Origin of the sequence: Pelagivirga sediminicola (genome assembly GCF_003072125.1) — a bacterium.
Taxonomy (GTDB): Bacteria; Pseudomonadota; Alphaproteobacteria; order Rhodobacterales; family Rhodobacteraceae; genus Roseovarius; species Roseovarius sediminicola.
This window is the reverse complement of the sequence record NZ_QCYH01000004.1, coordinates 1-111268: the sequence shown is the minus strand read 5'-3', so window position 1 is coordinate 111268 and position 111268 is coordinate 1. Positions and strand designations below refer to the sequence as shown.

The following is a 111268-nucleotide window of genomic DNA, read 5'->3' as shown; positions in this document are numbered from 1 at the left end:
GCTGGAGCAGGCCCATGACGTGCTGCTGTTTCACCGCGAACGCAAGCGCGTGCGCCTGACCGAAACCGGAGAGCATCTGTTCCTGCTGACCAAGCAATTGTTCGAGATCGAACAGCGGATCAAGGACTACATGAGCGAGACCCGCGCCGCCGTCGAGGGTGAGTTGCGCATCATTGCCGATAGCGCGCATCACGTCGTTGACATGCTGACCCAGTTTCGCGCGCGTCATCCCGGCGTGACCGTATCACTGCGCAGTGGAAACACCGAAGAGATCCTGCACGAATTGCGCAGCTACAACGCCGAAATCGGCGTGATCGGCGAGGCCCCCGCGGGGCCTGACATGGCCGTGCTGGATCTGGGCGAGACCGCGATCATCGCCTTTGCCGCGCGCGGTCTGCTGGCAGATCCGGGCGCCGGACTGACGCTTGCCGAGGCGGCGGAGTTTCCGCTGATCCTGCGCGAAACCGGCTCGAAAACCCGCGCCAGCCTGGACGAGGAAGCCGCCCGCCAAGGCCTGACCCTGACGCCCGCAATCGTCGCCGAAGGGCGCGAGGCCGTGCGCGAAATGGTGGCGTCAGGCGCCGGGATCGGCTTTGTCTCGCTGGCCGAGTTCGGGCACGACCCGCGGCTGGTTCAGATCCCCTTGAACGGGATCGACATCCGCATGCGCGAGACGATCGTGCATCTGGGTCAGCGGCGCGATGTGAAAGTTATCCGCGCCTTCATGGAATTCGCGGGCGCCGCGGTTCCGGCGCACGCTTAACGCGTGCGCCAGGCCTGCGTGCGCCCAAGTATCCCGCGAGAGGCGATCAGGTGGATGATCCGCGCGCCCGCGTTGGTGTAGAAAATCATCATGCCCATCGCCGCCGCCGGTGCGATATCGCCCGCGTCGTCCATGTTCAGAACCGCAATCGACGCCAGCGCCGTATCGGTCGAATAAAGGAACACCACCGCCGACACTGTCGTCATCGCATTGACGAACAGATAGATCGAGATGTCGAGGATTGCAGGCAGGCAGACCGGCACCGTCACGCGCGCGAACAGCTTCATCGTGGGCTGTTTGAGTGAGGCCGACACGGCCTCGAATTCGCCGTCCATCTGTTTCAGCGCCGTCACGGCGGTCAGGTGCGACACGGTGTAAAAGTGGGTGACCGTCGACACGACAAGGATCGCCATCGTGCCGTAGATCACGTTCAGCGGGTTATCCGGATTGTTGAAGAAGAAGATGTAGGCAAGCCCCAACACCATCCCCGGAATCGCCATCGGCAGCATGGCGAACCCTTGGAAGATCGCGCGGCCGGTGCGGAAACCCTTGGATTTCTCCACCAGATAGGCACCGAAGAAGACGACTGCCGTGCCGATGACAGCCGTCAGAAGCCCCAACTTGATCGAGTTGTAATAGGCTGCCCATCCGCCGCCATCCATGCGATTGAACTGGTAGTTTTTGAGACTGAGGCTCAGATCATAGGGCCAGAACTTGACCAATGCGGCAAACTGGCAGACCGCGAGGATGCCGACGATGAACAGACCGATGAGCGTGCAGTAAATCAGGAAGATCCGATCCATCTTGCGGTCGGGTTTCGGCTGGAACGGGACCGAGCGGGCCGACAGCGACGAGACCTGCCGCGCCTGCACCAGCCGGTCGATGGCAAAGGCAAAGATCGCGGGAATGACAAGGATCACCGACACGACCGCGCCCATCTCGAAATTCTGCTGGCCGATGACCTGTTTGTAGATGTCGACCGCCAGCACATTGAACTGCCCACCGATCACCTTGGGCAGGCCGAAATCGGTGATGACGAGATTGAACACGACGAACGCCGCCGAGATCAGGCCATAGCGCGCGCCGGGGATCGTGACGGTCCAGAACGTGCGCCAGGGCGAGGCGCGCAAGCTGGTGGCGGCCTCATAAAGCCGCGCATCCGATATCGCCAGCGCGGTCGAGATGATGATGAACGCATGCGGAAATGTGAAGAAAACTGAGCCGATCACGATCCCCAGCGGGCCGTATATGGATGCGCCGAACAGCAACTCTTTCAGCATGCCCTGATTGCCGAACAGATAGACCAGCGCGATGCCCGGCAACAGCGATGGCACAAGGATCGGCATCATCGCGATCAGCCGGAACACCCCCTTGAACCGCATGCAGGAGCGGTTCAGCGCATAGGCGAACCAAAAGGACAGGCCGACAGTGATGACGGTGCTGATCGCCGCGATAATCAACGAATTCTTGATCGAGTTGGTCAGCGCGGGGGTCGAAAAGTACTCGGTAAAATTCGAAAGACCGCGCGATTGCGTCGGCCTCAGCGCAACACGGCGGAACGTGTTGCTGTCCAATTGCTGCCACTCGGTGCCCGTATAGAGCGTCGAGCCGACCAGATAGCGGCCATCCTCGGCAATGCTGCGGATCTGGTACTGCACCGGACTACGAAAGCTGAACTCGGGGAAAAACTCGGTCACGCCCAGCCGGCCATCGGCATTGGTGTTCAGATCGGCCTTGTCGAAGGCGCCCGTCTGTTCATTCAATGCGGCGCCGTTCAAGATCGTGCCGTCGAAGTTTCCAGCTTCGTCCGAGACCTGAAATTCGAAAGCCGACAGATCGAACCGATATGTCGAAAGCGATTTCGAGAACATGACGTAGAGCGGCATCGCCAAGGTCACGACAAGATAGAGCGCGATCACGATCATGCCGCCACGCATGATCAAGTCATCACGGCTCAGCTTGCCCTTGATCGCCGGGCCTGCGGGCATTTTCGATTGGGCCTGCGTGCGCACTGATTCCACCATCGCTCAGCTCCCCGCCGCATCAAATACCATCACGCGGCTTTTCGGCAGTTCGATCATCATGTTCTTGCCCTCGCTCAGCCCCAACCGGCGCACGGCATTCATTGAGAAATTCGCGATCAGCGCGCCCTGACCAAAGTTTTCGCCCGCCAGATGGCAGCGCCAGTAGGAGCCCAAGAACTCCATGCTGGTCACCTGGACATCAAGGGTGTTGGCCTGGGTTTCCACCTCGCCCGAGGCGTCAGCGTCGGCGCCATGCGGGATCACGTCCTCGGGCCGGATCGCCATGATGGCGCGGGCGCCCTGCCCCACGGAATGTGGCGCGCATTCCAGCTCCACATTGCCGCACGTGATACGCTCCGGTGCGGTTACGACCGCGTCGAAATGGTTCATGTCGCCGATGAACCCGGCGACGAACAAGGTACTGGGATCGCGATAAATTTCGGTCGGCGTGCCGACCTGTTCGATGCGGCCATGATTGATGACCACGATCCGGTCGGCCATCGACAGCGCCTCTTCCTGATCGTGGGTCACCATGACCGTGGTCACGCCCAGCTTGCGCTGGAGTTCCTTGATCTCATGGCGCAGATGGATACGCACCTTGGCGTCCAGCGCTGAGAGCGGCTCGTCCAGCAGCAGAAGGCCGGGATTGGTGGCGATGGCGCGCGCCAGCGCGATGCGCTGCTGCTGGCCGCCCGACAGTTGCGCCGGGTATTTCTTGCGCTGTTCTTCGAGGCCGACAAGGATTAGCAACTCGGTCACGCGGGCGTCAATCTCGGGCTTCTTGCGGCCGGTGTTTTCCAGCCCGAAGGCGATGTTCTTTTCAATCGTGAGGTTCGGAAACAGCGCGTAGGATTGGAAAACGATGCCGAAATCGCGCTGCGACGGCGGCAGGTTCGACACATCCTTGCCGCCCTGATGCACAGTCCCTTTGGTTTGCAGATCAAGCCCCGCAATCGCCCTCAGCAGCGTGGTCTTGCCACAGCCTGACGGGCCAAGAAAGCAGATGAATTCGCCTTCGGAAATGTCCAGCGACACGTCGCTGAGCGCCAGGAAGTCGCCGAATGCCTTCCACATGTTTTCTATTTTCAGATAGGCATGGCCTGCATTCGCCTCGATCACGGGGAACGTCCTTTCGTCGATGAATTGGTTTCAGGGGCAAGGCCGCCGGACCCGGGGGCGATCCAAATCGCCCCCGGCAAGATCACGTCACTTGGGTTCGCTTTTGCCGTCGTAGCGCTTCTGCCACTCTTCGAGGATGCGGGCGCGATTGTTGGCCGCAAATTCGAAATCGTTTTCGATCATCGCCTCTTCCAGACCTTCGGGGAAATGCTCGACCGGTTTGGCCACGTCGGGCATTGCGACGACCGCGAAGCTTTGATTGTACATCTCGTTGGCTTCTTTGGTGACGGCAAAATCCATCAGCTTCTGAGCCGCTTCCAGATCATCCGTTCCCGCGACGATGGCCGCGGATTCCATGTCCCAGCCGACACCTTCGGACGGCACGATGATCTCGATCGGGGCACCTTCGGATTTCGACTGCGCGCCGCGGAACGCGAATGAGATACCGATCGGCACCTCACCGGAGGCGGCGAGCTTGCAGGGTTTTGAGCCTGAGTGCGTATAGCGCGCGATATTATTGTGCAGCGCATCCATATAGGCCCAGCCTTCTTCCTCTCCGAAGATCTGCAGCCAGCCCGACACGTCCAGAAATCCCGTCCCCGAGGAATTGGGATTGGGCATGATGACCATGTCCTTGTACATCGGGTCGGTCAGATCCTTCCACGAGGTCGGCATCGCAAGCCCATGCTTTTCAGCCTCGATCGTGTTGACACAGACCGCGCCGACATAGGCGTCCTGCCCGATCCACGAGGGCGGGTCTTCGCTGTCGTAAAAGCTGGGCTTCAACGCCTCGACACCTTCGGGTTTATAGGGCTCCAGCATCCCTTCCGATTTCATCAGCAGCAGCGATGTCGCCGACACCCCCCAGATGACGTCGGCCTGAGGGTTGTTCTTCTCGGCCAGAAGCTTGGCAGTGATCACGCCGGTCGAGTCGCGCACCCAGTTGATCGTGATGTCCGGATGCAGCGTCTCGAACGCTTCCTTATAGCGCGGCAGATCGACCGCCTCGACGGCGGTATAGACGGTCAGTTCGGTCTGGGCGATGGCGGTGGTCGCCATCAGCACACCGGTCAAGGCGCCAAGCGCGCCCTTCAGCTTGAAATTCATCGTTTTCTCCTCTGTTGAACTCGGGACTGGCGCCCGATGGATCGGCTACACGGCCTTCTGAGGACCGTTTGCAAAACGACTGTGACAGCTTTCGGCGATAAGGAAAATTATTTTAACCTATCGGTGTATAGGCCCGACCTATAAAGAAGATCAGACGCAACAGCGGTTTTCGCGCCTGATTTGAACGGCCGGACCGCAGCGCGTGTCACCCATCCGTCTTGGGCCGCGCGCCTGCCGGGTCATAAGGGCTGCGCAGATGAAGCTTGGCCGACAGTTTTTTACCAGCAAGATCAATCTCAAACCGCCCGGCTTTCAACACATCCCTGGTCAGCGGCACGTCGCCCGTCAGCAGGCACAGCGCCGCGCAGGCGCCCAGCGTATGGCCATAAGCGCCCGAACGGACCTCGCCGATCTCGGCACCGTCCATCAGCACCGCCTCGCCGCCCCAAAGCTGCGCGTCGCCGTCATCCAGCACAAGCTGCACGATCCGTTTGCACAGATGATTCGGATCCGCCTCGGCTGCGAGCAGCGCATCGCGCCCGATGAAACCGCCGGGCTTGTGCATATCAACGGCAAAGCTCAGACCGGCCTGAAGCGGCGTGACATCCGGGGTCAGCTCGCGGCTCCACGCGCGGAAGCCCTTTTCGAGGCGCAGCCCCTCCAGTGCATAATATCCCGCATCGCGGATGCCATGCGGGACGCCGGCGCGCATCAGATCCTCATAAACACCGACGGTAAATTCGCTGGGCACCAGCAGCTCCCAGCCCAACTCGCCGACATAGGTCATGCGGTTGGCGCGAACCGTCGCATAGCCCAGATCAATCTCGCGATGCGTGCCAAAAGGAAAAGCCTCGTTTCCCAGATCGGCTTTGGAAAGCGCGCCCAGAACGTCACGCGACTTTGGCCCCATCAGCGCCAGCACCGACCATGCCGAGGTGACATCGGTCAGGGTGACATGCGCGCCCTCGTCCAGATTGCGTGTGATCCAGTCGGTATCATGCACTGCCTGGGCGGAACCTGTGATAAGCAGGAATTTGTACCGCCCAAGGCGCAGGACGGTCAGATCGCTCTCATATCCGCCGCGCGCGTTCAGCAGGCCGGTATAGACTGTGCGCCCCGGCGCGACGTCGATATTGGCGGCGCAGATCCGGTTCAACTGCGCGCAGGCATCGCGGCCCTGCACCATCAGCTTGGCAAAGGAGGTCTGATCGAACAGCGCCACCCCCTCGCGCACGGCCTTATGCTCGGCGCCCACGGCATCATGCCAGTTCTGGCGGCCAAAGCTGTAATCGATCCGTGCGCTGACCGCGTCCTCGGCAAAGAAATTCGCACGCTCCCAGCCCATCTTGGACCCGAAGACCGCGTGTTTGGCCGCAAGGCGATCATAGAGAGGCGAGCGGCGGAAGGGGCGCGCGGTATCAAGCTCGCGGTTCGGCCAGGGCATCGCATAATGCAGGCCCAGCGTTTCCTTGATGCGGTCATGCAGCCATGTCGGGTTGTTGTTGAACCCGGCAAAACGGCGGATATCCACGGAGAAAAGATCAGAGGTCGGCGCGCCTTCGACGATCCATTCGGCCAGCGCGCGCCCGGCGCCGCCGGCACTGGCAATCCCCATGGAATTGAACCCCGCCCCGACAAAGAAATTGCGCAGGTTCGGCGCCTCGCCAAGGATGTAGTTGTTATCGGGGGTAAAGCTCTCGGGGCCATTGTAGAATTCGCGCACGCCCGCGTCTGCCAGTTGCGGCACGCGGATCAGGGCGTTGTCCATCAGGATCTCGAACTGGTCCCAATCGTCCGGCAGCAGTTGAAAGAAGAACTTGTCGGGGATGCCATTCATCCCCCACGGCTTTGCCTCCGGTTCAAACCCGCCCATCACGAGGCCGCCGGTCTCCTCCTTGAAGTAGATATAGCCGTCGGGATCGCGCATGACGGGCAGATCTGAATGCACGCCCTCCATCTTCTCGGTCACGATATAGAGATGCTCGGCCGAATGCAGGGGCACGTCAACGCCGCACATCAGGCCCAGTTTGCGCGCCCATTGGCCGGCGCAGTTCACGACCACTTCGGCGCGGATCGTTCCATGATCGGTGACCACGCCCGTGACCGCGCCGTTTTCGGTCAGGATATCGGTCACCTGAACGCCCTCGATCACGCGGGCGCCGCGCCCCCGCGCGCCCTTGGCCAGCGATTGGGTCAGGTCGGTCGGGTTCGCCTTGCCGTCACCGGGCATCCAGATCGCCCCCTCGAGATCGTCCACCTGCATCACCGGCCATTTTTCCTGCGCCTCGGCCGGGCTGATCACCTCGACCTCGACCCCTTGGGCGCGGGCAGATGCGGCGGTGCGTTTCAGCATCGTCATGCGATCCTCGCTGTGCGCCACGGTGACAGAGCCGCAGCGATTCCAGCCGGTGCCAAGTCCGGTTTCCGCCTCCAGCCCGGCGTAAAGCTCGGTCGAATAGCGGATGAGATCTGTCATCGCAGGATGACTGCGCAACTGGCCAACAAGGCCGGCCGCGTGCCAGGTCGTGCCGCAGCTGAGCTGCCCCTGCTCCAGCAAGACCACATCGCTATGGCCCATTTTTGTCAGGTGATACGCGACCGAGCAGCCGACAATACCGCCGCCAATGATGACATATTGCGCGCTGTCGGGAAGGGTCTGGTCAGACATGAGGTCAGCTCCGGCTAGGTGATGCACTGTATGGCATCACCTAAGGGTAGTTTGCATAATTTGGCAATATCTTTCTTATCTGGCTATTCCGAGACGGAATCTGCCAAGTCGACACGAACGGATGCCGCCGTCAGCGCTGCACTGATCTCGTCCGGCGGCGCAAGCTCGCTGACCATCCGCACCCCCTTGGGAAGCGGGCCGAGCACCACCTGCCCCACCTCACCGAACTTGCTGCTATCGACAAGGATCAGCGCCTCTTCGGCCTGTTGCATCATACGCAAACGCATCTCCGCCGCCTCTCGCGAAAAATCGGTAAAGAGCGCCCGCGCGCTGACGCCTCCGCCGCCGATCAACGCATATTCGGCGCGATAATGGCTGAGATGTTCCAATGTCACGAGGCCAAAAGTGGCGCCCACGTCCAGATCCAATCGTCCGCCCAGCACCGTAACTTCGCGCGCGGCAGGACCAATAACTTCGGCTATTTTCAGATCGTTCGTGTAAACAATCAGATCCTGCCGCAGTCGCGCAAGCGCCACGGCAACCGCCAGCGTGGTCGAGCCGTTGTCGATGAAAATGCTGGCCCCGTCATCAATCTGTGCAGCGACATGCGCCGCGATACGCGCCTTGCCCTCGCGGTTTGTCGTCGCGCGCGTCTGCATTGGCCGCTCGGCGGTCAGGATGCGTGTCGCGCCGCCCCGCACCTGAAGGAGCCGGTTCTCACCGGCCAGGTGCTCGATGTCCTTGCGCACGGTTTCACGGCTGACCCCGAGGGATTCGGTCAACTCGCGTATCGAGACGGCCGGCTGGTCCGATACGAGGCTCAGAATGATCTGATGTCGCTGGGATGGTAACATCACCTTGCCCTTTGTCTGGCTGCTTCTGGCACTTTGCCAAGTTTCGCAATGCACGTGAGGCGCGTCAATCGTCTCGGCCGTCGTCCATGTTCTGGATCAGACGCGTCTCCAGCAACTGGCCGCTGCGATAGAGGATAGGATACGCAACAGCCGAAATATGTCCGTTGAGATCGCGCAATGCACGCAGTGTTTCAAGATGCACGTCGCTGGACTTGAAACTGTCGGCGCGCCCTTCTGACAGGCGCTGGAGGTGGCGCTTGCGACTGCTGCGCTCGGTTTGCTTCATCTCGGTCTTTTCCATGACCAACAGCCGCGCGCTTTCCAGATCATCCGAAATCAGGACGTTGCTGGCCAGCTTGAAATTGGCGCGCACCCGCTCGAACATATGCACCAGTTCCGCCCAGCCATCGCTGGACAGGCTAATGTTCTCGTCGCGCTTTTCCGCCGCAGTGCGCAGGAATTGTCCCGAAACCAGATCGCCGGCCGACTCAAGCCGAATGGCGTATTCCATGAGGCTCCGCACGATCTTGGCTTCGTCCTTGGTGTATTTGTCCAGCGGAATATCGGCAACGTAGCGACGTATGGCCAGCAAAGCGGCGTTGACCGAGCGATCCTGAAACTTGATCGTGCGCATCCGCGCCTTGTCCCCACTTTCATACACCGACTGGATGGGCAGGAACATCCGCTCGACCAGCCCCATCATGCGCAGGATCTCGCGCCTGAGGCTGGCAATGGCCAATTGCGGGGATCCAATGACATCCTGGTCCAGAACACTGACCTCGTCACGCTGTTCAGGCTCTTCCTGCACTCGGCCTGGCATCATCGCACAAAGCACGGCCTCCAATGGACGGCAGAGCGGCAGGGCGACGACAAACAGGGTCAGGTTGAACAAGATATGAGCGTAAATCAGCGACTGACCGGGCCCGACCACCAGAAGGTGATCGGGGTCCAACGCCAAGTTGATCACCAGCAGCGTCGCCAACGCCCATGCCCCCCGCAGCATGAGGTTTGCAATCGGAATGCGCCGCCCGACGATGTCCATCCCGCGCGTAAGATAGACGGGAATTCCCGCGCTTCCCATATTGGCGCCCAGCACCAGCGAAAGCCCGGCCGCAAAGGGGATCGCGCCGATATGCACCAATGCGACACACATCAGGATCGCCGCCACGCTGGAGTGCATCACGAAGGCGAGCGCCGCCCCCACCAGAAACGCAGTGATGAAATCGCGCTCAAGATATTGGGCGATGGCGGGCAAGAACGCGCTATCCTTTATCGGCTCCATCGTTTCGCGCAGCAATTGAAGCGAAATCAGGATGAAGGCGACACCCATCAGGATGCGGCCGGCTTGCCTCCAGCGGCGCCCCTCGGTCTTTACAAAGAGAAAACCGCCGATGGTCAACAGAAGCGGAATTAGCCAATCCAATCGGAATGACAGGACCTGAATGATCAACGCCGAGCCCAGATCCCCACCCAGCACAACGGCAAGTCCCGCAGGAAACGCCAGGTAACCCGCAGCGGCAAAGCCTCCCGCCAGCAACGCGACAGCAGCCGAGCTTTGCAAAATTATCGCAAGCACGGTTCCCGTGACACCTGAGCCGATCAAACTGGTGCTTTCGGTCAGCCAGCGTTGGAATTGCGCCCCGAAACTGCGCTCGATTCCAGTTCGCACCATGCGTACCGCGAAGAGCAGCAACATCACGGAACCTGAAAGATTTAACGAAAACAAAAGTATGGCCATGATCTAGCCCCTCACGGCCCGTGCGCTTCGCGCCGGTCGAAAATTGGCAAGCCGTTCTAGGATATTCGAACCTTCAAGAGTTTATTGCGCACAGAACCTGCTACAGACAACAGTCACAAACCATAAAATATTGCCAATGCATAGCAAAATTTTGCAATCAGTCGCGTTAGGATCGCAGACTGGCTTCGAGCCATGATCGTAAAATTGAACGGCCTCGGCGGCGTCGCAAAGAACGTCGCCGCCGCCCTGCTTTGCCCGAAACTCAGAAATGTCTCTGAACTGCCCCGGCTGCTGCCGGACAAATGCGGACCGGTTTTTGCGACGAAAGTGAAGTCATCCGGTGTTCAAAATCGCCGGGCAGATAGTAGTTTTTCAGCAGAACCCGGTTCTTCATCGTCTGGTGACAGCACTCGATCTTGCCCCGGATTTGGGGATGGAATGGTGCCCCGCGAACGTGGTCCATCTTCTCATCCTGCAGCCACGCCGCCAGAAATGTAGCAGAACCCGTTGTCCATTGCCCGGCAGTTGAGACGAAGCTTCAATGAGAGGGGCTGAGCAGACGCGGTTTCCTCCTGCAGCTCGAGCACCACAAAGATGGGGATCAACCACGAGGCGCTCTATATCCAAGGTCATGGGCCCTGAAGCTGGAACTGACAGCGTGCCTTTGCACGGCGCCCTTGCATGAATGGTTAGCTGCGAAAACACGATGTGCAAGGGTTTTGACCAGATTGCGCAGGATCGTTTCGGAAGTTGTTCGTTTTGGCCGATTGATTTGTGACCGGGAAAACCGGTTGCTCGTGGCTGGTGTTCTTCGCGTTGTCATCCAACTTCGCCGTTGACCATGACGCCCTTGCGCTGCGACACTTCGCGGATGGACCGGAGAGCCAGCCCGCTATGTCCGGCGTGATCCGGGGCGATCCCAACCCGAGGAGATACGGTATGATTTTCTTTCGCCACGCCGCGCTGTCGCTGACATTCGGCGCGCTCTTGGCCGGACCTCTATCGGCCCAGCAAGAGGACGCAGCGACGACGATCTTTCAGAACGTGCGCATCTTTGATGGGACCGGCGCGGCGCTCTCGCCGCCCTCGAACGTGATGGTGCGCGGCAATGTCATCGACACCATCTCGACCGATGCCATCGATGCCGATGACGACGCCCGCATCATCGACGGCGCGGGCAAGACACTGATGCCGGGGATGATCGACGCACATTCGCATATCACCTTGTCGACTATTCCGATCCCGACCATGATGACGGGCGATCCCAACTATATCGCCCTGATCAGCGGACAGGCCGCCGAGGGGATCCTGATGCGCGGTTTCACCTCGGTGTGCGATCTGGCCGGGCCGACCTTCGGCCTGAAACGTGCCATCGACGAGGGCATCACCCCCGGTCCTCGCATCTGGCCGTCGGGCGCGATGATCTCGCAAACCTCGGGGCATGGTGATTACCGCACGGTGCATGACATTCCGCGCGGCTCGAACGTGTCCCTGCACCATACCGAATTGCAGGGCTTTGCCGCCGTCGCCGATGGCCGCGCCGAGGTGCTGCGCCGGGTGCGCGAGCAACTGATGCGCGGCGCCAGCCAGATCAAGCTGGCGGCGGGCGGGGGTGTCGCCTCGGATTACGATCCGCTGGATGTCAGCCAGTTCACCGAGGACGAATTGCGCGCCGCCGTCGAGGCCGCCGAGGATTGGGGCACCTATGTCACCGTCCATGCCTATACGCCCGACGCGGTGCAGACGGCCATCAATGCTGGTGTGAAGTGCATCGACCACGGCCAGCTTCTGGACGAGGAAACGGTGCAGATCATGGCCGACAAGGGGATCTGGTGGAGCATGCAGCCCTTTCTGGATGACGAGGATTCCATTCCCTTCCCCGAAGGCTCGGCCAACCGTGCCAAGCAGCTGGAGATGACAAACGGCACCGATACCGCGTATGAGCTGGCCAAGAAACACGGCGTGAACCTGGCTTGGGGCACCGATACGCTGTTCGATCCAAATCTGGCGCCGCGCCAGGGCGCGCAGCTGGCCAAGATGGTGCGCTGGTTCGAACCTGCCGAGGTGCTGAAGATGGCAACCCATGACAACGCGCAGCTTCTGGCGCTCTCGGGCAAGCGCAGCCCCTACAACGGCGAACTGGGCGTGGTCAAGGAAGGCGCGCTGGCCGATCTGCTGCTGATCGACGGTGATCCGCTGGCGGATATCGACCTGATCGCGGATCCGGCCAATCTGGTCGTCATCATGAAGGATGGGCAGATCTACAAGAACGCGCAGGCCGAGTGATCGCACCGCCAATCGTTGCAAGGGCGCGGATCAGGTCCGCGCCCGTCGCATTTCTATCGCAAATAGACCGCCGTCAACAGCGCGACCACCTCTCCGGCGTCGTCCTTCAGCGCCAGCGTCTCGCCGCTGATCGCATAGCTTTTCACCGCCCTCAGCGTCTCGTTCAGCTTGCGTTCCGTCGCATCCAGCGGCGGCGGACAGGCCATCAGCGTCGCGGGTCCGACGGCCAGCGTCAGGCTGTCATCGCTCGCCTCGTATCCCCCGACCATCTGGTTGCAGCCCACCGTCGCGGCATAGCGCGGCTCCTCGCCCGCGGTCAGCAAAAGATGCGGCTCCCGCGCGCCTTCCGCGATCTCGACCGCCTCGCCTAGCAGACTGTCTATGCGCCAATAGGTGCCGGTCAGTGACGCATCTGCGCGCTGGCGCTCGCAGGTGATGCCGGGGCGGGCGCGGATGAAGCGGTCCACCACCAGACTGCGCCGGTCCGCCCCCTCCATCGCCGGGCGCATCAGCAGCGATCCCTCGACATGCACGTAAAGCGGCACACCGGGGCCTGCGGTCTGGTTCAGATAGGCGCGCTCCAGCGCGAGGTAGTCGCCCTCCTGCGCGATGGGATAGCTGCGGTTCGTCGCGCATTCGGTGAAGGTCGCGGCGTCGGCCATGTAGGTCATCATCCCGCCGAGGAACATGCCCTCCAGATCGGTTTCGCTCAGGCTGCCGTCTCCGGTCAGTGTGTCGGCAGCCACGTCGCCCTCCGCGTCGATGGCGCGCAGGGTTTGCGGGTCCACGACGCGCCATGTTTCGGGCGCGTCACCCAGACCCCAGAGCTTCAGCGCATTGTCTTCCGGCAGCGCAGACCACAGGCCCAGATCGCTCTGCACAGTGCCATCCTTGCTGCCGCCGATCCATGTGCGCCGCAGGTGGAACGCCTGATCCGGCCACAGGTCCAGATGATGCTCGACCGCCTCGCAATCGGCGCAGGGCAGCCGGCCCGTAAAGCTCGCCGGCAGGGACAGGCCATAGGTCAGCGCGCCCCTATCCTCCAATTCGCTCCGCTCCTGCGCGACGCGGACCATTGTGATCTCGGCGCGGTCGGAGGCGCCTTGGGTCAACACCGGAACATGGGTGTCCGTCGTGAACATCATCCGCTCTCCGGCAAACAGCGTGCTGCGCACCGCATAGCGATGGGCGGGGTCGATCGCGGCGGGGTCATATGCGATCTCGAACTGATAGGGCGGCATTCCCGCGTCCGCGATCTCGGTCCGGCCCAGCTCGGCGGCGGGGGCGTCGGCGCGCGACACATCCAAAAGCACGCTGACCAGCCGCGCGTCCGGCGGCGGCGCGATCCGCTCGCGATAAGTGGCGGTCACCTCGATCACCTGCGCGGCTGCCGTTTGCGACATGGTAGCCAGCGCCAGAGCCGCCGCGATCCAAACCAGTATTTTCTGCATTCCGGATACTCCTGTTTTATCGCATGATATACGCGCAGATCGGAACAGCATACCCACACGCGGCGATGGGCGGCATCGGCGCGTTATTCGGCCGGCGCAAATGTCTCGGTGGATTTTGAATCGCCCTTGATGCGCATCTCGGTCTGCGGAAAGGGGATGGTCAGGCCACGCTCGTCAAAGACTTCCTTCACCTGCCGGGTCAGATCCCAGTAGACGTCCCAGTAATCCTCGGCCCGCACCCAGGGGCGCACGATGAAGTTGACCGAGCTTGCGCCCAACTCGTTGACACGGATCACCGGCGCGGGGTCTTTCATGATCTTTGGATGCTGCGCGAGCACATTCTCCAGCGTCTCCTGCGCCTCTTCGATCGAATCCTCGTAACCGATGCCAAAGACCAGATCGACACGGCGCGTGTCCGATGCGGTGGTGTTGATGATCACGTCGCCCCAGACCTTGGAGTTGGGGATCACGATGAACTGATTGTCCGGCGTCGTCACCGTGGTCGACACGACAGACACCTTGCGCACAGTGCCCGCGACGCCCGCGGCGGTGACGTAATCGCCCTCGTCAAAGGGCCGGTTGATCATGATCATCAGCCCCGCAGCCAGGTTGCCCAACGTGTCCTGCATGGCGAAAGCGACGATGAAGGACGCACCGCCCAGCAGCGCGAAAAGCGGCGTGACGTTGACGCCCAACGCCGCAAGCACGATCATCAGGCCGACGGCGATCACCAGCCAATAGACGACCATGGCAAGGAACCCTTGCAGCAGCTTCGACAGGTTCGGCACGCGCCCGAACATGCGCCGCGACCACGCGCGCACGATCCTCGCCACGATGAGCAACCCAAGAAGCGCGGCCAGCACCACCGCAATCCGTATCGCCAGGTCGATCCCGCCCTCGGGCGAGACGAGCCAGGCAAGCACATTGACCGCAATCTCCCGCGGCTCAAGCGTTGCCGCTTCCTCGACCGAGATGGCGGTTCGGTAGATCCTGAGCGACTTGATGACCTCCGCATCGCCGCCCTTCGCCTCAAGGCTGGTGACGACGGCGCTGTACCTTTCGAAGATGTCCTCGCGCGTGTCGAGCAGATCTTCGCGCGCGGCCAGCTGTGCATCGGTTGCGGCCCCGCCCGCCTCGCGCAGTTCCAGATTTCGCTGAACCACGGCAAGGGTCGCGTCGCGCGCGTTGGCCTGCCATGCCTCGGCGAGCGTCGCAAGCTCCGCAGCCGTCAGCGGCACGAGACGCAGGCGCAGTTCGTCCAGCGGAATGGAAGGGTTGTCGAGACCGGCAAGGTAGGCCGGGGTTTCCGGGGCGGCGTCATCCTCGTCGGCCGGTGCCGCGCCGGACGTGTCGGTGGGTGTGCCGCCGGTTTTGCCGGACTGCGCGACCGCGATCCTGTTGGCGATGCCCGTAAACCATGTCGGCGCGCAGGAGGTGGCGACGCAGGAGGGCCCCGGCGGGAAGCGTGTTTCGTCCGAGTTGATGGCGCGGGTCACGGACGCAATCGATCCGGACGGATCGCGCCTGACCGAAATCTTCAAGGACATTCACCAGAATCCCGAACTTGGATTCATGGAGACCCGCACTGCCGGGATTATCGCGCGCAAATTCGAGACGCTCGGATATGAGGTGAGAACCGGGATCGGCGAGACCGGCGTCGTCGGCATCCTGCGCAACGGCGACGGTCCGACGGTGATGTACCGTGCGGACATGGACGCCAACGCGGTGGAGGAGGCGACCGGCCTCGACTATGCCAGCACGGTGCGCGTCACCCGTCCCGATGGCGTCGAAGTTCCGGTTGCGCATATGTGCGGGCATGACGCGCATGTGACCTGGATGCTGGGCGTGGCCAAGGTCATGGCCGAGAACAAGGACATCTGGTCCGGCACGCTGATCTTCGTCGGCCAGCCTGCCGAGGAGCCGATCACCGGCGCCGCAGCGATGGTGGATGACGGGCTTTACACCACCCATGATGTGCCGATCCCGGATTATCTTCTGGCGCTGCATACTGCGCCTGTGGCGACCGGGCTGGTCGCCGCGCGGTCCGGAACGATCATGGCGGGAACCGAGAAGTGAAAGTGGCCTACATGGCTGTAGGAATTGCCGAACCGGCGGAATTTCAGGCCGCCGTGGCGGACGGGCGCATGGTTCCGTTCTCGGCCCATAACCCGAACTTCGTTGTGGACCTCGATGCGATCCCCCTGGGCGCTAAGATCGGCGCGGTGTCCCTGCTGGGGCTACTTGCGAATTAGGACAACGCCCACGGGCGCCCGTTGATTGCGAAAGATCACGGGACGACGTCATGACGGATTTTCACCTGTCGCGCGGCACGGTGCTGGCTCTTTGCCAGATCACCGCACCCGCAGTCGTCATACGCCTTTGCCATGGGATGAGTGCCCGCATCCGGCGACTTCAACGGCTATTGCGCTGGGAGATGCCGCGCACTTTATAGCTTGCGGCGTCAGGCGCGGGACAGCACCGCGCGCGGCCGGGCGCGATAGAGGGCGGAGGTGACCAGTCCGGCGATCACGGCCTTGATCGCGTCGCCGGGAATGAACGCGGTGACCAAGAGCGCCGATTGCAGCGGTGTCTTGTCCAGCACCAGCGACATCCCGATGATGCCGAACGCATAGAGCACCGCGCCCCCTGCCGCTGCCGCAACGCCCGCCGACAGCGCGACCGGGCCGCGGCGCCAGCGTTCGGTGATCAGACCCGCGACAAAGGCCGCGGCCGGAAAGCCGATGACGAAGCCGCCCGTCGGCCCGACGATCACGCCCAGCCCGCCCTTGCCGCCAGACAGCAGCGGCAGACCCAGAAAGACCAGCAGGAGGAACAGGAGCACCGCCAGCGTGCCGCGCCTTGCGCCCAGAACCGTGCCGCACAGCATTACGCCCAGCGATTGCGCGGTGATCGGCACGCCGAAAGGCAGCATCACCGCCGGAACAAGTCCCAGCGCCGCGATCAGCGCGGCAAAAAGGGCGATTAGGGCGATGTTGCGTTCCATGGTTTGCCTCCCGTTGGCGATATCGTGACAGTTGCGCCGGAATGACCGCGGCTGGCAACCGAAAATGTCGGGGCAGCGCAGTCAGATCCCGCCGCGCGCCTTCAACGCGTCGGCCACATGCTCGGCGTCGTCCAGCGCGATCAGCGTGAAGGGCAGAACGATGCGCCAGCCCGGTCTGCGCGATGAGCGCGCGCGCCACGCCTGCCCGAGCGCCGCGCCCTTGGCCGCGAGCTTGGGGGTGAAGCGGATGACCAGCGCGATCCCCAGCTCCAGAGCGCGCGTGTTCAGACCCACGCGGCGCAGCGGCGCGGCCAGCCAGCGCACCACATCGACCATGTCCGACAGCCGCGTTGTCATGGTCACGAGATTCGCCAGCCCCACTGCCGTTACCAGCCGCAGCGCGATCACCGCGCCCTGCGCTGGTGTCGCCGTCGCCAGATGCCAGATCACGATCACCGCCAGAAACGGCCAGAGCATCCGCAGCCGCGCCACACCGCTGCGCAAGAAAACCGCCCCCGGCGCCGCGTAAAGCGCGAGCATCACGGCAAAGGCCGCGCCCTGCCCCGCGACGCTGTCCAGCGCGAACAGCGCCATCGTGGCGATGCAGAGCGCCGCCAGCTTGGCCCCCGCGGGCCAGCGATGCGCGCGCGTTTCAACCGGCGAGGTCAGAGATATCATCCATCCCTCCCAGCCGCTCCATATCGGCGATATAGGCGCCCAGCACGTCGCGCGCGGGCCCGTCCTGCGCGATGCGCCCGTCTGCGATCCAGATCACGCGATCATAACCCGCCAGCGTGGCCGGATCGTGAGAAATATGCAGCAGATGCGCCTCCACCCGCTCCAGATAGCGGGTCAGCTGCATCCGGGTGGGAATGTCGAGGCCAGACAGCGGCTCGTCCAGCACGATCAGGCGGGGACGCATGGCGAGGATCGCCATGAGGCAGAGCAGTTGTTTCTGCCCCTGGCTGAGCGGATGCACCGCGGCGCCCTGCCAATGCGCCTTGCCAAAGTCTTGCAGGATGGCGCGCACGCCTTCCGCGGCCTCGGCCTTCGACTGGCCAAGCTGCGTGAGGCCGAAGGCGATTTCCTCGTCCACGGTGGGAAAGATGATCTGGTGGTCGGGGTTCTGGAAAAGGATCCCGACCGTGCGGATCGCGGCCTTGCGATCCCGCGCCACATCGACGCCAAAGAGCCGCACCTGCCCCGCGTCCGGCGCGTGAAGCCCTGCGATCACCCGCGCCAGCGTGCTTTTGCCGGACCCGTTGCGCCCGACGATGCCGATGCGCCGCTCCTGCGCGGTCAGGGTCAGCCCATGCAAAATCGCCCGCCCCTCAAGGGCGAGCGATACGTTGTCCAGTGTCAGTGGCTGCGCCAATCTTCGTCCGCCCTCTCAAAACCGCCCGCAACGTCTAGCCGCGCGGGCGGCATCAAGACAAGGCTCAGATGTCGAACTTGACGCCCTGCGCCAGCGGCAATTCGTCGGAGTAGTTGACAGTGTTCGTCTGGCGCCGCATGTAGCCCTTCCAGGCATCGGATCCGCTCTCGCGGCCGCCGCCGGTCTCCTTCTCGCCGCCGAATGCGCCGCCGATCTCGGCACCCGAGGGGCCGATATTGACGTTGGCGATGCCGCAATCGCTGCCCATGTCGGACACGAACCGCTCGGCCTCGCGCACGTTGAGGGTGAAGATGCAGCTGCTGAGGCCCTGCGGCACGTCGTTCTGCATCTCGATCGCCTCGTCCAGCGTGTCATATTCCATGACATAAAGGATCGGCGCGAAGGTTTCCTCCTTCACGATGTCGGTCTGGCTGGGCATCACGGCGATGGCGGGATTGACGTAGACGCCGCCGTCCACGCCTTCGGCCTTGCCGCCGCCGATAATGGTGCCGCCCTGCGATTTGGCCGCGCTCAGCGCCTTTTCCATGCCGTCGCCTGCCGCCTTGTCGATCAGCGGGCCAACCAGCGTGCCGTCCTCCAGCGGGCTGCCGATGGGCAGGCCGGAATACGCCTTTTCAAGCTTCTGCACCAGATCGTCCTTGATCGACTTGTGCACGATCAGGCGGCGCAGCGACGTGCAGCGCTGGCCTGCGGTGCCCACCGCCGAGAAGGTGATCGCGCGAACGGCCATATCCAGATCCGCCGAAGGCGCCACGATCATCGCGTTGTTGCCGCCCAGCTCCAGAATGCAGCGGCCAAAGCGTTCGGCCACCTTGGGACCGACGGCGCGGCCCATGCGGGTGGAGCCGGTGGCCGAGATGATCGGCACGTCCCTGGATGCCGACAGCGCCTCGCCCAGATCGGCGCGGCCGATGACGACCTGCAAGAGATTGTCAGGCGCATCGCCGAATTTCTTCAGCGCCCGCTCGAAGATGTTGAGCGTTGCAAGCGCGGTCAGCGGGGTTTTTTCGGACGGCTTCCAGATCACCGGGTTGCCGCACACGAGCGCCAGCGCCGAGTTCCAGGCCCATGGCGCGACCGGGAAGTTGAAGGCGGTGATGACGCCTGCGGGGCCCATCGGGTGCCACGTCTCCATCATGCGGTGGCCGGGACGCTCCGACGCGATGGTCAGACCGAACAGCTGGCGCGACTGGCCGACGGCCAGATCGCAGATGTCGATCATCTCCTGCACCTCGCCAAGGCCCTCGGAGACGATCTTGCCCGCCTCCCAGCTGACCAGCGCGCCCAGATCGTCCTTGGCCGCGCGCAACTCGTCGCCCAAAAGGCGCACCAGCTCGCCGCGGCGGGGCGCGGGCACCTGTCGCCATGCTTTGAACGCGGTATTGGCATCCTTGATGATGCGGTCCATCTCGGCGCCCTTGGTCTCGGCCAGTTCCGCCATCAGGCTGCCGTCAACGGGCGAGTGGACGGCCAGCGTGCCGCCTTTGAGATCGCCGTCCTTCAGGCCCAGATTGCCAAGAACGGTTTTCAGCGATGTATCTTTTGAAGTGCTCACGAGCATGCTCCTATCCAGTAACTCTACCGGGTGCGTAAAGCCCCCCGAACTCGGTGGCAAGGAAGTCCGTCATTTTCACCTGCTCCTGCCCCACAAAACCGCTTGCGGGCAGCTTGCCGGTGCGCATCAGATCGACAACCGCAAGGATGCCGGCGGCGGTGGTGATCTGGATCGCGGTCCAGTGCCTGCCGTCGATCTGGCGCGCGACGGTCTTGTTGATGAAACTGCGCTCGCGCAGGATGCCGTCCTTCGTGCCGGTGGCGGTGCAATAGACCACCACGACATCCTGATCGGTGCGCGGCAGCGCCGTCTCGAAGATGTCTTTCAGCAGATCGCGCCGCCGCTCCAGCCCCAGATCATGCAGCAGCATCCTGAGAATCGCGCAATGGCCGGGATAGCGCATCGTGCGGTAGGACACCCGCCGCGCGCGGCCCTTCAGCGTCTCGGCCAGCGTGCCAAGGCCGCCGGAGGTGTTGAAACACTCGTAATCGGTGCCGTCGAGCGCCAGTTCCTCCAGATCCTCCAGCGGAGCCAGCTGGCGCAGCTCGCCATCCACCAGAGCGGTGCAGGGGTTGCAATATTCGTTGATCAGCCCGTCGGTGGACCAGGTCAGATTGTATTTCAGCGCATTCGTCGGATAGAGCGGCAGCGCCCCCACCCGCAGCGACAGCGTGTCCAGCTCGTCGAACTGCGCGGCCAGATCGGCGCCCGCGATGCCGACGAAACCGGGCGCGAGGCCGCATTGCGGCATGAACGCGGTCTGCGCCCCCTCGGCCAGCTTTTGCACGGCGGCAGTGGCGGCGACATCCTCGGTCAGGTCGAAATAATGCGCGCCCGCCGTCTTGGCCGCCGCGGCAATCTGCGGCGTCAGGAAAAAGGGTGCGGCGCTGATGACGGCATCATGACCTTTCAGGGCATCGGCCAGCACTCCATCATCGCCAACATCGGCCTGCGCCACCTTGATGCCGGAATCGGCCAGTTTCTTCAGGCCAGCGGCGTCCCGGTCGATTACCGTCACCTCATAATGCGGCGAGCCCTGCAAGAGCGTGCCGATCATCTGCCCGATCTTGCCCGCGCCGACGATTGCTATTTTCCAGACATCCATGTGCAAACCTCTTTTTGTGTCAGCTCCAAGGATGCGCACCCGTCCACTCGCCGAACAGGTGGCAAAATGCCGATCGAGACACCCCTTTCCGGCGATCTGTCGGGATCATCCGCCGAAATCGCGATCCTTGCTCAGCAGATGGCGCGATACGGCCTGCGCCGCCTCGTCATAGCTGCGGTCCAGCTTGCGCCCGAACACCACCGACGTGTTGGTGCGCAGGATGCCGGGGATTTCGGCCACCTCATCGACGAACACATCCAGATCCTCGATCCGGGGCGCCTGCGCGCTGACGAAAAGGTCATATTCGCCGTTGATCGACAGGATCAGGCGCACCTCGGTATAGCTTTCCAGCTTTTTCAGGATCTTGCGGGTCTCCTGCTGGCGGATCTCCAGCAGCATCAGCACCTCGATACGCTCTTCGGCGGGGTTGTGCGTCAGCACCACGGAATAGCCTGCGATGGTGCCGTCACGCTCCATCCGGGACACGCGCTCGTGCACGGTCGAGCGGGCGACGCCCAGCCGCGCGGCGATGGTCGACGTCGCCGCACGCGCATTTCTTTGCAACTCGCGCACGATGCGCCGGTCCAGATCATCTCTCATGCAAAATGCCGCTCTTTCCGGTGATTTGCCGGATTATCACGCCCTGCCGCGCCCTTCGTCAAGGGCGGGCGCCATTGCCTGCTTGCACCGCGCGCGGGCGGCGGGCAATGTGCGCGGCAAATCGCACAAGACCGGAGACACGCGATGGACCGCGCAGAAATCGTGCATGAAAACTTCCTCGCCCGCGTGCCTGCCGGTGATCTGCCGCAAGGCGCCGCACCGAATGACGCGCTGAGCGATGCGGAGGCGGTGGCGCTCTACCGTGCGCAATGCCTGTCCCGCGCGCTGGACCGTACCAGCCGCGCGATGCAAAAGGCGGGGCAAGGGTTCTATACCATCGGGTCCAGCGGGCATGAGGGGATGGCGGCCGTCGCCCACGCCCTGCGCCCCGATGACATCGCGTTTCTGCACTACCGCGACGCGGCGTTCCAGATCGCGCGCGCAGGCCAGGTGCCGGGCCAGTCGATCACCTGGGACATGCTGCTGAGCTTTGCCTGCTCGTCCGAAGATCCCATTTCCGGCGGGCGGCACAAGGTGCTGGGCTCGCGCGCGCTGATGATCCCGCCGCAGACCTCGACCATCGCCAGCCATCTGCCCAAGGCGGTCGGCGCGGCCTACGGGCTGGGATTGGCGCGCCGCCGCCCGCCCGAGCATCGCGCGCTGCCCCATGACGGCATCGCCATGGCGTCCTTTGGCGATGCGTCCGCCAACCACTCCACCGCGCAGGGCGCGATCAACACGGCGGGCTGGACCAGTGTCCAATCGGTGCCGATGCCCATGCTTTTCGTCTGCGAGGATAACGGCATCGGCATTTCCACCCAGACACCCAAAGGCTGGATCGCCGCGTCGATGCAGCACCGCCCCGGCATCCGGTATTTCCACGCCGACGGTCTGGATATCTACGACACCGCCAAGGTGGCGGCAGAGGCCGCGCATTACGTCCGCACGCAGCGCAAGCCGGCCTTCCTGCATCTGACGATGGTGCGCCTTTACGGCCATGCGGGCGCCGATCTGCCCACCACCTACCTGCCGAAATCGCTGGTCGAGGCGGAGGAGGCCAGCGATCCCTTGCTGCACACCGTCCGCCTGCTGGACGCGGCGGGCGCGCTGGACCGCAAGGACGCGCTGAGCATCTATGAGGAAACGAACGCCCGCGTTGCCCGCGTCGCCGAAGAGGCCGTGACACGCCCGCGCCTGAGAACCGCCGCCGATGTCATGGCCAGCATCATCCCCCCGAAACGCGACTGCGCCCCCACCAACGGCCCCAGCGCGGAGGAGCGCGAGGCCGCCTTCGGCAGCGACATGCGCCAGCTCGATCAGCCGCAGCCGATGAGCCGCCTCATCAACTGGGCGCTGACCGACCTCATGCTGGAGCATGGCGAGATCGTGGTGATGGGCGAGGATGTGGGCCGCAAGGGCGGCGTTTACGGCGTGACGCAGCGCCTGCACCAGCGCTTCGGCACCGACCGCGTGATCGACACCCTGCTGGACGAGCAGAGCATTCTGGGCCTCGCCATCGGCATGGCGCATAACGGCTTCATCCCGATGCCCGAAATCCAGTTTCTGGCCTATCTGCACAATGCCGAGGACCAGATGCGCGGCGAGGCGGCGACGCTGCCGTTTTTCAGCCAAGGGCAATTTACCAACCCGATGGTGCTGCGCATTGCCGGGCTGGGATATCAGAAGGGCTTTGGCGGGCATTTCCACAACGACAACAGCCTTGCCGTGCTGCGCGACATCCCCGGCATCATCATCGCCTGCCCCTCAAATGGCCCGGACGCCGCGATGATGCTGCGCGAATCCGTGCGGCTGGCGCGCGAGGAACAGCGCGTGGTGGTCTTCGTGGAGCCGATCGCGCTCTACCCGATGCGCGATCTGCATGAGACGGGCGATAACGGCTGGATGGGCACCTATCCCAGTCCAGACGAACGCATCCCGCTGGAAAGCGTCGGCGTGCATGGGCAGGGCAAGGATCTGGCCATCGTCAGCTATGGCAACGGCTATTACCTGTCGCGGCAGGCGCAGGAGGTGCTGCGCGCCGAAGGGATCGACGCGCGCGTGATCGACATGCGCTGGATCGCGCCGGTGCCGGAACAGGCGCTGCTGGACGCAACGCGCGGGTGCAAATCGGTGCTGATCGTGGATGAGTGCCGCCGCACCGGCGGGCAGGCCGAGGGGCTGATGGCGCTGTTCGTCGAGCGGGCGGAACTGCCGGTCAGCCGCATCGCTGCCGAGGATAGCTTCATCGCCACCGGCCCGGCCTATGCGGCCACCATGCCATCGCGCGACAGCATCGTTGCCGCTGCAAGGGAGGCCTGCGAATGACGTGCCGCGCCGTTCTGATCTGCCCCGGACGGGGCACCTATAACAAGCCCGAGCTGGGCTATCTGCAGCGCCATCACGCGGGCCATCCGCTGCTGGACACGTTCGACGACCTGCGCCGCGCCGAAGGCCAGACGCCAGTGACCGAACTGGACGGCGCCGAGCGGTTTTCCAATGCGGTTCACACCGTGGGCGATGCCGCCTCGCCGCTGATCTACGCCGCCTCCTATCTGGACCGCCGCGCGCTGGCCGAGGATATCGAGCTGGTCGCCGTCACCGGCAATTCGATGGGCTGGTATATCGCGCTGGCCGCCGCGGGCGCGCTGGACGCGGAAGGCGGGTTTCAGGTGGTCAACACCATGGGCCGCCTCATGCAGGAGGCCTCCATCGGCGGGCAGCTGGTCTATCCCTGCATCGGCCCCGACTGGCGCGCTGATCCTGCGCGCAAGGCCGACCTGCTGGCGACAGTGGCGCAGATCGACGCAGGCGACGCCGTGCTGCGCCTGTCCATCGATCTCGGCGGAATGCTGGTGCTGGCGGGCGACGAGGCGGGGCTGAAGGCGTTCGAGGCCGCCGTGCCGCGCCTTGATGAGCGGTTCCCGATGCGCCTGCCGCATCACGCGGCGTTCCATACTCACCTGCAAGGGCCCGTGGCGCAGCAAGGGCGAGACGCCCTGCCCGCGTCCCTGTTTCATCAGCCAGAGCTGCCCATGATCGACGGGCGCGGCGCGATCTGGTGGCCGGGCGCCACCGACACAAGCGCGCTTTACGACTACACGCTGGGCCATCAGGTGACGGAGCCTTACGACTTCACCCGCGCGATCCAGATCGCGGCGCGCGAATTCGCGCCCGACATGTTCATCGTCACCGGGCCGGGCAACACGCTGGGAGGGGCGGTGGCGCAATCGCTGGTCGCGGCGGGCTGGGGCGGTATGGACAGCAAGGAGGCGTTTCAGGCGCGGCAGGCCGACACGCCGCTGCTGGTGTCCATGGGGCTGGAGGAACAGCGCGCGGTCGTCACCGATTGATCGGCTAAAGCGTTTCGCGAAAAACCTGAATCACCGATTTTCGCGAAACGCGCGCGACATATCAGCGTCGTGTGCATTTCACCTTTATCTGATGTCTCAGGTTAAAGGCGAAACGCTTTAGCGGGCGGTCAAAGCCGCTTCATGCTGAAGGTGAAGACCGTGCGTTCGTCATCCGATTCGACCGTCAACTCGCCGCCATGGCCGCGCGCGATTTCGCGCGCGATGAACAGGCCCAGCCCCAGACCTTGCTGTGATTGGCGCAGATCGGCGCGGGTATAGGGCTCGAATAGCATCTCGCGGGCTTCGGGCGGAATCGGTTCGCCGCGATTGGCGACCCACAGGTAGAACCATCCGTCGTGGTCCTTGGCGCCCATCGTGACGGGCGCGCCCGGCTCGCCATGGGTGACCGCATTGGCAAGCAGGTTCGAGACAAGCTGCGCCATGCGGTCCGCGTCGCAATGGATCGGATCGCAGAAATCGTATTCGGTAATGATCTCGATATCGGGATGCGCAAGGCTGATTTCCTGCGCCGTATGCTCAAGGATCGGCTTCACATCATATTCGCCATCCCGGTCGATATTCATGCCCCCGCCCAGCCGCGCACGGGCGAAATCCATCACATCGTCGATCAGCCGCGCGATCCGACCGCTCGACCCCTCGATCGAGCCCAGCATTTCATGGACCTGCGCATCCTCGGTCGCGCGCCCGATCACACGCGCGGCGGCGTTGATCGCGGCCAGCGGGTTGCGCACGTCATGGCCCAGCACGGCGATGAACTGCTCGCGCAGCTTCGCCTCGTCATCGCGGGTCTTGAGCGCGGCCTCGTTCGCCTTTTCGTCCGTGACGCAGCGGCCCGAGCAGAAGAAAAGCTTGTCCTCCGGCACGGAGTGCCACGAGATCCATTCGTAATCGCCATCCTTGCGCCGGTACCGGTTGACGAAGTTCAGCACGGGCAGCCCGGCACTGACCCGGTCAAAGTTCAGTTGCGTGCGCATCATGTCGTCCGGATGGATCAGATCGATAAAATGACAGTTTTCGAGCTCGGCCTCGGTATATCCCAGAACACGCAGCCACGCGGGGTTGGTTTCGACAAACCGTCCCTCACGATCCATAAATCCCAGCAGATCCGGCGTCACATGCCAGGTCAGACCACTCACGTCTTTTTGTTTCACTTAAACCGTCACCCCCACGCAATTTTCGACAGATACCACTTTTCCGGCGGGCTGTCATCGCCAATACAAGGGTTTGGTGAGCATTGGGCCGCGCAGGCGTGCGGCGCGGCCCAATTGTGCGCTTAGCGGCCTTTCCAGACCGGATCACGCTTTTCGGCGAAGGCGCGGGCGCCTTCCAGCTGATCCTCGGAATTATACAGCCGCTCGACAGTCTCGTACTGGCTGCGCGCGATCTTGTTCATCACGGTCTGGAAATCCTTGCCTTCGGCGTCGCGCACGATCTCCTTCAACGCCGCATAGACAAGCGGCGGGCCGCCCGCCAGTTCATCTGCCATCTTGCGCGCCTCGTCCATCAGGTCGGCGGCGGGCAGAACCCGGTTGACGAGGCCCCAGCGCGCCGCCTCTTCCGCGTCGATCCAGCGACCGGTCAGCAGCATTTCCATCGCGATATGATAGGGAATGCGCTTGGGCAGCTTGACGCTGGCCGCGTCGGCCACCGTGCCGGAATTGATCTCGGGCAGCGCGAATTGCGCGTGGTCGGCGGCCAGGATGATATCCGCACCCAGCGCCAGTTCAAGCCCGCCGCCACAGCAGATGCCGTTGACGGCGGCAATCACCGGCTTGTTCAGACCGCGCAGCTCCTGCAGGCCGCCGAAGCCGCCGACGCCGTAATCGCCGTCAACCGCATCGCCATCTGCGGCGGCCTTCAGATCCCAGCCGGGGCAAAAGAATTTCTCGCCGCCGCCGGTCAGAACCGCGACGCGCAGGTTGTCGTCATCGCGAAAATCGCGGAACACCTCGCCCATGAGGCGGCTGGTTTTCAGATCAATGGCGTTGGCCTTGGGCCGGTCCAGCGTCACTTCCAGCACATGGCCGCGCGTTTCGGTCTTGATGGGGCTGTCTGTCATGGTTTCTCTCCAGTTCTAATCAGCGCGTCAGCGGCGACGGCGCGGGTTTGCGTGCAAATGAGCGGGTTGATCTCGACCTCTTGCAGTTGGGCGGCGTTCTCGGTCACGTAATCCTGCACCGCCATGACGGCGCGCACAATCGCCGCGCGGTCTGCGCCCGGCTGGCCGCGATACCCCGCCAGCATCGGCGCGATGCGCAAGGATTGAAGCGCCTCCGTGATGTCATCCTCGGTGACGGGCAGGATCAGCGAGGCGCTGTCCTGCAGGATCTCTGTCAGAACGCCGCCCGCCGCGAGCGTCAGGATGAGGCCATGCGCCGGGTCGCGCACGACGCCAATCAACAGCTCGGCGACAGCGCCGGTGATCATCTCCTCCAGCAGGTAGGCCGGCGCGCCCATGCGGCCCGCCGCCGCCATCACCGCGTCCGACGTGGCAAGGTTCAGCGCCACCGCGCCCGCCTCGGTCTTGTGCGCGAAGCCCTCGCCTTTCAAGACCAGCGGCAGAGGTATGGCGCCCGCCGCCGCCTGCAATCCTGACGCCTCCACGCGCCGGGCCTGCGGCACGTCCACGCCATGCGCGGCCAGCGCGGCCTTGCTGGCGGCTTCGCTCAACACCTTGGCCAGGCCATCATCGCCGGGCAAAAGCACGGGCGCGGTGGCGGCGCGTTGGCCGCCCAGCGCGGCAGCAGCCTCGATCGCGATCATCGCCTCCTCGATGCCCAGAAGCGGGATCAGCCCGGCCTCCGTCACGCGGCGCGCGACCGCCTCGCTCAGGTTCTCCGGCAGGGTGGCAACGAAGGCCAGCGGCCTGCCCGTGGCGCGGCTGGCGGCGGCGCCGGCGGCAAGGGTGCAATCCCAGGCGGCATCGCTGCACCTGTCGGTGCGCGGGAAATCCACCACAAGACAGCCCAGCGCCACGTCACCGGACAGGGCGGCGGTAAACGCCTCGGTCATCGCGGGCACGTCATCCCAGATGAACGTGTGATAATCCAAGGGGTTGGCCAGCGCCACCATCGGCCCCAGCGCCGCGCGAAGGGCGGCGTGCTGCACGCCGTCCAGCGGCGGGAACGTCACGTCGCGCCCGACCGCGGCGTCGGCCATCAGGCTGGCCTCTCCGCCCGAGCAGGACATCGAGATGATGCGATTCGACGGCAGCGGCCCGGCCAGATGCAGCAGCTTCAGCGTCTCCAGCATCTTGGGCAGGCTATCGACCTGCGCGATCCCCAGTCGCCGCAACAGCGCCCGCGCGCCCGCGTCGCTGCCGGCCAGCGAGGCGGTATGCGACACCGTCGCCGTGCGCGCCTGCGCCGATTTGCCGACCTTGAGCGCGACGATCGGCTTGCCGAGGGCGCGGGCGCGATCCGCCAGCGCCTCGAACGCGGCCAGATCGCCGACGCCCTCGACATGCAGGCCCAGCGCCGTCACGCGGCTATCCTCCAGCAGCGCGCGGCCGATCTCGGCTAGGCCGGTCTGCGCCTGATTGCCCGCCGTCGCAACATAGGCCAGCGGCAGGCCGCGCGCCTGCATCGTCAGATTGATCGCAATGTTGGAGCTTTGCGTGACCAGCGCGACGCCCCGATCGCAGCGGGTGCCGCCATGCTGATCCGGCCACAGAAGCGCGCCGTCCAGATAGTTGATGAAGCCATAGCAATTGGGCCCGATGATTGGCATATCACCCGCCGCCTCCAGCAGACGGTCCTGCAGGGCATCGCCGTCCCCCATCTCGGCCTGCGCCTCGCGAAAGCCGCTGGCGAAACAGACCGCGCCGCCCGCGCCCATCGCGCCGAGGCCCTGCACCGTGTCGATGGTCGCGCTGCGGTTCACACCGATAAAGGCGGCATCGGGCACGCCCGGCAGATCGTCCAGCGAGGGATAGGCCTTCAGCCCGCCCATTTCGGCGCGCTTGGGATGCACCGGCCATACGGGGCCGTCAAAGCCCATGCGGCGGCATTGTTCGATCACCGAGGCGCACCACACGCCGCCGCCGATGACTGCGATGGATTTGGGCCGGATCAGGCGCGAGAGGTCACGCGTCATGTCGGATGCTCCTCATCAAGAGTTTTCATGCCTTCGGCGAGGATATTTTTTTGCAAGAAGAAGCGGGCGGTAACGCATGATTAACCACTCTTGTCCAGTATGGATGCACGGTACAGGCGGGGACGCCGATGACCGTGCAAGGAGAAAAGGTTTCGCCTTTCGAGAGGGGGCGCCGGAATGGCCCCCCTCTTTATTTTCGCTCCGGTCTCCCTCGCCGAAGGCCGGGGTTTCTTGGAGCGGCCACTGTCAGGCCCCCAGGGGGCGCAGCAACTCGCGGCTGATGATGTGGCGCTGGATTTCGGATGTGCCGTCCCAGATCCGCTCGACCCGCGCATCGCGCCAGAAGCGCTCGATCGGGAAATCGTCCATCAGGCCCATGCCGCCATAGATCTGCAGCGTGGTGTCGGTGACACGCGCCAGCATTTCGGTCGCATAAAGCTTGGCCGAGGCGATCTCGCGGTTGGCGGGCAACCCCTGATCGAGGCGCCAGGCCGACGACAGGGTCAGCCAGTCGGCCGCGTCGATTTCGGTGATCATGTCGGCAATCTGAAAGCTGATGCCCTGGTTCTTGCCGATCGGCTGGCCAAACTGTTCGCGCTCGGCGGCATAATTCAGCGCCAGATCGAAACACCGACGCGCGCGCCCGACAGAGTTGGTGGCAACCGTGATGCGCGTGGCATAAAGCCACTCGTTCATCACCGCAAAACCGCCATCAACCTCGCCCAGCACCTGCGCATCCGGCAGGCGGCAATTGTCGAAATCAAGGATCATGTTCTTGTAGCCACGATGGCTGACCGAGCGGTATCCGTCGCGGATGGTAAAGCCCGGCGTGCCGCGATCGACGAGGAAGGTCGTGATCCGTTTCTTGGGTCCGCGCGGCGTCTGATCCTCGCCGGTGGCGACGAAAACGATGACGAAATCGGCATGATCGGCGCCCGAGATGAAGTGCTTGGTACCGTTCAGCACCCAGTCGCCGCCGTCGCGTTTGGCGCTGCACTTCATGCCGCGTACGTCCGATCCGGCGCCCGGCTCGGTCATGGCCAGCGCGTCCATCCGCTCGCCGCGCACGGCGGGCAGGAGATACTTCTCGCGCTGCTCGCCTTCGCAGGCCATCAGGATATTCTGCGGGCGGCCAAAGAAATGCGTCAGCGCCATGGAGCCGCGGCCAAGCTCGCGCTCGACCAATGCGAATTCGAGGTGCGACAGCCCCGCGCCGCCGACCTCCTCGGGGAAGTTGCAGGCGTAGAAGCCCAGATCCAGCGTCTTTTGCTTGATCTTTTCGGCCAGTTCGGGCGGCACCTCGCCGGTGCGCTCGACCTCGGCCTCGTGGGGATAAATCTCGTTCTCGACAAAGCTGCGCACGGTCGAGACGATCATTTCCTGTTCGTCGGTCAATCCGAAATTCATTGGGGTCACTCCTGGTGTGCGGCGGCCAGCGCTTCGACGCGGGCGGCGACTTCGGGGGCGGGATCGCAGGTGCGGCGGGTCTCGAGGCTGACATGCAGCATGAACTGGTCGCAGGTGGCGAGGATTTCGCCATCCTTGGCGCGGCGCATCTCATGCATGCAGCGCAGCTTCTTGCCCTTGCCTTCGGTCACGCGCGTATGCACCTCGACCGCCTCGCCCGCGTGGGTTTCGGCCAGATATTTCGTGGTCGTCTCGACGGTGAAATAGCTCAGGCCGTTTGCGACGTAGTCGTCATCGGCGCCGACGAAGGCCATCACCTCCTCGGCTGCGTCCGAGAAGATCTGGCCATAGCGCCCCTCGTTCATGTGGCCATTCGCGTCCGTCCAGTCGACGGGGATCGTGCGGCGCAGGCTGAGCATCGGGTTGCCTTCCTGCAATTCGGGCCGCAGCGTTTTCTCATGCTCGTTCAGCAGCCGTCCGGACGCGTTGCCCTGCTGTTTGAGGCTGCGCATCATGGCGATCAGGTTGCCGTCGCGCTTGCGCTCCAGCTGGCGGATGGTCAGGTGGCCGGACTGGTCGTCGGACTGATCGGCGATCATCTGCGCCAGCTCGTCCGTCAGTTCGGGCACGTCCATCAGCTTGGTCCAGGGCCACTGCAGGCAGGGGCCAAACTGGTCGATGAAGTGTTTCATCCCGGCCTCGCCGCCAGCGACGCGGTAGGTCTCGAACAGGCCCATCTGCGCCCAGCGGATGCCGAAGCCATAGCGGATCGCATTGTCGATCTCCTCGGTCGTGGCGATGCCGTCCTTGATGAGCCAAAGCGCCTCGCGCCAAACGGCCTCAAGGAAGCGGTCGGCGATATGCGCGTCGATCTCCTTGCGCACGCGCAGCGGATAGAGGCCGACGGAGGTCAGCAGTTCCGACGCGCGGTCCAGAAGCGCGGGGTCGCTCATCTCGGTCCCGACCATCTCGATCAGGGGCAGGATGTAGACGGGGTTGAACGGGTGGCACACCATGATCTGGCCGGGGCGCGCGGCGCCCTGCTGCAACTCGCTCGGCTTGTAGCCGCTGGTGGACGAGCCGATGATCGCATCCTCGGCGCAGACAGATTGGATCTCGGCATAGACCTTGTGCTTGATGTCGAGCCGCTCGGGCACGCTTTCCTGGATCCAGTCGGCGCCCTCGACCGTCTCGGCCACCGTGTCGTGGAAGCTGAGCGCGCCCTCTTCGGGCATGGCGTAGTCATACAGCATCGGCAGCGCATGGCGCGCGTTGCCCAGCACCTCGCCGATCTTGCGCTGCGCCTGCAGGTCGGGGTCGAAGATGCGCACGTCCCAGCCGTTCAGCAGGAAACGCGCGGCCCATCCGCCGCCGATCACGCCGCCGCCGATGATGGCGGCCGTCATTTTCTTGGTCATATCGTGGTCCGATCTATTGGCTTGCGGCTCACTTCGGGGCGCGTTTGGTCAGGCGCAGCTTGTCGCGCACATCGGCGGGGCCCATCACCTTGGCGCCCATCCGCTCGATGATCTCGCGGGCGCGGGTGACAAGCTGGTGGTTCTCGGCCAGAACGCCCTTGTCCAGCATCAGGTTATCCTCAAGCCCCACGCGCACGTTGCCGCCGGCCAGCACCGACGCCGCCACATAAGGCATCTGGTCGCGGCCAAGGCTGAAGGCGGACCAGTTCCAGTCGTCCGGCACGTTGTTCACCATCGCCATGAAGGTATTCATGTCGTTCGGCGCGCCCCACGGCACACCCATGCACAGCTGCACCAGCGCGTCCTTCTCCAGCACGCCGTCCTTGACCAGCTGCTTGGCATACCACAGATGGCCGGTGTCGAAAGCCTCGATCTCGGGCTTCACGCCCAGTTCGGTCATCATGCCACCCATCGCGGTCAGCATGCCGGGCGTGTTGGTCATGACGTAATCGGCCTCGGCGAAGTTCATCGTGCCGCAATCCAGCGTGCAGATCTCCGGCAGGCAGTCGGCCACATGAGCCACGCGCTCGGTCGCGCCGACCATGTCGGACGCCTTCTCGTTCAGCGGCAGGGGCGATTCGGGATCGCCAAAGACCATGTCGCCGCCCATGCCCGCCGTCAGGTTCAGCACGACGTCTGTGTCGCTGGCGCGGATGCGCTCCGTCAACTCGCGGTAGAGCTTCAGATCGCGGCTGGGCGCGCCGGTGTCCGGGTCGCGCACGTGGCAATGCACGATGGCGGCGCCCGCCTTGGCGGCGGCGATGGCGGCATCGGCGATCTGCTCGGGCGAGCGGGGCACATGGGGGCTGCGGTCCTGGGTGCCGCCGCCGCCGGTGACGGCGCAGGTGATGAAGACGTCGCGATTCATGGTCAGGGGCATGGGGCGTCCTTTCGGGAATGTCCGGATTGAGTTGCCCGCATGGTAACGCTGGCCTGCGGACGGATTGTGCAGTATCAGACAGGAATGATGCAGAAATGGACAAAACCCGGCGCGCCGCCGACGCGCATCGCCTTTCTTCTCTTTGACAGGTTTTCCAACCTGTGCCTTGCCAACTGTCTGGAGCCATTGCGCGCGGCCAACGCCGTCAGCCGGGCCAGCGTTTTCGACTGGCAAATCCTCACCATGACAGGCGATGCCGCCGACAGCTCCAGCGGGATGCAGGTGCTGCCGCACGGCCCGGCGGCAGCGATGGAGCGCTGTGATTATCTTTTCGTTCTGGCCAGTTACGGCCATGTCGCCCATGACACATCCCGCACGCGCCAGACCTTGCGAAGCGCGGCGAAAAAGGCGCGCGTTCTGGTCGGGATGGACACCGGGCCGTGGCTGCTGGCCTCTGCGGGCCTCTTGGGGGGGCGACGCGCGACGCTGCATTGGGATCTGCAGGATGCCTTTGCCGAAAGGTTCCTGGACGTCGATGTCGAGCGGTCGCGCGTGACGCGCGATGGGCCCGTCATCACCTGCGCCGGCGCGATGAGCGCGATCGATCTGATGATGGACCTGATCGCGCAGCACGCGGGCATGGCCGCGCGGCTGGATGTCGAGGATCAGTTCATGCATGGCAGCGACACCCCGGCGACGGCGCCGCAATCGGACCTGCTGGTGCGCCGCGCGCTGGAGCAGATGCGCGCGCATGTCGAACGGCCCCTGCCGCTGGGCGCAATCGCGCGGCGGCTGGGTTGCCAGCCCCGGACGCTGGACCGGCATTTCCGCCGCGACCTGGGCGCGCCGCCCGGCACGGTCTATCGCCATCTGCGCCTGTCGGAGGCACGCAAGCTGCTGGACAGCACAAGCCTCGGCATAGCCGAGATTGCCGTGCGCTGCGGCTATGAATCGCCCGCCGCGCTGGCCCGCGCGATGCGCCTGCGCTACGGCGCGGCGCCGACCCGCCTGCGCAGCGAGGGGGCGGTGGCCAGCCGCGTTGGCGCGAACGGAACCGGCGCACCCCCTGCGCGTTGACGTTTCGACATTGTGCATCGCGAAAGGACATTTCATGAACCGCCTGTCCATTTACATGATCGTGCTCAGCGCCAGCGGCATCGCGGGCGCACTCGTCGTCGCGGCGTTTTCCTTGGGTTATTATTCGGTGTGGGCAATCGCACTTTGCGTGGTCGTCGGCCTTGCCATCGCCATTCCCAGCGGCAAGCTGATCGCGAAGCGGATCAAGAAGGAAGACCCTGCATGGGATGCCCGCCGCGACGCGCCTCAGCCGGACCTTGACCGTTCACGCTCCAGCAGGACAGATCCCACCGAATAACCCGCTCCGAAGGAGCATATCAGCCCCCTGTCGCCCGGCGCCATATCGGCGCTGTGATGCGCGAAGGCGATGATCGACCCGGCCGAGGACGTGTTGGCATAGTCGCTCAGCACGTTGGGCTGCTCGTCCGGGGACGGCACGCGCCCCATCACCTTGCGCCCGATGAAATCGTTCATGGACTTGTTGGCCTGATGCAGCCAGAGGCGTTTCAGATCGCCCGGCGCGATGCCGCCCGCGGCGAGATGATCCGCGATATGCTGCGACACCATCGGCAGCACTTCCTTGAACACGCGCCGCCCCTCCTGCATGAACTGCATGTCGCGCCGGTCCTCCATCCGGCCGTGCGCGCGGCGCAGATAGCCGTTCTCGTTCCGGATATTGTTGGAAAACTGCGTATTGCAGCGGGTCGACAGGATGCGGAATGCGCCCCCCTTGGCCGCCTGAACCGGCTCGATCACCGTGGCGGTGCAGACATCGCCGAAAATGAAATGACAGTCCCGGTCGCGCCATTCGGTATGGGCGCTGCAAATCTCGGGATTGACCAGAACGGCGCAGCGGGCCGTGCCTGCGCGGATCATGTCCGCCGCCGCCTGTATCGCGAAGGTGGCCGAGGAACAGGCCACGTTCATGTCGAAGGCAAAGCCGCCCGCGCCGATAAGCTGCTGGATTTCCACGGCAATCGCCGGATAGGCGCGCTCGTGATTCGAGGCCGCACAAATCACCAGATCCACCTCGTGCCCCTCGCGCCCGGCCTGCGCCAGCGCCTCGGCGCACGCCTTGAGCGCCATTTCCGCCATCAGGCTGGGCTGCGCGGGATCGCGCGGCGGCAGGACGGGATGCATGATCTCGGGGTCCAGTATGCCGTCCCGCGTGACCACGTGGCGCTGATGGATGCCCGATGCGGTGACGATGAAATCGCTGCTGGAATGGCCCTTGCGCCGCAGCGTGCCCGCCTCGATGGCTTCGGCATTGCGGGCGTTGAACAGGTCCGCATAGGCGTTGAAGGCGCGCACCAGCTCGTCATTGGTGATGAGATCGGGCGGCGTATGCACACCGCTGCCGGTGATCGCGGCGGCGCCCATCTAGCCCACCACGTTGGGCGGCACGTCGCCCGCGAAGAACGCCCTGAGATTGTCCACGGCCAGCATCCCCATCGCCTCGCGCACATCCTGCGCGGCGGTGCCCAGATGCGGCAGCAGGACGGCATTTTCCAGCGCCATCAGCGCGGCGGGAACCTGTGGCTCGTGCTCGTAGACGTCAAGGCCCGCGCCCGCGATCTGCCCCGATTGCAACGCGGCGATCAGGGCCGTCTCGTCCACCACATCCCCGCGCGAGATGTTGATGAAATGCGCATGGGGCTGCATCGCTGCGAGGACATCGGCGCAGATCAGGTGACGCGTCTCGGCCCCGCCCGGCACGGCCGCGACGATGACATCGGCGCGCGCGGCCAGCGCGGCAAGGGTGCCGGTCCGTGTGGCGGCAAAGTCCAGATCCTTGGGCGTGCGGCTGTGGTAGATCACCTTCATGCCCAGCCCGTGCAGGCAGCGCCGCGCGATCGCCTGCCCGATCCGGCCCATGCCGACGATCCCCACCGTCCGGCCGCCCAGATGCAGGCCCAGCATCTGTGTCGGATGCCAGCCCTGCCACTGCCCCGAGCGCACCAGGCGCTCGCCCGCGCCCGCGCGGCGCGCGCTCATCAGGATGAGCGTCAGGGCGATATCGGCGGTGGCGTCCGTCACCGCGCCGGGCGTGTTGGTGACGGTGATGCCGCAGGCCGCGGCGGCAGCGGTATCGATATGGTCATACCCGACGCCGAAATTGGCCAGAATCTTGCAACGATGCGTCCCGCCGCCAAGGATGTCGGCGTCGAACCTGTCGCCCAACGTCGCCAGCACGCCGTCATAAAGCGCCAGTGCCGCGCGCATCTCTGCCGGTTTCATCGGCTGCGTGCTGTCTCGCTGCTCCACGTCGAAGGCGGCCGCGGCGGCGGCGGTCACGCAATCGGGCAACGGGCGGGTCAGAAGGACGCGGCTCAATGCATCCGCCCGCCGATAGGCACGTCGCTGTCGGGGGCCAGCAGCACGATCTCGCCGTCCGCGTCCGCGACGCCCAGCACCAGAACCTCGGACATGAAGGGGCCGATCTGGCGGGGCGGAAAGTTGACGACACCCATCACCATGCGCCCCGTCAGTGTTTCGGGCGTGTAATGCGCCGTGATCTGCGCGGATGTCTTGCGCTCGCCGATATCCGGGCCGAAATCGATCCACATCTTGATCGCGGGTTTGCGCGCCTCGGGGAATGGCTCGGCCCGCGTGACGCGGCCGACGCGGATATCGACGGCCATGAAATCATCAAAGGCGATCTCAGCCATTGCGCAGCTCCCGCGAGCGATTAGCGGCGGCGCCGACGGTGCGGCGGATCAGGTCCGGCAGGCCGTTTTCTTCGTCCATCAGCACCTCAAGCCCTGCCTGCGTGGTGCCATTGGGGCTGGTCACGTTGACGCGCAATTCCGACGGCGTCTCCTCCGCCGCCTCGGCCAGCGCGCCGGCGCCCGCGACGGTGGCCTGCGCCAGCTGCATCGCCAGCTCCGGGCTCAGCCCCTCGGCCTCGCCCGCCTTTGCCATGCATTCGATCATGTGGAAAACATAGGCCGGGCCAGAGCCGGAAACGCCGGTGACGGCATCCATCTGGTCCTCGCTTTCCAGCCGAACGACCTGGCCTACCGCGCGCAAAAGCGCCTCCGCCAGGTCCAGCTGGGCGCTGCTGGCATGCACGTTGCCGATGATCGAGGTGATCCCGCGCCCCACGGCGGCGGGGGTGTTGGGCATGGCGCGGATGATCGGGCTCTCGCTGCCGAGCGCGGCCTCGAACGCGGAAATCGGGGTGCCGGCAGCGACCGAGATGAAGAGCGTCACACCATTGCCCATCTTCTTGAGGGAGGGCAGCGCCTCGCCCATCATCTGCGGCTTCACCGCGATCAGCACGATCCCCGGCGCGGCGGGCAGGTTGTCCGCGTTGATCTGCACGCCGGTATTCTTCAGCCAGTCCGAGGGGTTGGGATCGATCACCCAGACCGACGAGGGCGGCAGCCCGTCCGACAGCCAGCCTTGCAACATTGCACTGCCCATCTTGCCGCAGCCCAGCAGCACAAGGCCCTTTTCGGCGACGAAATCCATATCCATGACGCAGTCCCTCTTGCCTGTTTTCAGGTTCCAAGGGCAAGGTTACGCGCGGCCATAAGCCTCTGCAATGGCGACCTGCATCGCGTCGCGCGGGGTGCGGTCGCCCCACAGAACCAGCTGGAAGGCGGGATAATAGCGCTCGGCGTTCAGAACGGCGGCGGTGATGATCGCGTCGATCTGCTCGGGCGAGGCGCCCTGCCCGCCGGACATCAGCAGACCATAGCGATAGACCATCAGCTTCTGCTCGCCCCAATAGGTGAAGGCGCCGGTCCAGCACTGGTCGTTCACCTCGTTCAGGGCCTCGAAAAGAACCGGCAGTTTTTCGCCGGGCGGGTCCATTTCGAAGGTGCAGACCATGCGCAGCGTCTCGTCATGGGCCGACCATGCCAGCGTGATCGCATAGGTTCGCCATTGCCCTTCAACGGCCATGGCGATCTGGTCATCGCCGACGCGGTCGAATTGCCATTCGTTGTGCTCGGCCAGGTTTTCCACGATATCAATGGGATGGAGATCGTCTGTCAGGAACTGCTCGGACAATGCCATGGCTCTACCTCTGGGTTGGATCCGGTTTTGAGGATTCTTCGCGCCCCAAGCACTGGATGCCTGCTCTATAGGCTGGGGGTGCTCCCCATGCCCTTACCAGATATGGTGCGGGACAGTCGCTCACCTGTAAAGCTATTTGTTGTGGATAACCGCAATAAGTTGTGGACGATATCGCGCGGCACCCCATATCCTGCTTGGAGAGGGATGGTCAGCCCTGCGGACGGTCTGGCGCATTGGCTGCGGCACGCATCCGTGCCACGCAGCCCGCCAACACCCCCATATCCTCAAGCGCGTTAAGGTTTTCGACCAGCACATCCAGCGTGCGGCTATAGGCGATGATTGCCGCGTCGCGGCGGACCTTGTCCGGCGCATCGCGAATGATACCCTTGAGCGCTTTCAGCTTTGCCAGACCGTCGCGGGCCGCCTGCACCAGTTGCGCGGCGTCAGACATCACGCCCCGCAAGGGGGCATCGGGGCGCGGTTCGGGCCGCGCGGCAGGACGCCGACCGGAGAACACATCTCATGGGGTATCCCCACATTTCAGATACAATCTAAACTGGTAACTAACAGAAATCGTGGTATTTTTCGCACAACGTGTAAAACTTTAACCGTCTAGTCAATCATTTTTTTCCATGTCACACCCCTCGCATGGCCCTGTTCAGTCTCGAAAAACTCCGCGAAATTGCCGATGAGGGGATCGCCCGTCACGGGCTGCGCGGATATGCGCGCAAGCTGGGGCTGGATGTCAGCACGATGCGCAGCCTGCGCGACGGGCGCGACATGCAGATCTCGAAGGTGACGGAGATCATTGACGCGCTTGGCCTGACGCTGGTCCTGCGCGGCGGCGATGCAGGCGCGCCGGTGGCCGCCCGCCAGTTCGGCCCGCACGCGCCCGCAGGCCAAGGCGATCATCCCGCGCCGATCTTCATCGCCCCGCATGAAAAGGCGCCGCACCCGGCGCAGGCGGAGGTCGCATTTCAGGCCGATTGGCTGGCCGCGCAAGGCTGGAGCATGCCGCATCTGCGCTGCATCACGGCCCCGGCGCGGTGCGGGCCGCACAACCTGTGGCCCGGCGCGCTGTGCCTGCTGGAGTGCTCGCGCGATTGGCCGGACACGCATGAGACATGGGCCTATCTGGACGGCGCGGATGTCCAGGTCAGCTATCTGGATCGTCCCGGCCCGGGCGCCCTGCTGATTTCGGGAAACGATCCTGCCCAGCCGACGCGGCTTGTCACCGGCCCGGCGCTGGACACGATCACGCCGCTGGGCCGGGTGGTCTGGGCCGGCGTCTTGCTGCGCAAATAGCGCGCCGCGCGGTCATCGGCGGTCCGGCGTGCCCGCCTCCAGCGCATCGAGCCGCGCCTTCAGCGCCTCGTTCTCCTCGCGGGCCTTCTGCGCCATGGCGCGCACGGCATCGAATTCCTCGCGCGTGACGAAATCGCGGTCGGCCAGCCAGCGGTCGATCATCGACGACATCGCCGTTTCAGCCTCCTGCCGCGCGCCCTGGGCCACGCCCATTGCGTTGGTCATAAGTTGCGAGATATCGTCCATTACCTTGTTGCGGGTCTGCATAGTCGGGCCTCCGGCGCTGGGGTTTCATCATTTGAGCGGTTTTGCACTATATGGGGCCGCCGCGGCCCCGCTGCAAGCGGCGCGCGGTTGACTTCCCCCCCGTTGCGCGGCCATGTCAGCGCCATGAACGCGGTCCTTCCATATCCCGACATCTCGCCCGAGATCTTCTCGATCTCGATCTTGGGCATGGAATTTGCCCTGCGCTGGTATGCGCTGGCCTATATCGCGGGGATCCTGCTGGGCTGGCGCATCGTGCTGCATGCCGTGCGGCGCCCCGATCTGTGGCAGGCCAAGACGCCCGTCATGACGCCCAAGCAGGTCGAGGATCTGATGTTCTGGGCGATCCTGGGCATCATCCTAGGCGGGCGGCTGGGCTTCGTGCTGTTTTATCAGCCGGGCTATTACAAATCGAATCCGCTGGAAATCCTGCAGGTCTGGCAGGGCGGCATGTCCTTTCATGGCGGGATGCTGGGCGTGCTGGTGGCGTGTATCGCGTTTTCGCAGCGCCACAAGCTGCGCATCCTGTCGGTCGGCGATCTGCTTTGCATGGCTGCGCCTGCCGGGCTGATGCTGGGCCGGATCGCCAATTTCATCAATGCCGAGCTGTGGGGCAGGCCCACCGATCTGCCGTGGGGCGTGATCTTTCCCGGCGCGGCGGCGCAGGATTGCCCCGGCGTGGTCGGGCTGTGCGCGCGCCATCCCTCGCAGCTATACGAGGCGCTGCTGGAAGGGCTGGTTCTGGGCGCGGTGCTGCTGTGGCTGGCGTATCGGCGCGGCGCGCTGAAGCGGCCGGGCCGGATCACCGGCTGGTTCTTCATCGGCTACGGCGCGGCGCGCTTCATCGTCGAGCTGGCCCGCGAGGCGGACGCGCAATTCATTTCCGAAGGCAACCCGCTGGGTCACGCGGTGCAGTTCGGCGCGGGCCTTGGCCTGTCGATGGGGCAGATCCTGTCGCTGCCGATGATCGCGTTCGGCATCGCGCTGCTGCTGACACGCCCAAGGGCGCCGTGACGCCGCTGGAGCAACTCTTGCTGGCCCAGATCGAAGAGGCCGGGCCGATGACGCTGGCCGAGTATATGGCGCTGTGCCTGATGCACCCCAAGCACGGCTATTACGTCACGCGCGATCCGCTGGGCGCGGCGGGCGATTTCACCACCGCGCCGGAAATCAGCCAGATGTTCGGAGAGCTTCTTGGCCTGTCCCTTGCGCAGGCATGGCTGGATCAGGGCGCCCCCCGCCCCTTTGCACTGGCCGAGCTGGGCCCGGGTCGCGGCACGCTGATGGCCGATATCCTGCGCGCCACCCGCGCCGTGCCCGGTTTTCACGCCGCAGCAAGGCTGCATCTGGTCGAGACATCGCCGGTCTTGCGCGCGGCGCAGGCCACGGCGCTGCAGGACGCCGCGCCCGTCTGGTGCGACACGGTGCAGGCGCTGCCCGATCTGCCGCTCTTTCTGGTGGCCAACGAATTCTTCGACGCGCTGCCGATCCGGCAAGCCCAGCGCAGCGGCCCGCACTGGCGCGAACGCATGATCGGGCGCGACGAAGGCCGGCTGTCCCCCGGCCTCAGCGCGCCTGTCGCGCTGCCGCAACTGGCGCACCGGCTGGACGATACGCGCGATGGCGATATCGTCGAGTTCAGCCCCCTGTCCGCCCAGATCGCGCAGCATGTCGGCGCGCAGATCGCGGCGCGCGGCGGCGCCGCGATCATCGTGGATTACGGCGACTGGCGCGCCTTGGGCGACACGTTTCAGGCCCTGCGCGCCCATGCGCCAGCCGATCCGTATGAGGCCCCCGGCACTGCCGATCTGACCGCTCATGTCGATTTCGAGGCGCTGGCGCTGGCCGCCGCCCCCGCACGCCGCAGCCGCGTGACACCCCAGGGCGTGTTTCTGGAGCGGCTGGGGATCACGCCGCGCGCGCAAAAGCTGGCCCGCACCCTGACCGGCGCCGCGCGCGATGCCCATGTCGCGGCACATCGGCGCTTGACCCACCCGGCGGAAATGGGAACGCTGTTCAAGGTGATGGCGCTCTACCCGCAGGGCGCCGCACCGCCACCGGGATTGTCCGAATGAGGCTGGCAGAATGACGCTTGAGATCCTGACCGCCGACAGCCTTGCGCCCTTGCGCCACGGCTTTTTCACGCGGCGCGGCGGGGCGTCTTCGGGGATCTTTGCCGGTCTGAATTGCGGCCTTGGCTCCAGCGACCAGCAAGAGATCGTCTGCATCAACCGCGCGCGCGTGGCAGGCGCGATGCAGGTTGCGCCCGAGCATCTTCTGACGGTGCATCAGGTCCACTCGGCCACCGCCCTGCCGGTTGACGCACCGCTTGAGAACCGCCCGCAGGCCGATGCGCTGGTCACCGCCACGCCCGGCCTTGCGCTGGCGATCCTGACCGCCGATTGCCAGCCGGTCCTCTTTGCGGATGCCAAGGCGGGCGTCGTGGGCGCGGCGCATGCCGGATGGCGCGGCGCGCTGGACGGCGTGCTGGAGGCGACCGTCGCCGCGATGGAGACGCTGGGCGCGCGCCGCGCGAACATCGCCGCCGTGATCGGGCCATCCATCAGCCAGGCCGCCTATGAGGTCAGCGCCGAATTCATGGACGCCTTTCTGGCCGATGACGCGGGCAATGCGCGCTTTTTCACCCAAGGCGCGCCCGGCAAGATGCTGTTCGACCTGCCCGCCTTCGGCATCGAGCGGCTGCAGCGCGCGGGCGTTGGGCGGGCCGAGTGGACGCGCCATTGCACCTACGCGGACGAGGACAGGTTCTATTCCTATCGCCGCACCACCCATCGCGGCGAGGCAGATTACGGCAGGCAGATCGCGGCCATCCGGCTCTGAGCCGTCCTGCGGTGCGCGGCTGCCGGTTAGGTCCAATCCAGCCACACAAGCGCCCGATTTGATCGGCAAGGCGAGCGATGGGCCCGGCACCATTTCCCTTTATTCATGTAAAATCGGCCCGATTTGGCCCTTTTTTCCCTTCCCGCCGCACGGTTTGGAAATTGCGGAAAATGCCCCTCCCGCGTCAGATCAAAGCCGCAATGCGCTGCGATCTTTGCCTCATCGAAGATAAGCCAGACCCGCAAGGCGGGCAGATCGAGGAAATTGACATGAGCACCCTTCCCAAGCCGCAGAAACGCTGGATGGCATCGGCCCTCAAGACCAGCGCGCAGCCCCTGCCCGCCCTGCCGTTCAAGCGCGGCAACCGGCGCGCGACAACAGCCGTCCAGCCGCCCCGCCTTCTGCGCAGCGCCTGAACCACGCCGCCGCAGCGCCCCATAACGCATGTTCCGCGGCTAGCCCCGGAACTCCATCATTCCGGCGGTCTGCCGGCGCCCTCTTGCCCCGACGACGGGAAAGGCAAAATCCCATGGTCCACACCCCGTCCGGCCCGTATCCGCCGCGCGCCCGGCCGGGCGATGCGCAGCGCGTGCAGACGCGGGCGGCGGCGCCCGGCCCGATCCGGACAGTCACGACGCTGGTCCAGCACAGCGACGGCAGCGTCATCGAATCCCGCCATGCGGTGCCTGCTAGCCCGTTTTTTGACGGGGCGTTTTGCGCCTTCGCACGCGGCACGCTGATCACCACGACGCGCGGCCCTGTCGCGATCGAGGATCTGCGCCCCGGCATGAGGATCGTCACGAACGAGCGCGGGCCCTCGCCCTTGCTATGGATCGGCGCAATGTCGCTGCGCCCCGGCGAGGCGATTGGCGCGCCCATGCGCCTGACGCGGATCATGACCGGCGCATTTGGCCTTGGGCGCCCCATGGCCGACCTGATGACAGGCCCCGGCGCACGCATGGCGCAGCGCGCGGCAGGCCAGCCAAACCAGATGCTGCGCCCGGTTCAGGACATGATCGACGGCAACCACGTCATCGCGATCACCCCGCGCAGCACGGTTCAACTCTATCACCTCGGCCTCCAGCGCCATGCGACGATCACCGCTGCCGGGCTGACGCTGGAGACGTACCATCCCGGCCCGGGTTTCGAAGCGGCCCTGACCCCTGCCCAACTGGCCGCGTTCATCGCGCTTTTCCCCCATATCCGGCGTCCGGCCGATTTCGGCAGCCTGTCGCATCCGCGCGCGCGCCCCAGCGGCGGCACGCGCTGCGTCGCCTGAGGCTGCGCCGTCAGGCGTCGCGCGCCAGCCGCTCTTCCAGAACGTCGAACGGCACGCCCGGCTGATCCTTGGCGCCGCGGATGACCAGCGCGGTCTTGACGCTGGCCACGTTGGCGGCGGCGGTCAGTTCCTCGGTCAGGAAGCGCTGGAACGTGCTCAGGTCCGGCGCCACGCATTTCAGGATGAAATCCACCTCGCCGTTCAGCATGTGACACTCGCGCACCAAAGGCCACGCGCGGCAACGCGCCTCGAACGCGCTCAGATCCGCCTCAGCCTGGCTTTGCAGGCCGACATTGGCAAAGACCTGCACCTCGAAGCCCAACTCGCGCGGGTCGACATCGGCGTGATAGCCGCGGATATACCCCGCCTCCTCCAGCGTGCGCACCCGGCGCAGGCAGGGCGGCGCGGAGATCCCCACGCGCTTGGCCAGCTCGACATTGGTCATGCGGCCATCCGCCTGCAACTCGGCCAGTATCTTGCGGTCGATCGGGTCCAGACGGGTCGACGCCATTACTTACCTATCCCTGTTGAATTTCGCGATTGTTATATCAGCCGCGCCCGGCGGCGCAACAATCTTTCGCCGGAGCGCAAGATCGTTGCGCGGAGTAAGCCCGCGCCGCGGTAATTGCAAGCCCGCATTGCAGGGGGTTTCAACACAGCAGGCCCGCGTCTATATCAGGCGCAACATCGCAGACCATCGAAAGGGCAAGGCACATGGCCAGCACGAAAAAGACCAAGGTTCTGATCATCGGCTCCGGCCCGGCGGGCTATACCGCCGCCGTCTATGCCAGCCGCGCCATGCTGAACCCCGTTCTGGTGCAGGGGATCGAACCCGGCGGACAACTGACCACCACGACCGAGGTCGAGAACTGGCCCGGCGATACCGAGGTGCAGGGCCCCGACCTGATGCTGCGCATGGAGGCGCATGCACGCGCGATGGGCACCGAGATCATCGGCGACATCATCTCCAGCATCGATTTTTCCAAGCGTCCCTATGTCTGCCAGTCCGACAGCGGCACCGAATACGTGGCCGAGGCGATTATCCTGTGCACCGGCGCGCGCGCCAAATGGCTGGGCCTGCCCAGCGAGGAAAAGTTCAAGGGCTTCGGCGTCAGCGCCTGCGCCACCTGCGACGGCTTCTTCTATCGCGGTCAGGAGATCGTCGTGGTCGGCGGCGGCAACACCGCCGTTGAGGAGGCGCTGTTCCTGACCAATTTCGCCTCCAAGGTGACGCTGATCCACCGCCGGGACGAGCTGCGCGCCGAACGCATCCTGATCGACCGGCTGGAGAAGAACCCCAAGATCCACCCCCTCTGGTTCCACGAGATTGACGAGGTCTATGGCAGCGAAAACCCCCTTGGCGTCGAAGGCGTCAAGGTGCGGCACACCAAGACCGGCGCGATCACGGACATTCCGGCCAAGGGCGTCTTCATCGCCATCGGCCACGCCCCGGCGAACGAGCTGGTCAAGGACGTGCTCGACACGCACATGGGCGGCTATGTCGTGACCAAACCCGACAGCACCGAGACCTCGCTGCCCGGCGTCTTTGCCGCGGGCGACCTGACCGATTACAAGTACCGCCAGGCCGTCACAAGCGCCGGCATGGGCTGCATGGCCGCGCTTGAGGTCGAGCGCTGGCTGGCCGAGCATGGCATGGCCGAGAACGAGGATGCGGTAAACGCCGCCCCCGCCGTCGAGGCAGCCCATGGCGCATGACTATGCGGCCCAGCGCTCCGAAACCTACGCCGTCTTCGCCGAGATCGCCGAGGGCGCGGACCTGCCGGATATCGCCGATATCGACTATGCCTTCGTGCCCGGCGACGCGCCCGACTGGGACGCGCTCGAGGACGCGCTGAGCGAGGCAGGGTTCGAGTGCGCGCGCGTCGCGGATGACGAAGCCGCGCCCTACCTCGCCGCCCGCCTGCCCGATCAGCCGGTCACGGCCATGGCGATCTGGCTGGGCGAGGAGACGGCGACCGCGCTGGCGCTGGCGCATGGGTTTCAGCCCGACGGGTGGGGGTTCATGGGGTGACGCCTCAGCCTTGCAAAACCGCCTCGGCCGCGCGGCGATAGAAATCGCCGTATTCCGCCGCCTGCGGCTGCGCGCCCATCAGCGCCGGAAGGCGTGCCTCGTAATCCTGAGGCGTTGCGGCCAGAATCGCGGCCTTCAGATCGGCCTCGTCCTCGCACAGGATCATGCCGGACGTGTCGAAAAACTCGCCGATATTGGGACAGCCCCAGTATATCGGCACCGTCCGGCACAACAGCGCGTCGATCAGCTTTTCGGTAAAGTAATTCGGCTCGCGCACATTCTCGATCACCACAGAATAGCGGTAGGGCGCAAGCCCCTCGGCCTTGGCCGCGAAGGGCGTATAGCCGCGCCCCATCACGTCCAGATCAACGCCGCCCGCCACCGCCCAGTCCACGATGTCATGGCGCAGCACATGCCCCCGCTGCGAGCGCTTGCTTGACGCGATCAGCGACGTCATGCGCGTCTTTTCGATCGTCAGATCGCGCCATTCGGGCACCCAGGTGCTGCCGAAAGGAAAGAACACGCCGTTCGGAATGGCATCCAGCAGCGCGCGGTTGTGGCTGAGGACGCGGTGAAACCGCGCATGCGACCGGCGCAGCGCGGCCAGATGCGCGCCGTGGATTGCGTCCGGCTCCAGCACCATGACCGACACGCGCGCCGCGATACCGAAACCGGGCCGCAAATACAGCGTCTTGCGCGGAAAGACGATCAGATGATCCTCGGGCCCCAGATCGCGCAGACAGCGTCCGGCGATACCTTCGGGCGCACCCAGCGGCCAGAGCAGCCGCTCCAGCGGGATCGCCCCGGGCCGCAGCCCCAGCTTCATCTCGTGCGGCAGGATTGCCACCTTGGGCGCGTGTCGGGCCATTGCAGGATCCTTTGTCAGACCACGCGCCTCTTACGCATAAAGGCGCGCACCGGCAACAGACCGGTACGCGCCCTTCGCATTCATCCTGGCAAAAATACTCACATCAGCCGACCCGCCGCGCAGGCGGACTCGCGCCTCTAGTGTACCGTCACCGGGTCCAGGTCATGCTGGCGCGCCAGCACAAAGGCCATCTTGCGATCGCTGACCAGCGCCAGACGTTCGCCCTCTTCGCTGTGCACGGCGTAAAGCGTTGTCAGCTCGCCCACCTGGCTTTGCACGTCCTTGGGCAGGTCCTTGACCGCGACAGAGCGGACATAGGCGATGCGCTGGCCCATCTCGTGCGGGAATTCGAATTCGGTATCCATGATCGTATCCTCCTTAAGGTTACTGGCCACGCTTGTTGATCTTGATCGTCTGCACCACGGTTTCGGGCGGGGCGCGGGTAAGGTCCACGTGCAACAGCCCGTTTTCCATGATCGCGGCGCCCACTTCGACACCGTCGGCCAGCACGAAACTGCGCTGGAACTGACGCGCGGCGATGCCGCGATGCAGGAACACTCGCTCGTTCATGTCGGCGCCCTGGCGGCCCCGGATGACCAGCTGGCGGTCCTCGACCGTCACGGACAGATCCTCTTCGCCGAAGCCTGCGACGGCCAGCGTGATGCGATAGGAATTGTCGGAGGTCTGCTCGATATTGAAGGGCGGATAGCCCTCGTTCCCGGATTTCGCGCTGCGTTCCAGCAGGCGTTCCAGCTGGTCAAAGCCCAGCATGTAGGGGTGTGCCCCCAAGGTCAGTTTCGTCATGCGCCACGTCCTTGTGTCAAGCGACTGGTCTGGTCTTGCGCCGTCCCATGCTTGGCAACGGCGCCTTGATGGGAATATGGGTCCTGGCCCCGGACTGTGCAAGGGCTATGCGGATCGGTAATTTGGGTTTATCATCATCGCGGTATTGGCCGGGTCAGGGAATGGCACCAAGATGAACGCCTATAGCGAACTTGCGATGAAATCCGATGACGTGCTGCGCGTGGAGCTGGAACAGTTCCGCCGCGAGCATCGCGACCTGGATCTTGCGATCGAGGCGCTGGACCAGCAGCCGCTGCGCGATCCCCTGACGGTCAAGCGGCTCAAGCAGAAAAAACTGCGCCTCAAGGACCGCATCGCCTATATCGAGGACCGTCTTCTGCCCGACATCATCGCCTGAGATCACCGCCCGGATGCATTTTGCCGCCGCCGGGTGGTGGACGCCCCCGCGTCGCGCGCTTATGGTTCGCGCCTGAATCATGAGAGGGCACGCCATGCCGCAAGTCGAGGTCGGGATCATCATGGGCAGTCAATCGGACTGGCCGACGATGAAGGAGGCGGCCGATATCCTGGACGCGCTGGATGTGCCTTACGAGACGCGCATCGTCTCGGCCCACCGCACGCCTGACCGGCTCTGGACCTATGGCAAGGAGGCGGCAGGTCGCGGCCTCAAGGCAATCATCGCGGGCGCCGGGGGCGCGGCGCATCTGCCCGGCATGATGGCCTCGAAAACGCGCGTGCCGGTGATCGGCGTGCCGGTGCAGACGCGCGCGCTGTCTGGCGTCGACAGCCTTTATTCCATCGTGCAGATGCCGCGCGGCTATCCGGTCGCCACCATGGCCATCGGCGCGGCCGGTGCGGCCAATGCGGGCCTCATGGCCGCCGCGATCCTTGCCACCAATGATGCCGCGCTGGCCCAGCGGCTGGACGATTGGCGCGCCGCCTTGTCTGCCTCCATCCCCGAGGAGCCTTGCGATGACTGAACCGCTCAAAACCGGCGCCACCATCGGCATCCTGGGCGGCGGGCAGCTTGGCCGCATGCTGTCGGTCGCGGCCTCGCGGCTGGGGTTCAAGACCTGCATTTTCGAGCCGGGCGAGGATTGCCCCGCCTCCCATGTCGCGAACCGTCACATCTGCGCGCCCTACGAGGACGCAGACGCGCTGCGCAGCTTCGCGGATGCCTGCGACGTCATCACGTTCGAATTCGAGAATATCCCGACCTCGGCGCTCGACATCCTCGAGAAGCTGCGTCCGGTCCACCCCGATCGCAAGGCGCTGCGCGTCAGCCAGGACCGGCTGGTGGAAAAGGCGTTCCTGAACGATCTGGGCCTGACCACGGCGCCCTATGCCGCGGTGGACGAGCTTGAAGACATCACGCAGGCGATGGAGGAAATCGGCCTGCCCGCGATCCTCAAAACCCGCCGTTTCGGGTATGACGGCAAGGGGCAGGTGCGCATCACGGACCCGAAGGATGCCCAATCCGCGCTGGCGGAGCTGAACGGCGCGCCCGGCATCTACGAGGGGTTTGTCGATTTCAGCCACGAGGTGTCGGTGATCGCCGCGCGCAATGCAGCGGGCGACGTGTCGGCCTTCGATCCCGGCCAGAACGTGCATGAGGACGGCATCCTGCGGACCACCACGACCCCCGCGCGCCTGAGCGCCTCGCAGCGCAGCGACGCGGTGCTGCTGGCGGCCAAGATCCTGAACAAGCTGGATTATGTCGGCGTCATGGGGGTCGAGCTGTTCGTGACGGCAGGGGGCCTTATCGTCAACGAGATCGCGCCGCGCGTGCATAATTCCGGCCACTGGACGCAAAACGGCTGCACCGTCGATCAGTTCGAGCAGCATATCCGTGCCGTCGCGGGATGGCCGCTGGGCGATGGCAAGCGGCACTCCAACGTGGTGATGGAAAACCTGATCGGCGACGATATGGACCGCGTGCCCGAGCTGGCCCGCGACGGGGCCTGCGCGCTGCATCTTTATGGCAAGGCGGACGTCAAGCCGGGCCGCAAGATGGGCCATGTCAACCGCGTGACTGGTCCGGCCTGAAGGGCAACGCCTTTAACCGCGGCGCGTCCGCTCGACCTTTTTCTTGACCTTCGCGGCCTTCTTTTTCGCCGCGCCCAGCTTGCGCTTGGGCGGCTTGCCGCGGGCGCGCCCGCGCCCTTGCGGCATGGCCTTGCCCTCGACGCTGACCAGTTCCAGCGAGATGCCGCCCGTCACCGGCGCGGCCTCGGCCAGTTTGACGGTCACGCGCTGGCCCAGCGTGATGACGCGGCCCGAGTCCGCGCCCATCAGCGTTGCCGCGTCACGGTCGAAATGGAAATATTCGTGGCCCAGACTGCGCATCGGGATCAGGCCGTCGGCGCCCGTCTCGTCCAGCCGCACGAAGGCGCCGAACTTGGCGATGCCGCTGATGCGCCCGCTGAACTCCTCACCAACACGCTCGGACAGGAAGGCGGCCAGATAGCGGTCATTCGTATCCCGCTCGGCCATCATCGAGCGCCGCTCGGTCTGCGATATGTGCTGTGCGACGGCCTCCAGCTGGGCCTCGTCGCCCGGCGCCAGCCCGTCCTTGCCCCAGCCATGGGCCGAGATCAGCGCGCGGTGCACAACCAGATCCGCATAGCGCCGGATGGGCGATGTGAAATGCGCATAAGCCATCAGCGCAAGGCCGAAATGGCTGAAATTGGTGGGCGAATAATAGGCCTGCGTCATCGCGCGCAGGGTGCTCATGTTGATCTGCTCGGCGTAGTCGGTATTCGCCGCGCCATGCAGCAGCGCGTTGATATGCGACGTCTTCAGCAGCTGCCCCTTGGCCAGCGTCAGACCGGCCGATTCGGCCACCTCGCGCAGGGTATCCAGCTTTTCCTCCGGCGGCTCCTCGTGGACGCGGTAGAGCAGCGGCGATTTCTTCGCGGCCAGCGTCTCGGCGGCGGCGACATTGGCCAGCACCATGAATTCCTCGATCAGCTTGTGCGCATCCAGCCGGTCCGAGAAGGCGACGCTCATCACCTTGCCCTCGTCGCTCAGCACGACCTTGCGTTCGGGCAGGTCCAGATCCAGCGGCTGGCGGTTCTTGCGCGCGATCTTCAGCGCGTCATGGGCGGCGTAAAGCGGCGCGATCACATCCTCCATCAGGGGCGCGCATTTTTCATTCGGCGCGCCATCCTGCGCGGCCTGCACCTCCTGATAATTCAGCGACGCGGCCGAGCGCATGATCGCGCGGTGAAAGCTCTGCCCGATCTTTTCGCCAAACTCGTTGATGCGCATGCGCACCGCGATGCAGGCGCGCGGCACCCCCTCGTGCAGCGAGCACAGATCGCCCGACAGCCGGTCGGGCAGCATCGGCACCACGCGGTCGGGAAAATAGCTGGAATTGCCGCGATTGCGCGCCTCCGCGTCCAGCGCGCTGCCGGGCGTGACGTAATGCGCGACATCCGCGATAGCGACCCAGATCACATGGCCGCCCTCGTTTTTCGGATCCTCGTCGGCATGGGCATAGCACGCGTCGTCGTGATCGCGCGCGTCCGAGGGGTCGATCGTCACCAGCGGCAGATCGCGCAGATCCTCGCGGCCCTTGAGGCCCGCGGGCGTCATCGCGTCCGCCTCGGCGATCACGGCGTCGGGGAATTCATCGGGGATGCCGTGCTGGTGAATGGCGATCAGCGACACGGCGCGCGGCGCCGAGGGATCGCCCAGACGGTTCAGCACGCGGGCGCGCGGCAGGCCCATGCGGTCACGGCGGCCGACCTGCTCGGCCTCGACCAGCTCGCCCTCCTGCGCGCCGCCGGTGGATTTGGAATCCACCATCCATTCCAGCGCCTGTCCCTTGTCGATGGGCACGATGCGCCCGCCCTCGGTGCCCTTGCGGAAGATGCCCAGCACTTTCAGCGGGTTCGTCCCGATGCGCCGGATCAGCCGTGCCTCGTATCCATGCGCCTCGCCGCGCACCTGTTGCAGCTTGGCAAGGATGCGGTCCCCCTCGCCCAGCGCCGGGTCCGACTCGCGCGGGATCAGCAGCACCATCGGCTCGGCGCCCTCGCCCTGCCATTCCAGCGGGCGGGCCAGCAGATCGCCGTCCGGCGTGGGGCCCGTTACCTGCAGCACGCTGACGGGGGGCAGGCGGTCGGGATCGCGGTAGGTCTTCTTGCGCTTTTCAAGATGGCCCTCGTCCTCAAGCTCCTTGAGGATGCGCTTGAGGTCGATCCGCGCGGCGCCCTTGATGCCGAACGCCTTGGCGATGTCGCGCTTGGCGGCAAGGGTGGGGTTTTGTGAGATCCAGTCAAGGATCTCGGCTTTGGTGGGCATCTGGTTCATGCGGCTTTGCGTATCACGGCCAAGGCGCCGCGGAAACCGCTATCAGCGCGCCAGATCGGTGACGGTGTCGACATCGCGCAGCGTGTCCAGCAGCGCGATGCGCGCGCCGGGCAGCGTGGCCATGCTATCCGCCAGCGCATCGGCGCCGGACCAGCGGACGCCGCGCAGGAACCCGGCGGGGACCGCGCCGCTGCGCCTGAGCCCGATCAGCCAATAGCCGCCGTCGGGCGCCGGGCCGAAGGCCGCGTCATGCGCGCCGAGCGCGGCAAAGGCGCGCGCGACATGGGCGCGGCGAAGGCCCGGAATATCGGCGCCGATGATGCAGATCGGGCCAGGTGCGGCGCGGCGCACGATCCGCGCCATGCGCGCGCCCAGATCGCCCTGCCCTTGCGGGATGCGCGGCAAATGCGCGGGCCAGATGCGGCTGGCCAATCCTTCGGCATCGGGCGACACGGCCAGCACCAGCCGCCAGCGTGGATCTTCAACCTCGCGCAGCAGGCGCGCGACCTGATGACGAAACCACCACGCGGCCGGCACCATGCCGATACCCTGCCCCAGCCGCGTCTTGACCCGGCCGGGGCGCGGCTCTTTCAGCATGACGACGAGGGTGGCGCGCGGCCTCAAGCGAAATAGTCGCGCAGGATGCGCCCATAGATCGCCTTGAGCTGGTGGATCTGGTCGACGCTCACCCGCTCGTCGACCTGGTGCATCGTCCGGCCGACAAGGCCGCATTCCACCACCGGGCAGTGATCCTTGATGAAACGCGCATCAGACGTGCCGCCCGAAGTGCTCAAGGTCGGCGTGCGCCCGGTCTCGGCCTCGACCGCGCGCACTACCATGTCCGAGAATTCGCCGGGCGGCGTGACAAAGCTTTCGCCGGAATTGCTGACCTTCAGCGTGCCGGTCACGCCCATCTCGGCGCAGATGGCGTCAAGCTGTCCTTGCAGCCAGTCGGTCAGGCTGCTGCCGGAATGCGCGTCGTTATAGCGGATATTCACCGTCGCGCGGACCGTGGCCGGGATCACGTTGGTCGCCGGATTGCCGGTGTCGATGGTCACGACCGCAAGCGTCGAGGGGTCGAAATGATCGGTGCCCTCGTCCAGAACATGCGCGCTCAGCCGGTCCACCAGCCGCGCCATCGCGGGCAGCGGATTGACCGCGCGGTGCGGATAGGCCGCATGGCCCTGCACGCCCGTGACCGTGAGATAGGCATTGAGCGAGCCGCGGCGGCCGATCTTGATCATCTCGCCCATCTCGTTCGGGCTGGTCGGCTCGCCGACAAGGCACACGCTCATCGCCTCGCCTTGCTGCGCCATCCAGTCCAGCAGCGCGACGGTTCCGTCCTGCGCATCGCCTTCCTCATCGCCGGTGATGGCCAGGATCACGGCGCCGTCGGGCGGGGTCTGTTGCACGAAATCCACGGCAGCCGCGACAAAGGCGGCGACCCCGGATTTCATGTCGGTCGCGCCCCTGCCCCACATCATGCCGTCCTTTATCTCGGCCCCGAAGGGCGGCATCGTCCACGCCGCCTCGTCCCCCAGAGGCACCACATCGGTATGCCCGTTGAAGCCAAAGCTGCGCGCCGCGCCCTTGGCACCCCAGCGGGCGTAAAGGTTTGATATTCCTGTGCGATCCACCCGCGTGCAGTCAAACCCGGCGCCCTCCAGAAGCCCCTCCAGAAGGCGCAGCGCGCCGCCCTCTTCGGGGGTCACGGACGGGCAGCGGATCAGCGCGGCGGTCAGATCGGCGGGATCGACGGGAGAATGCGTCATGGGCCCTCACATGGTGATGTTTGTCGGCGCCCAAAGGGCTAGCGCGGATGGCGCGCGGTTGCAAATCGCACGGCGGCGATTCGATATCTGTTAACAGGCGCGAAAATCCTTGGTATTCAGCACGTCATAAAAATGACGGACCCGAGGCAGGGCACAGGCGCAAGGGGCATCAGCACCCTTCACCACATCGGATCGCCGCAATGCGATCCATCCTGAACGCAGCACGGCTGGCGCCCCCGCGCCGGGTGCCGTGCGCTTGCCCAAGGCCCGGAAGGGATTGGGGCAGGACATGGTTGCAGGCAGAGAAATACCCATCAACACCAACGCATCCGCGATGCAGATGGCGCAGGAAATTTTCGGACCCGGCGTCACGATCGAGGGCGCGTCATATACCGGCGACAATGACAGCTCGGGCATCTACAGCAATGGCGACACCATCTCGCCCGGCGTCATGCCCGGCAATACGGGCGTCATGTTCTCCACCGGCGATCTGTCGGGATTTACCGGCAGCCGGCCCTCGTGGTGGGGCGGCTCGAACACCAGCACGTCCCAGACCACGTCATCGGACGGCCCCAACGGCGTTGCGGATTTCAATGCCGCCGCAGGCGCGCCGACCTATGATGCCTCCTTCATAGACGTCGATTTCACGCCTGCGGGCGACATGCTGACCATGCGGTTCGTCTTTGCCTCCGAAGAGTATCCTGAATACGCGGTCGGCGCGTTTCAGGATTTCGTCGGCGTCTGGATCAACGGCCAGCAGGTGCAGCTGAGCGTCGGGGACGGCGATGTCGATCCGAACAACCTGAATGCCGGGGCCAACGGCAACCTTTTCATCGACAACTCGAACGATCAATACAACACCGAGATGGACGGCTTTACCGTCAGCCTGACGCTCAAGATTCCGGTGAATGCGGGCACGACCAACTCCATCCGCATCGGTATCGCCGATGTGCGGGACGCCAATTACGACAGCACGCTGATCATCGCGGGCGGCAGCGTGCAGGGCACGGTTCTGGCGACCGACGACGCGACCAGGCTGGACCCGCAGGGCAGCAAGACCCTGGACGTACTGGCCAACGACGTCAACAACGGCGCGGGCAGCCTGACGATCACCCATATCAACGGGCAGGCCGTCAGCCCCGGCAACACGGTGACGCTGAACAGCGGCCAGACGGTGCAGCTGAATGCGGACGGCACGCTGGGCCTTGTCGGTGATGGCGACACCGAAGAGTTCAACTTTACCTACACCGTCGAAAACGGCAGCGGCGTCTCCGATATCGGTTTCGTGCTGGTGGACAGCGTGCCCTGCTTTGTCGCGGGCACGATGATCCGCACGCCGGAGGGTCAGCGCCCGGTCGAGACGCTGAAGCCCGGCGATCTGGTGATGACCCGCGACGATGGCGCGCAGCCGGTGCGCTGGACCGGGCGCAGGACAATCGCCGCGGCCGGTGATTTCGCGCCGATCCATATCGCGGCGAACACGTTTGGCAGGCACCGCAGCCTGGCGCTGTCGCCGCTGCACCGGGTGCTGATCCGCGATGCGCTGGCCGAGCTCTTGTTCGGCGAGCGCGAGGTGCTGGTGGCCGCGCGCGATCTGGTCAACGACAGCTCGGTCCGGCGCATCGAGGGCGGCGAGGTGGAGTATGTGCATATCCTCTTTGACCGGCATCAACTGGTGTTCTCCGAGGGGCTGGAGACCGAAAGCTTCCTGCCGGGGCCGCAAACCGCCAACAGTTTCGAGGCCGAGATCGTCGAGGAGATCTGCGCCATCTTTCCCGAACTGTGCCCGAAGACCGGGCGCGGCTATAGCCCGGCGGCGCGGCGGACATTGAAACGCTTCGAGGCGCATCTGCTGATGTCCGCCGGACAGGCGGCCTGAGATGGGCTGGATCGGCATGGCGGATCACGCGGGCGGCCGGTTTGATCCCGCCGGGCTGGGACGCCGCGGCGATGCGCCGGATGCGTGCGGGGTCGGCACCGCCCCCCAGGGCACCCTGATGATCGAAACCTACCTGTCGCCCGAAGGACGGCCCCAGACGCTGCTCGGCTTCTCGCGGTCGCATCCCGGCGGCGGCCTTGTGTCGCTGCAGGTGCTGCCCTCGGGCGGCATCGTCCTGATCGACGCGCTGGGCGGCGACGTGCGCCATGCCGCGCTGACGGACGACCTGAACGGGCGCAGCGAACGGGTGCGCGTCAGCTATTCATGGGACATCGGCGGCGCTGGGCGGCTGGCGCTGGAGCATCTGGCGACGGGGCGCATCGCGACAGCCGCCGCGCCGCCTGCGCATCCCATGACGATGGAGGATCTGCGCATGATCACCCGCTTTCCGGCGCATCGCGTGATGGACAGGGAGGTGCGCTTGATCGCCGTGTCAGACCGCGTCGAGCCGGTCGGCCCGATGCCCGCCCTGACGGCCGACGTGCCCATCGCCACACCGCACGGCGACGTGCCCGCGGGCCTTCTGCGCCGGGGCGATACGGTGCTGACCGCGAATGGCGATATCGTGCCCATCCTGCGCACCGTGCAACAGACCTTTCCGGCGCGCGGCAGCCTGCGCCCGCTGCGCCTGCGCGCGCCCTATTTCGGCCTGACGCGTGACATCCTGATCGCGCCGCATCAGCGGCTGGTCCTGTCCGGCAGCGAGGTGGAATACATGTTCGGCACCGAGGCGGTGCTGGCCCCGGCGGGCCACCTGATCAGCGGCGCCACCGCACAAGCGGTCACGGGCCCCGACGTCGTGACCTATCACGGAATCCTTCTGCCCGACAATCAGGCACTCATGGCGGCGGGATGCGCGGTGGAGAGCCTTTATATCGGGCGGCTGCGCCGGAACAAGGCGGCACTGGCCGCTTCGGTTCTGGGCCCCGAAGGCTCCGCCCGCCTGCCGGAACACGCAAGGCCGATCTGGCCGGTGCTGAAGCCGTTCGAGGCACGCACATTGGCGATGCGGCGCGCCGCGTGACGGCGCCCTATCCGGACGCTGCGTCCGCGTCCGGCCCGTCGCCGAAAAACGGCGTCATCTGCGCAACGATCACGGCATTCTCGTCCAGCGCGCGCTGCATCAGGGCGCGGTCCTCCTCGCCGATCTCGTGGCCTTCTTCCTCGCGCTCGGCCAGGGTGCCGTATCCGCTGACATCCAGCGGCGCGGTGTCGGCCTGCTTGAGGATCGCGACCGTCTCGCGCACGGCCTCGGCCTCGTCCACGCCGCTGGCGTAGATCACCAGCGCCGCGCCGGTGGCGCCCTTGGGCAGGCCGTCACCGGCCTTGCGGCCGATTTCGACCAGAAGGGTGTAGACCTCCTGCCGCTTTGGGGCCTTGGCGGGTTTGGTCGCGTCCGCCATCAGGTGCGCAGCAACTCGTTGATCGAGGTCTTGGAACGGGTCCGCTCGTCCACGCGCTTGACGATCACGACGCAGTAAAGGTTGATCCCGTTCTTGGACGGCATCGAGCCTGCGACCACGACCGACCCTGCGGGAACCTCGCCATACATGACCTCGCCGGTTTCGCGGTCCACGATCTTGGTGGACTGGCCGATATAGACGCCCATGCCCAGAACGCTGCCCTCGCGGATGATGCACCCCTCGACCACCTCCGAGCGCGCCCCGATAAAGCAGTTGTCCTCGATGATCGTCGGGCCGGCCTGCATCGGCTCCAGCACGCCGCCGATGCCGACGCCGCCCGACAGATGCACGTTCTTGCCGATCTGCGCGCAGCTGCCGACGCTGGCCCATGTATCCACCATGGTGCCGCTGTCCACATAGGCGCCCAGATTGACGAAGGACGGCATCAAGACCACGTCCGGCGCGATATAGGCCGAGCGGCGCACGATGCAGTTCGGCACGGCGCGAAAGCCGGCCGTCTTCCACTCGTCATCGCCCCAGTCCTTGAACTTGCTGTCGACCTTGTCCCACCAGGCGCCGCCCTGAACACTGCCCTCCTGGCGCTCCATGTTCTTCAGGCGAAAGCCCAGAAGAACGGCCTTCTTGGCCCATTGGCGCACGTTCCACGTGCCGCTTGCGTCCCGCTCGGCCACGCGCAGGGTGCCGCTGTCCAGCGCATCAAGCGTCGCCTCGATGGCGTCGCGCGTCTCGCCCTTGGTTTCGGGGGTGATCTGGTCGCGCGCCTCCCAGGCGGCTTCGATGGCGGTTTCAAGCTGAGCGTCGGACATGGCGGCGGCCCTTTCGTGAAAATGTCTGTTGGCAAGCGGTATAGGCACCCCCGTCGCCGCACGCAATGCGCGGCTTGCGGCGGCGCACGGCGGCTGCGGCCTATCGCTGGTCAAGGCGCGATCAGTCGGGTAGTGCTGAAGGCCACACACCAGCCAGGGAAGAATATGCATGGATGACGAACGCTTGAGCCAGTTTCGCGATGCCGGATCCGACCGCAGCTCGGCCGAGATGGTTCCGGACACGCCGCAGACCCGCGCCCCGGCGTATCGGCTGGCCTTCAACGATCCCGATTTCATGCTGCGCAAGGATCTGCGCCCGGTGAGGTTGCAGCTGGAGCTCCTCAAGCCCGAGTTGATCCTGAATGAGCGCGGGATCAAAAGCACGGTCGTGCTGTTCGGTGGCGCCCGCATCCCCGAGCCGTCGCAAAAGGCGGGCGCGCGGACGAAAACCTTGGCCGATCTGTCCCGGTATTACGACGAAGCACGCGAATTCGCGCGCCTGATGACCGAGCGGTCCATGGCCGCCTATGGGCGCGAATTCGTCGTGGCCACCGGCGGCGGCCCCGGCGTGATGGAGGCGGGCAATCGCGGCGCGGCCGATGCGGGGGGCGCGTCGATCGGGCTGAACATCGTGCTGCCACACGAGCAGGCGCCGAACGAATATGTCACGCCGGGCCTTTGCTTCAACTTCCACTATTTCGCGATCCGCAAGATGCATTTCCTGATGCGCGCGCGTGCCATCTGCGTCTTTCCCGGCGGCTTCGGCACGCTGGACGAGACCTTCGAGGCGCTGACGCTGATCCAGACCGACCGGATGAAGCGCATGCCCTTTCTGCTGTTCGGCGAGGAATTCTGGCGCCGTATCATCAATTGGGAGGCGCTGGCCGAGTCCGGCACCATCAGCGACGAGGATCTGGACCTGTTCCGTTTCGTCGAAAGCGCGGCCGAAGCGATCGAGATCATCGACGCCTGGGATTACGATTCGCAAGGCTACTGACGCAAGCAGCCGCCCTGTCAGGCCACGAAATGCGCGGGCAGGCAGAACAGTGCGGCGCCGCGCACCAGCGATGTGACCATCCGCCCCTCGGCGGTATCGCGGATCGCATAGCCGTAGCCGCGCAGGCGATGCTGCCATTCACGCTCGGACACCGCAAGGCGGCGCTCGCGCGCGATCAAGGTCAGAGTATCCTGTGTCTCGATGCTCATTGTTTCATACCTTGTTACAATTACTTGGCAGGCTGTGAATAGCCCGCCAATGCGGCAACAATCGGAACGAAGTTGGGTCTTTTTCGGCGAAACATGGGCCGGACGCAGTCCGCAGTTCACCTGCAGAACGCGCTACATGAGACTTTCCGCGAACGGTTGTCCTTAGCTCAGCCCGGCATCGGCGGCGATTTCGCGGCGCGATTTGCGCGCGCGTTCGGTGGCCGATTTGAGCTGTCCGCAGGCGGCCATGATATCCTCGCCGCGGGGCGTGCGGATCGGGCTGGCATAGCCGGCCTTGTAGATGATGTCGGCAAAGGCGCGGATGCGGTTGTTCGAGCTGCGCTTGTAGGGCGCGCCGGGCCATTCGTTGAACGGGATCAGGTTGATCTTGGCCGGGATCCCCTCGATCAGGCGGACCAGCCGGCGCGCGTCCTCGTCGCTGTCATTGACGCCGTCGAGCATGACATATTCGAACGTGATCCGCTCGGAATTGCTGGCCTTTGGATAGGCCTTGAGCGCGTCCAGCAGCGCCTCGATGTTCCATTTCTTGTTGATCGGCACCAGCTTGTCGCGGACCTCGTCGGTCGTGGCGTGAAAGCTGACGGCCAGCATGCAGCCGATTTCGGCCGCGGTGCGATGAATCTCCGGCACGATGCCCGACGTCGACAGCGTGATCCGGCGACGGCTGAGCTGGATTCCCTCGGGGTCCATCGCGATTTTCATCGCGTCGCGCACATTCTCGAAATTATAGAGCGGCTCGCCCATGCCCATCAGCACGATGTTGCTGAGCAGGCGCGTCTCGTCCTTCGGCGCGCCCTGCTCGGGCCACTCGTTCAAATCGTCGCGCGCGACCATGATCTGGCCGACGATCTCGCCCGCGGTCAGGTTGCGCACCAGCTTTTGCGTGCCGGTATGGCAGAACGAGCAGGTCAGCGTGCAGCCCACCTGGGAGGAGATGCACAGCGTGCCGCGCCCCTCCTCGGGGATATAGACCACCTCGACCTCATGGCCCCCGGCGATGCGCACAAGATATTTGCGCGTGCCATCGGTGCTGACCTGGCGGCTGACGACCTCGGGGGTGCCCAGCGTGAATTGCTCGGCCAGATCGGCGCGGTATTGTTTGGCGAGGTTCGTCATCTGCGCAAAATCGCGCACGCCCCATTGATAGATCCACTGCCAGATCTGCCCGGCGCGCATCCTGGCCTGCTTTTCGGGCGTGCCATGGTCGATCAACGTCTGGCGCAACGCATCGCGCGTCAGGCCGATCAGGTTCGGCCTGCCCTCCGGCGCCTTGCGCGGGATGGTCACGAGATCCTGGATGATCGGGGCGGAATGGGTCATCTGGGCGGGCCTTTCAGCGTCGGATACGCCCCTATATAGGATTCGGTGGCCAAAGCCAAAGGGGCAGGCAATCTTGCGGATCACATGAAAGGGAGCGGCCAAGCAAGGCCAAGCCCCACCAGATCTGATGTAGACCCGAATGAAGGTCCGCTTCGAGCCCTGTCTGCGAATGGCGAGAGTCGGTTGCAAATGGGGCGAAATACGCCAATAAAGAAACTGCGGACTTTTGCACCAACTAGACTTGCAGGATAACTTGCTCGGTAACTCTTTGATCTTTCAGATGACATTTCTGACCAAGACGGACAGCAACATAGCTGGGACGACTTGATGATCCGCTCCGCTGTTTTTTTTATGCTATTCGGATTTTTGGCGGTCAGTGCGCAAGCTGATGATGCCCAAAGCGAACTTGCTCGCCAGATTGAGGCGGCGTCCGTCACATCCAACCAAGCATACTTTGACACAGGTAAAAGTGTAGGATGGACGCTATATCCTCCTACGATTTACTGCCGTGAAATGCAGGTTGATGATTGTGATGTGACAGCACTAACTCTGAAAATCAGCGCCGAGACCTCCACGCAAAAGCCACTTGGTGAGATCACATTCGACCTTGCTCGCACGAAGATCCCCGATCCGTCTTCGCCGAATGGTGACGTCTATGCTTTCATGACTGGTAGCGAAGATAAGGCAAACGGCTCGGCTATGTTCGATCTGCATTTTTTGCCCCCCTATGAACCCACGATCTGGTCAACAACATCTGAGTCAGAGGTTGAGCGGCCAGTCCCGTTTGCTCGGTTCTTGATGGAACCTGTCGCAGACGAGACACAGCCCCGCCGCTTGCTGTCACTTTTGAACCAGTACCAAGCAGCATATTGCAGATTCTCGGGCTAGTTTTTTCGCTTGGAGGGATGCCGCGGAATTTCGCCCTAACCGCAACTGAATCCACTGGTGGCAAGGCCCGCATAGCCGACATTCGACGCATTCGCAGACATCTGCGAATGCGTCGAGCCGCTTTTGTCCACTATTCTCGGTATGGGTGCCCGGCGCGGCAAAATACGCCGCGAGAGCCTTCTACACGGACCGCCGCGCGATTTGAAACCGAAACGCCGCCTTACTTGCAGCGCTTCTGCGCTTCTTCCATCGCCGCCGTATAGCCGATCAGCGAGAACGTGTCCTTGGTCTGTGTGCCGCGCTCGGAGCGCGCGGTCAGCACCGCATCGGCGCCGCGTTTCATCGCCGCGATGATCTTGGCATCGTCATCGCTGCTGGCGGGCCAGGCCCAGTCCTTCTCGGTGTAGAGCTGGAATTTCTCGCCGCTGATGTCCACATCCACGGTCGACCCTTCGGCGAAGGGATAGCCACCGGTAAAGGCCACCTGCCCGCGCACGCCCGCGTCGGGCCGGAAAAAGGTCATGAACAGGATCTCGCCCCGGCGCACGGCCACGACCTTGCCGCCCTTGGTGTTGACGGTTTCGGTGGGGGCGGAAACGGTCCAGCATTCGCGCGGCGAATCTTCGGTGAAAACGCTCCATGCGGTCTTGGCCGCGACCTGATTTGTGCTTTCGGACTGGGCCGATGCGGGCTGCGCGGCCCCGATCCCCAACAATGCCAATGCGGAAATTGCGGCGCACAATGCGCCCCGCGTCACAGGTGATACCATATCTTGTGCAGCCTCCAAGCTGTCTTATGCCTCATTCAGCCGCACTCGCCATCTGCCCCTGTCAGACGGGGTTTTCCGCTTGGCAAGCGCGTGGTTCTTCTCGACACTGCAACATTAGCCCAAAACGCGCCAGAAACGAAAGAATGAATTGGCGGAAACCCGCACAAGCCATTCACCAAGGAGACCGCGATGCAAAATGCCGCCCAACCCCCCGTTCCGATGACCGAAATCTGGCGCGGCCCGATGGCCGAAAGCCTGCATCTGGGCCATGCGCTGATCTGCGGTCCCGGCGGCGAGATCATCGAGGCGTGGGGCGATCCGCAGGTGCAGGTCTATCCGCGCTCCTCGTGCAAGATGCTGCAGGCGCTGCCCCTGATCGAGAGCGGCGCGGCCGATGCCGCCGGGCTGGGGCCCGAGCATCTGGCACTGGCCTGCGCGTCCCATAACGGCGCGGCCATCCACACGGCGCGCGTGGCGGACTGGATCGAGGGGCTGGGCCTGGCCGAGCCCGATTTTCGCTGCGGCAGCCATATGCCCAAGGACGAGGATGCCGCCCACGCGCTGATCCGCGCCCATGCCGCGCCCTGCCAACTTCACAACAATTGTTCGGGCAAACATGCCGGTTTCCTGACGCTGAACCGGCATATCGGGGGCGGGCCGGATTATGAGCTGTTCGACCATCCCGTCCAGCAAGCCTGCCTGCGCGCGTTCGAGGAGGTCACGGGCCAGGACAGCCCCGGCCATGGCATCGACGGATGCTCGGCCCCGAATTTCCTGACCACCCTGCACGGGATGGGCCGCGCGATGGCGTGGTTTGCCAATGCGCGCGAGGGCGCGGACACGCGCCAGAGCGCCGCCGCGCGGCTGCGCGACGCGATGATCGCGCATCCCGATCTGGTCGCAGGCGAAGGGCGCGCCTGCACCGAGTTGATGCGCGCCTGCAACGAGCCTGTGGCGCTGAAAACGGGCGCCGAGGCGTTCTTTGTCGCGATCATTCCGGGGCGCGGGTTGGGCATCGCCCTGAAAATCGCCGATGGCGCCGACCGCGCGGCGGAATGCACCATAGCCGCGCTGCTGGTGCGGCTGGGCGTGCTGGATGCAAACCATCCATCGGCGCGCAAGTTCATGAACAAGGTGATGACCAACTGGCGCGGGATCGAGACGGGGATGATCAAACCGGCAGCAGGGCTGCCGGGCTAAGCGTATCGCCGCGCGATCATTCTCCGGCAAACTCGGTCCGCGCGTAACCTTGCAGATACAGCAGCGCGGTCAGATCGCCGTGATTGATCCGCAGATCGCACTCCGCCGCCACGCTGGGTTTCGCATGCAGCGCAACACCCGCGCCCGCGCGCCCCAGCATCCCCAGATCATTCGCGCCGTCGCCCACGGCCATCACCTCCGCCGCATTGAGGCCAAGCCGCGCGGTGATCTCCTCCAGCGCGTCGATCTTGGCCTGCCGGCCCAGAATGGGCCGCGCGACGTCGCCCGTCAGCACGCCCTGCTCGATCTCCAGCACATTCGCGCGATGCTCGTCAAAGCCCAGCGCCGCGGCGACCGGCCCGGTAAAGGCGGTGAACCCGCCCGACACCAAGGCAGTGTGCGCTCCGTGGCGGCGCATCGTCGCGATCAGCGTTCGCCCGCCGGGCGCGTGGGTGATGCGGGCTTGCAGAACGTCCGCGATCACCGCCTCCGGCAAGCCCTTCAGCAACGCCATACGCTCCAGCAGCGCGCCCTCGAAATCCAGCTCGCCGTTCATCGCGCGGGCCGTGATGGCGCGCACATGATCGCCCACGCCCGCGACCTCGGCCAACTCGTCGATGCATTCCTGCCCGATCATCGTGCTGTCCATATCGGCCAGCAGCATCCGCTTGCGCCGCCCCGCGCTGACCTGCACGGCCAGATCGACGCCCAGGGTCTGCACGTCCTGCCACACCTCCCACAGGTTTGCGGGCCGCTGCGCTATCTCGAACTCCGCCGCTTCGTCCGGCGACAGCCATTGCACATCGCCGCCGCCCCACGCATTGCGCAGGCTCTGGATCAGGCTCGGCTCCAACCCGCCGGGGCGGGCAATCAAGGTGGCGGTGAACATCAGGCAAGGCTCCGGCTATGACTAAAATGCGTCGCAAATTATTCCCGAGCTGCCGCATAGCGTGAATTACCCTCTTGCGAAAGACCCCGGCCCCGCATAGCTTCGCCCGTGGGACACCCTTCCCCAACGAAGGGCGCTTATCTGGAAGGATAGCTAAATGGCTATTGACGACCCCGCGCGCGATGGCGTGCGCGCACCTGAATTGCGGCCTGCAAACCCGCGCTTCTCCTCCGGCCCCTGTGCCAAATCCCCTGCATTCACACTCGAAAAGCTGTCTGGCGCGCCCTTGGGTCGCAGTCACCGTGCCGCCGTGGGCAAGGAGCGGCTGAAGGCCGCGATTGACGGCACCCGCACCGTTCTGGGCATCCCCGAGGATTACCGCATCGGCATCGTTCCCGCCTCCGACACCGGCGCGGTGGAAATGGCGATGTGGTCGCTGCTGGGCCCGCGCAAGGTGGAAATGCTGGCATGGGAGAGCTTTGGCGCGGGCTGGGTCACCGACGCGGTGAAGCAGCTGAAACTGGATGCCGAGGTCAAGACGGCCGAGTATGGCGAGATTGTCGATCTTGGCAGTGTCGATACCGACAATGACGTGGTTTTCACCTGGAACGGCACCACTTCGGGCGTGCGCGTTGTAAATGGCGACTGGATCGACGCCAAACGCGCCGGGCTGACCATTTGCGACGCCACCTCTGCCGCGTTTGCGCAGGATCTGCCGTGGGACAAGCTGGATGTGACCACCTTCAGTTGGCAAAAGGTGCTGGGCGGCGAGGCGGCGCATGGCATGATCGTGCTTAGCCCTCGCGCCGTGGAGCGGCTGGAATCCTACACCCCGCCATGGCCCATGCCCAAGATTTTCCGCCTCACCAAGAGCGGCAAGCTGATCGAGGGCATCTTCAAGGGCGAGACGATCAACACCCCCTCCATGCTGGCGGTCGAGGATTACCTGCTGGCGCTGGACTGGGCGCAGTCTGTCGGCGGCCTGCCCGGCCTGATCGAGCGCGCGGATGCCAATGCGGGCGTCATCGCCGATTTCGTGGCCGATCACGGCTGGATCGCGAACCTTGCCAAGGATCCCGCGACACGCTCGAACACCTCCGTCTGTCTGCGCTTCACCGACCCGTCCATTGCGGATGGCGCGGCCTTCGCCAAGGCGGTCGCTAAACGGCTGGAGGCCGAAGGCGTGGCTTATGACATCGGCGCTTACCGCGATGCACCCCCCGGCCTGCGCATCTGGTGCGGTGGCACGGTAGAGACGTCCGACATTCAGGCGCTGATGCCCTGGATCGAATGGGCCTACCACGCCGAGCGCGCCGCGCTGGCCTGAGTGTTTCCCGGCGGGCCAGCGCGGCCCGCCCCCTCCCCCTTATTCCATAAGGACGCTGAAAATGGCTCCCAAAGTACTCGTCTCCGACAAGCTGTCTGAAACCGCCGTGCAGATCTTCCGCGATCGCGGCATCGACGTGGATTTCCAGCCCGATCTGGGCAAGGACAAGGACCGTCTTGCCGAAGTGATCGGCGATTATGACGGCCTTGCCATCCGCTCGGCCACCAAGGTCACCGAAAAGATCCTTGAAAACGCCCACAAGCTGAAGGTCATCGCGCGCGCCGGCATCGGCACCGACAATATCGACAAGGTCGCGGCCTCCAAAAAGGGCGTGATCGTGATGAACACGCCTTTCGGCAACATGATCACCACCGCCGAGCACGCCATCGCGCTGATGTTCGCCGTGGCACGGCAAATCCCCGAGGCATCGGCCTCCACCCATGCTGGCAAATGGGAAAAATCCCGCTTTATGGGGACCGAGCTGACGAACAAGGTGCTGGGTGTCATTGGCGCGGGCAATATCGGCGGCATCGTCTGCGACCGCGCACGCGGGCTGAAGATGAAGGTGATCGCCTATGACCCCTTCCTCAGCGAGGCCAAGGCCGACAAGATGGGCGTCGAAAAGGTCGAGCTGGACGATCTGCTGGCCCGCGCCGATTTCATCACCCTACATGTGCCGCTGACCGACCAGACCCGCAACATTCTCAGCCGCAAGAATCTGGAGAAGACCAAGAAAGGCGTGCGCATCATCAACTGCGCCCGCGGCGGTCTGGTGGACGAGGCCGCGGTCGCCGACATGCTGAAATCCGGCCATATCGCCGGCGTCGCCTTTGACGTGTTCGAGGTGGAGCCTGCCACCGACAGCCCGCTTTTCGGCCTGCCGAACGTCGTTTGCACGCCGCACTTGGGCGCCGCCACCACCGAGGCACAGGAAAACGTCGCCCTGCAAGTGGCCGAACAGATGTCGGACTACCTGCTGACCGGCGCCGTGACCAACGCGCTGAACATGCCGTCCGTCACCGCCGAGGAGGCCAAGGTGATGGGCCCCTGGATCAAGCTTTCGGGGCATCTCGGCTCCTTCATCGGCCAAATGACCGACGAGCCGATCAAGGCGATCAACATCCTCTATGACGGCGCGGTCAGCCAGATGAACCTGCCCGCCCTCACCTCGGCCAGCGTCGCGGGGATCATGAAGGCGGTGAACCCCGAGGCGAACATGGTCAGCGCGCCGGTCGTGGCCAAGGAACGCGGCATCAAGATCAGCACCACCCATCAGGACAAATCCGGCGCATTTGAGGGGTATATCAAGCTGACCGTCGTGACGGACAAGCGCGAGCGCTCGATCGGCGGGACGATCTTTTCCGACGGCAAGCCGCGCTTCATCCAGATAAAGGGCATCAATATCGACGCCGAGATCGGCGCGCACATGCTCTATGTCACCAACAACGATCAGCCGGGCATCATCGGCGCCCTGGGCCAGACGATGGGCACCAATGACGTGAACATCGCCAACTTCACCCTCGGCCGCTCGACCGCCGGGGGCGAGGCGATCGCGCTGCTCTATGTCGACGCCCCGGTTCCGCAGAAGGCGATAGATGCGCTGCGCGAGACCGGGCTTTTCCTGCAGATAAAGCCGCTTCAATTCGATATCGGCTGAAGCGCCGCGCGCTTGACCATATGCAGACTCCTGCGACGGTCAAGCGCGGTCCGGCTTCATCTTGGCCCAAATACTGCCGCAGGAGGCGCCGGGGCAGATCTACGGCTTCGGCGCCCACGCCCGTTGATCGGGAATGAAAAGCCGCATCGTGTCGCCCAAGGCGATCCGGCCCTCGCGTTCGACCCAGGCCGTCACGCCGCGCCGGTCCCCGGCTGCGCGCTTGAACGCCCGGCCCATCCCGGGATGCTGCGCATCGATTACCTTGGCGGGCAGGTGGCAGGGGCGGTTTTGCATGTCGATCACCAGCGTCGCGCCATCCGGCCCCTGAAGACGCGACGACGGCGGCACATGGCTGAAATCCGCGATCCCCTCGATCACCATCGACGCGCCGATCAAGGCCGGATCCAGCGCGTCCAGCTCCATCGCGCGGGCGATTTCGGCCAGGTCTTCGGCCGACAGGATCGACAGCTGCCGCGTGTTGGCAATGGTCGTGCCGCGCGGATGCAGCGCCGCGACGCGGCTGCAGGAGGGCCGCGTCTCGCCGCCGTGAAATTCTCCGGGAATCCCTGCAAAGCTCAGCATCGCCTCCGTCAGCGGAGCGGCGCTCAGGTCTGCTGTGCTGTCTGCAACGCAGCCCAGCCAAGTGACGCGCGCGGTATGGTCGGTCGGGATGATGGCGGGCATGGACGCACTCCGGGGATCTGTCGCGCCCGTGCATCTCTTCACGGGCTGAATGCAATGTCAATCAGGGGGACGGCGATACAGCGCGCAGCGCGTCCAATCAGACCGTGAGGGTGAAAAACAACCGCCGGAACGGGAACAGGACAGATCCGTCGGCGCGCACCGGATAGGCGGAGTTCATGACCTCCTCATAGCGCGCGATCAATTCTGCGCGCTCGTCCGGCTCCAGCGCATCGAGGACGGGCCGGGCATAGGTGCTTTCGGTATAGCGGCGCACCGGGTGGCTGTCCGCTTCGGCGCCAAGCCTTTGATAATACTCCGTCTCCCACATGCGAAAACGGCCCCTCGGCGCCATGAGCGTGTCATATTCGACCGGGCTGAGGATACCGGGCGTGCCGCGCAGATCGACGCGGCCCGGGAACAGATCGTCCGCCAGCGTCAGCCACATCCGGTGCGAGGGCGCGTTGTTCTGATGCGGCAATTGCACGGCCAGCGTCCCGCCCTTGCCCAGCATCGCCGCAAGGCGCGGCATCAACGCGGCGTGATCGGGCAGCCAGTGCAATGCGGCGTTCGAGTATATCAGGCCCGGCGCGCGGCGCGGGTGCCAGTCGCGGATATCGGCCTGTTGAACGCTGGAATATCCCTTGGACGCGCGGGCCTTCTCCAGCATCGCGGGGGAGGCATCAACGCCGATCACGTCGCGGCCCATGGCCCGCTCGGCCAGCGCGGCGCCCATTTGTCCGGCGCCGCATCCCAGATCCACGACATCGCCCGCGCCCATCTGGCCGACCGCGTTGAGCAGGTCCATCGCCGGGCGCAGCCGCAAATCCTGGAATCGCGCGTAGGCGCGCGGATTCCAGTCGGTGCTGCGCGGATTGGCGGCGGTCGTCACGCTGTGGGCTCGGGCTCCATCCCGCCGTCGCGCGGGGGCTTCGGCTTGGTCTTGGGGATCGCGGTCACGGACGGCGTGTCGCCCTCGCCCGGCTCATCGTCGCCGTCATCGCGATGCGGCGGCTCGCCGCGCGCGACGCGCTGGATCTCTTCGCCGGTGAGCGTCTCATATTCCAGCAGACCCTCGGCCAGCCGCTCCCATTCGTCCTTCTTCTCCATCAGGATCCGGTGCGCCGTCTCGTAGGCCTCGTCGATCATGCGCTTGACCTCTTCCTCGATCAGCTCCTTCGTCGCCGCCGAGATCGAGAAACTGCCGGCGCCGTTGCCCATGTAGCCTTCATGCGCCTGCTGGTAGTCGATATTGCCGACCTTGTCGGACATGCCCCAGCGCAGCACCATCGCCCGCGCCAGCCCGCTGGCCTGCTGGATATCGCCCGCCGGGCCGTTCGACACGTCATCGGGGCCGTATTTGATGATCTCGGCCGCCTTGCCGGCCATCGTCATCGCCAGCTTTTGCTCGCATTCGGACTTGTGCCAGTTCAGCCTGTCGATTTCCGGCAAGCTGACCACCATACCCAGCGCGCCGCCGCGCGGAATGATCGTGGCCTTGTAGACCGGATCGCATTTGGGCAGCGCAAGACCCACAATGGCATGCCCCGCCTCGTGATAGGCGGTCTTTTCCTTCTGGTCCTGCGTCAGAACCATCGAGCGGCGCTCGGCCCCCATCATGACCTTGTCCTTGGCCATCTCGAAATCTTCCATCATGACGAAGCGGCGCCCGATGCGGGCCGCCATCAGCGCAGCCTCATTCACGAGGTTGGCAAGGTCCGCACCCGAAAAGCCGGGCGTGCCGCGCGCGATGATGCGCAGGTCCACGTCGGGGCCCAAGGGGGTCTTGCGCGCATGGACGCCCAGGATCTTTTCGCGGCCCTTGATGTCGGGATTGGGCACCTCGACCTGACGGTCAAAGCGGCCCGGACGCAGCAGCGCGGGGTCCAGCACGTCCTTGCGGTTGGTCGCGGCAACGATGATCACGCCCTCGTTCGCCTCGAAGCCGTCCATCTCCACCAGCAACTGGTTCAGCGTCTGCTCGCGCTCGTCATTGCCGCCGCCGTAACCGGCGCCGCGATGACGGCCCACCGCGTCAATCTCGTCGATGAAAACGATGCAGGGCGCGTTCTTTTTCGCCTGCTCGAACATGTCGCGCACGCGGCTGGCGCCGACGCCGACGAACATTTCCACGAAATCCGAGCCGGAGATGGTGAAGAACGGCACGCCCGCCTCGCCCGCGATGGCGCGGGCCAGCAGTGTCTTACCGGTGCCCGGAGGGCCGACCAGCAGCGCGCCCTTGGGGATCTGCCCGCCAAGGCGGCTGAACTTCTGCGGGTTGCGCAGGAATTCGACGATCTCTTCCAGCTCTTCCTTGGCCTCGTCGATGCCGGCGACGTCGTCAAATGTCACGCGGCCCGATTTCTCGGTCAGCATCTTGGCCTTGGATTTGCCAAAGCCCATGGCGCCGCCCTTGCCGCCGCCCTGCATGCGGTTCATGAAATAGATCCACACACCGATCAGCAACAGGAACGGCAGCAGCGACAGAAGGAAGGTCTGAAAGCCTGATTCCTGCTGCGCCTTGGCGGTGACGGGTATGCCCTTGTCGATCAGGGTTTGCGTCACATCCGCATCGGCGGGCTTGATTGTGCTGTAATCCTTGCCGTCCGTCTTGCGATAGGTGACGTTTTCGCCATCCAGCGTCACGTTGGTCACGGCGTCTTCTTTGACGGCCGAGACGAACTCGGAATATTTCACCGACTGGCTCTGCAACGCGCCGCCCTGGCCGCTGAAAAGGTTGAACAGCGCCAGAACCAGCAGGAACAGGACCAGCCAGAAGGCGATATTGCGTGCGTTGCCCAAGGAAATTCTCCTAACATTCGATGGCCCGGCGCATAGCACGCGAGCCTTGCCTCTTAAATAGAGATCATGAACCCATCTTCAATGCGATAATAGCATCGCCTGCAAATCTGTCGCGTCCCGCCGCAGCCGCGCGGTCCATCCATTCGCGTCGCCGGCCAGTGGCGCGGCGATCAGCGTATCGCCCTGCCACACCGCCGGAAGCGTCTGAACTGACTGGGCCGGCAAGCCTGTCTCGCGCCAAGCAGGACAGGCCGCGCGGCCCTCGGCGCCCAGCGCGCGCAGTTCGGCGTCCGGCAGATGCGGCCCGTTCAGATCCCAGCGCCCATCCCAGGGCGTGCCCGGCGCGGCGGTGCAGTGACGGACTGCGGCGAATTCACGCGCCACGCGCAATGTATTGCCGGACAGGCTGACATGGCACCCCCCCAGCGTGCCGCCCCGCCCCGAGGCGATCGCCGCCAGCAGACGGTCCAGATCGGGGCCGCGCGCGCCATAGCCTGCGCCCGTGATCCAGCGCAGGCCGGCGGACAGGATGCGGCGCGCGATGTCGGGACGCAGGCGCGCGAAGGCATCGGCGGGCATCAGCAGATCGCCGTGCTGCACCGCAACCAGCGCGCGCGCCTCCTGCGCGGCGTAATGGCCCAGCGTGCCGCGCGCCTCGGCCATGTGAGCCGCCACATCGGCCAGCGCCTGCGCGCTTATGCCGACCGGCTCCAGCGCCGTGAGGGCGCGGCGCGCCAGCGTGCGGCGATAGCGCCCGTCGCTGTTGCTGGGATCGTCGATCCAGGTGGCGCCCCGCGCCTCCAGATATGCGCGCAACTCGCCCCGCCCGGCGGCGAGCAAAGGCCGGTGCAGGGTCACGCCGCCCTCGCGGCGGCGCGCAGGCATCGCGGCCAGCCCGTCCACGCCGGCGCGGCGGGCAAGGCGCATGAGCAGCGTTTCGGCCACATCGTCGCGCGTATGGCCCAGCGCCACGCCGCTCAGCCCATGCTCGTGCGCCCAGGCGGCCATCAGCGCGTAACGGGCGGCGCGCGCCGTCGCCGCCAGATTGCCGCGCCCGTCCCAGCCGTCCCAGGTCAGCGTGTCATGCGCGATGCCGAGCGAGGCGCAGATCGCCGCCACCTGCGCGGCCTCCGGCCCGGACGCCGCGCGCAGGCGGTGGTCCACGGTGACGCAGCGCAGCGGCGCGCCGCCCCAATCCGCCATCAGGTGAAGCAGCGCAAGCGAATCGCTGCCGCCCGAGACGGCAACGCCGAGCGGCCCTCTATCCGTCTGGAAATGCTGCGAAATCAGCGCAGGCAGAACCGTCACTGACAGCCGATAGTCTGCATCTCGCCGCGGGCTTCGCCGCCGGCAGGCGCGCCCGGAAAGCGGGTTTCGACCTCGGACAGGGTCTGACAGGCAGCCTCGGTCTGACCCAGACGGCCCAGCGCGCGGCCCAGCCTGAACAGCGCATCAGGCGCTTGCGGGCCCGTCTTGTCGGCGGAGAACGCGTCAAGATATGCCTTGGCAGAGCCCTTGGTGTCGCCCGCGCCGTCCAGCGCCTGACCGCGCATCAGATAGGCGCGCGCGCTGAGCGGGCTGCCGGGATAGGTCTGCAGGAAGGTGCCGAACTGCTCGGCCGCGGCCGCGTTGTCCCCCGACGCGAAAGTCGCCTCGGCGGCGTCGAAATCGGCCTGTTCGCCCACGGCGAGCGGCTCGGCCGGGGCGGCGGGCGCGGTGTCAGCAGGCTGGATCGCGGAGGTTATGCCGCCGCCGCGGCTCGATTGCGGCATGTCTCCGCCGCCCAGCGTCGTGGTCTCGCCCAGTTGCGACGTGTCACCGCCCTCAAGCTCGACCAGGCGGAATTCCAGATCGCCGATCCGGTTGGTGCCATCGGTCACGACGCGGTCGATGCGCTGCTGCATCTCCTCGGTGCGGGCGGTCAGGCGTTGCAGCTCGGATTCGATCGATCCGACCCGGTCCAGAACCGAGCCGGAGGTGTTCAGCTGCCCCGCCGCGCCCGTGGTGCTGAGCTCGCGCTTGAGCTTTTGCACCTCGACATAAAGAACGGACATTTCCTGACGGATATCGGCCAGGGTGGCGGCCTTGTCCTGCGCCATGGCGGGCATGGCGAAGGCAAGCGTGGCGGTCAGGATCAGGGCGGCAAGGCGGCGCATTGGCGAGGCTCCGGTCAGAGGGGAATCAGCTGCTTGCGCCGACCGAGATCACGGTGACGGCACGGCGGTTCTGGGCATAGCATGCCTCGTTCGAGCAGATCTCGATCGGGCGCTCCTTGCCATAGCTGACGGTTTTCAGACGGCCCGCCGGGACTCCCTGCCCGATCAGGTATTCCTGGACCGAATTCGCGCGGCGTGCGCCCAGCGCAAGGTTATACTCGCGCGTGCCCTGCTCGTCGGCGTGGCCCTCGATCACGGCGTTGTAGTCGCGGTTGGTCATCAGCCACTGCGCCTGTCCGTCCAGAGTGCGCTGCGCCTCGGGCGTCAGGTTGTAGGTGTCGATCACGAACAGCACCCGGTCGCCGACGGATTGCTGAAAATATGCGGGCGAGCGCGGATCGGAAGCCGAGCCGTCCATCCCTGAACCCATGCCGGACCCCATGCCGCCATTCAGATCGCTCATGCCCTCGTCAAAGCGGCCCGGATCGGTACAGGCGGCCAGCGCCAGACCGGCGCAGAGGAATGTCACTGTCTTCAGGGTCTTCAGGAAGGTCATCATCGTGCCTCGCTCGATAAGGTTATGCGCCTGCTTGCGCGCGTTTTAACAGGTATTAACACAGCACGCGGCCCAAGGGAAACGTCCCGAAAGCCGCGCGCCGAAATTTACTGAAGCGGCGACCATGACGGATCGCTCGCGCCGCTGCCGACCGGCACCTGGCGCAGGTTGCGCCCGGAGATGTCCACCGAATAGAGCCCCGCCTGACCGCTTTCGCCCTGGGTCTCGCGGGTGAACATGATGACGCGACCGTTGGGCGCCCATGTCGGCCCCTCGTCCAGGAAGGACGCGGTCAGCAGGTTTTCGTTGCTGCCATCTGTGCGCATGACACCGATGTGAAAGCGGCTCTGGCTTTGCTTGGTGAAGGCGATCAGATCGCCGCGCGGCGACCAGACCGGCGTGCCGTAATTGCCGTCGCCGTTCGAGATGCGCCGCGCCTCGCCGCCATTGGCGCCCATGACATAGAGCTGATTGCGCCCGGTGCGGTCACTCTCGAATACGATCTGGCTGCCATCGGGGCTGAAGCTGGGGGCGGTTTCGATCGACGGCGCACTGGTCAGGCGCTGGCTGGCGCCCGAGTTGATATCCATCGTGTAGATGTCGGTGTTGCCACCCGATTCGACCGAATAGACCACCGTCTGGCCGTTGGGCGCAAAGCGGGGCGCAAAGCTCATCGTGCCCTCCTGCGACGGCAGCGACCGGCGGTTCATGCCGGCCAAGTCCATAACGTAGATGCGGGGAAAGCCGCTTTCATAGCTGGTAAAAAGAACACGGTCCCCGGTGGGCGAAAAGCGCGGCGCCAGCACCAGCGACGAGCTGTCGGTCAGATAACTGACGTTGGCGCCGTCGTAATCCATGATCGCCAGCCGCTTGGAGCGCTGGTCCTTCGGCCCCGTCTCGGAGACGAACACGACGCGGCTGTCGAAATAGCCGCCCTCGCCGGTGATGCGGCTATAGACCTGATCGGCGATCTTGTGCGCGATCCGGCGCCAGCCGTCCTGCGTTCCGACGAATTGCTGGCCGCTGCCCAGCTCCTGGCCCGAAAACACGTCCCAGACGCGGAATTGCACCGTCAGGCGCCCCGATGCATCCACGTCGACCGCGCCGGTGACCAGCGCCTGCGCATTCACGGCTTTCCAGTCCGCGAACTGTATCGGGCTGGAAAAGCTGGTGACGCGGCTGATATGCGCGCTGGCCGGCACTTCGCGGAACAGACCCGTGCCGCTGAGGTCGGCGGCAATCAGCGTGCTGATGTCCTGCGCCGCCTGTCCGCCGCCGCCGGCGCCCGCCACGAAGGTGGGGATCGCGAAGGGCATCGGCTCGATCACGCCTTCGGTGATCTCCAGCCGCAAAGGGCCGTTCTGTGCCGCGACAGGCGCGGCAAATACACCCGCGCACAGGCCCAGAAGGGCCAGAATTCGCATCGCAGGAAATGTCTGGGCCAGAATTCGCGCCATCATTTTATCCTTTTGCTTTCAGGGTTGAATACCAGTTCCACATTGCGCCATGACGCATATTTTTCAACCGGCAGGGCAAATCCGCGCGCGCCGCAGCGGATGATCGCCCGTCTTGCGGCCTCATACGCCTGCTTTGCCGCGCCGGACGAGCCGCCGGTGGCGTCGATCATGCGAATCGTGCCGTCGATGGGCCGGGCGTCCTCGGTCAGCTCGAACGCGACAGTGACGACGGTGGCCAGCGCCTCGGAGCTGAGCGCGCCGATGTTCCAGCAGCTTTGCACCGCAAGGCGCATGCCCTCCTTCTCGCCCGCGGTCAGCGGCGGGCCGGCCGGGGCCGACGGGGTGGGCGTGTCCGACGTGCCGCCAAGGGCCGCGGCAAGCGCGTCCTCGATCCCGGCGGTGTCGGCGGCGGGCGCGGCCGGTTCCGGCTCGGGCTCCGGCTGCGGTGCGGGCTTCGGCTGCGGTGCGGGGTCCGGCTGCGGCGCGGGTTCGGCCTCGGCGGTCTGGGTTTCGGGCGCGGGTTCGGGCGCCGGCGCGGGGCGGTTCGGGCGCGATCTGGGGCGCACGGATTTCGACGGCGCGGGCTGTTCGGCCTCGGTCACGATCTCGGTCGCGGCGGCCTCCGGGGCGGTCGACTCGGCCTCCTCGCGGGGGGTCTCGGCGGCCTCGTCCGGCACGGCCTCTTCGCGCACGACATCATCCACTTGCGTGTCGGGCTCGGGCGGCGCGACCTGCTGGGGCGCCACGCGCTCGGCCGGACGCGGCACGGGGCGCAGCGAGGGATCGGGGCGCAGCGCGGCCATATCCTCGGAGGGCGGCTCGATCACCGGCGCCTCGTCCGAGACCTCCGCCTGCTCGGCGGGCACGGGCGGCTGCGGCGCCGGGTCAGGCGCGGCCTCGGGCGCGGGATCGGGCTGCGGCGTGTCGGGCGCGGGATCGGCTTCGCTGGTCAGATCGGGGGTGTCCTGCGGCACCGCGGGGCTTTCCAGCGGCGCGGGCGGCGCGATCTCCTCGGTATCGCTGGGCTGCGCCGCGCCGGAGACGATGTCGGCATATTCCTCGGACGTGACGGCCGTGACCTGCATCACGTCCAGCGGCAACGGGTCCGTGCGCAGCGACCCGCCGAAAAGCAGCCAGCCGATCAGACCGATATGGCCCGCCCCCGATATGATCTGACCCGTGTTCATCGCGCCGCGCGCCTTAGCCGTCCGCCGCGTCCAGCGACGGGCCGCCCGTATCCGTCACCAGACCGATGTTTTCAAACCCGCCCTTGTTGAGCGCGCCCATGATCTGCACCACGTCCGCGTAAGGAACGGCGCCATCAGCGCGCAGGAACACCCGGTTGCTCTCGCGCTCTGCGGCGATGGCGCGCAGGCGGCCGATCAGGTCGGCGCGGTCCACCTCGACGGTCTGGATGGTGACGATGCCTTCGGCGGTGATGGTGATCGTCAGCGGCTCTTCCTGCTCGCCCGGCAGCGATGTCGCCGCGGTTTTCGGCAATTCCACCGGCACGCCGACCGTCATCAGCGGCGCCGCGACCATGAAGATGATCAGCAGCACCAGCATCACGTCGACGAAGGGCGTGACGTTGATTTCGGACATGGCACGCGCGCGGCTGCGATTGCGCCTGCGCCGCTTGCCGCCTCCGGACCCCTGGGTGACACCTGCGCCCATGGTCTAGCTGTCCAACTGGCGGCTGAGGATGGTGGCGAATTCGTCGGCGAACGCCTCGTAGCCTGCCACGATGCGATCCGAATCAGCACTCAGCTTGTTGTAGAAGATGACCGCCGGGATCGCCGCCAGAAGGCCCAGCGCGGTCGCCAGCAGCGCCTCGGCGATACCGGGCGCCACGACGGCAAGGTTCGTGTTCTGCGCCGCCGCGATACCGATGAAGGCATGCATGATGCCCCAGACCGTGCCGAACAGACCCACGAAAGGCGCGGTGCTGCCAACGGTCGCAAGCACCGGCAGACCCGATTGCAACGCCTCGGTTTCCTTGGCGATGGCCACGTCCATGCTGCGATCGATGCGCGCGGTCGCGCCCGCGATCATGCCGCCATCGGTGCGGTGGCTGCGGCGCCACTCCATCATGCCGGAGGCAAAGATGCGCTGCGACTGGCCGTCCGGATCGGTGCCGATCTGCTCGAACAGCTCGTCCAGCGGCTCGCCCGACCAGAATTGCCGGTCGAACGCCTCGGCCTCGGACCGGGCCTTGCGGTACATGATCAGCTTTTGCACGATGATCGACCACGCCCAGAAGGACGCGACGATCAGCATCAGCATCACCAGTTTTACAACGAATGTCGCCTGGGCAAACATGCCCCACATGGAGAAATCCAAGTCCTGCGCCAATGCGAGGGTTTCTGCTTCCATCTGCCTGCTCTTTTTTTATGCAGCCCCTGCCTTTGGAGCCCTGTTTCGCGGGACGCTAGACTAAAGCGCGCGCAAAATCCAACGCCATCGCCGCATTGCACGCAAATTTGAGCGATCAGTGCAAAAGCAGGCGGATATTTGCCGGAAGCCGCGCGGGGTGCCCGGTATCGGTCACACAGACGATGGTGACGACCGCGGCGAAGATCACCTCGCCCGCGCGTTCGACCTGCTGGCGCAGCACCAGACGCGCGCCGGTGACAGACGCCACCTCGGTGCGCACCTCCAGCCGGTCGTCGAACCGCGCGGCCAGCAGGTAATCGCACTCCACCCGCCGCACGGCAAAGACAAGGCCGCCGTCATCCTTCATCGCGCGCTGGTCGATGCCCATCTCGGCGACCCAATCGCTGCGGGCGCGCTCGATGAATTTCAGATAATTCGCGTGATAGACGATACCGCCCATGTCGGTATCTTCGTAATAGACGCGGACAGCAAAAACATGGCTCATGGCCGCCACCCTAGGCCGCGGCCCGCGGGCCTGCAACAGGCAGAGGGAATGCGCTCATCCCTGCTGCATCCGCGCGGACAGGCGCAGCGCATGTGACGCATCCTGCGCCGCGCCGGGCAGAACCGGATCATAGGCCGCGCGGATCAGCGCGCCGATCTCGGGACGCAGGATAACCTCCCCGTCCGGCCCCGCCGCCAGCGCAGAGCGTTCGCGGAACGCGGTCTCGGACCACAGCAGGATGGTTTGCACCGCTTGGCCCAACGCCAGCGCATCGGCGGGCACGGCATCCAGATGCGCATCCATGCGCAGGAACACGAAGGCCGCCCGGATCGCTCCGTCCGGCTCGAACCGGAACAGGCGATACTGGTTCGCATCCACTGCTTTCAGGCGCGCGACCAGCGGCTCAAGCTCGGGGATCATGCGGCTCAGATCCGGCAGGGCCAGCAACTCGTCCCAGTCGCGCATGAAGAACATCATCAGGTTCGCACCCAGTTCGGGGTCCGTCTCGGCGGTGCTGTGCGCGGCCAGAAGCGCGACCGCCTCGATCGCGCCCTTGATGACCGGCAGCGTCTCGTCGTTCACACCGAAGACCACGGGCACGATGGGTCGGCCCCAGCGCGCGCACAGATATGTCCCGTCGCTGCGGGTGAAATGCGCCTCGATCTCGGCTGGTGTCATGACGTGGCTCCTGCAATGATCCGGGCGTTCACTAGCCAATCTGCGCCGAAAGGCAAATGACCGATCGGCGGTTTTTTACACCAATGCGCCGCAAGACCGCGCGGTCATCTTTCCGCAAAACCCCGAGGTTCGGCGCATGCGCCCTATCCCTCGAACAGATCGCGCGATCCCGGTGCGCGGGGCGCCGCCAGCCCCAGATGCGTCCAGGCGCCCTGCGTCAGCATCCGCCCGCGCGGCGTGCGCTGGATCAGCCCTTGCTGCAGCAGATAGGGCTCGATCACTTCCTCCAGCGCATCGCGCGATTCCGACAGCGCGGCGCTGAGCGTTTCGATGCCGACCGGCCCGCCCTGATACGCCTCGGCGATTAGCGTCAGGTAGCGCCGGTCAGCGCCGTCAAGGCCCAGGTGATCGACGCCCAGCCGCGTCAGCGCGCCATCGGCCAGATCGCGGGTGATGGTGCCGTCCCCATCGACCAGCGCGAAATCGACGACCCGGCGCAAGAGTCGCCCGGCGATGCGCGGCGTGCCGCGCGCGCGGCGGGCAATTTCGCGCGCGCCGTCCGTCGCGCAGGGGATGGACAGAAGCGCAGCGTTGCGCACGACAATCTCGTGCAGCTCGTCCACCGTGTAGAATTGCAGCCGCGTGGGGATGCCGAAGCGGTCGCGCAGCGGCGTCGTCAGAAGACCCAGCCGCGTGGTCGCCCCCACAAGGGTAAAGGGCTGCAGCTCGATCCGCACGGTGCGGGCGGCGGGGCCTTCGCCGATCACCAGATCCAGCTCGAAATCCTCCAGCGCGGGATAAAGCACCTCCTCGACCGCCGGGTTCAGGCGGTGGATCTCATCTATGAACAGCACATCATTGCGTTCCAGATTGGTCAGGATCGCCGCCAGATCGCCCGCCTTGGCCAGAACCGGGCCCGAGGTCATGCGAAAGCCGACGCCCAGCTCGCGCGCCATGATCTGCGCCAGCGTCGTCTTGCCAAGGCCGGGGGGGCCGTGAAACAGCGTGTGATCCATCGCCTCGGCCCTCTGGCGGGCGGACTGGATAAAGACGCGCAGGTTCGCCCGTGCCTCGGCCTGGCCGATGAATTCGCTCAACGCCTGGGGGCGAAGGCTGCGGTTTTCGTCCTCGGCCAGCTTTTCGGGGCGCAGGGTGGGGTCGGGATCGGTCTTCATCGGATCTGCCTCATCCCTTGGGTGCCAGCAGCTTCAGCGCGGCGCGGATCAGCGCGGCGACGTCTGCACCGGGCGCCTCGCCCGCGGCCTGTGCGACGGCGCCCGCCGCCTCGCCGGGCGCATAGCCCAGATTGGTCAGCGCCGACAGCGCCTCGGCCTGCGGGCCGGGACCGGCGGGGGCGGCAGGGCGCGGCGCCTGCGGGCCTGCCTCGATCACCTCGCCGTCCTGCGGTTGTGGCTGCGGCGCGGCGGTGGCGGGGCCTGCGCCCATCGCCATGATTTCTGGCGCCTTGTCCTTCAGCTCGTTCACCACGCGCTGCGCCGTCTTCGGCCCGATCCCCTTGGCCGCCTTGACCGCGTTCCAGTCGCCCAGCGCAATCGCGCGGCCCACGCCGTCAGGTCCAAGCGTGCCGAGAATGGCAAGGCTCGCCTTGGCGCCGACACCCTGCACGCTCATCAGCAGGCGGTGCCATTCCTTTTCGACCAGCGTGGTAAAGCCGAAAAGTTGCAGAATATCCTCGCGCACCAGCAGATCGGTATAAAGCGCCGCGTGTTCGCCCGCGCGGGGCAGCGCCTGCATCGTGCGGTCCGAGCAAAAAACCAGATACCCCACGCCCTGCACATCGATCAGCACGTGATCGGCGGCGCGGTAATCAATGCGGCCCGCGATGCGCCCGATCATGCCAGCGCCCTCGCCAGCCGTGCGCGGCTGGCGGCGTGATGCGCATGACAGATGGCAACGGCCAGCGCATCGGCCGCATCAGGGCCTGTCAGCACCGCGCCGGGCAGCTGCATGCGGACCATATGCGCGATCTGGTCCTTGCTGGCATGGCCCACGCCGACAACGGTCTTCTTGACGGTATTGGGCGCATATTCGCCCACCTCGATCCCGTATTGCGCAGGCGCGAGCAGCGCGATGCCGCGGGCCTGCCCCAGTTTCAGCGTGCCGGCGCCGTCCTTGTTCACGAAGGTCTGCTCGACCGCCGAGGTCTGCGGCGCATAATGAATCAGGATCGCACTGAGTTGCTGAAACAGCGACAAGAGCCGCGTAGGCAGGCCGTCCCCCTCGGAATGAAGCGTGCCGTTGGCAACATGGCAAAGCCGACTGCCATCGACATCGATCAGCCCCCAGCCGAGGTTTCGCAACCCCGGATCAATGCCCAGAACCCGCATCCTGTGCCCTCACTGCCCGTCCGTTTGCCTTCGGCGTTTTTCCACGCCTAGCACGAAACGGGAACACCTTCCAAGCAGAATACGCCACCTGTCGCGCGGCCGGGTTCTCTTGTGCCGCGATCCGCGGCGCCGCAGCAACATTCTTGCGCCTTGGTCAGCGGCGCGCGCCGCGTGCTTCAAACCCTTTAAAAAAAGGTTGATGGGCACGCGGCGACCTATGCAGCCGGCGCATGATGACTATGCGCAAACCGCCGTTGCCAGAACGGGTTGGCCTGTCTATCTGCAGCTCAACAACACAAGAGTTCCTGACATAATAATCGTCAGGCCAAACCAAGGATGAGTAAAATGGCCTCTATCGACACGACCCGCTCCACCACCTACCAGTCACAGCCCGTCGGGCTCAGCGTCAGCCGCTTCGCCGCTGCGTTCTCGGCATGGAATGACGCCCGCCTGACGCGCAAGGCATTGTCGGCCCTGTCCGACCGCGAACTGGACGATATCGGTCTGACCCGCTCGGACATCGCAACGTTCACCGCACGCGGATGAACGCCGGGTTCGCTGCCGCCCCCGAGACGTCCAGCTTCTGAAACGCGCGCTACCGATCATCGGGGCGCGCGTTTTGCATTACGGGACAGCGCGCCTGCGCCAAAGATGCAGCGCATCGCCGCCGATATCGCGCACGGCCTCCAGCGTGAAGCGCGGCGCGGCGTCCAGCGCATCCAGACCCAGCGGCCCGATCCCCGCACGCCCGTCGGCGCCCAGCGCCAGACCTGCCGTGAACCCCGCCAGCCGGTCCACCACATCCGCCTGAAGCAATGACGCGGCCAAAGCGCCGCCCCCCTCGCAAAAGACACGGGTCAGCCCCGCCGCACCCAGCGCCTGCATCGCCGCCGCCATGTCGGGCGCGCCGCCGCTCAGCGGGCATTCGATCAGATGGGCGCCGACCGCCTGCCATGCCGCAATGGCCTGCGCGTCCGCGTCCGGCCCGTGGATCAGCCAAAGGGGGACGTCGCGGGCGCTGAGCGCCAGTTTGGACATGAGCGGCAGTTCAAGCCGCCGGGAGACTGCGACGCGCACGGGCTGGCGCGCCGCGCCCATGCCGCGTACCGTCAGCAGCGGATCGTCCGCGCGGACCGTGCCCGCGCCCACCATCACCGCGTCATGCGCCGCGCGCATGGCATGAACCGCGCGCCGTGCCTCGGGCCCCGTGATCCATTGCGACTGGCCGCTTGCCGTGGCGATCCGCCCGTCAAAGGATGTCGCCAGTTTCAGCGTCACCTCCGGGCGCCCGCGTGTCACACGGCTGAGAAAACCGGCCAGATCGCGGCGCGCCTCGTCCGCCATCACGCCGGCGTTCAGGGCGATCCCGGCGGCGCGCAGCCTGTCCAGACCGCGCCCCGACACGCGCGGGTCAGGATCCGTAGCGGCAACGACAACCCGCGCGATGCCCGCTGCAATCAGCGCATCCGCGCAGGGCGGTGTCTGGCCGTGATGCGCGCAGGGCTCCAGCGTGACATAGGCCGTGGCGCCCCGCGCGGCGGCGCCCGCCCGCGTCAGCGCCTGCACCTCGGCATGGGGCCGACCGCCGGGCGCCGTCCAGCCGCGCCCGACAATTCGGCCCGCCTGAACGATCACGCAACCGACGGCGGGGTTGGGCCACGTGCTGCCCTGCCCGCGCCGCCCCAGCGACAACGCCAATGACATGAAGCGGGTGTCGGCGGCGTCCGTCACTTTTCGGGTGTCTCGGCCCCGGTCAGGGTTTCGGGACGCAGCTCGCTCACGAATTTGTCGAAATCGTCGGCGGCCTGGAAATTCTTGTAGACGCTGGCAAAACGCACGTAGGCGACGGTGTCGATCCGCGCGAGGCTTTCCATCACGATCTCGCCCACCGTCTTGGACGGAATGTCCGTGTCGCCCATGCTCTCCAGCCTGCGCACGATGCCCGAGATCATCTGCTCGATGCGCTCGGGCTCGACCGGGCGCTTTTGCAGGGCAATGCGGATCGACCGCTCCAGCTTGTCACGGTCGAAATCCTCGCGGCGCCCGTTGGTCTTGACCACGACCAGATCGCGCAGCTGCACCCGCTCGTAGGTGGTGAAACGGCCGCCGCATGCCGGACAGAACCGCCGCCTGCGGATCGAGACATGCTCCTCCGCCGGGCGTGAATCCTTGACCTGAGTTTCGATATTTCCGCAAAACGGGCAGCGCATCGGCCTGTCCTTCTATTGTCTCTGCCTCTCGGGATTGGGTCTGCCGCCCAATTATCCACAGGCACTATAGGTCAGCCGCAAGGTTTTGGGTAGATGCGAAATCGCGCCCCCAGATGCAGAGGATGGACCTTTTCGCCGGCCCCGCACGTTTGCATTGCAAAGCCACTTTGATTTGGAGTTTTCTCATGACGGACAAGGTTCTGTTCATTACCGGCGCGTCTTCGGGCATTGGCGCGGAAACGGCACGTCGCGCGGCCAAAGAAGGCTGGCGCGTCGCGCTTTTCGCGCGCAGCGAGGACAAGCTGGGCGCGCTGGCGGCCGAGATCGGCGACGCGGCCCTGTCCGTGCCGGGCGACGTGACCGATCTGGCATCGCTCAAATCCGCGATATCCCGCACCGTCCAGGAGTTCGGGCAGATCGACGCCGTTTATGCCAATGCGGGCACGGGGCTCGACACGCCGGGCGTCGAGAATGGCGATCCCGAGGAATGGCGCGGCATGATCGACCTCAACGTGATAGGCGTGCTTTATACGATGAAGGCGGCCTATGCCGAGTTGAAGAAGGCCAAGGGGCATCTGGTGCTGACCGGATCGGTGGCGGGCAAGGTGCATATCTCCGGCTCGATCTATGGCGCGTCCAAGTGGTTCGTGCAGGGTCTGGCCGGGAACATGGCGCAGGAGATGCGCGAATGGGGCGGGCGCTGCACGCTCGTTGCGCCGGGGATGGTCGACACCCCCTTTTTCGATGAACCAAAGCCCGACAAGCTGAAGCCGGTGGACGTGGCAAACGCGGTCGTCTATGCCTTGGGGCAGCCCGCGCATGCCAATGTTCAGGAAATCGTGGTCATGCCTGCGGGCTAAGCAAAACGGGAGTGCCGCAATGGAAAATACCCCTGGATCCGCCGCATGGCGCAAGGAAAAGCGTCAAGCGCTCATCGAAAACCGCCAAGCCATCCCGGTGGCCGCCCGCCTGGCCGCCGACGCGCAGCTGGCCGAGCGACTGGACGAGATGGTGCAGGACGTCTCGGGCAAAACCATCTCGCTGTACTGGCCGTTCCGGGGCGAGCCGGACCTGCGCAAATGGGCCGCTGCCTGCCAAGAGCGCGGCGCGCGTCTGGCCCTGCCGGTGGTGGTTGCCAAGGCGACGCCGCTGGAATTCCGCCGCTGGCAGCCGGGCGACAAGCTGGAGAAGGGCGTGTGGAACATCCCGGTGCCGCCCGAGGGCGCCGAGGTTGTGCTGCCGGACATCGTGCTCTCGCCGGTGGTGGGGCTGGATGCGCAGAACTACCGCCTGGGATATGGCGGCGGCTTCTTTGACCGCACGCTGGCCGCGCTGCGCGACAAGGGCGTGAAGGCGCGTGCGATCGGAGTGGGGTATGCCCATCAACGCATGGACACGATCCACCCACATGAATTCGACATTCCGATGGATGACGCGATCCTGATCGAGACCTGAAAGCGAAAAACGCGCCTGCCTGAGAGGGCGGCGCGTTTCGATTTCATCTCATTCCGGGCGAAGCGATGACGCCTCGCCGTTACACACGCTTTAGGCGTCCACCACGCAGACGGACCGGGGCAGATCGTCGTCCACCATGAAGGATGGAAGCGCCCAGCCGCTGTCGGTTACGACTGGCCGTTGCCGCAGCTCGCGCAATGTTGCCTCGCACTCGGCCAGATCATCCTGCGATACCGTGATCCGGACAACGTCATTGGTATCGGATGCCGCCCCATCAAAGGCGGTGGCCAGGCCGGCGACGGGGACACACAAGGCGGCGATGACGATAAAGCGTTTCATTACGTTCTCCTTCCACTTGGAAAAACAACGCACTAGCACGCGATTGGTTCACGCCGAATGAAGGGTGCTGCGGAAAATTCTGAAAATTTTCCGCAGCGACGCGCCTTATTGATCCAAGAAAGAGCGCAATTTGCGCGAACGGCTGGGATGCTTGAGCTTGCGCAGCGCCTTCGCCTCGATCTGGCGGATGCGTTCGCGCGTGACCGAGAATTGCTGGCCGACCTCTTCCAGCGTGTGATCGGTGTTCATCCCGATACCGAACCGCATGCGAAGCACACGTTCCTCGCGCGGGGTCAGCGAGGACAGAACACGCGTCGTCGTTTCCTTCAGGTTGTCCTGAATGGCCGAATCCAGCGGCAGGACGGCGTTCTTGTCCTCGATGAAATCGCCCAGCTGGCTGTCTTCCTCGTCGCCGATGGGCGTTTCCAGAGAAATCGGCTCCTTGGCGATCTTCATCACCTTGCGGACCTTTTCCAGCGGCATTTGCAGCTTTTCGGCCAGTTCCTCCGGCGTCGGCTCGCGGCCGATCTCGTGCAGCATCTGGCGGCCCGTGCGCACCAGCTTGTTGATCGTCTCGATCATGTGGACCGGGATGCGGATGGTGCGCGCCTGATCGGCGATGGAGCGGGTGATCGCCTGACGGATCCACCATGTCGCGTAAGTGCTGAACTTGTAGCCGCGGCGGTATTCGAACTTGTCGACCGCCTTCATCAGGCCGATATTGCCCTCCTGGATGAGGTCCAGAAACTGCAGGCCGCGATTGGTGTATTTTTTCGCAATCGAGATGACGAGGCGCAGGTTTGCCTCGACCATTTCCTTTTTCGCCAGCCGCGCCTCCTGCTCGCCCTTCTGGACCTGCCCGACGATGCGGCGGAATTCGGAGATATCAAGGCCGACATATTGTCCGACCTGCGCCATGTCCGAACGCAGTTCCGTCACCTTGTCGTTCGAGCGTTCGATCAGCATCTGCCAGCCGCGCCCGGATTTCTGCGCCATGTCGTCCAGCCAGTTCGGGTCCAGCTCGCGGCCGCGATATTCCTCGATGAATTCGCGGCGGTTGATCCGGGCCTGATCGGCCAGCTTCACCATAGCCGAATCGATCATCATGATGCGCTGGTTGATACCATAAAGCTGGTCGATCAATGCCTCGATCCGGTTGTTGTGCAGGTGCAGCGAATTGACCAGCACGACGATCTCGCTGCGCAGAATCTGATACGTGTCCTCCTGACTGGACGAGAATGTGCCGTCCTCGTTCAGCGTGGCGGAGATGCGGCTGTCCTGCATCTCGGCCAGCTTGAGGTAGTCGTCCGCGATACGGTCCAGCGTTTCCAGAACCGTCGGCTTCAGCGCGGCCTCCATGGCCGCAAGGCTCATGTTGGCCTGATCGTCCTCGTCGTCGTCATCGTCCGCGGCAATCGGATTGCCGTCCGCGTCCAGCTCGGCACCGCCCTCATCCTTGGAGGCGGAGGGCGCATTGGCCACGTTCGCCGCCTCGACGACGGATTCGCCCTCGCCGTCCAGCTGATTGCCGAACGTCGTCTCAAGGTCGATGACGTCGCGCAGCAGAATGTCTTCGCTCACCAATTCGTCGCGCCAGATGGTGATCGCCTGAAAGGTCAGCGGGCTTTCGCACAGGCCCGCGATCATGGTGTTGCGCCCGGCCTCGATCCGCTTGGCGATGGCGATCTCGCCCTCGCGCGACAGCAACTCGACGCTGCCCATCTCGCGCAGGTACATGCGTACCGGATCGTCGGTGCGATCCAGCTTCTCTTCCTTGCCCGAGCCGAGCGTGATCTCGCCCCGGCGGCCAACCTCGGCCACGGCGGTGCCGCGCTGCTCTTCTTCCTCGACCTCGTCGTTCTCGATGATGTTGATGCCCATTTCGGACAGCATCGACATCACGTCCTCGATCTGCTCCGAGCTGACCTGATCGGGCGGCAGAACCTTGTTCAGTTGATCGTAGGTGATGAATCCTTTTTCACGCGCCTCGGAGATCATCTTCTTGATCGCCGCCTGGCTCATGTCGAGCGACATCTCGGCGTCCTGATCGTCCGGCTTCTGGTCGTCGGTATCTTTGGCGGCCATGTAAATCTCCTGAAGTGGCGGGCGCGTGATTCGCAAGTGACGAATCATCCCTACACCGAGGTGATTCGCAACCCGTTTACCGCGTTTTGTTTACTCGGGCCTCACCAAAATCCATTTAACGGCGGGGCTTCGAGAATGAAATCTTGTCCAGCAATGCGTCGAACTGCTCGCGTTCGCCGCGGTCTATCCGGGCACCGTTGTCGGCCAGGTCGTATTCGGCGCGGTCCTCATGTTCGCTGCGCACGGCGCGGTTTCGTGCCTCTGCCGCCCGGGCGAGGCGCCATGTCACCGCCTCGTCGGCGACGCCCAACATATCCTCTGCGGCATCGTCGATTTCGGCCATCAAACCGCGTGTCGCTGCAATCTTGGCCAGCTCCTCGGCCACCGTCATCTGCGCCAACGCCGCGTCGCCCGGATGGCGCACGGGGGGCGTCAGGGCGACATGGGGTAGCGACAGCATCTTTTCAAGGGTATCCGCGCCCAATGCGGCCGCAATCGCATCGCGCAGCGGGCCGGCCCCGTCGGGACCATGCTGCGCGATCAGGTCGCGCAGATCGGCATGCAACGGGTCGCGGCACTCCAGCCGCTCCAGCGCCGTCTCGAAATCGGGCAGGATGGCGGGGGTCGCAATGAACGCGGCCAGTATGACGGCCTCGCGCATGCGATCATGCTGGCCCGCGTCCGACCGGGCCAAAGGCGACGATATCGTGCCGGGCCGGGCGGATTGATCGGGCTTGGCCCAGCGCCCCCTGGGCTGCCAGCCCTTCGCGCCGGCCTTACCGGATGCGGGACTGCGCTGCTTGAACAGCTGCCAGCGCAGATCCTTGAGCGCCTGGCCGTAATGGCCGCGAATGGACGGATCCGTGATCCGTCCGATGGCCTCGCGCAGGGATTTGTCGAGCGCCGCGCGCCGTTCGGGACTGTCGAAGTCGCGCCCTTCCGTCTCGCGCTGCCACAAAAGCTGCACCATCGGCTTTGCTTCATCCAGCAGCGCCTTGACCGCCACCGCCCCTTGCGCGCGCAGAATATCGTCAGGATCCTGCCCTTCGGGCATCAAGGCAAAGCGCAGGCTTTTGCCCGCCTCAAGCAGCGGCAGCGCCAGGTCGATCACCCGCTGCGCCGCGGCCAGCCCGGCGCGGTCGCCGTCCAGCGCCATGACCGGCTCGTCCACCGCGCGCCACATCAGTTGCAACTGCGTTTCCGTCACGGCCGTGCCCAGCGGCGCGACAGCCCCCTGAAACCCCGCCTGAGACAGCGCGATCACGTCCATGTAGCCCTCGGCCACGATCAGCGGCTGACCCTTGCCCGCCGCCTCGCGCGCAGGCGCGTAATTGTAGAGCGTGCGGGATTTGTCGAACAGCTCGGTCTCGGGCGAGTTGAGGTATTTCGCGTTGTCGCTCGGGTCCATCGCCCGGCCGCCAAAGGCGATGACGCGGCCGCGCGCGTCGTGGATGGGAAACATGATGCGGCCGCGAAACACGTCATAGGGCGTGCCGCCCTTCTGGGACGGCCGCGCCAGACCGCAGCCCAGGATCAGATCGGGCGCCACGTTCTTGCCCGTCAGATGATCCCAAAGCCCCTGCCACGCCTGCGGCGCAAACCCGATGCCGAACCGCTCCTGCGTCGCCTCATCCAGCCCGCGCCGGTCCAGATAGGCGCGCGCATCGGCGCCGACGGCGGTTTTCAGCATCAGGCGGAAATGCTGCTGCGCCTGCTCCATCACCTCGGCCAGTTGCGTGCGCCGGTCGGCCTTGGCCTGCGCCTGCGGATCACGCTCGGGCAGTTGCATTCCGGCCTCGGCGGCGAGGATGCGCACCGCCTCCATGAAATCCACGTTCTCGCTGTCACGCACGAAGCTGATCGCGTCACCCTTGGCGTGGCATCCGAAGCAATAGTAGAATCCCTTGCGGTCATCGACGTGGAAACTGGCGGATTTTTCCTGATGGAAGGGGCAAGGCGCCCACATGTCGCCCTTGCCCTGGTTCGATTTGCGGTTGTCCCACATCACCTTGCGCCCGACCACCTGGATCAGCGACGTGCGCGTGCGCAATTCTTCGAGGAAACCGGGGGGCAAAGACATGGCGCCATTATGGGCCGAGTCGGGTCCGGCGCCAAGAGGCCCCCTGCCCGTCATGCGGTGTTTGCGCCTATCCGGCCTGCTTCAGGCAAGCGGCCTCGAAAGCGGTCGGCGCGGCCGCGGTCAATTGGTCTTCGGGCAGCGTATAGACCCATTCGACCAGCGGCTGGACCGCTGGCAGGTATTTGCCGTCGATATCGGCCGCGCCCAGCGTTCGGGTTGCTGCGGCCTGCGTCGCGCCATCGGCGCGCAGCGATACTGCTTCCGCAACGATGGCTGACGTGGCAGCGCAGTTCTCGGCAGAATCGGCGGCGGCAAGCGTCGGCGCGGTGGACAGGATCACAAGGGCAGGAAACAAAATGCGGGGCATGGCGGCCTTTCTTGGTCTAGTTGCTGCCGCGCGTCTAACAGGCGAGCCGCGCGCCGGAAATGCAATGCAGGGAGGCCGGACAGGGTTGCGCAAGAAACTGCGCAACCCCCTTTGACCTGATCGCGGCAGCCGCGGGGCCTCAGCCGCCTCAAAGCCCCAAGGCGCGGTAGGAGGCCGCAACCTTGCCGATCGAGACAAGATAGGCCGCTGTCCGCAGATCGGTCACGTCGCTGCGGTCGTGCCAGACGTCGCGCATCGATTGGTAGGCGGCGCGCATGGTGTCATCCAGACCCGAGCGCACCAGTTCCAGCTCGCCCGCGCCGCGCAGGTAGCGCTGTTTGAAATCGGGGCTGAGCGTCCAGCCCAGATCCTTGTCGCCACTGAGGCGCTCCAGCTCGTCAACGACAAGCTGGTGACGCGATTCCTCCTGCCGCCGACCCATGCGGCCAAAGCGGATGTGGCTGAGGTTCTTGACCCATTCGAAATAGGACACGGTGACACCGCCGGCATTCGCGAACATGTCGGGAATGATCACGACACCCTTTTCGCGCAGGATCTTGTCGCCGCCGGCCGTGACCGGCCCGTTGGCGGCCTCGATGATCAGCGACGCCTTGATGTTGGCCGCGTTGGTGATGTTGATCACACCCTCCATCGCGGCCGGGATCAGGATATCACAGTCATTTTCCAGCACCTTCGCGCCTTCGGCAACATACTCCGCGTCGGGGTATCCCTTGACGCCGCCATGTTTGGAAATCCAGCCGCGGACCTCCTCGATGTTCAGGCCCTTGTCGCTGATCAGCGCGCCGTCATGTTCGACGATCGCGCAGACGACGCAGCCATCTTCTTCGGACAGGAACTTGGCCGCATGATAGCCCACGTTGCCGAGCCCCTGGATGATGACGCGCTTGCCATCCAGCTTGCCGCTGAGCCCGGCCGCCTTGACGTCCTCGGGGTGGCGAAAGAACTCCTGCAAAGCGTATTGCACGCCGCGGCCCGTCGCCTCGGTCCGGCCCTGGATGCCGCCGGCATTGATGGGCTTGCCGGTGACGCAGGCGCGGCCGTTGATGTCGGTGGTGTGCATGCGCTTGTACTGATCGGCGATCCAGGCCATCTCGCGCTCGCCCGTGCCCATGTCGGGCGCCGGGACGTTCTGGCTGGGATGGATCAGGTCGCGCTTGATCAGCTCATAGGCGAAGCGGCGGGTGATACGCTCCAGCTCGTGCTCGTCCCACTCGCGCGGGTCGATCCGTAGCCCGCCCTTGGAGCCGCCGAAGGGCGCCTCGACCAGCGCGCATTTGTAGGTCATCAGCGCTGCCAGCGCCTCGACCTCGTCCTGGTTGACGCCCATCGAATAGCGGATGCCGCCCTTCACGGGCTCCATATGTTCCGAATGAACACTGCGATACCCGGTGAATGTGTGGATCTGACCACGCAGGCGGACGCCGAAGCGAACCGTGTAGGTCGCGTTGCAGACGCGGATCTTTTCCTCCAGGCCGGGTTCAAGGTCCATCAGGGCGACGGCCCTGTTGAACATCAGGTCCACACTGTCGCGGAAACTCGGCTCTTTTGCGGCTGTCATCGCTATCCTCCATTGCACGGCAGGCATTGGCCGACCACGCTGTTTTATGATGCATTTGCAAACATATCCCTAATACCTCCAGCTTTTTTGTCCAGACATCGTTGGCCCGCTGCGGCCTGCGGTCACGTGGCAGCGCCGCTTTGTCGCAGCAATGGAAACACTACGAAAAATCTCCTGAAATTGTCTGCATAATTCATAATTTGCCCTTATTCCGCCGCTTTTCTAGCCCTATTTCGGCCATACTGGGGCGCCATAAACCTCGCGACGTAATCCGAGTCGACAACGCCGCATTCCGGCACCGCGAGGTAACCAGTGACCCATTCGAATTCGAATAACCGCCCGCAAGACACGCAAGGCAGAGGCACGGCCGGCAGGTACAGGGGCGCTTTCCGCCGGTTGACGGTTTTCCACCGGGACGAGGACGGGGCGATGTTGGCCCTCACGCTTTTCATGCTGTTCATCATGCTGATCGCAGGCGGTTTTGCCATGGACCTCATGCGCCAGGAAATGAAGCGCGCGCACATCCAGAACACGCTGGATACCGCCGTTCTGGCAGGGGCCGGTGCGCCCTACGGCGTCGGCCCGACACCCAAGGAGATCGTGCAGGATTACATGGCCAAGGCCGGTATGGCGTCCTATCTGGGGCCGATCGATGATGACGGCGAAGGCCTGGACGATGTCATTCACACGCTGAACATGTCCAAGGTCAGCGCGACCGCGAAGATGTCTATGGACACACATCTGCTGCATCTGTCCGGGATCAAGCAGCTGGGCGCGGCAGCCGCATCCACCGCCGAGCGCCGCGTGCCGAAACTGGAAGTGTCGCTGGTGCTGGACGTATCCGGCTCCATGGACGATACGTCGTCGACGCCGGACGCCGACGGCAACTCAGTCACGAAGATGAAGCATCTCAAAAAGGCTGCGAAGGAATTCGTGACGTCCATCCTGAACAGCACCAAAGAGGGCGACGCGACCATTTCGATCGTGCCGTTCAGCTGGGATTCCGCCCCTGGCAAGCACATCTTTGAAGCGCTGAATGTCGATGTGCGGCATGACTATTCCAGCTGTCTCGAGTTCGCCGATACCGACTTTGGCCGGGCATACATTGATCCTGACGTGCAGCAAAAACAGACAATCTACACGACAATCGGAAATTATGGCCTCACCCAATTCAAGAATGACTATCGGACTTGCTTTACCAACGACTACGCAGAGATCCTGCCCTATTCGATGAGCGAGGCAGATCTGCACGCCAAGATCGACTCTCTGGTCGCCAAGGGCAATACGTCGGCCGATATCGGCATGAAATGGGGCACCGCGCTGCTGGATCCCAAGTTTCAAAGCGTCAAGACCGCTTTGAACAAGGTCGTCAAGGAGACGAAGACCGTGATCGTCGACGGTGTCGCGACCACCATTGACATCAAGATGGTCGACGACCGGGTTGGCGTGGTTCCGGCAGAGTATGGCGAGGGCGAGACGCTCAAAGTGGTTGTCCTGATGGGCGACGGTCAAAATACCTATTCCAACCAATTCACGACCCCCAGTTCCTACCGCGGCGACGACTCAGACCTGTTTTTCCTGGAATGGGATACGATGCTGTTCCAGTATGCCTACGACAGATACAGAACCTGGAAGCGGAGCACCGACCCCGCCTATTGCAATTATAGCAACTGGAAATGCGTTTACACAGAATCGTCTGGCAATTCATACTTTCTTTATGACTCGTACCCTGGCGAATTCATTAATCTCTGGCGTGGCTCCAACCTGTCAGTCGAGGATTTCAATCGCCTGTCGAGCATGGAGGACGGGTTCAAGAAAAAGATCCGCTACACGTGGGAAGAGGCTTGGGGCCTGATCACGCCTGAATATTACGCGCGCAAAACAGGTAACTGGACTCCCTACAACCAGTTCACGAACGACGACAATCGCGTTTCAGGCTCGGAGAAGGACGTGCGCATGTCGAGCATCTGCACCGCAGCCAAGAACAAGGGCATTAGCGTCTACACGATCGGCTTCGAGATCAAGAAAAACGGCAATGCCGAGACGCAGCTCAAGAACTGCGCGAGCGATCCGCTCAATTACTTCCCGGCGAAAGGTGTCAACATTTCCGATGCGTTTTCGGCGATCGCGTCCAACGTGGTCAATCTGAGGCTGACACAATGAAACACCGCATCCGGCGCAGATTGCGGCGGCTGATCGGTCTTGCACGCCGCGAGGACGGAAATGCCTCGATCGAGTTCGTGATCCTTTTTCCGATGTATCTTGCGCTCATGGCAATGTCGCTGGAGCTTAGCATGATCACCCTTCGCCAGACGCTGCTGGAGCGGGGATTGGACATCGCGGTGCGCGACATCCGCCTCGGCACTGGCTTATACGTGCAGTCCTATGAGAGTCAGGAAGAGAACGATGCGGCCGCAGAAAGGTATCACGACAAGATCAAGGAGCGGATCTGCGACGAGGCTTTCGCATTCATCGATTGCGAGAACAGCATCAAGCTGGAGATGGTGCGCAGCGATATGCGTAACTTGGTGAAACTGGGCGGCGACGTCATGTGCACCGACCGCGAGGAAACCGGCAAGGCCACTTACCATCTGGAACCGGGCCAGCAGAACGACCTGATGTTCTTGCGAGCCTGCGTCAAGTATGACCCGCTGTTCCCGACATGGCACATCGCCCGCACGCTAAAAAAAGATAACAGCGGTCAGTTGTCCATCATTTCGATGTCCGCCTTCGTGATGGAGCCTTTGTGAAATGATTAGAGTCACGCCCAAATCCTGGCTTGCCCGGTTTCGCAGTGAAGAGCGCGGCTCGGTCACAGTGGAGGCGATGATCACGCTGCCGCTGCTCATCTGGGCCATCGGGGCCACCTACGAGTTCTTCGAGGTGCATCGCTACAACAGCGCGCGGGACAAGGCGAGTTACACGATTGCCGACATGATCTCTCGCGAGCAGGATGACATAACGCCGATCTACCTGGATAACGCCAAGACCGTCTTTGACACGATCGCGAACGATATGGGCGCCAACTCCCTGCGCATATCGGTGATCAAATACAACACGGACGACAAGACGTATTTCATCAAGTGGAGCCAGGTGCGCGGCACCGACGCACTGAAGCAACTGAAAACCGAGGATGTGGAGAACGCGCATGCCGTTCTGCCCAAACTGCGCCGCGGCGAGGAACTGATCGTCGTGGAAAGCCAGTCGATCTATCCGCCCGTCTTCAAGGTGGGAATGGGCGACAACCTGAAGGTCCGCACCTATGTAACGACCAGCCCGCGCTTTGCCGCGCAGATCAACTACGAGCCGACGCCCTATGACGGATCGGACACGAACACCGAGGGCAGCACCGGCGAGGGCTGAGCCGCTGCGTGCGGCGGCGCGCAAGTTAAGCCCGAAACGGCGCTGCATGTGGGTTTTCGAGCGGCCCCGCCTGCCGCTTTGCATGATCCCGCGATGCGTTACGCGTTGGGCGCCGCCAGTCAGCCGGTCGATTTCACCCACGTGCGACGCTGGTTTGCGCGTCGAACTCAGCGCCGCGGCGTGAGTTCGGCGCCTTGCGCTTCGGGCTCGGTATCGATCAGGCGGTCGGGAAATCCGGGGGCCGTGACGGACAGGCCGGTCGCCTCCTCCAGCCGCTCGATGATCCGGTCCGATTGCGCGCGCATCCCATAGCGGCGCTGCCCGTCCGTCATGATGTCGATCATCAGCGGCGAGATTTCCAGCGGCACGTTGTGCTGATCGGCCAGTTTCTGGAACAGGCCGATATCCTTCTGCACCAGATCCATGGTGAAATTGACGTCACGCGTCCCCGACAGGATCAGCTGGCTTTCCGTTTCGTGGACAAAGGAATTCCCCGACGAAATCGCGATCGCCTCGAACGTCGTGGACATGTCCATGCCGGACGCCTTCATCACCGTCAGCGCCTCGCAGAGTGTCAGCAGGTTGGCCGTTGCCAGATAATTTGTCATCACTTTCAGGACCGACGCGCTGCCCAGAGCACCGGTATGCAGGATCTTGCGGCCCATGACCGTCAAAAGCGGCAGCACGCGCTCGAACGTGGCGCGGTCGCAGCCGGCATAGATACTGATATTGCCTGTATCGGCCCGGTGGCAGCCGCCCGAAACAGGGCAATCGGCCACGGCAGCGCCTTGCGCGATCACCTTCGCGCCCAGCCGCTGAACCTCGGCCGCGTCGGTGGTCGACATCTCCAGCCAGATCTTGCCGGGGCCCATATGGGGCAGCATCGCCTCCACGACCGCCGCGCTGGCGGCAGGGCTGGGCAGGCAGGTGATCACTGTGTCGCAATCGCGCATCATGCGTGCGGGATCGCCCCCATCGTTCGCCCCCTTGGCCGTGAACGTAGCCACAAGGCCTGGGTCCAGATCATGCACGTCCAGCGCCGCGCCCGCCCGCAGAAGGCTTCCGGCCAGCTTGCCGCCGACATTGCCCAAACCGATAAATCCCGTTCTCATGTCTCGCTCCCGCCTTGTCACGCCGGAGATTCGCGCGCCACGGCCCGCCGGTCTGGGCAAAATGCGACGTCTCAAGCCGATTTCGGCGCCGATTTCGCACGCCTCGCGCCCGGCGCTTGCCCCGGCACCGGCAAAAGTGGCATCAAGGTGCGGACCGCTGCACATAACCGGACGGCACTCATGCGCCTCACCTTTGCCATTGCCCTGACTGCCGCCCTCTGCGCTGGCGCCATGCTGCCCGGCTGCACCCAGTTTCCGGAGCTTGATGCAACCATCCCCGATGCCGCGCGGCGCGCGCCCTATCCCGATCTTGTGCCGCTGGAGGGGTTCAGGACGCGGCTCGACAACTCCCGGATTCCCCAAGGCAGCGCAGAAAGCGTCGAGGACCGGGCGGCAAGGCTGCGCGCCCGTGCGGATCGCCTCAGCGGGTCCGTGATCGACAGCGCCACCCGCGCCCGCATGCAAGCGGGCGTTCAGCAATAGGCGCGCCGCCCCGCCATGTCCCGGCAAAACCCGCGTTGCACCCTGCCCCCTTTGCCTGTAGAGCGCCGGGGAACCCGACCATCCACGCCAAACGACACGGAGACAGCCTCATGAACGATCCCTTGCGCCTTGGAATCGCCGGATTGGGCACGGTTGGCACCGGCGTGGTGCGCATCATCCGTCAGAAAGCCGCCCTTTTGAGCGCACGTGCCGGGCGCCCCGTGACGATCAGCGCCGTCTCCGCCCGCTCGCGCGGTAAGGATCGCGGCGTGAAACTGGATGATTACGCGTGGGAGGATGACCCCGTCGCCCTTGCGCAGCGCGACGATGTGGATGTTTTCGTCGAACTGATGGGCGGCCATGATGGCCCCGCCAAGGACGCCACCGAAGCCGCGATCGCCGCAGGCAAGGACGTCGTCACCGCCAACAAGGCGCTGCTGGCCCATCACGGTCACGCGCTGGCGCTGGCGGCCGAGGACGCGGGCCGCGTCATCCGCTTCGAGGCGGCCGTCGCGGGCGGTATTCCCGTCATCAAGGCGCTGACCGAGGGGCTGGCCGGCAACGACATCACCCGCGTGATGGGCGTGATGAACGGCACCTGCAACTACATCCTGACGCGCATGCAATCGGCGGGCCTGCCCTATGAGGAGGTGTTTCAGGAGGCATCCGATCTGGGCTATCTTGAGGCCGATCCGCAGCTGGACGTCGGCGGCATCGATGCCGCGCACAAGCTGTCGCTGCTGGCCGCCATCGCCTTTGGCACGCAGGTCGATTTCAGCGCGGTCCAGATGGAGGGGATCGGCGCGATCACCATTCAGGATATCAATCACGCCGCCGACATGGGCTATCGCATCAAGTTGCTGGGCGTCGCCCAGATGACCGGCCGCGGGCTGGAGCAGCGCATGACCCCCTGCCTCGTGCCCGCCGCCAGCCCGCTGGGCCAGCTTGAGGGCGGCACCAACATGGTTGTGCTGGAGGGCGACAATGTCGAACAGATCGTGCTGCGCGGCCCCGGCGCGGGCATGGGCCCCACCGCCAGCGCGGTGATGGGCGACGTGATGGACATCGCGCGCGGCTTTCGCCTGCCAGTGTTCGGGCAGCCCGCCGCGGGGCTGGAGCACGCGCAGGCTGCGGGCGGCAGCACGCCCGCACCCTATTACCTGCGCATGTCGCTGACCGACAAACCCGGCGCGCTGGCCAAGGTGGCGACGGTTCTGGGCGACGCGGGCATCTCCATCGCGCGGATGCGCCAATACGATCACACCGGGCCGAATGCGCCGGTCCTGATCGTCACGCACAAGGCCGGGCGCGCCGATCTGGACCGCGCGCTGGAGGCGATCCCGCGCCTTGGCGTCGTCACCGACGCGCCCATCGCCCTGCGCATCGAAACCGCCTGAGGCGCTCTCTTGTGCGGATTGACCGCTGCCGATAAAGCTGAATGCACTCCCGATTTTTCCGCGTGCTGCAAAAGGATCCTGCCATGACCGACACCGCCGATTTCAACGACCGCATGCTGTCGCTCGGGCTGGCCCGCGTCTCGGAGGCCGCCGCGCTGGCCTGCGCCGACATGATCGGGCGCGGCGATGAAAAGGCAGCCGACCAACTGGCCGTCAACGCCATGCGCGAGCAGCTGAACAAGCTGGCGATCAAGGGCGTCGTCGTCATCGGCGAGGGCGAGCGCGACGAGGCCCCCATGCTGTTCATCGGCGAGGAGGTCGGCACCGGCGACGGCCCCGGCGTGGACATCGCGCTCGATCCGCTGGAGGGCACGACGCTGACCGCCAAGGCGATGCCGAACGCGCTGACCGTTATTTCCATGGCGCAGCGCGGCAGCCTGCTGCACGCGCCCGACGTCTACATGGAAAAGCTGGCCGTCGGGCCGGGCTATGCCAAGGACGTCGTTTCGCTGGAAATGTTCCCGCGCGAGCGGGTCGAGGCGTTGGCCAAGGCGAAGGGCTGCAAGCCGTCCGAAGTGACCGTCTGCATCCTTGAGCGGCCCCGCCATCAGGAGATGATCGACGAGGTCCGCGCCACCGGCGCCGCCGTCTATCTGATCCCCGACGGCGATGTCGCCGGCGTCATCCATTGCGCCGAGGCCGAGCTGACCGGCATCGACATGTACATGGGCTCGGGCGGGGCGCCCGAGGGCGTGCTGGCCGCATCGGCGCTGAAATGCATGGGCGGGCAGATCTGGGGCCGGCTCCTGTTCCGCAACGACGATGAAAAAGGGCGCGCGGCCAAGGCCGGCATCACCGATCTGGACCGCATCTATGCGCGTGACGACATGGTGACAGGCGACGTGATCTTTGCCGCAACCGGCGTGACCGACGGATCGCTGGTCAAGGGCGTCAAGCGGCGCCAGACCTATGTGGAGACCGAAACGGTCCTCATGCGCTCCAAGACCGGCTCGGTCCGGCGGATGATCTACCGCAATCCCGTAAAGTGAAGCGGGCGCCGCGGCGAGGTCCGGCGCAAATCTTCGGGACTTTCGCGTGCGCGCGCTGTAAGCGGCGATGCATGAATATTTCAGGACCAATGAAGGCCGGGCGCGCGTGAGCGCGTTTCTGGATATCGAGGCGTCGCTGACCGGGCGACGCTGGATCGGCCCTGCGCCTCAGCTGGACCGAACCGCCGAAGCCATGGCGCAGGCGACCGGCCTGCCCTACCCCGTCTGCCTGGTGCTGGCACGGCGCGGCGTGGCGCCCGAGGGCGCCGAGGCCTATCTGGCGCCTGCCCTGCGCGATCTGCTGCCCGATCCTCGGTCCCTGCTGGACATGGAAAAGGCGGCGACCCGGTTTCTGACCGCCGTCGAGCGCCGCGAGCGCATCGCGATCTTTGCCGATTACGACGTCGATGGCGGCACCAGCGCCGCGCTCTTGATCGACTGGCTGCGCCAGAGCGGGCGCGAGGCGACCCTCTATGTGCCCGACCGCATCGACGAAGGCTATGGCCCGAATGACGAGGCGATGGCAACGCTCGCCGCGGCCCACGATCTGATCGTCTGCGTCGACTGCGGCACGCTCAGCCACGGCCCCGTGGCCGCGGCCAAGGGTGCGGACGTCATCATTCTGGACCATCACCTGGGCGGCGAGACGCTGCCTGACGCGCTGGCCGTGGTGAACCCCAACCGGCAGGACGAAAGCGGCGATCTGGCCCATCTGTGCGCCGCTGCCGTCGTGTTCCTGATGTTGGTCGAGGCGGGCCGACAGCTGCGCGAGGCGGGCCGCAAGGGGCCGGATCTGATGGCGATGCTGGATCTGGTGGCACTGGCAACCGTGGCCGATGTGGCGCCGCTGATCGGGGTCAACCGCGCCTTCGTGCGGCAGGGGCTGCGCGTCATGGCGCGGCGCGAGCGGCCGGGCCTTGTGGCGCTGGCCGACATCGCCGGAATGGACAGCGCCCCTGCGGCCTATCACCTGGGGTTCCTCATGGGGCCGCGGGTCAATGCCGGCGGGCGCGTGGGGCGCGCCGATCTGGGCGCGCGTCTTCTGGCCAGCGCCGACCCCTTCGAGGCGCAGGCCATGGCCGAGCGGCTGGACCAGCTCAACGCCGAGCGCCGCGAGATCGAGGCGGGCGTGCAGGCCGCCGCCATGGCGCAGGCCGAGGCGCGCGGGCTGGACGCGCCGCTGGTCTGGGCCGCAAGCGACGGCTGGCATCCCGGCGTGGTCGGGATCGTGGCCAGCCGCCTCAAGGAGGCGGCGAATCGCCCCGCCATCGTCATCGGGTTCGACGGCGAGATCGGCAAGGGCTCGGGCCGGTCGATCAGCGGCGTTGATCTGGGCGCCGCCATCCAGAAGCTGGCCGGCGAGGGATTGCTGCTGAAGGGGGGCGGTCACAAGATGGCCGCCGGGCTGACCGTCACGCGCGATCTGCTGGAGCCCGCGATGGCCCGCCTGTCCGAGCTGCTGGCCAGGCAGGGCGCCGGCACTGGCGGGGCCGCCGATCTGGCGCTGGACGGGCTTCTCATGCCCGGCGCCGCCACGACGGACCTGATTGCCCAGCTCGATGCCGCCGGCCCCTTCGGCGCCGGAGCAGCCGCGCCGCGTCATGTCTTTGCCCAGATGCAGATCACCTTTGCCAAACGCGTCGGAGAACGGCACCTCAAGATCCGTTTTGGCGACGGCACCGGTCCGCAGCTGGACGCGATCGCCTTCGGCGCCTTCGACGGCCCGATCGGCCCCGCGCTGGAAGGTCACGGCGGCAAGCGGTTTCATCTGGCGGGGCGCCTGGAACTCAATATCTGGCGCGGCCGGCAAACGGCCCAGCTGCGCCTTGAAGATGCCGCTCCGGGCTGAACGGTCTCGGCGATACGGACGGCTAAAACACGGTTTTCGCGACAAGCCGGCGATTTGATATAAAAACCCCCTTGCACCTCTCGCCAGTTTTGCCTAGGAACCGCCTCACGCAGCGCGTGGCCCGTTCGTCTATCGGTTAGGACGCCAGGTTTTCAACCTGGAAAGAGGGGTTCGATTCCCCTACGGGCTGCCACTTATACCTGTAAGATATTTATTTTACTTGATATATTTAAAACCCCCACACTCTGCCTAAGCATTGTCTAATGGATCGAAGGGCGAAGAACCGCCCTGAAAGCCCCGGCGAACGCTCACGGAAGCGTGAGCACCTGAAAGGGCGATCATGGACGAAAGGACGCTGAACAGCGAACTTGAAGCGGAAAACTATAAGCTTCCTCTTAACGCGAAGCACCGCGAAGCGATGATAGACCTCGTTCTTGCATGGGGAACGCTCGACGGCGCGCTTGCGATGCTTTTGGCGCGTGTCATGGAACTTCCATACCACGAAGCCGCCGACACCATCGGCAAGCAAAGCGGTTCGGGCAAGCTCGCCGAAATGGTTCGCCTAATCAAACAGCGTGATTCTGCGGAAGAAGCTATCAAGTTCTTAAAGAAGCACAAAAAGCTTTATGAACGTCATTCTAAGCCAAGGAATAAAATAGCCCACGGGCATTGCGCCGGGTATCTTTTGGCAGACGACAACTTTGTCGTGTTCGCAATATTTGAACGAACTGGTGAAGAAGGCTTGACCGTTGACGCCGTTCCTGTCGAAGAAATGAAACGGGCAACAAAATGGGGCGAAGCCTTTACGACGTTTATCCTCAATATGCTCAATCGCCTTGATAGCGAAGACGAATGAAAAAGGCCCCGGCTGCGTCAGTGCACGCAAACCGGGGCTAGTTGGCACTCTTGCGGAGTTCTTTATGGGTGTTCGCAAAAGCCTGCGATGCCAGCGGCCGTTTTCGCAAGGCAAGCACGCCCGCGACGCCTTGCTTGCTAACGTCCTGGATCGTGACTGATGGCGTTTGCAGGTTCACCTGAATCCCAACGTATCTGGCGATGACGCTCGGTTGATCAGTTGTGACTCCAAACGATCATCAACTCAGGCTTGAAGCCTTTATCCAAGTGGCTGACTTGTCGTCGAATGTGCGGGTGAGCTTTGGCCAACGGGTTTGAGGCGGACACTATGAGCGCGGCGCACGCGCAACCATCGCGACGCTCTGGCCTTGGATTGTTCGTCACTTAACTTGGGTTACTGACGCCTACTCGCCAGCCAGCGTTTCCATTCCGACGCCCCGCCCGAAAATGCGTTCAGATCGACGTCACCCTTGATGCCCGGTACGGTGCCGGTGCCGCTATATTGCCAAAAGCTCCAATGCTGGCTCGGATAGACTTCGCGAGGATGTTTTGCGGTAGAGCGGAGCCAAAACTCATCTCCTTGCATCCGTTGCATTTCATTCCGGCGATAGAATTCGGGCGTTGTATAGATAATCGGGCGCTGCCCGTAATGGCGTTCCAGCGTGTCTAGAAAAACCCTCGCCTCGCGTCGAACGATTTCTCCATCGGGCCGCTTGCGACAGGTGGGCGAGAACGCGTTCCATTCCATGTCCAGTATCGGAGGCAAAGCGCCCGCTTCGCGCGGGACATGGCGGATAAACCAGCGAGCTTGATCAGCGGCAGAGGTACAGAAATAAAAGAAGTGATATGCGCCGCGAGGGATGGATGCGCTGCGCGCCCCGCGCCAATGATCGCCAAATCGCGGATCAAGCATGTCGCCGCCCTCGGTCGCCTTTATAAAGGCAAACTGCACACCTGCGTCGCGCGCTGTATGCCAATCGACGCTGTCCTGGAACCGGGCGACGTCGATTCCGTGAATATCGTATCGATGCGGCGCGTGGCCATCCTGCCAGTCTACAGGTGCCCGTTCGCCAAAACCATGTGCGCCGCCAGCGTTTTCGAACGGTCGGTCTGGGGCGCAAGCGGCAAGCGTCCAAAACGTAAGAACTAGGAAACGGCGGATCATCGGCGAACTCCTTTCGGGGGCATCTCGTTCAGCGATCAAATCGGAGGAGCGGCGCCCGCGCAAGGACAATGCCTATGTCATTCGGCCCGTGTTCGATCGGATGGTCCATGAGGGCCTCGGCCATCGTATCCTGTCGCTCGTCCATTTGCCTGCCTCAATGGTTGGTTTTTCAATTCCACGAAACATCAGAATCCGCTGTCCGTGTCCGAGTTACGCCGCGGTCGGGAGTCATGGCGCCAGCGCGAAATGAAATTCCATACGTGACGGCGCACCACCTGATGCGACGATGACAGCCTGCGAACATTGGTTGACGCAGAGCGTTTCCACGCGTCGAACGGTCGGCGACCATCGAGGTTTTGGTTGGCAAAGATGGGCCCGCATGTTAACCGGTAGTTTAAATACTTATTCAGAACCAAGGATCCAGATGCGCCTTACTTCCTTCACCGACTATGGTCTTCGGATGCTGATGCGGATGGCCAGCGCGCCCGAACGTGGGTTTTCCACCTCCGAGCTTGCCGATGAATTCGGCCTGTCGCGCCATCACCTGGCCAAGATCATGCAGCGCCTGTCCGGGGCCGGAATTGTTGTGACGCGCCGCGGTGGTGGTGGTGGCGCAATGCTGGCGCGCGGCACGGATGAGATCAGTCTGGGCCAGATCGTGCGGGTTCTCGAAGAGGGTCAGGCGCTGGTCGAATGCTTCGCCGCAGATGGCGGCGCGTGCTCGATCAGTGGCCGCTGCAAGCTCAAATCACGGTTGCGTTCGGCCGAGGCGGCGTTTCTGGCCGATCTGGACCGCACCAGCCTGGCCGAGGTGGCGCTTGCACCCATGGCCGAGCTTGAAGGAGCCGCGTGATGACACCTGCCGGAACACTCAGTCGGAATGAGCGCCAGATCGCCTTTGGCCTGTCTGTCGCGCTGTCGGTGCTGGGGTTTGGAATGGCAGCCTTTGCCGGCAAAGGCGTGATGGCAGTGCATGGCGCGATGGCATTGATATTGGGTCTCTTTTTGGTCTTCCGCGTTGGTGGCAGGCTTTATGAGGGCGCGCCGGGTATTGAACGGCATGATCGCTATTTCGACGGTCCGACACGCTTTGGCGTAATGATGACACTGGTCTGGGCGATCTTTGCGATGGGCATCGGCGTGTGGGTGTCTGCGCTGCTCTATTGGCCAGAAGGCACGCCCGCCCTGCCCTGGACCAGTTTCGGGCGCCTGCGGCCCGTCCATACCACCGGCATCATCTTTGGCTTTGGTGGCAATGCGCTGATTGCAACGTCGTTTTATGTGCTGCAACGCACCGCCCGGACCCGGCTCGCCGATGCAATCAGCCCATGGTTCGTGCTGATCGGGTTCAACCTGTTCTGCCTTTGGGCGGTCAGCGGCTATCTGATGGGCAGCACCCAGTCCAAGGAATACGCCGAGGCCGAATGGTATGCCGATCTGTGGCTGGTCGTCGTCTGGGTGGTTTACTTCACCGTCTACATTCGCACGCTGGCGCGCCGGCACGAGCCGCATATCTATGTGGCGAACTGGTATTACATGGCCTTCATCCTGGTGGTCGCCATGCTGCATATCGTCAACAATCTTGCCATTCCGGTGCGCTGGAACGGCGCCGACAGCTTTACCATCTGGGCTGGCGTGCAGGATGCGATGATCCAGTGGTGGTATGGGCATAACGCCGTCGCGTTCTTCCTGACGTCGGGCTTTCTGGGGATGCTGTACTACTATCTGCCGGTCCGCTCAGGGCGCCCGATCTGGTCTTATCGCCTGTCAATCCTCAGCTTCTGGGGGATCGTGTTCTTCTACATCTGGGTCGGCTCGCACCATCTGCATTACACCGCCCTGCCCTATTGGGTTCAGACCCTTGGCATGACATTTTCGGTGATGCTGCTGGTGCCCAGCTGGGCCTCAGCGGGCAACGCCATCGCCACGCTGAATGGCGCGTGGCACAAGGTGCGCGATGATGCGACGCTGCGCTTCATGTTCGTCGCCGCCGTGTTCTACGGGCTGTCCACATTCGAGGGGTCGTTTCTCGCGATCCGCCCCGTCAATTCGCTGAGCCATTACACCGACTGGACCGTGGGCCATGTCCATTCCGGCACGCTGGGCTGGGTGGCGATGATCATCTTCGGCGCGATCTATACCATGGTTCCGCAACTGTCGGGGCGTGAGACGATGGCATGGCCACGCGCGATCGAATGGCACTTCTGGCTCGCCGTTGGCGGCACGCTGGTCTACGTGGTCTCGATGTGGAACGCGGGCATCACCCAAGGGCTGATGTGGCGCGCCTATGACCTGAACGGCGCGCTGTCCTACAGCTTTGTTGAATCGGTGCAGGCGATGGCACCCTATTACCTGATCCGCACCATCGGCGGGGGCATGTTCCTGACCGGGGCCATCGTTTGTGCGCTGAACTGCTATGCCACCTTCCGCAGCGCGCCCTACATGGCCGAGCCGCGCGATGTACCCCTCAGACCGACGCCGGCGGAGTAGGAAATGCTCAGACTTCATTACAACCTCGAAAAGCTGTCGATGGGTCTGGTGGTGGGCATCATCGTTGCCGCCTCCATCGGCGGTATCGTCGAGATCGCGCCGCTCTTCACCATCGACGAGACGGTCGAGATTCCAGACGATATGCGCCCGCAAACCCCTTTGGAACTGGCGGGGCGCGAGATCTATATCCGCGAGGGGTGCTATGCGTGCCACAGCCAGATGGTGCGCAGCCTTGCGGATGAACTGGACCGCTACGGCCCCTATTCGCTGGCGGCCGAAAGCGCCTATGATCACCCGATGCTCTGGGGCTCGAAACGCACCGGCCCCGATCTGGCGCGCCTGGGCGAGAAGTATTCCGACGACTGGCACAGCCAGCACCTGATCGATCCGCGCAGCGTGGTGCCCGCGTCGATCATGCCGGCCTATCCCTGGCTCATCCGGCCGCTGGATACCGAAATCCTGAGCGATCAACTGGCGACTCTGGCCAAGCTGGGTGTGCCCTATGACGCCGAAATGATCGCGGCGGCGGTGGGCGACGCCATCGGACAAAGCCAGCCCGACTCGGACGCGGGCGACGCCGTGCGCGAACGCTATGGCGCGGATGTCGCGGTGCGCGCGTTTGACGGCGATCCGGCGCGGCTGACGGAAATGGATGCTGTTGTGGCCTATCTGCAATCGCTCGGAACCCTGACCAATGCGCCATACGAGCTGTTTGCGGAGGGCGCGCAATGAGCCACGACACCCTCGTTTATCTGGCCAAGACGCTGGGGCCGATCTGGATGATGGGGTTCTTCATCATCGTCGCGATCCGCGCCTACAACCCCAAGCGCCGCGCCGAGCAGGAAAGGATCGCCCGCTCGATCCTGCCCGACCAGTCCGGGGAGGATCCGCAATGAGCGACGATCCCCGTCTGAACCCCGACCCTGACGCCGACCACGAGATCGACGCGCATACCGGCCATCTCGAGGTCGACCCCGTTACCGGATACGACACCACCGGCCATGACTGGAACGGCATTCGCGAGCTTAACACGCCCTTTCCCAAATTGGCGCTCTGGGCGATGATCCTGACGTTCGTGTATTCCGTGATCGCCTGGGTTTTGCTGCCGGCCTGGCCTTATGGCAAGGATTTCACGCGCGGCCTGCTCGGCCTTGATCAGACGGAAATGGCAGTCGAAAGCTACCGCGCCCTCACGGCGGATCGCAGCGACTGGATGGCGAAGTTCGAGGCAGGGGATTTCCCCGCATTGCAGGCAGATGACACGTTGATGTTGCCCGCAATGGCGGCGGCGGACCGTCTGTTTCAGGACAATTGCGCCGCCTGCCACGGTGCAGATGGCGGTGGCGGCCCCGGCTTTCCGGTGCTGAATGATGACTATTGGCTGTGGGGCGGCGATCCTGAAACGATTGCCGAAACTCTGCATGTCGGGATCAATGCCACGGGCGACGACACGCGGTTTGGCCAGATGCCCGCCTTTGACTGGATGGAGCGCGGCGAGCTGAGCGCGCTGGCCGACTACGTCACGGCGCTGCCGCAGGGCAATGCGGATGCCGACAGCGAGGGCGGCGTGCTGTTTGCCGACAATTGCAGCGCGTGCCACGCCGAGGGCGGCATCGGCGGAATGGAGAACGGCGCGCCTGCGCTGACGGACCAAGCGGTCATTTACGGTCAGGATCGCGCCAGCGTGCTGGAGACGCTGCGCCGCGGACGGCAGGGCGTGATGCCCGCTTGGTCAGATCGCCTGACCGAAGCGGAGATAAACCTCCTCGCCCTCTATGTCGCGAACCTGTCCAAAGACGATGTGGAGGGCCAGCAATGAGCATTTTCACCCAGCGCAGACTGGCCATTACCGGCGCCCTGTTGGCCGCGGGCGTCTTCGTCGCCGCAAATGCGCATCTGATTACCGTTGCCATCAACTCGCAGCCCGATTGCACCTTGTCCGCGCAGGCCGCCGCGGCCAAGCCTGCCTGCTGAAAGGTCTGATATGCTCGAACCTCTCCCAACGCTTCGCGCTCCTGACAGGCCGGCACCGGCGCTTGCGCGATCCTTGCCGGCACGCGCGGCGATGGACTGGCTTTCCGCCGGCTGGGCCGATTTTCGCGCCAGCCCGCTGCCCAGCCTTGCCTACGGAATTTTCGTTGCCCTGCTGTCCTATGTCATCCTTGGGGCGCTCTATTGGGCGGGCCTGCTCTACCTCACACTTCCGATGATATCGGGCTTTCTGATCGTGGGACCGTTCTTTGCAATCGGTCTTTATGAAAAAAGCCGTGCGCGCGAAGAGGGGGAGAGGATCGGCCTCGGCCGGATGCTGCTGGTGCGGGGCGTGCCGCTGGGGCAACTGGCCTTTGCTGGGCTCATGCTGGGGATGCTGGTGCTGTTCTGGATCCGGGTCGCGGATCTGCTTTACGCGCTGTTTTTTGGCCTGACGCCGTTTCCGGGGGCCGAAGACGCCTTTATCAACGTGCTGACCACGCCGCGTGGCTGGACGTTGATCCTGGTCGGCACGGCCATAGGCGGGCTGTTTGCTGCTTTCGGTTTCGCGCTCAGCCTGTTTTCGATCCCCATGATACTGGCCGAACGGCGCGATGCGCTGACGGCGCTTGGCCTCAGCTTTGCGATGACGATCCAGAACCTGGCCCCGGCGCTCGCATGGGGCGCCATTGTCGCAGTCGGACTGGCTCTTAGCGCATTGACCGGTCTGCTTGGGCTGGCATTGGTGTTTCCGGTTCTCGGCCACGGCACCTGGCACGCGTACAAGGCGATACGCCGGTTCGACTCATGAGTTTGCTCGTCCTCATCCCGCTATCGATCGGCATGGGTCTGATCGGGCTCGCCGCCTTTGCATGGGCGCTGCACCATGATCAGTTTGAGGATCCACAAGGCAACGCCGAGCGGGTATTGATTCCTGAGAACCCTCAGGAAAAAGACTGCAGTGTCGAAAGCGACCCGCCCCCAGCAACTGTATTTCCCAAGCGGTCTGACTGTCCCACTCTCGCCGGGAGTTACACAGAACGCTCGCGATAGTGACAAGCTTTCGGGCGACGGCCATGGATGCACAGGCTTATCAATTTGTCTTGCAACGCGTCTCTGCACCAATCATCCTCTTGGCCGCAGTCACCGATCAGCCAACAAACATCCGCCAGACTTCTGACCAAGGCGCTTGCGCCGATGTAATCGCTGGCCTATGCGAACGCCGCTTTTGAACCTATGCGCATTGGAACGTCGCCAACGAAGATCAGCATCTGCTCACCTGACAGGGTCACTAGTCCCTAAGATGCCAGCCGGTCTGGAGCGCGCTCGGTGACAACAATCGCCTGCGAACGCGATTTGGCAGTGTTACATGCAAACTCTCATGAGCGCGCAAAGGCGTGCGCGCGGCGAAAGGAATGGGTTTACGCCGAAAGCGACCGGATCGGGCGCGCCGTCAGGTGCTGCGGTCAATCCGAAGATCTGCTTACCCGCATTGCCGAGGCGCTCACCTGAACCCGTTGTCGGCAGAGGCTCGATTTTGCATCGGAGGTTCAGTTGACTATCGAATAATCGTTCGATCTTAGCGATTGAATTGATATTAATAATAAGTTGGAATGATTTATCCTGAACCCCTATCTGTCCACCTGAAAGCCGTGAAGGAGGTTGTCAGATGGCACATGTTGAAACTCGACCCGGGCACCGGTGCTGAGCATCGCGCGCAAATCTTCGTCGCCGTTCTGGGTGCTTCGAACTACACCTTCGCCTGGGCGAGCCTCAGCCAGAAGCTGCCCGACTGGATTGATGCCCAGGTCCGGGCGCTTAAATTCTTCGGCGGGGTCCCCAAGGCGATCGTCTGCGACAATCTGAAGGCCGCCGTGGCCAAACCGCTCTGGTTCGAGCCGTCGCTGACCAAGACCTTCTCCGACATGGCCACGCATTACGACACGACCGTGCTGCCCACCCGGCCGCGCGACAAGGGCAAGGTCGAGGGCGCCGTGCTGATCGTAGAGCGCTGGATTTTGGCGCGCCTGTGCAACCGGCAGTTCTTTTCCATCAAGGCGCTGAACGTCGCCATTGCCGAGCGGCTCGATGATCTCAATGCCCGGACCATGCGCCGGGTCGGGCGCTCGCGCCGGGAGCTGTTCGAGGAGATCGAACGCCCCGCGCTCAGCCCGCTGCCCGATACGCCCTTCGAGTACGCCGAATGGAAACGCGCCAAGGTGCATCCCGATTACCACATCGAGGTTCCGCACAGCTTCTATTCGGTGCCGCACCGCCTGATCGGCCGTCAGGTCGATGTCCGGCTCACCCACCGCATGATCGAGATTTTCCATAACCATGAACGCATTGCGGCTCATCACCGCCGCGGTCAGCGCGGCGGCCATAGCACCATCAAGGAACACATGCCCAAGGCGCACCAGGGCTACGGCATGACGCCCGAGAGCCTGATCACCCGGGCCGCCCGCACCGGCTATCACGCCGCCGCGCTCGTCGAGCGGCTGATGCGCGACAGGCCGCATCCGGAACAGGGCTATCGCTCCGCGCTCGGTGTGCTCGGCCTGCAGCGGCAGTTCGGGGCGGACGGGCGTGGCGCGCGGCTTGCGAACGCGCCCTGACGGTCGGCACCGTCAATTATGCCTCGGTGCGCTCCATCCTGATCACCGGTCTGGATCGGGCGCCCCGCCCGCCCGACCCCGTCACCGCCACGCCGGTCCACGACAATATTCGTGGCCCCGGCTACTACCAGTAACCCGGAAAGGACAAATAGATGCTGACACATCCCACACTCGATCAGATGGCCGCGCTCGGCCTGACGGGCATGGCAGACGCCTGGAAGGCCTTGGCCGAACAGGGTTCGAGCCAGGCGCTTGAGCGTAATGAATGGCTGGGGCTCATGCTCGACCGCGAAGCCGCGGCCCGCGCCGACAAGCGCTTCGCCAACCGGCTGCGTAATGCGAAGATGCGCTTTCCCAACGCCTGCATCGAAGATGTCGATTTCGCCGCCAGCCGGGGGCTCGACCGGCGTCCGATCCTCGCGCTCGCGCAAGGCGACTGGATCAAGGCCCGCGAACAGATCATCCTTACTGGCCAGACCGGCACCGGCAAGACCTGGCTCGCCTGCGCCTTCGCCCACCAGGCGGCCCGTCTCGATCACTCTGTCTCCTATGTCCGGATGCCGCGGCTGTTCGAGGACATGGCCCTGGCGCGCCTCGATGGACGTTTTCCCCGCCTCGTCGACAAGCTGGCCCGCGTCCAGCTGCTGGTCCTCGACGACTGGGGCACGCATGGCTTGACCGACCAACAGCGCATCGATCTGCTCGAGCTTTTCGAGGAGCGCTATCAGCGGCGGTCCACCATCATCACCGCCCAACTGCCGATCTCGGGCTGGCAGGACATGATCGGCGAACCCACCATTGCCGACGCCATCCTCGACCGGATCGTCCACGACGCCCACCGCATCGAACTCAAGGGCGACAGCATGCGCAGAAAGGACCGGAACGCGACCTTGACCTCCGCCGAAAACACCGAAACTATCCAAACCAAAACATGATCGCAGGCAGACAATCAGCCGTGCCCGAACTGTCCGGGAATTACTGAAACGGCTGTCCGGGAATTAGCGTAATCGCTGTCCGGTATTTCTGAAATCCGCAAGGGCGATCTCGTCCGTTTTTCGCATGCTGTCTGTCAAGCACGCCAACACCTCCGGCGGCCATTATCGCAGATCAGGGCAAGCGGCAGATTCAGGCTGTTGCGACGGCGTCGGAGCGATCCACGGCGGTGCCGGATCGAACCGCCCGCCGGCCCTACCTTTTGACATCGAGGCGAAAGGCGCCCTGAACGATACGGTCCATGACCATCGCGCAAAAAAGTATGGCGAAACCGCCCAGAAGGCCCGGTCTCTTGGCCGCGTATTGCAGCGCCTCCAGGATCACCTTGCCGAGGCCGCCGCCCCCGATCAGCGAGATGATGACCATCATCGACAGGCACATCAGGATCGTCTGATTGACGCCGGTCATGATGGAGGGGCGCGCCAGCGGCAGCTTCACATCCTTGAGCAACTGCCAGCGCGATGCGCCGAATGCGACCGCGGCCTCCTTGATGCTGCCGGGCACGCCGCGCATGCCAAGGCAGGTGAGGCGGATCACCGGCGGCATGCCGAAGACGATGGTGGCCAGAATACCGGGCGGATTGCCCGTGCCGAAAAACGCGATGATCGGGATCAGATAGACGAAAGCGGGAAGCGTCTGCATCAGGTCCAGCACGGGCTCGGCGGCGGCGAAGGCGCGGCGCGACTTGCCGAACCAGATGCCCAGGGGAATGCCGATGGCGACGCAGATGATGGCCGCCGCGCCGACCAGCGCGACCGTCTCCATCGCGACGGCCAATAGCCAAGCAGCGCGATACAGGCGAGCGCCGCAGTGGTGAAGATTGCCGCGCGCGGCCCGGCGGACCGCCAGGCGGTGACGATGATGACCAGCATCACCGCCGGCCACGGCGTGCCATTCAGGGCCACGGCGAGGGCGTCCAGGACGGCGCGGACACCGCTCGTGATCGCGCCGAAGACGCCGCCGCCCGCACGCGCGACGGCATCGATGCTGCGGTCGAGCCAGCCCGCGACTGCCGAGAAAAGCGTGCCGTTGCCGTCGCCCAAGATCAGCCGCGACGCCTCGGCACCCGCAAAGGTGTCAACTAGCGCAAGAGAGCCGGTTGTGGTGAACTTGTAGATCACCAGCGGCGCGACCGCGGCGATGATCAGCGCGCCGAGCGCGGCCTTGCGCCGTAACATGCAAAATGCGCTGCGCGAGGGCGCAACCAAGGAGGAAATCCTCGAAGTCATCCAGCTGACGTCGATCATGGGTAAACCTCCGCCGAGGGCCGTCTGGCTGCTGGGCTGTGAGATCGTTTATCGAGTGTCCTTATGGACGCACACGAAG

The 111268-nt window shown here is 64.6% G+C and carries 113 protein-coding genes, 1 tRNA gene and 1 pseudogene (1 of these 115 cut by a window edge); 48 read left to right on the top strand and 67 right to left on the bottom strand.

Going from position 1 to position 111268, the window contains the following annotated elements:
* On the top strand, window positions 1–763 hold the 3' portion of the coding sequence (locus DC366_RS08795) for a LysR substrate-binding domain-containing protein (protein WP_108691842.1). 113 nt of this gene lie to the left of the window's left edge; 763 of the gene's 876 nt are visible here — the last part of the coding sequence; the start codon falls outside the window, past its left edge; it ends in the stop codon at window positions 761–763.
* Here DC366_RS08795 and DC366_RS08790 read toward each other — a convergent pair.
* The 7 genes from DC366_RS08790 to DC366_RS20610 all read right to left on the bottom strand — a co-directional run bounded on the left by DC366_RS08790 (window position 760) and on the right by DC366_RS20610 (window position 10736).
* Window positions 760–2787: a putative 2-aminoethylphosphonate ABC transporter permease subunit gene (locus DC366_RS08790; protein ID WP_108691841.1), complete on the bottom strand. Its 2028-nt coding sequence runs from the start codon at window positions 2785–2787 to the stop codon at window positions 760–762. The two genes, DC366_RS08795 and DC366_RS08790, sit on opposite strands and share 4 nt — an antisense overlap.
* Before the next feature lie 3 nt (window positions 2788–2790).
* Window positions 2791–3906 carry a putative 2-aminoethylphosphonate ABC transporter ATP-binding protein gene (locus DC366_RS08785; protein ID WP_243405084.1) on the bottom strand — a complete coding sequence of 372 codons (1116 nt, stop codon included), beginning with the start codon at window positions 3904–3906 and terminating at the stop codon, window positions 2791–2793.
* A gap of 87 nt (window positions 3907–3993) precedes the next feature.
* On the bottom strand, window positions 3994–5013 hold the full coding sequence (locus tag DC366_RS08780) for a putative 2-aminoethylphosphonate ABC transporter substrate-binding protein (protein WP_108691840.1): 1020 nt from the start codon (window positions 5011–5013) through the stop codon (window positions 3994–3996).
* A 205-nt stretch (window positions 5014–5218) separates the two neighbouring features.
* Window positions 5219–7681: a GcvT family protein gene (locus tag DC366_RS08775; protein ID WP_108691839.1), complete on the bottom strand. Its 2463-nt coding sequence runs from the start codon at window positions 7679–7681 to the stop codon at window positions 5219–5221.
* 83 nt (window positions 7682–7764) lie between these two features.
* On the bottom strand, window positions 7765–8535 hold the full coding sequence (locus DC366_RS08770; RefSeq protein WP_133176186.1) for a DeoR/GlpR family DNA-binding transcription regulator: 771 nt from the start codon (window positions 8533–8535) through the stop codon (window positions 7765–7767).
* Window positions 8536–8599: 64 nt separating this feature from the next.
* Complete coding sequence (locus DC366_RS08765; protein ID WP_108691837.1) at window positions 8600–10273, bottom strand: Na/Pi cotransporter family protein; 1674 nt, start codon at window positions 10271–10273, stop codon at window positions 8600–8602.
* 262 nt (window positions 10274–10535) lie between these two features.
* Window positions 10536–10736 (bottom strand): hypothetical protein, encoded by a 201-nt coding sequence (locus DC366_RS20610; protein WP_133176185.1) that lies wholly within the window; start codon window positions 10734–10736, stop codon window positions 10536–10538.
* 476 nt (window positions 10737–11212) lie between these two features.
* Here DC366_RS20610 and DC366_RS08760 point away from each other — a divergent pair, with 476 nt between their 5' ends.
* Window positions 11213–12559 (top strand): metal-dependent hydrolase family protein, encoded by a 1347-nt coding sequence (locus tag DC366_RS08760; protein WP_108691836.1) that lies wholly within the window; start codon window positions 11213–11215, stop codon window positions 12557–12559.
* 53 nt (window positions 12560–12612) lie between these two features.
* Here the strand turns inward: DC366_RS08760 and DC366_RS08755 are convergent, their stop codons facing one another.
* Together DC366_RS08755 and DC366_RS08750 are read right to left on the bottom strand one after the other, a co-directional pair.
* Window positions 12613–14010 (bottom strand): YbaY family lipoprotein, encoded by a 1398-nt coding sequence (locus DC366_RS08755; protein ID WP_165802877.1) that lies wholly within the window; start codon window positions 14008–14010, stop codon window positions 12613–12615.
* An 83-nt stretch (window positions 14011–14093) separates the two neighbouring features.
* A complete protein-coding gene (locus DC366_RS08750) occupies window positions 14094–15557 on the bottom strand; it encodes a mechanosensitive ion channel family protein (RefSeq protein ID WP_108691834.1) in 1464 nt (487 codons plus the stop codon).
* A 25-nt stretch (window positions 15558–15582) separates the two neighbouring features.
* Here DC366_RS08750 and DC366_RS08745 point away from each other — a divergent pair, with 25 nt between their 5' ends.
* Together DC366_RS08745 and DC366_RS19865 are read left to right on the top strand one after the other, a co-directional pair.
* A complete protein-coding gene (locus DC366_RS08745; RefSeq protein WP_207768682.1) occupies window positions 15583–16086 on the top strand; it encodes a M20/M25/M40 family metallo-hydrolase in 504 nt (167 codons plus the stop codon).
* Window positions 16087–16097: 11 nt separating this feature from the next.
* Window positions 16098–16262 (top strand): amidohydrolase, encoded by a 165-nt coding sequence (locus DC366_RS19865; protein WP_165802872.1) that lies wholly within the window; start codon window positions 16098–16100, stop codon window positions 16260–16262.
* A 209-nt stretch (window positions 16263–16471) separates the two neighbouring features.
* Here the strand turns inward: DC366_RS19865 and DC366_RS08740 are convergent, their stop codons facing one another.
* The 6 genes from DC366_RS08740 to DC366_RS08715 all read right to left on the bottom strand — a co-directional run bounded on the left by DC366_RS08740 (window position 16472) and on the right by DC366_RS08715 (window position 21670).
* The gene (locus tag DC366_RS08740; RefSeq protein WP_108691833.1) at window positions 16472–17014 is read right to left on the bottom strand and encodes a biotin transporter BioY; all 543 of its coding nucleotides are present in this window, start codon (window positions 17012–17014) and stop codon (window positions 16472–16474) included.
* 81 nt (window positions 17015–17095) lie between these two features.
* A complete protein-coding gene (locus DC366_RS08735; RefSeq protein WP_108691832.1) occupies window positions 17096–17692 on the bottom strand; it encodes an energy-coupling factor transporter transmembrane component T family protein in 597 nt (198 codons plus the stop codon).
* On the bottom strand, window positions 17667–18389 hold the full coding sequence (locus DC366_RS08730) for an energy-coupling factor ABC transporter ATP-binding protein (protein ID WP_108691831.1): 723 nt from the start codon (window positions 18387–18389) through the stop codon (window positions 17667–17669). Before DC366_RS08730 ends, DC366_RS08735 begins: the two co-directional genes overlap by 26 nt.
* Before the next feature lie 64 nt (window positions 18390–18453).
* The gene (amaB, locus tag DC366_RS08725; protein WP_439331654.1) at window positions 18454–19965 is read right to left on the bottom strand and encodes an L-piperidine-6-carboxylate dehydrogenase; all 1512 of its coding nucleotides are present in this window, start codon (window positions 19963–19965) and stop codon (window positions 18454–18456) included.
* Between the two features lie 10 nt (window positions 19966–19975).
* On the bottom strand, window positions 19976–21070 hold the full coding sequence (locus DC366_RS08720; protein WP_108691829.1) for a saccharopine dehydrogenase family protein: 1095 nt from the start codon (window positions 21068–21070) through the stop codon (window positions 19976–19978).
* A gap of 105 nt (window positions 21071–21175) precedes the next feature.
* A complete protein-coding gene (locus DC366_RS08715; RefSeq protein ID WP_108691828.1) occupies window positions 21176–21670 on the bottom strand; it encodes an Lrp/AsnC family transcriptional regulator in 495 nt (164 codons plus the stop codon).
* Window positions 21671–21814: 144 nt separating this feature from the next.
* On the opposite strand from DC366_RS08715, the gene DC366_RS08710 reads away from it, so the two are divergent.
* Entirely contained in the window at window positions 21815–23995 is a 2181-nt protein-coding gene (locus DC366_RS08710; protein WP_108691827.1) for a thiamine pyrophosphate-dependent enzyme, read from the top strand.
* On the top strand, window positions 23992–25020 hold the full coding sequence (locus tag DC366_RS08705; RefSeq protein ID WP_108691826.1) for an ACP S-malonyltransferase: 1029 nt from the start codon (window positions 23992–23994) through the stop codon (window positions 25018–25020). The genes DC366_RS08710 and DC366_RS08705 overlap by 4 nt, the downstream gene beginning before the upstream one ends.
* A gap of 128 nt (window positions 25021–25148) precedes the next feature.
* On the opposite strand, the gene DC366_RS08700 is transcribed toward DC366_RS08705, so the two are convergent.
* From DC366_RS08700 to bcoG, 6 genes are all read right to left on the bottom strand, one after another.
* Entirely contained in the window at window positions 25149–26177 is a 1029-nt protein-coding gene (locus tag DC366_RS08700; RefSeq protein WP_243405083.1) for a PAS domain-containing sensor histidine kinase, read from the bottom strand.
* Between the two features lie 137 nt (window positions 26178–26314).
* The gene (locus tag DC366_RS08695; protein WP_108691825.1) at window positions 26315–27100 is read right to left on the bottom strand and encodes a carnitinyl-CoA dehydratase; all 786 of its coding nucleotides are present in this window, start codon (window positions 27098–27100) and stop codon (window positions 26315–26317) included.
* Entirely contained in the window at window positions 27097–29136 is a 2040-nt protein-coding gene (locus DC366_RS08690) for an acetate--CoA ligase family protein (RefSeq protein ID WP_108691824.1), read from the bottom strand. The genes DC366_RS08695 and DC366_RS08690 overlap by 4 nt, the downstream gene beginning before the upstream one ends.
* 246 nt (window positions 29137–29382) lie before the next feature.
* Window positions 29383–30543 (bottom strand): acyl-CoA dehydrogenase family protein, encoded by a 1161-nt coding sequence (locus tag DC366_RS08685; RefSeq protein WP_108691823.1) that lies wholly within the window; start codon window positions 30541–30543, stop codon window positions 29383–29385.
* A gap of 5 nt (window positions 30544–30548) precedes the next feature.
* A complete protein-coding gene (locus tag DC366_RS08680; protein WP_108691822.1) occupies window positions 30549–31961 on the bottom strand; it encodes a carnitine 3-dehydrogenase in 1413 nt (470 codons plus the stop codon).
* A gap of 28 nt (window positions 31962–31989) precedes the next feature.
* The gene (gene bcoG / locus DC366_RS08675) at window positions 31990–32901 is read right to left on the bottom strand and encodes a 3-dehydrocarnitine:acetyl-CoA trimethylamine transferase BcoG (RefSeq protein WP_108691821.1); all 912 of its coding nucleotides are present in this window, start codon (window positions 32899–32901) and stop codon (window positions 31990–31992) included.
* 39 nt (window positions 32902–32940) lie between these two features.
* On the opposite strand from bcoG, the gene DC366_RS08670 reads away from it, so the two are divergent.
* Together DC366_RS08670 and DC366_RS08665 are read left to right on the top strand one after the other, a co-directional pair.
* Complete coding sequence (locus tag DC366_RS08670; RefSeq protein ID WP_243405082.1) at window positions 32941–33978, top strand: GlxA family transcriptional regulator; 1038 nt, start codon at window positions 32941–32943, stop codon at window positions 33976–33978.
* Window positions 33979–34012: 34 nt separating this feature from the next.
* Window positions 34013–34276 carry a hypothetical protein gene (locus DC366_RS08665; protein ID WP_108691820.1) on the top strand — a complete coding sequence of 88 codons (264 nt, stop codon included), beginning with the start codon at window positions 34013–34015 and terminating at the stop codon, window positions 34274–34276.
* On the opposite strand, the gene DC366_RS08660 is transcribed toward DC366_RS08665, so the two are convergent.
* From DC366_RS08660 to DC366_RS08635, 6 genes are all read right to left on the bottom strand, one after another.
* Entirely contained in the window at window positions 34225–35358 is a 1134-nt protein-coding gene (locus DC366_RS08660; protein ID WP_108691819.1) for a beta-ketoacyl-ACP synthase III, read from the bottom strand. The two genes, DC366_RS08665 and DC366_RS08660, sit on opposite strands and share 52 nt — an antisense overlap.
* A complete protein-coding gene (locus DC366_RS08655; RefSeq protein ID WP_108691818.1) occupies window positions 35359–36312 on the bottom strand; it encodes a 2-hydroxyacid dehydrogenase in 954 nt (317 codons plus the stop codon).
* Complete coding sequence (locus DC366_RS08650) at window positions 36309–36647, bottom strand: tRNA-binding protein (RefSeq protein WP_108691817.1); 339 nt, start codon at window positions 36645–36647, stop codon at window positions 36309–36311. Before DC366_RS08650 ends, DC366_RS08655 begins: the two co-directional genes overlap by 4 nt.
* Window positions 36640–37458, bottom strand: a complete 819-nt coding sequence (gene proC / locus DC366_RS08645; RefSeq protein ID WP_108691816.1) for a pyrroline-5-carboxylate reductase — start codon at window positions 37456–37458, stop codon at window positions 36640–36642. Before proC ends, DC366_RS08650 begins: the two co-directional genes overlap by 8 nt.
* A 42-nt stretch (window positions 37459–37500) precedes the next feature.
* Window positions 37501–38001: a type III secretion system chaperone family protein gene (locus DC366_RS08640; protein WP_108691815.1), complete on the bottom strand. Its 501-nt coding sequence runs from the start codon at window positions 37999–38001 to the stop codon at window positions 37501–37503.
* 208 nt (window positions 38002–38209) lie between these two features.
* Entirely contained in the window at window positions 38210–38452 is a 243-nt protein-coding gene (locus tag DC366_RS08635) for a hypothetical protein (protein WP_108691814.1), read from the bottom strand.
* A 197-nt stretch (window positions 38453–38649) separates the two neighbouring features.
* On the opposite strand from DC366_RS08635, the gene DC366_RS08630 reads away from it, so the two are divergent.
* Entirely contained in the window at window positions 38650–39306 is a 657-nt protein-coding gene (locus DC366_RS08630) for a hypothetical protein (RefSeq protein WP_108691813.1), read from the top strand.
* A 12-nt stretch (window positions 39307–39318) separates the two neighbouring features.
* Here DC366_RS08630 and DC366_RS08625 read toward each other — a convergent pair whose 3' ends face one another.
* Window positions 39319–39573, bottom strand: coding sequence for an accessory factor UbiK family protein (locus tag DC366_RS08625; RefSeq protein ID WP_108691812.1), 255 nt, complete (start codon window positions 39571–39573; stop codon window positions 39319–39321).
* A gap of 123 nt (window positions 39574–39696) precedes the next feature.
* Here DC366_RS08625 and lgt point away from each other — a divergent pair, with 123 nt between their 5' ends.
* From lgt to DC366_RS08600, 5 genes are all read left to right on the top strand, one after another.
* On the top strand, window positions 39697–40584 hold the full coding sequence (lgt, locus tag DC366_RS08620; protein ID WP_108692004.1) for a prolipoprotein diacylglyceryl transferase: 888 nt from the start codon (window positions 39697–39699) through the stop codon (window positions 40582–40584).
* On the top strand, window positions 40581–41645 hold the full coding sequence (locus tag DC366_RS08615; RefSeq protein WP_108691811.1) for a class I SAM-dependent methyltransferase: 1065 nt from the start codon (window positions 40581–40583) through the stop codon (window positions 41643–41645). The genes lgt and DC366_RS08615 overlap by 4 nt, the downstream gene beginning before the upstream one ends.
* A 10-nt stretch (window positions 41646–41655) precedes the next feature.
* Window positions 41656–42411: a peptidoglycan editing factor PgeF gene (pgeF, locus tag DC366_RS08610; protein WP_108691810.1), complete on the top strand. Its 756-nt coding sequence runs from the start codon at window positions 41656–41658 to the stop codon at window positions 42409–42411.
* A 269-nt stretch (window positions 42412–42680) separates the two neighbouring features.
* On the top strand, window positions 42681–42827 hold the full coding sequence (locus tag DC366_RS19860) for a hypothetical protein (protein ID WP_165802876.1): 147 nt from the start codon (window positions 42681–42683) through the stop codon (window positions 42825–42827).
* A 113-nt stretch (window positions 42828–42940) separates the two neighbouring features.
* Window positions 42941–43690 carry a Hint domain-containing protein gene (locus DC366_RS08600; RefSeq protein ID WP_108691808.1) on the top strand — a complete coding sequence of 250 codons (750 nt, stop codon included), beginning with the start codon at window positions 42941–42943 and terminating at the stop codon, window positions 43688–43690.
* Window positions 43691–43700: 10 nt separating this feature from the next.
* On the opposite strand, the gene DC366_RS08595 is transcribed toward DC366_RS08600, so the two are convergent.
* Window positions 43701–44201, bottom strand: a complete 501-nt coding sequence (locus DC366_RS08595; RefSeq protein ID WP_108691807.1) for an Lrp/AsnC family transcriptional regulator — start codon at window positions 44199–44201, stop codon at window positions 43701–43703.
* Window positions 44202–44404: 203 nt separating this feature from the next.
* Here DC366_RS08595 and trxB point away from each other — a divergent pair, with 203 nt between their 5' ends.
* Entirely contained in the window at window positions 44405–45406 is a 1002-nt protein-coding gene (trxB, locus tag DC366_RS08590) for a thioredoxin-disulfide reductase (RefSeq protein WP_108691806.1), read from the top strand.
* Window positions 45396–45722, top strand: coding sequence for a ribonuclease E inhibitor RraB (locus DC366_RS08585; protein ID WP_108691805.1), 327 nt, complete (start codon window positions 45396–45398; stop codon window positions 45720–45722). Before trxB ends, DC366_RS08585 begins: the two co-directional genes overlap by 11 nt.
* A 4-nt stretch (window positions 45723–45726) precedes the next feature.
* On the opposite strand, the gene DC366_RS08580 is transcribed toward DC366_RS08585, so the two are convergent.
* From DC366_RS08580 to DC366_RS08570, 3 genes are all read right to left on the bottom strand, one after another.
* The gene (locus tag DC366_RS08580) at window positions 45727–46590 is read right to left on the bottom strand and encodes a glycosyltransferase family 10 domain-containing protein (protein WP_108691804.1); all 864 of its coding nucleotides are present in this window, start codon (window positions 46588–46590) and stop codon (window positions 45727–45729) included.
* A 137-nt stretch (window positions 46591–46727) separates the two neighbouring features.
* Window positions 46728–46955 carry a DUF1150 family protein gene (locus DC366_RS08575; RefSeq protein ID WP_108691803.1) on the bottom strand — a complete coding sequence of 76 codons (228 nt, stop codon included), beginning with the start codon at window positions 46953–46955 and terminating at the stop codon, window positions 46728–46730.
* A 19-nt stretch (window positions 46956–46974) separates the two neighbouring features.
* Window positions 46975–47394: an Hsp20 family protein gene (locus tag DC366_RS08570; RefSeq protein WP_108691802.1), complete on the bottom strand. Its 420-nt coding sequence runs from the start codon at window positions 47392–47394 to the stop codon at window positions 46975–46977.
* A gap of 172 nt (window positions 47395–47566) precedes the next feature.
* Here DC366_RS08570 and DC366_RS08565 point away from each other — a divergent pair, with 172 nt between their 5' ends.
* The 3 genes from DC366_RS08565 (at window position 47567) to DC366_RS08555 (ending at window position 49440) form a co-directional block, all read left to right on the top strand.
* The gene (locus DC366_RS08565; protein ID WP_108692003.1) at window positions 47567–47791 is read left to right on the top strand and encodes a YdcH family protein; all 225 of its coding nucleotides are present in this window, start codon (window positions 47567–47569) and stop codon (window positions 47789–47791) included.
* Window positions 47792–47885: 94 nt separating this feature from the next.
* Window positions 47886–48374, top strand: coding sequence for a 5-(carboxyamino)imidazole ribonucleotide mutase (gene purE, locus DC366_RS08560; protein ID WP_108691801.1), 489 nt, complete (start codon window positions 47886–47888; stop codon window positions 48372–48374).
* Complete coding sequence (locus DC366_RS08555) at window positions 48367–49440, top strand: 5-(carboxyamino)imidazole ribonucleotide synthase (RefSeq protein WP_108691800.1); 1074 nt, start codon at window positions 48367–48369, stop codon at window positions 49438–49440. Before purE ends, DC366_RS08555 begins: the two co-directional genes overlap by 8 nt.
* 12 nt (window positions 49441–49452) lie before the next feature.
* On the opposite strand, the gene rnr is transcribed toward DC366_RS08555, so the two are convergent.
* From rnr to dapE, 3 genes are read right to left on the bottom strand one after another with little or no spacing between them, the layout of a single operon-like run.
* Complete coding sequence (gene rnr / locus DC366_RS08550; RefSeq protein WP_108691799.1) at window positions 49453–51711, bottom strand: ribonuclease R; 2259 nt, start codon at window positions 51709–51711, stop codon at window positions 49453–49455.
* Window positions 51712–51753: 42 nt separating this feature from the next.
* A complete protein-coding gene (locus DC366_RS08545; protein ID WP_108691798.1) occupies window positions 51754–52308 on the bottom strand; it encodes a TIGR04282 family arsenosugar biosynthesis glycosyltransferase in 555 nt (184 codons plus the stop codon).
* 23 nt (window positions 52309–52331) lie between these two features.
* On the bottom strand, window positions 52332–53483 hold the full coding sequence (gene dapE / locus DC366_RS08540) for a succinyl-diaminopimelate desuccinylase (RefSeq protein WP_108691797.1): 1152 nt from the start codon (window positions 53481–53483) through the stop codon (window positions 52332–52334).
* Between the two features lie 289 nt (window positions 53484–53772).
* Here dapE and DC366_RS08535 point away from each other — a divergent pair, with 289 nt between their 5' ends.
* Together DC366_RS08535 and DC366_RS08530 are read left to right on the top strand one after the other, a co-directional pair.
* Complete coding sequence (locus tag DC366_RS08535; protein ID WP_108691796.1) at window positions 53773–55362, top strand: Hint domain-containing protein; 1590 nt, start codon at window positions 53773–53775, stop codon at window positions 55360–55362.
* A gap of 1 nt (window position 55363) precedes the next feature.
* Window positions 55364–56446 (top strand): Hint domain-containing protein, encoded by a 1083-nt coding sequence (locus DC366_RS08530; RefSeq protein WP_108691795.1) that lies wholly within the window; start codon window positions 55364–55366, stop codon window positions 56444–56446.
* Window positions 56447–56453: 7 nt separating this feature from the next.
* On the opposite strand, the gene DC366_RS08525 is transcribed toward DC366_RS08530, so the two are convergent.
* Together DC366_RS08525 and dapD are read right to left on the bottom strand one after the other, a co-directional pair.
* On the bottom strand, window positions 56454–56825 hold the full coding sequence (locus DC366_RS08525) for a DUF8846 family protein (protein ID WP_108691794.1): 372 nt from the start codon (window positions 56823–56825) through the stop codon (window positions 56454–56456).
* Window positions 56825–57652 carry a 2,3,4,5-tetrahydropyridine-2,6-dicarboxylate N-succinyltransferase gene (gene dapD, locus DC366_RS08520; RefSeq protein WP_108691793.1) on the bottom strand — a complete coding sequence of 276 codons (828 nt, stop codon included), beginning with the start codon at window positions 57650–57652 and terminating at the stop codon, window positions 56825–56827. The genes DC366_RS08525 and dapD overlap by 1 nt, the downstream gene beginning before the upstream one ends.
* Before the next feature lie 169 nt (window positions 57653–57821).
* On the opposite strand from dapD, the gene DC366_RS08515 reads away from it, so the two are divergent.
* The gene (locus DC366_RS08515; RefSeq protein ID WP_108691792.1) at window positions 57822–58649 is read left to right on the top strand and encodes an LOG family protein; all 828 of its coding nucleotides are present in this window, start codon (window positions 57822–57824) and stop codon (window positions 58647–58649) included.
* A 17-nt stretch (window positions 58650–58666) separates the two neighbouring features.
* On the opposite strand, the gene DC366_RS08510 is transcribed toward DC366_RS08515, so the two are convergent.
* A complete protein-coding gene (locus DC366_RS08510) occupies window positions 58667–58858 on the bottom strand; it encodes a hypothetical protein (protein WP_108691791.1) in 192 nt (63 codons plus the stop codon).
* Between the two features lie 162 nt (window positions 58859–59020).
* Window positions 59021–60199 carry a dual-specificity RNA methyltransferase RlmN gene (rlmN, locus tag DC366_RS08505; protein ID WP_108691790.1) on the bottom strand — a complete coding sequence of 393 codons (1179 nt, stop codon included), beginning with the start codon at window positions 60197–60199 and terminating at the stop codon, window positions 59021–59023.
* A 327-nt stretch (window positions 60200–60526) separates the two neighbouring features.
* On the opposite strand from rlmN, the gene DC366_RS19635 reads away from it, so the two are divergent.
* A complete protein-coding gene (locus DC366_RS19635; protein ID WP_133176184.1) occupies window positions 60527–61087 on the top strand; it encodes a hypothetical protein in 561 nt (186 codons plus the stop codon).
* Between the two features lie 220 nt (window positions 61088–61307).
* On the opposite strand, the gene DC366_RS08500 is transcribed toward DC366_RS19635, so the two are convergent.
* Complete coding sequence (locus DC366_RS08500) at window positions 61308–61856, bottom strand: invasion associated locus B family protein (protein WP_108691789.1); 549 nt, start codon at window positions 61854–61856, stop codon at window positions 61308–61310.
* Window positions 61857–62045: 189 nt separating this feature from the next.
* On the opposite strand from DC366_RS08500, the gene DC366_RS08495 reads away from it, so the two are divergent.
* The gene (locus DC366_RS08495; RefSeq protein WP_243405081.1) at window positions 62046–63056 is read left to right on the top strand and encodes an asparaginase; all 1011 of its coding nucleotides are present in this window, start codon (window positions 62046–62048) and stop codon (window positions 63054–63056) included.
* A gap of 16 nt (window positions 63057–63072) precedes the next feature.
* Here DC366_RS08495 and serB read toward each other — a convergent pair whose 3' ends face one another.
* Entirely contained in the window at window positions 63073–63945 is an 873-nt protein-coding gene (serB, locus tag DC366_RS08490; RefSeq protein WP_108691787.1) for a phosphoserine phosphatase SerB, read from the bottom strand.
* A 157-nt stretch (window positions 63946–64102) separates the two neighbouring features.
* On the opposite strand from serB, the gene DC366_RS08485 reads away from it, so the two are divergent.
* Both DC366_RS08485 and serA read left to right on the top strand, forming a co-directional pair.
* Window positions 64103–65272, top strand: a complete 1170-nt coding sequence (locus DC366_RS08485; protein WP_108691786.1) for a phosphoserine transaminase — start codon at window positions 64103–64105, stop codon at window positions 65270–65272.
* Window positions 65273–65333: 61 nt separating this feature from the next.
* A complete protein-coding gene (gene serA / locus DC366_RS08480; RefSeq protein WP_108691785.1) occupies window positions 65334–66929 on the top strand; it encodes a phosphoglycerate dehydrogenase in 1596 nt (531 codons plus the stop codon).
* Between the two features lie 99 nt (window positions 66930–67028).
* Here serA and DC366_RS08475 read toward each other — a convergent pair whose 3' ends face one another.
* The 15 genes from DC366_RS08475 to ruvC form a co-directional block, all read right to left on the bottom strand.
* Window positions 67029–67613, bottom strand: coding sequence for an MOSC domain-containing protein (locus tag DC366_RS08475; RefSeq protein ID WP_108691784.1), 585 nt, complete (start codon window positions 67611–67613; stop codon window positions 67029–67031).
* A gap of 97 nt (window positions 67614–67710) precedes the next feature.
* The gene (locus DC366_RS08470) at window positions 67711–68418 is read right to left on the bottom strand and encodes a methyltransferase domain-containing protein (RefSeq protein WP_108692002.1); all 708 of its coding nucleotides are present in this window, start codon (window positions 68416–68418) and stop codon (window positions 67711–67713) included.
* An 80-nt stretch (window positions 68419–68498) separates the two neighbouring features.
* Window positions 68499–70412 carry an ATP-dependent zinc metalloprotease FtsH gene (gene ftsH / locus DC366_RS08465; RefSeq protein ID WP_108691783.1) on the bottom strand — a complete coding sequence of 638 codons (1914 nt, stop codon included), beginning with the start codon at window positions 70410–70412 and terminating at the stop codon, window positions 68499–68501.
* 78 nt (window positions 70413–70490) lie between these two features.
* Window positions 70491–71720 (bottom strand): tRNA lysidine(34) synthetase TilS, encoded by a 1230-nt coding sequence (gene tilS, locus DC366_RS08460; RefSeq protein WP_108691782.1) that lies wholly within the window; start codon window positions 71718–71720, stop codon window positions 70491–70493.
* Window positions 71717–72568 (bottom strand): tol-pal system protein YbgF, encoded by an 852-nt coding sequence (gene ybgF, locus DC366_RS08455; RefSeq protein WP_108691781.1) that lies wholly within the window; start codon window positions 72566–72568, stop codon window positions 71717–71719. The genes tilS and ybgF overlap by 4 nt, the downstream gene beginning before the upstream one ends.
* Before the next feature lie 25 nt (window positions 72569–72593).
* Window positions 72594–73124: a peptidoglycan-associated lipoprotein Pal gene (gene pal / locus DC366_RS08450; RefSeq protein ID WP_207768688.1), complete on the bottom strand. Its 531-nt coding sequence runs from the start codon at window positions 73122–73124 to the stop codon at window positions 72594–72596.
* A gap of 107 nt (window positions 73125–73231) precedes the next feature.
* Window positions 73232–74548 (bottom strand): Tol-Pal system beta propeller repeat protein TolB, encoded by a 1317-nt coding sequence (gene tolB / locus DC366_RS08445; protein WP_108692000.1) that lies wholly within the window; start codon window positions 74546–74548, stop codon window positions 73232–73234.
* Window positions 74549–74580: 32 nt separating this feature from the next.
* Entirely contained in the window at window positions 74581–75768 is a 1188-nt protein-coding gene (gene tolA / locus DC366_RS08440) for a cell envelope integrity protein TolA (protein WP_108691780.1), read from the bottom strand.
* Between the two features lie 13 nt (window positions 75769–75781).
* Window positions 75782–76255, bottom strand: a complete 474-nt coding sequence (gene tolR / locus DC366_RS08435) for a protein TolR (protein ID WP_108691779.1) — start codon at window positions 76253–76255, stop codon at window positions 75782–75784.
* Between the two features lie 3 nt (window positions 76256–76258).
* Window positions 76259–76954: a protein TolQ gene (tolQ, locus tag DC366_RS08430; RefSeq protein WP_108691778.1), complete on the bottom strand. Its 696-nt coding sequence runs from the start codon at window positions 76952–76954 to the stop codon at window positions 76259–76261.
* Between the two features lie 115 nt (window positions 76955–77069).
* Window positions 77070–77459: a tol-pal system-associated acyl-CoA thioesterase gene (gene ybgC, locus DC366_RS08425; RefSeq protein WP_108691777.1), complete on the bottom strand. Its 390-nt coding sequence runs from the start codon at window positions 77457–77459 to the stop codon at window positions 77070–77072.
* A 54-nt stretch (window positions 77460–77513) separates the two neighbouring features.
* A complete protein-coding gene (locus tag DC366_RS08420; RefSeq protein ID WP_108691776.1) occupies window positions 77514–78137 on the bottom strand; it encodes a hypothetical protein in 624 nt (207 codons plus the stop codon).
* A gap of 143 nt (window positions 78138–78280) precedes the next feature.
* Entirely contained in the window at window positions 78281–79312 is a 1032-nt protein-coding gene (gene ruvB, locus DC366_RS08415) for a Holliday junction branch migration DNA helicase RuvB (RefSeq protein ID WP_108691775.1), read from the bottom strand.
* Between the two features lie 10 nt (window positions 79313–79322).
* Window positions 79323–79994: a Holliday junction branch migration protein RuvA gene (gene ruvA / locus DC366_RS08410; RefSeq protein WP_108691774.1), complete on the bottom strand. Its 672-nt coding sequence runs from the start codon at window positions 79992–79994 to the stop codon at window positions 79323–79325.
* On the bottom strand, window positions 79991–80485 hold the full coding sequence (gene ruvC, locus DC366_RS08405) for a crossover junction endodeoxyribonuclease RuvC (protein WP_108691773.1): 495 nt from the start codon (window positions 80483–80485) through the stop codon (window positions 79991–79993). The genes ruvA and ruvC overlap by 4 nt, the downstream gene beginning before the upstream one ends.
* 345 nt (window positions 80486–80830) lie before the next feature.
* Here ruvC and DC366_RS08400 point away from each other — a divergent pair, with 345 nt between their 5' ends.
* Window positions 80831–81031 carry a DUF1127 domain-containing protein gene (locus tag DC366_RS08400; protein WP_108691772.1) on the top strand — a complete coding sequence of 67 codons (201 nt, stop codon included), beginning with the start codon at window positions 80831–80833 and terminating at the stop codon, window positions 81029–81031.
* Between the two features lie 78 nt (window positions 81032–81109).
* Here the strand turns inward: DC366_RS08400 and ribD are convergent, their stop codons facing one another.
* Both ribD and nrdR read right to left on the bottom strand, forming a co-directional pair.
* On the bottom strand, window positions 81110–82189 hold the full coding sequence (gene ribD, locus DC366_RS08395) for a bifunctional diaminohydroxyphosphoribosylaminopyrimidine deaminase/5-amino-6-(5-phosphoribosylamino)uracil reductase RibD (RefSeq protein ID WP_108691999.1): 1080 nt from the start codon (window positions 82187–82189) through the stop codon (window positions 81110–81112).
* Window positions 82190–82212: 23 nt separating this feature from the next.
* A complete protein-coding gene (nrdR, locus tag DC366_RS08390) occupies window positions 82213–82695 on the bottom strand; it encodes a transcriptional regulator NrdR (RefSeq protein WP_108691771.1) in 483 nt (160 codons plus the stop codon).
* 185 nt (window positions 82696–82880) lie between these two features.
* Between nrdR and DC366_RS08385 the strand changes: the two genes are divergently transcribed.
* Together DC366_RS08385 and DC366_RS08380 are read left to right on the top strand one after the other, a co-directional pair.
* Window positions 82881–83555 carry an SDR family oxidoreductase gene (locus DC366_RS08385; RefSeq protein WP_108691770.1) on the top strand — a complete coding sequence of 225 codons (675 nt, stop codon included), beginning with the start codon at window positions 82881–82883 and terminating at the stop codon, window positions 83553–83555.
* Window positions 83556–83574: 19 nt separating this feature from the next.
* Window positions 83575–84150: a 5-formyltetrahydrofolate cyclo-ligase gene (locus DC366_RS08380; protein ID WP_108691769.1), complete on the top strand. Its 576-nt coding sequence runs from the start codon at window positions 83575–83577 to the stop codon at window positions 84148–84150.
* Window positions 84151–84240: 90 nt separating this feature from the next.
* Here DC366_RS08380 and DC366_RS08375 read toward each other — a convergent pair whose 3' ends face one another.
* The 5 genes from DC366_RS08375 to DC366_RS08355 all read right to left on the bottom strand — a co-directional run bounded on the left by DC366_RS08375 (window position 84241) and on the right by DC366_RS08355 (window position 90600).
* Complete coding sequence (locus DC366_RS08375) at window positions 84241–84489, bottom strand: hypothetical protein (RefSeq protein WP_108691768.1); 249 nt, start codon at window positions 84487–84489, stop codon at window positions 84241–84243.
* Between the two features lie 105 nt (window positions 84490–84594).
* Entirely contained in the window at window positions 84595–86574 is a 1980-nt protein-coding gene (gene rpoD, locus DC366_RS08370) for an RNA polymerase sigma factor RpoD (RefSeq protein WP_108691767.1), read from the bottom strand.
* A gap of 115 nt (window positions 86575–86689) precedes the next feature.
* Window positions 86690–88654 (bottom strand): DNA primase, encoded by a 1965-nt coding sequence (dnaG, locus tag DC366_RS08365; protein ID WP_108691766.1) that lies wholly within the window; start codon window positions 88652–88654, stop codon window positions 86690–86692.
* 67 nt (window positions 88655–88721) lie between these two features.
* Complete coding sequence (locus DC366_RS08360) at window positions 88722–89021, bottom strand: DNA primase (RefSeq protein WP_108691765.1); 300 nt, start codon at window positions 89019–89021, stop codon at window positions 88722–88724.
* Between the two features lie 148 nt (window positions 89022–89169).
* Window positions 89170–90600, bottom strand: coding sequence for a Glu/Leu/Phe/Val family dehydrogenase (locus DC366_RS08355; RefSeq protein ID WP_108691764.1), 1431 nt, complete (start codon window positions 90598–90600; stop codon window positions 89170–89172).
* A 429-nt stretch (window positions 90601–91029) separates the two neighbouring features.
* Here DC366_RS08355 and DC366_RS08350 point away from each other — a divergent pair, with 429 nt between their 5' ends.
* The 3 genes from DC366_RS08350 to DC366_RS08340 are packed head-to-tail and all read left to right on the top strand — an operon-like array spanning window position 91030 to window position 93963.
* The gene (locus tag DC366_RS08350; protein ID WP_243405080.1) at window positions 91030–92763 is read left to right on the top strand and encodes a Tad domain-containing protein; all 1734 of its coding nucleotides are present in this window, start codon (window positions 91030–91032) and stop codon (window positions 92761–92763) included.
* Window positions 92764–92783: 20 nt separating this feature from the next.
* Entirely contained in the window at window positions 92784–93350 is a 567-nt protein-coding gene (locus tag DC366_RS08345; protein ID WP_243405079.1) for a TadE/TadG family type IV pilus assembly protein, read from the top strand.
* A 1-nt stretch (window position 93351) separates the two neighbouring features.
* On the top strand, window positions 93352–93963 hold the full coding sequence (locus DC366_RS08340) for a TadE/TadG family type IV pilus assembly protein (RefSeq protein ID WP_108691762.1): 612 nt from the start codon (window positions 93352–93354) through the stop codon (window positions 93961–93963).
* Between the two features lie 167 nt (window positions 93964–94130).
* Here DC366_RS08340 and DC366_RS08335 read toward each other — a convergent pair whose 3' ends face one another.
* Complete coding sequence (locus DC366_RS08335) at window positions 94131–95075, bottom strand: NAD(P)-dependent oxidoreductase (protein WP_108691761.1); 945 nt, start codon at window positions 95073–95075, stop codon at window positions 94131–94133.
* 180 nt (window positions 95076–95255) lie between these two features.
* Here DC366_RS08335 and DC366_RS08330 point away from each other — a divergent pair, with 180 nt between their 5' ends.
* The 6 genes from DC366_RS08330 (at window position 95256) to DC366_RS08305 (ending at window position 100709) form a co-directional block, all read left to right on the top strand.
* Window positions 95256–95558, top strand: a complete 303-nt coding sequence (locus DC366_RS08330) for a hypothetical protein (RefSeq protein WP_108691760.1) — start codon at window positions 95256–95258, stop codon at window positions 95556–95558.
* 110 nt (window positions 95559–95668) lie between these two features.
* Window positions 95669–96955 (top strand): homoserine dehydrogenase, encoded by a 1287-nt coding sequence (locus DC366_RS08325; RefSeq protein WP_108691759.1) that lies wholly within the window; start codon window positions 95669–95671, stop codon window positions 96953–96955.
* Window positions 96956–97038: 83 nt separating this feature from the next.
* Window positions 97039–98004, top strand: a complete 966-nt coding sequence (gene glpX / locus DC366_RS08320; RefSeq protein ID WP_108691997.1) for a class II fructose-bisphosphatase — start codon at window positions 97039–97041, stop codon at window positions 98002–98004.
* Between the two features lie 106 nt (window positions 98005–98110).
* Window positions 98111–99853, top strand: coding sequence for a single-stranded-DNA-specific exonuclease RecJ (gene recJ, locus DC366_RS08315; RefSeq protein WP_243405078.1), 1743 nt, complete (start codon window positions 98111–98113; stop codon window positions 99851–99853).
* A 118-nt stretch (window positions 99854–99971) separates the two neighbouring features.
* Window positions 99972–100046: transfer RNA gene (locus DC366_RS08310), tRNA-Glu, on the top strand.
* Window positions 100047–100193: 147 nt separating this feature from the next.
* Window positions 100194–100709, top strand: coding sequence for a hypothetical protein (locus tag DC366_RS08305; protein WP_108691757.1), 516 nt, complete (start codon window positions 100194–100196; stop codon window positions 100707–100709).
* Between the two features lie 393 nt (window positions 100710–101102).
* Here the strand turns inward: DC366_RS08305 and DC366_RS08300 are convergent, their stop codons facing one another.
* Window positions 101103–101873: a glycoside hydrolase family 25 protein gene (locus DC366_RS08300; protein ID WP_108691756.1), complete on the bottom strand. Its 771-nt coding sequence runs from the start codon at window positions 101871–101873 to the stop codon at window positions 101103–101105.
* A gap of 424 nt (window positions 101874–102297) precedes the next feature.
* On the opposite strand from DC366_RS08300, the gene DC366_RS08295 reads away from it, so the two are divergent.
* The 10 genes and pseudogenes from DC366_RS08295 to istB all read left to right on the top strand — a co-directional run bounded on the left by DC366_RS08295 (window position 102298) and on the right by istB (window position 109884).
* The gene (locus DC366_RS08295; protein ID WP_108691755.1) at window positions 102298–102726 is read left to right on the top strand and encodes an RrF2 family transcriptional regulator; all 429 of its coding nucleotides are present in this window, start codon (window positions 102298–102300) and stop codon (window positions 102724–102726) included.
* Window positions 102726–104363 carry a cytochrome-c oxidase, cbb3-type subunit I gene (gene ccoN, locus DC366_RS08290; RefSeq protein ID WP_108691754.1) on the top strand — a complete coding sequence of 546 codons (1638 nt, stop codon included), beginning with the start codon at window positions 102726–102728 and terminating at the stop codon, window positions 104361–104363. The genes DC366_RS08295 and ccoN overlap by 1 nt, the downstream gene beginning before the upstream one ends.
* Window positions 104364–104366: 3 nt before the next feature.
* Window positions 104367–105095 (top strand): cytochrome-c oxidase, cbb3-type subunit II, encoded by a 729-nt coding sequence (gene ccoO / locus DC366_RS08285; RefSeq protein WP_108691753.1) that lies wholly within the window; start codon window positions 104367–104369, stop codon window positions 105093–105095.
* Window positions 105092–105259, top strand: coding sequence for a cbb3-type cytochrome oxidase subunit 3 (locus tag DC366_RS08280; RefSeq protein ID WP_108691752.1), 168 nt, complete (start codon window positions 105092–105094; stop codon window positions 105257–105259). Before ccoO ends, DC366_RS08280 begins: the two co-directional genes overlap by 4 nt.
* Window positions 105256–106182: a cytochrome-c oxidase, cbb3-type subunit III gene (gene ccoP / locus DC366_RS08275; RefSeq protein WP_108691751.1), complete on the top strand. Its 927-nt coding sequence runs from the start codon at window positions 105256–105258 to the stop codon at window positions 106180–106182. The genes DC366_RS08280 and ccoP overlap by 4 nt, the downstream gene beginning before the upstream one ends.
* Window positions 106179–106337 (top strand): hypothetical protein, encoded by a 159-nt coding sequence (locus DC366_RS19855; protein ID WP_165802875.1) that lies wholly within the window; start codon window positions 106179–106181, stop codon window positions 106335–106337. Before ccoP ends, DC366_RS19855 begins: the two co-directional genes overlap by 4 nt.
* A gap of 91 nt (window positions 106338–106428) precedes the next feature.
* On the top strand, window positions 106429–107145 hold the full coding sequence (locus DC366_RS08270) for a DUF2189 domain-containing protein (protein WP_243405077.1): 717 nt from the start codon (window positions 106429–106431) through the stop codon (window positions 107143–107145).
* A complete protein-coding gene (gene ccoS, locus DC366_RS08265; RefSeq protein ID WP_108691749.1) occupies window positions 107142–107387 on the top strand; it encodes a cbb3-type cytochrome oxidase assembly protein CcoS in 246 nt (81 codons plus the stop codon). The genes DC366_RS08270 and ccoS overlap by 4 nt, the downstream gene beginning before the upstream one ends.
* A gap of 632 nt (window positions 107388–108019) precedes the next feature.
* Window positions 108020–109083 (top strand): annotated as a pseudogene (gene istA, locus DC366_RS08260) (IS21 family transposase); the annotation flags it as partial.
* An 18-nt stretch (window positions 109084–109101) separates the two neighbouring features.
* On the top strand, window positions 109102–109884 hold the full coding sequence (gene istB / locus DC366_RS08255; RefSeq protein ID WP_108691747.1) for an IS21-like element helper ATPase IstB: 783 nt from the start codon (window positions 109102–109104) through the stop codon (window positions 109882–109884).
* A 253-nt stretch (window positions 109885–110137) separates the two neighbouring features.
* Here istB and DC366_RS20260 read toward each other — a convergent pair whose 3' ends face one another.
* Window positions 110138–110596, bottom strand: coding sequence for an ABC transporter permease subunit (locus DC366_RS20260; protein WP_243405092.1), 459 nt, complete (start codon window positions 110594–110596; stop codon window positions 110138–110140).
* Window positions 110584–111189, bottom strand: a complete 606-nt coding sequence (locus tag DC366_RS20255) for an ABC transporter permease family protein (RefSeq protein ID WP_243405076.1) — start codon at window positions 111187–111189, stop codon at window positions 110584–110586. Before DC366_RS20255 ends, DC366_RS20260 begins: the two co-directional genes overlap by 13 nt.
* Window positions 111190–111268 lie beyond the last annotated feature (79 nt).

Excerpts from the sequence above, each read along its gene's own strand:
- DC366_RS08710 (WP_108691827.1), top strand. The coding sequence starts at position 21,815 with ATGGACCGCGCAGAAATCGTGCATGAAAACTTCCTCGCCCGCGTGCCT.
- DC366_RS08355 (WP_108691764.1), bottom strand. The coding sequence starts at position 90,600 with ATGACAGCCGCAAAAGAGCCGAGTTTCCGCGACAGTGTGGACCTGATG.
- DC366_RS08535 (WP_108691796.1), top strand. The coding sequence starts at position 53,773 with ATGGTTGCAGGCAGAGAAATACCCATCAACACCAACGCATCCGCGATG.
- pal (WP_207768688.1), bottom strand. The coding sequence starts at position 73,124 with ATGACCTTCCTGAAGACCCTGAAGACAGTGACATTCCTCTGCGCCGGT.
- DC366_RS08530 (WP_108691795.1), top strand. The coding sequence starts at position 55,364 with ATGGGCTGGATCGGCATGGCGGATCACGCGGGCGGCCGGTTTGATCCC.
- DC366_RS08755 (WP_165802877.1), bottom strand. The coding sequence starts at position 14,010 with ATGCAGAAAATACTGGTTTGGATCGCGGCGGCTCTGGCGCTGGCTACC.
- DC366_RS08515 (WP_108691792.1), top strand. The coding sequence starts at position 57,822 with ATGGATGACGAACGCTTGAGCCAGTTTCGCGATGCCGGATCCGACCGC.
- DC366_RS08420 (WP_108691776.1), bottom strand. The coding sequence starts at position 78,137 with ATGACACCAGCCGAGATCGAGGCGCATTTCACCCGCAGCGACGGGACA.
- DC366_RS08780 (WP_108691840.1), bottom strand. The coding sequence starts at position 5,013 with ATGAATTTCAAGCTGAAGGGCGCGCTTGGCGCCTTGACCGGTGTGCTG.
- DC366_RS08765 (WP_108691837.1), bottom strand. The coding sequence starts at position 10,273 with ATGGCCATACTTTTGTTTTCGTTAAATCTTTCAGGTTCCGTGATGTTG.
- DC366_RS08685 (WP_108691823.1), bottom strand. The coding sequence starts at position 30,543 with ATGAATTTCGGATTGACCGACGAACAGGAAATGATCGTCTCGACCGTG.
- DC366_RS08510 (WP_108691791.1), bottom strand. The coding sequence starts at position 58,858 with ATGAGCATCGAGACACAGGATACTCTGACCTTGATCGCGCGCGAGCGC.
- purE (WP_108691801.1), top strand. The coding sequence starts at position 47,886 with ATGCCGCAAGTCGAGGTCGGGATCATCATGGGCAGTCAATCGGACTGG.
- serA (WP_108691785.1), top strand. The coding sequence starts at position 65,334 with ATGGCTCCCAAAGTACTCGTCTCCGACAAGCTGTCTGAAACCGCCGTG.
- DC366_RS08750 (WP_108691834.1), bottom strand. The coding sequence starts at position 15,557 with ATGTCCTTGAAGATTTCGGTCAGGCGCGATCCGTCCGGATCGATTGCG.
- ruvC (WP_108691773.1), bottom strand. The coding sequence starts at position 80,485 with ATGCGGGTTCTGGGCATTGATCCGGGGTTGCGAAACCTCGGCTGGGGG.
- DC366_RS08330 (WP_108691760.1), top strand. The coding sequence starts at position 95,256 with ATGCGCCTCACCTTTGCCATTGCCCTGACTGCCGCCCTCTGCGCTGGC.
- DC366_RS08660 (WP_108691819.1), bottom strand. The coding sequence starts at position 35,358 with ATGGGCGCCGCCGCGATCACCGGCAGCGGTGTGCATACGCCGCCCGAT.
- glpX (WP_108691997.1), top strand. The coding sequence starts at position 97,039 with ATGACCGACACCGCCGATTTCAACGACCGCATGCTGTCGCTCGGGCTG.
- ruvB (WP_108691775.1), bottom strand. The coding sequence starts at position 79,312 with ATGAAGACCGATCCCGACCCCACCCTGCGCCCCGAAAAGCTGGCCGAG.
- DC366_RS08495 (WP_243405081.1), top strand. The coding sequence starts at position 62,046 with ATGCAAAATGCCGCCCAACCCCCCGTTCCGATGACCGAAATCTGGCGC.
- DC366_RS08335 (WP_108691761.1), bottom strand. The coding sequence starts at position 95,075 with ATGAGAACGGGATTTATCGGTTTGGGCAATGTCGGCGGCAAGCTGGCC.
- dapE (WP_108691797.1), bottom strand. The coding sequence starts at position 53,483 with ATGACGCATTCTCCCGTCGATCCCGCCGATCTGACCGCCGCGCTGATC.
- DC366_RS19865 (WP_165802872.1), top strand. The coding sequence starts at position 16,098 with ATGGCTGTAGGAATTGCCGAACCGGCGGAATTTCAGGCCGCCGTGGCG.
- DC366_RS08680 (WP_108691822.1), bottom strand. The coding sequence starts at position 31,961 with ATGACCAAGAAAATGACGGCCGCCATCATCGGCGGCGGCGTGATCGGC.
- DC366_RS08640 (WP_108691815.1), bottom strand. The coding sequence starts at position 38,001 with ATGGCATTGTCCGAGCAGTTCCTGACAGACGATCTCCATCCCATTGAT.
- lgt (WP_108692004.1), top strand. The coding sequence starts at position 39,697 with ATGAACGCGGTCCTTCCATATCCCGACATCTCGCCCGAGATCTTCTCG.
- DC366_RS08670 (WP_243405082.1), top strand. The coding sequence starts at position 32,941 with ATGGTAACGCTGGCCTGCGGACGGATTGTGCAGTATCAGACAGGAATG.
- DC366_RS08625 (WP_108691812.1), bottom strand. The coding sequence starts at position 39,573 with ATGCAGACCCGCAACAAGGTAATGGACGATATCTCGCAACTTATGACC.
- bcoG (WP_108691821.1), bottom strand. The coding sequence starts at position 32,901 with ATGCCCCTGACCATGAATCGCGACGTCTTCATCACCTGCGCCGTCACC.
- DC366_RS19855 (WP_165802875.1), top strand. The coding sequence starts at position 106,179 with ATGAGCATTTTCACCCAGCGCAGACTGGCCATTACCGGCGCCCTGTTG.
- istB (WP_108691747.1), top strand. The coding sequence starts at position 109,102 with ATGCTGACACATCCCACACTCGATCAGATGGCCGCGCTCGGCCTGACG.
- DC366_RS08740 (WP_108691833.1), bottom strand. The coding sequence starts at position 17,014 with ATGGAACGCAACATCGCCCTAATCGCCCTTTTTGCCGCGCTGATCGCG.
- ccoO (WP_108691753.1), top strand. The coding sequence starts at position 104,367 with ATGCTCAGACTTCATTACAACCTCGAAAAGCTGTCGATGGGTCTGGTG.
- ruvA (WP_108691774.1), bottom strand. The coding sequence starts at position 79,994 with ATGATCGGGCGCATCGCGGGCCGCATTGATTACCGCGCCGCCGATCAC.
- DC366_RS08595 (WP_108691807.1), bottom strand. The coding sequence starts at position 44,201 with ATGGCGTCGACCCGTCTGGACCCGATCGACCGCAAGATACTGGCCGAG.
- tolR (WP_108691779.1), bottom strand. The coding sequence starts at position 76,255 with ATGGGCGCAGGTGTCACCCAGGGGTCCGGAGGCGGCAAGCGGCGCAGG.
- pgeF (WP_108691810.1), top strand. The coding sequence starts at position 41,656 with ATGACGCTTGAGATCCTGACCGCCGACAGCCTTGCGCCCTTGCGCCAC.
- DC366_RS19635 (WP_133176184.1), top strand. The coding sequence starts at position 60,527 with ATGATCCGCTCCGCTGTTTTTTTTATGCTATTCGGATTTTTGGCGGTC.
- tolA (WP_108691780.1), bottom strand. The coding sequence starts at position 75,768 with ATGAACACGGGTCAGATCATATCGGGGGCGGGCCATATCGGTCTGATC.
- DC366_RS08470 (WP_108692002.1), bottom strand. The coding sequence starts at position 68,418 with ATGGACCTGCTCAACGCGGTCGGCCAGATGGGCGCGGGCGATGTCGTG.
- DC366_RS08775 (WP_108691839.1), bottom strand. The coding sequence starts at position 7,681 with ATGTCTGACCAGACCCTTCCCGACAGCGCGCAATATGTCATCATTGGC.
- serB (WP_108691787.1), bottom strand. The coding sequence starts at position 63,945 with ATGTTCACCGCCACCTTGATTGCCCGCCCCGGCGGGTTGGAGCCGAGC.
- DC366_RS08695 (WP_108691825.1), bottom strand. The coding sequence starts at position 27,100 with ATGACAGACAGCCCCATCAAGACCGAAACGCGCGGCCATGTGCTGGAA.
- DC366_RS08295 (WP_108691755.1), top strand. The coding sequence starts at position 102,298 with ATGCGCCTTACTTCCTTCACCGACTATGGTCTTCGGATGCTGATGCGG.
- DC366_RS08325 (WP_108691759.1), top strand. The coding sequence starts at position 95,669 with ATGAACGATCCCTTGCGCCTTGGAATCGCCGGATTGGGCACGGTTGGC.
- DC366_RS08525 (WP_108691794.1), bottom strand. The coding sequence starts at position 56,825 with ATGGCGGACGCGACCAAACCCGCCAAGGCCCCAAAGCGGCAGGAGGTC.
- DC366_RS08720 (WP_108691829.1), bottom strand. The coding sequence starts at position 21,070 with ATGGATGTCTGGAAAATAGCAATCGTCGGCGCGGGCAAGATCGGGCAG.
- ccoP (WP_108691751.1), top strand. The coding sequence starts at position 105,256 with ATGAGCGACGATCCCCGTCTGAACCCCGACCCTGACGCCGACCACGAG.
- DC366_RS08790 (WP_108691841.1), bottom strand. The coding sequence starts at position 2,787 with ATGGTGGAATCAGTGCGCACGCAGGCCCAATCGAAAATGCCCGCAGGC.
- DC366_RS08350 (WP_243405080.1), top strand. The coding sequence starts at position 91,030 with ATGTTGGCCCTCACGCTTTTCATGCTGTTCATCATGCTGATCGCAGGC.
- DC366_RS20610 (WP_133176185.1), bottom strand. The coding sequence starts at position 10,736 with ATGGACCACGTTCGCGGGGCACCATTCCATCCCCAAATCCGGGGCAAG.
- DC366_RS08600 (WP_108691808.1), top strand. The coding sequence starts at position 42,941 with ATGGTCCACACCCCGTCCGGCCCGTATCCGCCGCGCGCCCGGCCGGGC.
- DC366_RS08385 (WP_108691770.1), top strand. The coding sequence starts at position 82,881 with ATGACGGACAAGGTTCTGTTCATTACCGGCGCGTCTTCGGGCATTGGC.
- ccoN (WP_108691754.1), top strand. The coding sequence starts at position 102,726 with ATGACACCTGCCGGAACACTCAGTCGGAATGAGCGCCAGATCGCCTTT.
- DC366_RS08770 (WP_133176186.1), bottom strand. The coding sequence starts at position 8,535 with ATGTTACCATCCCAGCGACATCAGATCATTCTGAGCCTCGTATCGGAC.
- DC366_RS08585 (WP_108691805.1), top strand. The coding sequence starts at position 45,396 with ATGGCGCATGACTATGCGGCCCAGCGCTCCGAAACCTACGCCGTCTTC.
- DC366_RS08300 (WP_108691756.1), bottom strand. The coding sequence starts at position 101,873 with ATGATCCGCCGTTTCCTAGTTCTTACGTTTTGGACGCTTGCCGCTTGC.
- DC366_RS08380 (WP_108691769.1), top strand. The coding sequence starts at position 83,575 with ATGGAAAATACCCCTGGATCCGCCGCATGGCGCAAGGAAAAGCGTCAA.
- dapD (WP_108691793.1), bottom strand. The coding sequence starts at position 57,652 with ATGTCCGACGCTCAGCTTGAAACCGCCATCGAAGCCGCCTGGGAGGCG.
- DC366_RS08305 (WP_108691757.1), top strand. The coding sequence starts at position 100,194 with ATGGACGAAAGGACGCTGAACAGCGAACTTGAAGCGGAAAACTATAAG.
- DC366_RS08575 (WP_108691803.1), bottom strand. The coding sequence starts at position 46,955 with ATGGATACCGAATTCGAATTCCCGCACGAGATGGGCCAGCGCATCGCC.
- DC366_RS19860 (WP_165802876.1), top strand. The coding sequence starts at position 42,681 with ATGAGCACCCTTCCCAAGCCGCAGAAACGCTGGATGGCATCGGCCCTC.
- DC366_RS08705 (WP_108691826.1), top strand. The coding sequence starts at position 23,992 with ATGACGTGCCGCGCCGTTCTGATCTGCCCCGGACGGGGCACCTATAAC.
- DC366_RS08745 (WP_207768682.1), top strand. The coding sequence starts at position 15,583 with ATGGAGACCCGCACTGCCGGGATTATCGCGCGCAAATTCGAGACGCTC.
- DC366_RS08665 (WP_108691820.1), top strand. The coding sequence starts at position 34,013 with ATGAACCGCCTGTCCATTTACATGATCGTGCTCAGCGCCAGCGGCATC.
- DC366_RS08500 (WP_108691789.1), bottom strand. The coding sequence starts at position 61,856 with ATGGTATCACCTGTGACGCGGGGCGCATTGTGCGCCGCAATTTCCGCA.
- ybgC (WP_108691777.1), bottom strand. The coding sequence starts at position 77,459 with ATGAGCCATGTTTTTGCTGTCCGCGTCTATTACGAAGATACCGACATG.
- DC366_RS08630 (WP_108691813.1), top strand. The coding sequence starts at position 38,650 with ATGGCCCTGTTCAGTCTCGAAAAACTCCGCGAAATTGCCGATGAGGGG.
- ribD (WP_108691999.1), bottom strand. The coding sequence starts at position 82,189 with ATGTCATTGGCGTTGTCGCTGGGGCGGCGCGGGCAGGGCAGCACGTGG.
- DC366_RS08270 (WP_243405077.1), top strand. The coding sequence starts at position 106,429 with ATGGACTGGCTTTCCGCCGGCTGGGCCGATTTTCGCGCCAGCCCGCTG.
- DC366_RS08475 (WP_108691784.1), bottom strand. The coding sequence starts at position 67,613 with ATGCCCGCCATCATCCCGACCGACCATACCGCGCGCGTCACTTGGCTG.
- DC366_RS08375 (WP_108691768.1), bottom strand. The coding sequence starts at position 84,489 with ATGAAACGCTTTATCGTCATCGCCGCCTTGTGTGTCCCCGTCGCCGGC.
- DC366_RS08635 (WP_108691814.1), bottom strand. The coding sequence starts at position 38,452 with ATGTCTGACGCCGCGCAACTGGTGCAGGCGGCCCGCGACGGTCTGGCA.
- DC366_RS08760 (WP_108691836.1), top strand. The coding sequence starts at position 11,213 with ATGATTTTCTTTCGCCACGCCGCGCTGTCGCTGACATTCGGCGCGCTC.
- rlmN (WP_108691790.1), bottom strand. The coding sequence starts at position 60,199 with ATGACCCATTCCGCCCCGATCATCCAGGATCTCGTGACCATCCCGCGC.
- DC366_RS08485 (WP_108691786.1), top strand. The coding sequence starts at position 64,103 with ATGGCTATTGACGACCCCGCGCGCGATGGCGTGCGCGCACCTGAATTG.
- DC366_RS08580 (WP_108691804.1), bottom strand. The coding sequence starts at position 46,590 with ATGGCCCGACACGCGCCCAAGGTGGCAATCCTGCCGCACGAGATGAAG.
- ccoS (WP_108691749.1), top strand. The coding sequence starts at position 107,142 with ATGAGTTTGCTCGTCCTCATCCCGCTATCGATCGGCATGGGTCTGATC.
- DC366_RS08715 (WP_108691828.1), bottom strand. The coding sequence starts at position 21,670 with ATGAGAGATGATCTGGACCGGCGCATCGTGCGCGAGTTGCAAAGAAAT.
- tolB (WP_108692000.1), bottom strand. The coding sequence starts at position 74,548 with ATGCGAATTCTGGCCCTTCTGGGCCTGTGCGCGGGTGTATTTGCCGCG.
- DC366_RS08400 (WP_108691772.1), top strand. The coding sequence starts at position 80,831 with ATGGCCTCTATCGACACGACCCGCTCCACCACCTACCAGTCACAGCCC.
- DC366_RS08735 (WP_108691832.1), bottom strand. The coding sequence starts at position 17,692 with ATGATATCTCTGACCTCGCCGGTTGAAACGCGCGCGCATCGCTGGCCC.
- dnaG (WP_108691766.1), bottom strand. The coding sequence starts at position 88,654 with ATGTCTTTGCCCCCCGGTTTCCTCGAAGAATTGCGCACGCGCACGTCG.
- DC366_RS08340 (WP_108691762.1), top strand. The coding sequence starts at position 93,352 with ATGATTAGAGTCACGCCCAAATCCTGGCTTGCCCGGTTTCGCAGTGAA.
- DC366_RS08565 (WP_108692003.1), top strand. The coding sequence starts at position 47,567 with ATGAACGCCTATAGCGAACTTGCGATGAAATCCGATGACGTGCTGCGC.
- rpoD (WP_108691767.1), bottom strand. The coding sequence starts at position 86,574 with ATGGCCGCCAAAGATACCGACGACCAGAAGCCGGACGATCAGGACGCC.
- DC366_RS08280 (WP_108691752.1), top strand. The coding sequence starts at position 105,092 with ATGAGCCACGACACCCTCGTTTATCTGGCCAAGACGCTGGGGCCGATC.
- proC (WP_108691816.1), bottom strand. The coding sequence starts at position 37,458 with ATGGATATGGATTTCGTCGCCGAAAAGGGCCTTGTGCTGCTGGGCTGC.
- trxB (WP_108691806.1), top strand. The coding sequence starts at position 44,405 with ATGGCCAGCACGAAAAAGACCAAGGTTCTGATCATCGGCTCCGGCCCG.
- DC366_RS08555 (WP_108691800.1), top strand. The coding sequence starts at position 48,367 with ATGACTGAACCGCTCAAAACCGGCGCCACCATCGGCATCCTGGGCGGC.
- ybgF (WP_108691781.1), bottom strand. The coding sequence starts at position 72,568 with ATGCGCCGCCTTGCCGCCCTGATCCTGACCGCCACGCTTGCCTTCGCC.
- DC366_RS08690 (WP_108691824.1), bottom strand. The coding sequence starts at position 29,136 with ATGACGCGTGACCTCTCGCGCCTGATCCGGCCCAAATCCATCGCAGTC.
- tolQ (WP_108691778.1), bottom strand. The coding sequence starts at position 76,954 with ATGGAAGCAGAAACCCTCGCATTGGCGCAGGACTTGGATTTCTCCATG.
- nrdR (WP_108691771.1), bottom strand. The coding sequence starts at position 82,695 with ATGCGCTGCCCGTTTTGCGGAAATATCGAAACTCAGGTCAAGGATTCA.
- DC366_RS20255 (WP_243405076.1), bottom strand. The coding sequence starts at position 111,189 with ATGATCGACGTCAGCTGGATGACTTCGAGGATTTCCTCCTTGGTTGCG.
- DC366_RS08545 (WP_108691798.1), bottom strand. The coding sequence starts at position 52,308 with ATGCTGAAAGAGCCGCGCCCCGGCCGGGTCAAGACGCGGCTGGGGCAG.
- DC366_RS08570 (WP_108691802.1), bottom strand. The coding sequence starts at position 47,394 with ATGACGAAACTGACCTTGGGGGCACACCCCTACATGCTGGGCTTTGAC.
- rnr (WP_108691799.1), bottom strand. The coding sequence starts at position 51,711 with ATGAACCAGATGCCCACCAAAGCCGAGATCCTTGACTGGATCTCACAA.
- DC366_RS08360 (WP_108691765.1), bottom strand. The coding sequence starts at position 89,021 with ATGCCCCGCATTTTGTTTCCTGCCCTTGTGATCCTGTCCACCGCGCCG.
- DC366_RS08650 (WP_108691817.1), bottom strand. The coding sequence starts at position 36,647 with ATGGCTGAGATCGCCTTTGATGATTTCATGGCCGTCGATATCCGCGTC.